Below are 112,246 nucleotides of genomic sequence, written 5' to 3' on the forward strand. Positions count from 1 at the left end.
GAAGCGTGCGACCCAGGCCCTGCAGCACCGGCTCGGCGAAGAACCACTGCGCGAACACGCCCCAGCCCCAGCGCGGGTTGGTGAGCGTCGAGTGCAGCACGATGCCGATTACCAGCACGGCGAAGATGGTGCCAACGGTGCGCGCCGGGTAGCGCGCCGGCACGATGCGGAAGTGCGAGTAGTCGCCGTTGGCCGGGGCCGCGGCGGGAACCGGCGAACGCTGCGGCTGCGGTGCGCGCACCGGCGCGGGGTTCATCGGCTCGGCGGCCGCGTCGAGGACGGTGGTGTTCATCGCTGCGCCACTCCGACCAGTTGCCCGGAAGCCGAAGGGGCGTGCCGCCGCCCGGTGTCCAGGTATTTCTCGAAAGGCAGCTTGCGCGGCGTCTCCGGATCGATGGGCGGACCGAAGAGCGCCGTATAGCCATGGCCCAGGTACAGGCCCACGGCCTCGGGCTGGCGGAAGCCGGTCGTCAGGTAGATGCGCTCGTAGCCCTGCCGAAGCACCTCCGCCTCCAGTTCGGCTAGCACCTTGCTGGCCAGCCCTTGCCTGCGCAGATCGGCATGCGTCCACACGCGCTTGAGTTCGGCGGTGCGCTCGTCGTGGCGCATGAAGGCGCCGCCGCCGATGGCCACGCCGTCGCGCAGCAGCAGCACGAAGTTGCCGCCATGTGCCGGTGTGAACACCTCCGCGGGGTAGCGCTCCATCTCGCGCGGCTGGCCCGGCTCGCGCATCACGTCGCCGTAGCGGCTGTCGTACTCGAAGGTCAGTCCTTCGATCAGCGGCTTCGCGCGCGGATCGAGCGGCGTGGTGTAGACGAACTGTTCGCTCATCACGCGGCCTTCTGCACGGCGGGCGCGATTTCCTGCGCCGCGTAGCGGCTCGCCTTGCGCGGCAGGCCCAGGTGGTCGCGCAGCGTCTGCCCCGGAAGCTCTCGCTGGTAGCGCCCGCGCGCCTCCAGCGCCGGGATCACGAACTCGATGAAGTCGTCCAGCCCCTGCCCCAGCACCGGGAAGCCGAGGATGAAGCCGTCGGCCGCGCCCTCGTCCACCCAGCGGATGATCTCGTCGGCGATGCGCTCGCCGGTGCCCACGAACTGCGTGCGGGGCGTGGCCACTTCGAGCGCCACTTCGTGCAGCGTCTGGCCCTTGGCCCTGGCGTTGGCCTTGATGCGGTCGGTGGTCGAGCGGAAGCTGTTGCGGCCCAGTTCGCCCAGTTCGGGGAACGGCGCGTCCAGCGGGTACTGGCTGAAGTCGTGGTGGTCGAAGAAGCGTCCCAGGTAGGCCAGGGCTTCCTCCACCGTCAACAGCTCGCGGATGGCGCGGTACTTGGCTTCGGCCTCTTCCTCGGTGGCGGCGACCACGGGGCCGATGCCCGGGAAGATCTTCACGTCGCCGGCCTGCCGGCCCTGCGCGACGGCGCTGGCCTTCACCTGCCGCAGGAAGCTGCGCGTGTCCTCCAGCGAAGGCGAATGGGTGAACACGGCGTCGGCGTACTTGCCGGCCAGCCCGATGCCCGCGTCGGACGAGCCGGCCTGGAAGATCACCGGCTGGCCCTGCGGCGAGCGCTGGATGTTCAGCGGCCCCGACACCTCGAAGAAGCGGCCCTTGTGGTTCAGCGTGTGGAGCTTGCCGCCATCGAAGAAGCGGCCGCTCTCGCGGTCGCGCACGAAGGCGTCGTCGTCCCAGCTGTCCCACAGGCCCTGCGTCACCGCGAGGTACTCGTCGGCGATTTCGTAGCGCAAGGCGTGCTCGGGGTGTGCGCGGCTGTAGTTCTTCGCGCTGCCTTCCAGCGGCGTGGTCACCACGTTCCAGCCCGCGCGCCCGCCGCTGATGAGGTCGAGCGAGGCGAACTGGCGCGCCACCGTGAACGGGTCGCTGTAGGAGCTGGAGACGGTGCCGGCGAGGCCGATCTTCGAGGTCACCGTGGCGAGCGCCGACAGGATCGAGATCGGCTCGAAGCGGTTGAGGAAGTGCGGGATCGACTTCTCGTTGATGTAGAGCCCATCGGCCACGAACGCGAAGGCGATGCCGGCAGCCTCGGCCTTCTGCGCGGTGCGCACGAAGAAGCCGAGGTTGACGCTGGCATCGGCCGGCCCGCCCGGATGCTTCCAGGAGTTCATGTGGCTGCCGGCGCCCTGCAGCATGACGCCAAACTTGATGCTCTTGTTGCTGTTGTCGTTGCTCATGACGATGGCTCGCTTCGAGGGGTTCGCAATGGGAAAAAAGGAAGGAAAGGCTCAGGCTGCGACAGGCACGGCCTCGCGCGCCGCGGCGAGCAGTTCGACCGACGCACGGCGCTCCGCGAAGCCGGCCACGGGGATGTCGATGACGAACTCCTCGATGCCGTACTGCTCGCTCAATGCATCGAGCGCATCGCGCACTTCTTCGCCGGTGCCGGCGATCACATGCGGGCGGCGCTCCTCGGTCCGGTAGTCGCTCACGCCCGCCTGCCGTGCGAACTCGGCGGCTGCTTCGAGGCTTGGCAGGTTCACGCTCTGGCCGGTGGGCAGGTGCACGCGGAAGCTGCGCAGCCCGCCCACGAGCTCCGCGGCCTTCTCGCTCGTCTCTGCCGCGAAGGCGAAGAGCGCCAGCAGCGGCGCCCGCCCCGTTTCCGCGCGGTAGGCCTCGACCGATCGCGCAAGGTTCACGGGGTCGCCATTGAAGTGCCCTGCATAGGTGAACTGCCAGCCCAGGCGCGCGGCAAGCACCGCGCTCTCGGGGCTGCCGCCCAGCAGCACGCGCTGCGGCAGTTGCGGCGGATTGGGCGTGGCCACAGCGCCGGCGAGCGCATGGCCGGAGGCGACGCCGTCGTCCAGGAAGGCATCGAGCTCGGACAGGCGCACGCCGAAGTCGTCGCTCCTGCTCCTGGCGGGATCGTGCAGCCACTGCAGCGCCTTGCTCGTCAGCGGCAGGCCACCGGGCGCCTTGCCGATGCCGATGTCCACGCGGCCCGGCGCCAGCGAGGCCAGCACGCGGAACACCTCTGCCACCTTGAAGGGGCTGTAGTGCTGGAGCATGACGCCGCCGGTGCCCACGCGGATGCGCGAAGTCTTTGCCAGCAGGTGCGCTGCCAGCACCTCGGGCGCCGAACCTGCGTAGTTCCTGTTGCCGTGATGTTCGGCGAGCCAGTAGCGCCGGTAGCCCAGCCGCTCGGCCGCCTGCGCGAGCGTGATGGTGTGCTGGAACGCCTGTGCGGCGTCGGCGCCTTCCGGGATCAGGCTCTTGTCGAGCAGGGACAGCGAGTAGGACACGGTGTGCGGTGGCTGACGCCCCTTGATGAAGAATTGCTGCGAATTCTCTGGGGCATTGCGCGCACCGCTTGCGCTGAATTCCTATATCGATATCTGCTGGATGCTCAGTGTCTCGTGTGGGAAAGAATGGCCTGCGCAGCCTCTCGCGCGCTCATTGCGGCGGTGTCGATGACGATGCGCGGCGTGCTCCACGGCTCGTAGTCGTGCCGCTGCACGGACCCCCACGTAGGTGGCGCGAGGCCGGGTATGTCGACGTGCCGCTGCTCGACGCGGCGCCTGTGCTCGGCAGCGTCGGAACACACGACCTCGACTTCGACGATGGGTGAAGAAGCCCGCGCCGCGACGGCCCGCCAGGCCTCGCGCGTGACGGGCAAGGGGTTCACGCAGTCGGCCAGAACCGCCTGGCCCAGGGAAAGATTGGAGCCAGCCAGCGCATAGGCCACGATGTAGCCGGCCGGGCCGATCTCTCTGGTGGATGTTCCGTCGGAAGTACCGTCAGATATGCCACCGGGTGCGCCGGCAGAGCGCAGCGCCTGCTCGATGGCATCGATGCGCAGGTACGCGCAAGGCAGCAGCACGGCGATCTCGCGGGCGATGGTGGTCTTGCCGCTGCCGGGCAGCCCACCCAGAACGATCAGCATGCTCGGTCATCTCCAGGTTCAATGTCCTGGCGCCGAGTTCACCACGAATGGGGCAGCAGGCTCAACATGGCGGCCGCATGCAGGCGCCGAAGCGCGCGCACAGGCACGTAGCCGTGCGGTGCGCGGCGCGCCAGCGCGTGCGGCGAAGCCGGTGGCACATGCCAGGCTTTCGCGGTGAGGGCCAGGACATGGCGCGCCTGGGCGGCCGGGGAGACGTAATGGGTGCGCAATTGCATGGCAATCAATGAATCGAACGAATGCTTGCGCCGATTCTGCAAAGCGCACCCGCCTTTGCCAAAGACGGATTCCGAGTTACCTGATGCGGTCCCTGAGAAGACAAAGAAGAGAAGCGGCTCAGGCGAAGTCCGTCGAGGGCTTCTCCCAGAGGTTCACGCCGCCTTCCACCGCGTACTTGTCGATCTCGGCCAGTTCCTCCGCGCTCAGCGGCGCATGCGACAGCGCCGCCACGTTGTCGACGATCTGCTCGGGCCGGCTCGCACCGATCAGCGCCGAGCTCACGCGCGCATCGCGCAGCGTCCAGGTCAGCGCGAGCTGTGCCAGCGACTGGCCGCGGCGCCGTGCGATCTCGTTGAGCGCGCGGGCACGTTCGACGTTGGCCTCTGACAGGTGCTCCTGCTTCAGCGAGCCGCCGCCGGGCCGGTTGATGCGGGAGTCGGCCGGGATGCCGCTGAGGTACTTGTCGGTCAGGAGGCCCTGCGCCAGCGGCGTGAAGGCGATGACGCCCGCGCCGAGTTCTTCCGTTGCGTTCAGCAGGTCCTTCTCGATCCAGCGGTTGAACAGGTTGTAGGCCGGCTGGTGGATGAGCAGCGGCACCTTCCACTCGCGCAGCAGCGCGGCGATCTCGCGCGTCTTGCCGGCGGAGTAAGACGAAATGCCGATATACAGCGCCTTGCCCTGCTGCACCGCCTGGGCCAGCGCGGAAGCCGTTTCCTCCAGCGGCGTCTCGGGGTCGAAGCGGTGCGAGTAGAAGATGTCGACGTAGTCCAGGCCCAGGCGCTGCAGGCTCTGGTCGAGGCTGGCGAGCACGTATTTGCGCGAGCCGCCGCCCTTGCCGTAGGGGCCCGGCCACATGTCCCAGCCTGCCTTGCTGGAGATGATGAGCTCGTCGCGGTACGGCTTGAAGTCTTCGCGCAGCAGGCGGCCGAAGTTGGTCTCGGCGCTGCCGTAGGGCGGGCCGTAGTTGTTGGCCAGGTCGAAGTGGTTGATGCCCAGGTCGAAGGCGGTGCGCAGCAGCTGGCGCTGCGTGGCGATGGAGGTGGTGTCCCCGAAGTTGTGCCACAGCCCGAGCGAGATGGCGGGCAGCACCAGCCCGCTGCGGCCGACGCGGCGGTAGGGAATGGCGTCGTAGCGCTTGGGGTCGGCGTGGTAGGTCATGGGTGTGTCTGGTCCTGGCAATGGAAGAAAGAAGAAAGGGCGACCGAACGAAAGGAGATCGCGGGAAACTTTCGAGGATGCCCCCGCCTGCCGCGCGGGGCAAGCATTTCCACGCCGCTGTCGCACTTATCCGTCGCCGCATATGCATGCGCGGATTTCTTCGTTGGAGGCGTGCGCGCCGCTTCCTAGCATCGGCGCCTAGCCAACTTCCCAGACCGGCCCCGACCTCGGGGCGCGCCGCCATGTCCAACCCGTCCACTCCCGCCCTTCCCTCGCGCCGCCGCGCGCTCAAGACCTTCGCTTCGCTCGGCGCCGCCGGCGGCCTCGGCGGATTGCTGCTCGCGGGCTGCTCGCGCGACGAAGGCAGGACCGCATCCGCCGGCAGTGCTCCGGCGGTGGTGAAGAAGACCGGCGACAAGGTCGCGTTCAAGTACCCGAACAACCCCTCCTTCGACCTGATCTACCTGGCCGACGAGCTCGGCTACTTCGAGGGCACCAACACCCGGCCCGACTACGTCGGCAAGATCGCCGCGCCGCAGATCATTCCGCTGGTGGGCACGGGCGAGATCGACTTCGGCAGCCGCATGGTGCCGCTGGTGATCTCGGCCATCGCCTCGGGCGCCGACCTCAAGGTGGTGGCCGCCGGCGGCAAGACGCTGCAGGAAGCGCCGCACATGAAGTACTTCGTCCGCAAGGACTCGGGCATCCGCGCGCCGAAGGACCTCGAGGGCAAGACCATCGGCTTCAACAGCTTCGGCGCCTGCGCCGAGTTCGTCACCAAGAAGTACCTGCGCCAGCACGGCGTGGACGTGAACAAGATCAACTTCGTCGTCATCCCCGACGAGCAGGCCGAGCAGACGCTGGTGACCGGCAACACCGACCTGGCGATCATCCACGCGCCCTTCTCCGGCCGCGCCGACAACGCCGACTCGCTGGTGCGGCTGTGGAGCGACTTCGACCTCGACGGCGGCCTGGGCGGCATGGCGCCGTACAGCGCGCACGGCCAGTTCATCCGCCAGCACCCCGAGGCGGTGCGCGACGTGGTGACCGCGCTGGCCAAGGCCGGCAACTGGGTCAACGCCAACACCGAGGAAGCCCGCAAGCTGGTGGCCAGGCGCATCAACATGGAGCTGAAGAACGTCGACCGCTACGCCTACGTCGACGACCTGGTGGTGACCGAGCCGCCGATCCAGTACTACATCGACATCCTGCAGTCCGAGGGCAAGCTCGCCACCGGCAAGGTGTCGGTGAAGGACGTGTACACGAACGAGTTCAACCCCTTCGCCACGAAGGCCTGAGCGGGCACCAAGCGATGAGCATCAAGATCTCCGCCCGCGACGTGCGGATGGACTACGCCGCACGCGGCGCCAGCGAACGGGTGCGCGTGCTCGAAGGCTTCGACCTCGACGTGCGCGAAGGCGAGTTCCTCTCGGTGCTCGGCCCCTCGGGCTGCGGCAAGTCGACCTTCCTCGGCATCCTGGCCGGACTCACCGAGCGCACCGGCGGGCGCATCGCCATCAATGGCCAGCCGCTTTCGGGCATCAACCGCAACCAGGGCGTGGTGTTCCAGGGCTATGCGCTCTTTCCGTGGCTCACGGGGCTCGACAACATCGCGGTGGGCCTGGACATCCGCGGAGTGGCCAGGGCCGCGCGCCGCCGCACGGCGCAGGAATACCTGGAGCTCGTCGGCCTGCAGGGCTTCGGCGAGCGCTACCCGCACGAGATCTCCGGCGGCATGAAGCAGCGCGTGGCCATCGCGCGCTCGCTGGCCTACGAGCCCGACGTGCTGCTGATGGACGAACCTTTCGCCGCGCTCGATGCGCAGACGCGCGAGGTGCTGCAGGGCGAGCTGCTGCGCATCTGGGAGCAGCACCGCAAGACCATCGTGTTCATCACGCACAGCCTGGAGGAAGCCGTGTACCTCTCAGACCGCGTGGCAGTGATGACGCAGCGGCCCGGCCGCATCAAGGACATCATCGACATCCCTCTCGCGCGCCCGCGCTCGGCGGAGCTGCGCCACTCGGGCGAGTTCGCAGCGCTGCGCCAGCGCGCCTGGGAGGTGCTGAAGGACGAAGTGCAGCTCGGCCTGCGGCCCCGGTCGCTCGAAGGAGTGGTGTCGTGAGCGCGGTGCTCGACGCGCCGGTGGTGCGGTCGCCCAGCCGGCTTCTGAAGCTGGCACGCAGCCTCGGCCGCGTGGCCGAGCGCGGCATCGGCATCGTGCTGTTCCTCGCGCTGTGGGAAGCGCTGCCGCGCCTGGGCATCGTGAGCGACGCCTACCTGAGCCCGCCTTCGGCCGTGCTCGCGAGCATCGTGCAACTGCTGGAGAACGGCCAGCTCTGGAAGCATGTCGCCGCCAGCCTGCAGCGCTCAATCTGGGGACTGGTGCTCGCGAGCGTCGCGGGCGTGGTGCTGGGCCTGCTCGTGGGCGGCTTCAGGAGGCTCGCGGCCATCGTCGATCCGGTGCTGCAGCTGTTCCGCCAGACATCGGCCTTCGCGCTCTTTCCGGTGTTCATCCTGTTCCTGGGCATCGGTGAGCTGTCGAAGGTGGCGATCATCTTCTGGGCCTCGTTCTGGCCGGTGCTGCTGAGCACGGTGGGCGGGGTGAAGCAGGTCGACCGGCTGCTGGTGAACTCGGCGCTGTCGATGGGCGCCTCGCGCCGCTTCGTCTTCTTCAAGGTGGTGCTGCCGGCTTCGCTGCCTTCGATCTTCACCGGCGTTCGGCTGGCGGGCGCCTACAGCATCACGGCGCTGGTGGCGGCCGAGATGATCGGTGCGCACTCCGGGCTGGGCTTTCTCACGCTGAACTCGCAGGAGACCTTCCAGATACCGACCATGTATGCGGGCATCCTGCTGCTGGCGACGCTCGGGCTGCTGCTCAACTACCTTCTTGCGCTGCTGGAGCGGCGGCTGCTGCGCTGGCGGCGGGGGCTGAGCCTCGATGAGTGAAGCCATTTCCACGCGCCCCCGCAGGTTCGCGTTGGCCAGCGCCTCTCTCGCCGCGGCCGCCGCGCTGGCGGGCCTGGGCGCTTCGTGGGCCTCGGGCAGCCGGCTGAGCGAACTGCCCAAGGGGCCGGTGCTCGACAGGGCCATCGAGCGCGGCACGCTCGTCGTGGGCGTGCGCCGCTATCCCCGCCCTGCCCCTCCAGAAGCACCCACGCCGCCCGAACCCGACGGCTTCGACGCCACGCTGGCGCGCGAGCTCGCACGCTCGCTCGGCGTCAAGCTCGAACTGGTCGGGCTGGACACCGCCACCCAGGAGGCGGCCTTGCGCGAAGGCCGCGTCGACCTGCTGGTGGCAGGTGTTCCGGCCACGACCGCACCCAAGGGCATCGACGCGGCACCAGGCAGCTACGACACCGGCAGCGGCCTCGTGGTCGCGCTGCGCAAGGGCCGCGTGCAGGATGCCGACTCGCTGCGCGGCGCCTCGGTCTGCGTGGGCGAAGGCTCGGGCTATGCCGGCGCGGTGTCGCTGCGCTACGGCGCGCAGCCGCGCAGCTACCCCTCGTCCGTGCATGCGGTGTCGGCCTTCATGGCCGGCGAGTGCACGGCGCTGGCCGAAGACGAGGAAGTGCTTCAGCGGCTGCTGAAGAACGAGGAATGGCGCTTCTACAAGCCGCTGGCAAGCGGCCTGCGCCCGCCTTCGGACGCCGCCATCCGCCTGCCGCAGGGCGACGAGGCGTCTCGCGACTACCTGGCCGCCGCGCTGCGCCAATGGCGCGCGGACGGCACGCTGGCAAAGGCGCGCGGCGCACGTGCGGGCAACCTGCAGTTCGAGATCACGCTGCTCAAGGACGGCCTCGTCTGCCATTCCTGAGCAGCGCCGCGGCGCGCTTCAGGCCTGCTGCGGAGCGCGCCAGTCGGACAGCGCGAAATCGCGGTTCACGAGGTTCTCGGCCAGCAGGAACTTCTTCACCTCGTCGAGCAGCGCCAGGCCTTCGGGCGGATACGCAGCCTCGGGGAAGTGCGACAGCGGGTGCGAGACCTTCACGATCTCCAGCGGAAAGCCGCTCACCTCCGAATGGAAGGCGTAGTAGTCGGCGCTGTTGCGACGGATCTCCTGCAGCGCGGTGCGCCGCGCGCGCGTCCATGCGGCGGGCAGGCCCGGCGCAGCGGCCAGCAGCTTGCCCGAGGCGACGATCACCGAGGTGCCACGCAGCGTCGGGTGCTTCTCCGCCTCGTCGATCACCGGATAGCCGCGCGAGGCCAGCAGCGGCCCCACGTCGATCTGCGCCGCGAACGCCGCGATCGATCCCTGGTCGAGCGCCGCCTCGCCGTCGCGCGGGAACATGTGGATCACCTTGACCGACTTCTGCAGGCCGTTCTCCTTCAGCAGGCCCAGCACGTAGCGGTGCATGTAGGAGCCGCGCGCCACGCCGATGGACTGGCCCTCGAGTTCCTTCACGCTGCGCACGCCATTGCGCGGCGTGAGCAGCCACACGTTCATGCCGACCGCGTCGAAGCCGATGAGCTGCCCGTCGAGACCACGCGAGCGCGCCACCACGGCGGGCGTGTCGCCGTAGATGCCGACGTCGAGCGCGCCGGAGAGAAACGCTTCGTTGAGGTCGGGCCCGTTCGGGAAGTTGCGCGTCGTGATTTCCTTGAAGCCCAGCGGCGCCAGCTCGCGCAGCAGGTGCCCCTGCCGCAGCGCCCAGCCGGTGGCGTTGGCGGGCTTCTTGCCGGGGCCGATGTAGCCCAGGCGCAGCACCTGGCTGCTGCTGCCCTGCTGCTGGGCAATGGAGAAGACGGGCAACGCGCTCGCGGCGGCTGCGGCAGTTGCGGCGACGGCGCCGCGCAGCAACCGGCGGCGGCTTGGAAGATCGGACATCGAGAAGCTCAGTTGGAAAGGAAATAAAGGCGGCTCAGTGCGCTCGCCGCAGCAGCTCGAAGCTCGCATCGGCAGACGCGGTCGATTGCCGGCCGCGGCCCCAGCCGACGGCGCTGCGGTAGCTGCCCATGAGGGCCGCCGCCGCGGCATCGCGCTCCTCGGCGGTGGCGCTGCGGTCCGCGATCGGTGCGACGTAGAGCGCGTCTTCCGGGCAGTACAGCTCGCACATGAAGCACGTCTGGCAGTCGTCCTGCCGGGCGATGCGCGGCGCTGCGCCCGGCACGGCCTCGAAGACGTTCGTCGGGCAGGCGTTCACGCAGATGTTGCAGGCGGTGCAGCGCTCGGCGCTGATGACTTCGATCATGCGTCCACCCCTTCATTCACTGCGTGCTTCTGCACCCAGACCTCGTCGAGCCCGCCGCTGAGCAGCCGGTGCCGCTGCGACGGATCGAGCGTGCCGTGCTCGCGCCGGCGGTGCATGCCGCGCGTTTCGGTGCGCTGCAGCGCGCTGCGATACATCCAGCGCGAGGTGGCGAGCATGGCCGCCGCTTCGCGTGCGCGCACCGCCTCGGTAGCAGTGGCGGCCGGCGCGCTGGTGCGCAGGCGCTCCCACAAGGCATCGAGCCGCGAGAGCGAATCGCGCAGCGCATCGCCTTCGCGGAACCAGTTGCGCTCGTACGGAAAGACCTCGGCCTGCACCGCGCGAACGACTTCCTGGCTGTCGAAGGCCGTCGCACCGCGCGTCGAAAGCGCCACGCCGCCCGCGCGCAGTGCGGTGCGCTGCGACCTGGCGCGCGCATCGCGCCCGAAGGCCGCCGCGCCTGCGCCGGCCCAGAAGCCGGAAGACAGCGCCCAGGCCGCGTTGTGGCTGCCGCCGCCGGTGAAGCCGCCGCAGATCAGCTCGCGCGTCGCGGCGTCGCCTGCGGCGTACAGGCCCGGCACCGAGGTGGCGCAGCTGTCGTCCACCAGGTGCAGGCCGCCCGTGCCGCGCACCGTGCCTTCGAGCCGCAGCGTCACGGGAAAGTGCTGCGTGAAGGGGTCGATGCCCTGCCGGTCGAAGGAAACGAAGAAGTTGGGCTGCGCGGTGCGCATCCACGCGCGGATCTGCGCATCGGCGCGGTCGAGGCATGCGAAGACCGGCTGCGACTGCAGCGTCTGCGCGATCACGCCCCGCCCCTTCGAGGAGCCCGCGCCCTCGATGGCCACGCCGTCGGCCGTGTAGAAGGTCGCCCAGTTGTAGAACAGCGACTTGGTCACCGACGAGAACGCCGGTCCGAGCCCGTAGGCGTTCGAGAACTCCATCCCCGAGAGCGCCGCGCCCACCTCCGCCGCCATCAGCTGGCCGTCGCCCGTGAGCACGTTGCAGCCGAGCGCGCGGCTCAGGAAGGCGCAGCCGCCGGTGGCGATGACCACAGCACCGGTGCGTGCCACCCAGCTCTCGCCCGTCTGGCGGTTGACGCCGGTGGCGCCGCAGACGGTGCCGTGCTCGTCCACCAGCAGTTCGAGCGCGGGGCTGTGGTCGAGGATGCGCGCGCCGGATTCCTTCACCCGCTTGCGCATCAGCCGCATGTATTCGGGACCCTGCAGCGAGGTGCAGCGCAGTGCGCCCTGGTCGTCGGCGGGAAAGGGGTAGCCCCAGTCCTTGAGCCGCTCGACGTTCTCCCAGGTCTGCTCCAGCACGCGGTCCATCCAGGCGTGCTCGGCCAGGTGGCCGCCCATCGCCAGGCGGCTGGCCTTGGCCTCCTCGCGCGCCTTGCCTTCGGGCGACACGTGCCAGAGCCCCGTGCCCGAAGGCGCCGTCGCGCCCGACGTGCCACAGAAGCCCTTGTCGGCGAGCAGCACGCGCGCCCCTTGCGCGGCCGCGCTCACGGCAGCCCATGCACCGGCCGGCCCGCCGCCGATCACCAGGACATCGGCCTCGTGCCGCGCGGAGCCGTCCGCTCCCGAAAGAAGATGCCGCTCGAAATCCCTCGCGCCCATGGTCGATCGCCTCGCAATGCAAAGAGCGAGACCGTATCAACGGCTGCCGAAGCGCACAAAGAAGGAAAGCGCGGATCGATATGCGGTCCGCGCGTGCGGGCAGAATGCCGCCTCCCCAGGATCGAGGCAGCACCAGAATGAACATCACCCTGTCGCCCCCTACCGAGGAACAGTTGCGCTCCGGCGAACTGGGCCTCAAGCTGCGCCGCTACAACTACGGCTTCGTCGGCGAATACCCGAGGCAGGAATACATCCGGCTCGATGCGAGAGACGAGAACGGCCGTCTGCTCGGCGGGCTGCGCGGCTTCGTGTTCCTGTACTGGCTCGATGTCGAGGTGCTCTTCGTGGAGGAAGATGCCCGGGGTGCAGGCCTCGGCAGCCGCCTGCTGGCCGAAGCCGAGCGGCAGGCCATCACGCTCGGCGCCAGGAACGCGAAGCTGTCCACCTTCGAGTGGCAGGCACGCGGCTTCTACCTGAAGCAGGGCTACGAGGAATACGGGCGCATCGACGACTACGCGCCCGGCTTCTATCTCGCGTACATGAAGAAAGCGCTGCAGGCGCCCTGAGGCGGGCTACTTCGGCGCAGCCTCCCCGGCTGCCACCGCCCTGCTCTCCACCAGCCCTTCCCTGGGCAGCAGCAAGGCCAGCGCGATCACGCCGAGGCTCACGACCAGCATCATCACGAAGGTGAGGTGCAGCGATCCGCCCAGCGCCAGGCGGATGGCCGAATCGCCCGCGACGGAGCCGTGCACGCCCTGCAGCAGCATGCGCAGCTGCTCGTCGGAGAACATCGGCCGACCGTCGCCGTGCGTGAGCCCGAAGTTGAAGACCGCGCCGAAGAAGGCGGCGCCCAGCGCGCTGCCGAGGTTGCGCGAGAACACGTTCGATGCGGTGGCGATGCCGCGCTGCGCGAGATCGACGCCCTCCTGGATGAGGATGAGCGAGCTCAGGCTCATCACGCCCATGCCCAGTCCGATGATGAAGGAGCCGATCGCAGGAAGCACGGGAGAGCTGCCCGAGCCCAGCAGCACGAAGGTCGAGGCGCCCACCGGAATCAGCGCCGCGCCGGTCACCACCATGCGCCACAGGCCGATGCGGTGGAAGGTGCGCGATGTCAGCGTCGCGCCGATGGGCCATCCCAGCATGACCATCGTGAGCGTGAGGCCAGCCGTGACCGAGGAGCGCTCCAGCACCACCTGCACGTACATCGGCAGGAAGGTGGTGATGCCGATCAGCACCATGCCGGCGAGCATGGCCGCGCCGTTGACGATGGCGATCATCCGCGCGCCCCACAGGCGCAGCGACACCATCGGGTCGGCCGCGCGGCGCTCCTGCGCGATGAACAGCACCAGCGTGACGGCGAACAACCCGGCCCACGCGAGCGCCACGCCCGAGTTGCCCACGCCGAATTCGGTGAGCGCGATCATCAGCGCCGCGATGCCGATGGTGAAGAGCACGGCGCCCACGATGTCGATGGAAGAGCGCCGCACCGTGGGCGCTTCGTGCAGGAAGAACCAGAATCCCGCCGCCGCCGCGAGGCCGATCGGCACGTTGACCCAGAAGATCCACGCCCACGAGAGCTTCTGCACGATGAGCGCGCCGATCATCGGCCCCAGCACCGCCGACACCGCCCACACGCTCGCGAGCCAGCCCTGCACCTTGCCGCGCTCGCGCACCGGATAGAGATCGCCCACGATGGTGAGCGCCACCGGCTGGATCGCGCCCGCGCCGATGCCCTGTATGAGCCGGAAGCAGATCATGGCCGGCATCGACCACGAGAAGCCCGCGAGCACCGAGCCGATGACGAAGACCGCGATGCCCACGAACATGATGGGCTTGCGGCCGTAGAGGTCGGACAGCTTGCCGAACACCACCGTCATCGCGGTCTGCGCCAGCAGGAAGGAGGCGAACACCCAGCTGTAGAGATGCAGCCCGCCCAGCTCGGAGGCGATCTGCGGCATCACGGTGGAGACGATGGTGGCTTCTATGGCCACCATCGCCATGGAGGCCATGATCGAGGCGATGACCAGTGGGCGGCTTGTTGTTCTGGGGGTCGTGGAGGTCATGAGCCGTGCATGCTATAGACGCCATGAGCCCCTGTCGCTGGCTCGGGCTCTCGGGCGCCCGAGCCCGAGCGAGCTCAGCCGGCGTTCAGCGCCGAAGTGCCGTCGTAGATGTAGCGGCGCGACCACGGCAGCGTCTTCGCCGGCCTGCCCGCCTTGCGCCCGACGACCTGGTAGATCGCCACGTCGTCGTTCTCGAAGGCATAGGCGCAGCCCGCGAGGTACACGCGCCAGATGCGGAACTTCTCCTCGTCGACCAGGGCGCGCGCCTTCTCGCTGTTGGCCTCGTAGGCGTCGCTCCAGAAGCGCAGCGTCTGCGCGTAGTGGCGGCGCAGGTTCTCCACGTCGAAGGCCTCGAGCCCGCCCTGCTGCATGGCCTGCAGCGCGAGGCTGATGTGCGGCAGCTCGCCGTTGGGGAACACGTAGCGGTCGATGAAGTCGCCGCCACCGTACGACACGCCGCCCCCTTCGGGGTCGGACGAGGTGATGCCGTGGTTCATCACCACGCCGTCGTCGGCCAGCAGCTGCTGCACGCGCCTGAAGTAGTCGGGCAGGTTCTTGCGGCCCACGTGCTCGAACATGCCGACGCTGGTGATGCGGTCGAACTGGCCGGTCACGTCGCGGTAGTCCTGCAGGCGGATCTCGATGCGGTCTTCCAAACCGGCGGCCTTCACGCGCTCCGTCGCGAGATCGAACTGGTTCTGCGACAGCGTCACGCCCACGCAGCGCGCGCCGAACTTCTGCGCCGCGCGGATCACCAGCGCGCCCCAGCCGCAGCCGATGTCGAGCAGGGTCTGGCCCGGCTTCAGCTCGATCTTGGTGAGGATGTGGTCGATCTTCTTGAGCTGCGCGGTGGCGAGGTCTTCATCGCCGTTCTCGAAGTACGCGCACGAGTACACCATGTTCGGGTCGAGCCACAGCTGGTAGAACTCGTTGGAAACGTCGTAGTGGTACTGGATGGACTTCTTGTCCGAGGACTTGGTGTGCGTGAAGTAGCGCGCCATGTTCTGCAGCGCGCCGCCCGGCTTGTCGATCGATGTCCTGGCCAGGCCGTAGGCGATGTCGATCACGTCGCTGAGCTTGCCCTCGATGTCGATCTTGCTCTTGACGTAGGCCTCGCCCAGGTTGTCGAGCGTGGGCTGCAGCATCAGCGACAGAGCGGCTGGCGATTTCACGTGCAGCGTGACGGCGGGTCCGCTGAAGGTGCCGAAGTCGAAGGACTGGCCATCCCACAGGGTGAGCCGCGCCGGCAGGTTGGCGCGCTCGCGGACCGCGGCGCTCCACTGCGCCAGCTTCTTTTCCCAAAGCATGCATTTCTCCGTGTTGTTGAGTTCTCCCGCCCGAAGGGGCGGGCGGGTTGCTGCAGCGGGCAAGACGATAGCGAAGTTTCGCGAAGCCTGCATGGCCGGGACGACGCAAGAAATCGCGGCAAGTGCTACAAGGCGTCGCTGGTCCTGGCCGGAGCGGGTGCCTCGCTCGCCTCGATGAAGATCCGCCTGATCATCGGGAAACGCGCGCGTGCCTGCTTCTCGATGGCCGCGATGGCATCGGCCGCCTCGCCGGTGGGCGTGTCGTCCTTGAAGTTGACGTCGACGACCACGAGCACCTCGTCGGGGCCGATGTACATCGAGAGGATGTGCCCCACCTCCTCCACGCATTCCTGCTCCATGGCCATCGCGCGGATGGCGCGGGCGGTCTCGGGGCGGATGCCCTCGCCGATCAGCAGCCCGCGCGCCTGCGCGACCAGCACCACCGCCACGCCCGCCAGCAGCACGCCGATGATCACCGAGGCCACGCCGTCGAGTTCGGGCATGTCCAGCGCATGGCTCAGGTAGATGCCGAGCGCGGCGACCGCCAGGCCCACCAGCGCGGCGGAATCCTCGGCCAGCACGGTGTAGGTGGTCGGGTCCTTGCTGCGGTCGAGCGCCTGCCAGAAAGGCAATCCGCGTGCCTGCGCGCGAAACTGCCGCAGAGCGATCAGGAAGCTCGTGCCCTCGAAGAGCGCCGCCGCGGCCAGCACGACGTAGTTCCAGAACGGATCGCGCATCGGCTCAGGCTGGCGGATGTGCTGCACGCCCTCGAAGAACGACACGCCTCCGCCCAGACCGAAGATCAGCACCGCGACGATCAGGCTCCAGAAGTAGAGCTCCTTGCCGTGCCCGAACGGGTGCTCCGCAGTCGCGGGCCGCTTGCTCAGGTGCAGGCCCACCAGCAGCAGCACGCCGTTGAAGGTGTCGACCGCCGAATGCACGCCTTCCGACAGCATCGCCGAGCTGCCGGTGATGCCCGCGACGACGAACTTGGTGGCCGCGATCGCCACGTTGGCGCCGATGGCGCCGTAGATGGCGATCTTCGATTCAGCCACGCGGCGCAGCTCCGCGTGCCGGCAGGCTCACGCAGCCTCCATGGAAGCGGCGCCCATCGCGTCGTTGCCCGCCTCGCCCAGCCAGCGGCGCTTGTCGCGCAGCGGGGGCGCGCCGAACATGCGGCCGTACTCGCGGGCGAACTGCGAGGTGCTCTCGTAGCCCACGCTGTGCGCGGCGCTCGCCACGTCGGCGCCTGCGATCAGCATCTGCCGGCGCGCCTCCTGCAGACGCAGCTGCTTCTGGTACTGCAGCGGGCTCATCGCGGTCACCGCCTTGAAGTGGTGGTGGAACGACGACACGCTCATGTGCACCGCGCGCGCCATGTCTTCCACCCGCAGCGACTGGGCGTAGTTCATGCGCAGCGCGCTGATGGCCTTGGTGATGCGCTGCGTGTGGCTGTCCTGCAGGGCGATCTGCCGCAGCCGGGCGCCCTCGCCGTTGACCAGCAGGCGATACATGATCTCGCGCTTGATCAGCGGCGCGACGATGGGCACGTCTTCCGGCGTATCGAGCAGCCGCAGCAGGCGCAGCACCGGCTCCAGCACCGGCATGGCGATGCGGTTGACGTACATGCCGCGCGAGGCCGGCGCGTTGGCCTTGGCCGGCAGCTTCTCGTCGCCGATGAGGTCGCCGATCTCGTCGAGGGCCAGCTCGAGCCGCACGCCCAGGTAGGGCTCGTCCTCGCTCTTGACGCACACCTGGCCGCACACGGGCAGGTCGACGGAGGTCACGAGGTAGTGCATCGGGTCGTACACGTAGATGTCGTCGCCCACGATGATGCGCTTGGAGCCCTGCGCGATCAGCCCCAAAGCGGGGGAAGCGAAGCCGTGCTTGGGCCCTTCGGGCTTGCGGATGCAGAACACCTGCAGGCCGGGTACGGCGGTGACGACGGTGCCTTCCTGCCCCTGCGTGATGTGCTCGATGAGCGCCACGAGCTGCTTGCGGGCTTCTTCGAGTTCGGGGTCGAGCGGCATCGGCTGGGCGATGGCGGCGGCGATTTCGGGTGTTTCGTCGGACATGTTTCTGGAGCCTTGTCGCGATGGGGAGCCGCGGAAACGACCGGACGGCCCCTGGAGGAATGAGCGATCGGAAGCTTAGCGCTCCTCCCGCCGCTTCGCACGCCCCGCGCGGGAGGTCTGGAGAATCAGGCAAATACTTTGCAGGAACGCGCTCGCCGGGGAACGGAAGCCGGCGGGATACTTTTCCGGCGGATCGGGCCTTTCGCTCCTTCCCTGCCTTCTTTCCCTTCGGCCCCTTCCCACAAAGGAACCTTTCCATGCAATACCGCAAGTTCGGCCGCACCGGCCTATTCGTCTCCGAACTCTGCCTGGGCACCATGACCTTCGGCGGCTCCTCCGGCATCTGGGGCCAGATCGGCAACCTGCAGCAGTCGGAGGCCGAGGGGCTGATCGGCCGCTCGCTGGACGCCGGCATCAACTTCATCGACACGGCCGACGTGTATTCGGAGGGCCAGTCGGAAGTCATCACCGGCCAGGCGCTGAAGAACCTCAAGGTGCCGCGCGACAGCTTCGTGCTGGCCACCAAGGTGCTGGGAGAGACCGGCAGCAAGGGCGTCAACTCCGCCGGCGCCTCGCGTTTCCACATCATGGACGGCGTGAAGGCCAGCCTGCAGCGCCTGCAGCTCGACCACATCGACCTCTACCAGATCCACGGCTTCGACCCCGTCACGCCCATCGAGGAGACGGTGCACGCACTCGACAACCTGGTGCGGCAAGGCCACGTGCGCTACGTGGGCGTGTCGAACTGGGCCGCCTGGCAGATCGCCAAGGCGCTGGGCATCGCCGAACGCGACCGGCTGGCGCGCTTCGAGTCGCTGCAGGCCTACTACACCATCGCCGGGCGCGACCTGGAGCGCGAGCTGGTGCCGCTGCTGCGCAGCGAGAACGTCGGCCTGATGGTGTGGAGCCCTCTCGCGGGCGGCCTGCTCAGCGGCAAGTACGGCCGCAACACCGAGGCCGAGAAAGGCAGCCGCCGCACCAACTTCGACTTTCCGCCGGTGAACGTCGAGCGCGCCTACGACTGCATCGACGTGATGCGTGGCCTGGCCGAATCGCGCGGCGTGTCGGTGGCGCAGATCGCGCTGGCGTGGCTGCTGCACCAGCAGGTGGTGACCAGCGTGATCATCGGCGCCAAGCGCGTCGAGCAGCTGGACGACAACATCGCGGCCACCGCCATCAAGCTCACGGCCGACGAGCTCGCCACACTGGACAAGGTGAGCGCGCTGCCGGCCGAATACCCTGGCTGGATGCTGGAGCGCCAGGGCGGCGTGCGCGGCAAGCGGCTGGAAGAATCAGGCCGCCGCGGCTGATGCCGCTGCCTGCAGCAAGGCGCTGCGGCGTGCTGCATGCCCCGCCGTCGCCCGCAGCGCGGGCAGGTCGATGTGGCGGGCCGCGCCTGCCGCATCGGGCTTCTCCAGATGCGGCACGACGCCCAGCAGCGGCGCACCGAGCCTCGCGCGCAGCGTCTGCAGGTTGGCCTGCGGCGCGAGCATCGACGGATCGACCATGCTCGCCACCCAGCCGGCCAGCACCAGGCCGCGCGCGCGGATCGCCTCGGCGCTCAGCAGCGCGTGGTTGAGGCAGCCCAGCCTCAGGCCCACCACCAGGATCACCGGCAGCCCCAGCGCCACGGCGAGGTCGGCGCTGTCGAGGTCGTCGCCGAAGGGCACGCAGAAGCCGCCCACACCCTCGACCACCACCGCGTCGGCACGCTCCGAAAGTTCTTCGAAGGCCGAGAGCAGCGGCTGCAGCGCGATCTGCACACCCTCCTGCCTTGCCGCCAGATGCGGCGACATCGGCGCTCGCAGCAGATAGGGGCAGCGCAGTGCCAGCGGTGCATCGACATTGCCGGCGGCCTGCAGCTGCTCCACGTCTTCGTTGCGCCAGGCACCGTCGACCTCCTCGAGGCCTGCCGCCACCGGCTTCATGCCGACCGCGCGCAGGCCCGATCCGGCCAGCAGGCTCAGCATCGCGCTGCTCACGAGCGTCTTGCCGATGCCGGTGTCCGTGCCCGTCACGAACCAGCGGCGCCGAGGCTGCGTCATGCTCATGCGGACTCCTTCGAGCGCTGCCCGGCCAGGGCCTCGCCCAGCGCATCGACCAATCGCGCGAGGTCGGACTCGGTGTGGCTGGCCGACAGCGCGATGCGCAGCCGCGCCGTGCCCGCGGGCACCGTCGGCGGTCGGATCGCGCCGACGCGCAGGCCGTGCGCATCGAGCTGCGCCATCGTCCGCATCGCACGCGCGTTGTCCCCCACGATCAGCGGCTGGATCGCGGTCGGCGACTCGGGCAGCCAGGCGCTGCCGTCGGCCGGCAGTACCGACGCCAGCCCGCTTCGCAGCTGGGCTATGCGCTCCTTGAGCCGCGCGCGGCGTTCGGCGCCCTCCTCACCGCCGATCAGCGCCAGGCTCGCGAGCAGCGCATGCGCGAGCGACGGCGGCGCGGCCGTGGTGAAGATGTAAGGCCGCGCGCGCTGCACCAGGTAGTCGATGACGGTGCGGTGCGCCGCCACGAATGCGCCGGACACGCCCGCCGCCTTGCCAAGGGTGCCCACCAGCACCAGCCGATGCGAATGCAGGCCCAGCGCCTCGGGCACGCCGCGTCCGCTGGCGCCCAGCACGCCGAAGCCGTGCGCATCGTCGATCACCAGCCAGGCATCGTGCTTCTCGGCCAGCGCCAGCAGTTCGGCCACGGGCGCGACGTTGCCGTCCATGCTGAACACCGCGTCGCTCGCGATGAGCTTCACCGGTGCGTCGCAGGCGGCGAGCTGCGCATCGAGCGCCGCCACGTCGCAGTGCGCATAGCGCTCCACGCGCGCCCTCGCCAGCCGGGCGCCGTCGATCAGCGAGGCGTGGTTGAGCTCCTCCGAGAAGATCACCGCCTCCGCCCCGCCAAGCGCGGTCAGCACCGCGAGGTTGGCCATGTAGCCAGTGCAGAAGAAAAGGCTGCGCGCCTCGGGAATGAAGGGCGTCATCCATTCGGCGAGCGTTTCCTCGAGCTGCGCATGCGCACGCGAGTGCCCGAGGATCAAGTGCGATCCGCCGCTGCCCGTGCCGTACAGCGCGGCGCCCTCGGCCAGGGCCGTCGCCAGCGCGGGGTGCGCCGCCAGGCCGAGGTAGTCGTTGCTGCTGAAGCAGAGCATGGTGCGCGGCGCTGAGGTGCCGGCCAGCGTGAGCGTCTGCACCGGCGCGCAGGCGCTCTCGGCGACCTGCCTGCGGCGGCGCAGCGACTGGGCGTCGAGCGCGTCGATCTCGCCCTGCAGTCGGTCAAGCAAGCGCGACATCGCGGGCTCCTTCCATCTTCGGGTTCGTGGCCGCGACGGCGTCCAGCGTGGCGAGCGTGCCGTCGACCAGCAGGTCGATCTCGTCGTCGCCGATGGCGTACGGCGGCATCAGGTAGACGGTATTGCCGATGGGCCGCATCAGCAGCCCCTGCGCGCGCGCCGCAAGATGGAAGCGCTCCGCGAAGCGCTCGCCCGGATCGCGCACGTCGAAGGCGGTGATCATTCCGCGCTGCCGCAGGTGCTCCACCTCCCGGCCTTCCAGGCCCTTCCGCAACCGCTCGAGCAGGCGCGCCGCCCTGCCCTGGTTGCGCTGCAATGCGTTCTCGGCCTCGAACAGGTCCAGCGTCGCCAGCGCCGCGCGGCAGGCCAGCGCGTTGCCGGTGTACGAGTGCGAATGCAGGAAGCTGCGCGTCGCGTCGTCGTCGATGAAGGCGTCGTGGATGGCGTCGCGCGTCATCACCAGCGCCAGCGGCAGGTAGCCGCCGCTGATCCCTTTGGACAGGCACACGAAGTCCGGCCAGATGCCTGCCTGCTCGCAGGCGAAGAAGGTGCCGGTGCGCCCGCAGCCCACGGCGATCTCGTCGGCGATGAGGTGCACGCCGTAGCGGTCGCACAGCGCGCGCACGCAGCGCAGGTATTCGGGGTCGTGCATCGCCATGCCGGCGGCGCATTGCACCAGCGGCTCGACGATCACGGCGGCGATGGAGCCGTGCTGCTCGGCCAGCACCGCCTCCAGTTCGGCGGCTGCGCGGTGGGCGACATCGGCTTCGCTCTCGCCCGCAGCGGCATTGCGCGCATCGGGTGAAGCGACCAGGAGCGAATCGGCGAGCAATGGCGCATAGGCGTCGCGGAACACGGGCACGTCGGTCACATGCAGCGCGCCCAGCGTCTCGCCGTGGTAGCCGTGTCTGATCGCGACGAAGCGCCGCTTGTCGCCGCGGCCCGCGTTGCGCCAGAAATGAAAGCTCATCTTCAGCGCGATCTCGACCGCCGAGGCGCCGTCGGAGGCGTAGAAGCAGTGCCCGAGCACGCCACCCGTGAGCCCCGACAGCCGCTGCGCGAGCTCCACCGCCGGCTCGTGCGTGCAGCCGGCGAGCATCACGTGCGGGAGTGTGTCGAGTTGCCGCTTCAGCGCGGCGTTGATCGCCGGATGCGCATGGCCGAAGAGGTTGACCCACCATGAGCTGGTGGCGTCCATGTAGCGGCGGCCTTCCTGGTCGAAGAGCCACACGCCTTCGCCGCGCGCGATGGGAAGCGGCGGCACCGCCTCGAGGCGGATGCTCTGCGTGCACGGATGCCAGACATGGCGCCGGCTGCGCTGTTGCAGGTCGGCGTTGGAGGATGGGGAAGAAACGTCGGTCGGAAGCACCCGCGAAGTCCTTTCATGAGGGCAAGGCGCGGGATCGTATCGACGCGTTCGAGCTGCTACAAACCTCAACCGGGCGCGCACGAAGGCGCGGCGATCGGCGACGTTGCGCGAGATAGCCGCCACGTTCAGGGCAACGTCGCGGATCGAGCAGGCTTCTTGCCGCCGCATGCGAGTGGCGGGAAAACACAAGTTGTCCGGCTGGCGCCAGAAACAGGTCGCGAATGTCCGGTTTCCGAGGCTTCATCGCGCCGCGCACGAATTTCGGACATGCATCCTGGCGGGTTTTCGAAGCCCCCCGCCCCACCGTGTCAGCCGGAGCTTCTCCTCACCAGCGCGGTGATGTATTCGCGCAGGGTGATCGCACCGCGCACCGGCCTGGTCGCCGGTTCGTAGTGTTGGTCTATCGTGGCCCGCGTCATCGCAGCATACGACTTCGCGGCGGCCTCGGAAAAGCCCAGCGACGAGAAGGCCTGCTCCAGTTGCTCGCGAGGCGTTTCGACCAGTTCCACCGGCTTGCCGAGCGCTTCGGAGAACGCACGCGCCACGTCGCCCGGCGAGTAGCGCTCAGGCCCCTCGACATGGAGTGGCCCCGATGATTCGGCCGGGCCCAGCATCAGCTTGGCGGCGAACTGGCCGATGTCGTGCGGCGCCACCATCGGCAGCTCGAAGTCTTCCGGGAACATGCTGTGGACCCTGCCCTGACTGCGCGCGGTGTCCAGCGAGGCGTCCCAGTTGCTCATGTAGTAGGCGGCGCGGAGTGCGCTGAACGGCGTCGGGCCGGCGGCGAGCGCCTGTTCGAGTTCGTACAGCACGCTGAGGTCGCCGACGCCTTCGCCAGGCTGTGCACCGTAGGTCGACTCGGCGACGATCTTCTCGAGCTGGCAACCCTCGAGCGCCGCAACGATGGCGTGCGCGCTCCTCGACTCCTGCGCCGAGGTGTCCGACGAAGGCGATGCCGGCGGGTTCAGCACGAAGACGCGCCGACCGCCCATGAACACCCGGCGCAGCGCATGCGTGTCGAACACGTCGACCTGCGCCACGTGCGCTCCCTTGGTACGCAAGGCCTGGGCCTTGTGCGCGTCGCGCGTGACCACGGTGACCGGCTCGCTGCGCTCCAGCAGGGCCTGCGCGACCGCCGAGCCGACATGGCCGGTCGCCCCCAGGACGATGTGCATCGGCAGCCCCGCGCTCAGCCGCGCTTCTCGGCGTTGCGCTTGCGCGTGGCGGCGGCCTTCCTGGCGGAGGCCGATCGCTCGGCCGCGGTGCGATGCGCCGCCGCTGCGCCGCCGAGCTTTCCGCCCTTGCGCGAGGGCCCGTGGTTCTCCGACTTGCCGCGGCCAGAGCCGCTCTTCTTGCCGCCGCCGGTCTCGGCATTCACAGTCGCCCAGGCCCGGCGCTCCGCCTCGCCCTTGCCGACGCCGCGATGTTCGTAGCCTTTCTCGATGTGTTCGGCCTGTCGCTTCTGCTTGTCCGTGTAGGACGACTTGTCGCCTCTAGGCATGCGTTGCTCCTGCTGTTGGTTGAGGAGCTTTCATGCTGTGCGCGTTGCAGGCTGCATGGGTAAGAAGAAGAGCGTGCCGAGCGTCGGAGCCGTCCGTCGTGGGTTTGCCCGGCCGGCTTCCACCGGGCCGACGCGCGGGGTGGGTCCATTCCCACATGCGCCATGCAGGGGCAGACGCACAAGAGATGCGAGAGGCAAGTGGCCTCCCCGACTTTCCACGAAGGAGTTCCATCCCATGACATCCGCCAAGCAGCATCAAGACCCCGACGCCGTCACCACCGACGAGCACGACACCCTGCCCACCCGACACAACAAGGCAGGCAACCAGCCGCCCACGCCGAGGAACGAGCCGCGGCGCACGCCCGAAAGCCGCAACTACCGCGAGAGCCACGTCGGCGCCGGCAACCAGCTGCAGGCCCGGCGCGGAGGTTCGAGATGACGCCGGGGACCTCTGCCAGTACTGCCAGCAGCTCCATGGACCGCTGCATCGCTGCCTGCAACGACTGCGCCCTGGCATGCAACCGATGCGCCGCCGCCTGCCTTGCCGAAGGAATGAGCGGCCTGACGCGATGCATCGCGCTGGACATCGACTGCGCCGCGGCCTGCGCCTTCGCTGCCGGCCTGATGGCACGGGGCAGCGACAACGTCGTGGTCGCATGCGGCATGTGCGCCGAAATCTGCCAGCGCTGCGCCGCCGAATGCGGCAGCCACGACGCGGATCACTGCCAGCGCTGCGCCGAAGCCTGCAGGTGGTGCGAGGAAGAATGCCGGACCATGGCGGCAGCGGCCTGAACGGCCGGCGCATCACCGTTCGCGAGGCGCAGGCTGCGCTGCGGGCGCTCGACGAGGCGACCGACGCCTGTCGCGAGTGCCCGATCGGACAGTACGCGACGCAGTCCGTGTTCGGCGAGGGCCCTGTGCGCCCGGTACTGATGTTCGTGGGCGAACAGCCCGGCGACAAGGAAGACCTCGCCGGCCGCCCTTTCGTGGGGCCGGCCGGCAAGCTCTTCGACCGGGCCGTGGCGCAACTCGGCTGGTCGCGCGAGAAGCTGTACGTGACCAACGCGGTCAAGCACTTCAAGTACGAATGGCGCGGCAAGCGTCGCATGCACAAGACCCCTGGCCAGCGAGAAGCCGAGGCCTGCCATCACTGGCTGGAGAGCGAGCTTCAGCTGGTACGGCCGCGCGCCATCGTCGCGCTGGGCGCAACTGCCGCCCGCTCGCTGCTCGGACGCCCCGTGGCCGTGACGAAGCTGCGCGGCCAGTGGCAGGAAGATGCGGCGGGACGGCGAGTGCTTGTCACGCTGCATCCGTCGGCGCTGCTGCGCGGCGATCCGGCCCAGCGCGAAGCGGCCTGGAACGCCTGGATCAGCGACCTCTCGGCGGCGGCGTCTCTCTTCGCTCCCCGGCGGAAGAAGGACGAACAGAAAGAGAAGAAGTCCGTTCGCGTCGAGCCCGCGTTCGCAGGGTGATGGAGTAGCGCAGCGCCTCGGTGGGCGCGATCGCGTGCTGCCAGGCCCACCGCGCGGGTCCGCGCAGCAGATAGATGGAGCGCGGCTCAACCAGGAACTCGAGCGTTGGTGGCCCCGAAGAGGACGCGCCAGGCACGTAGGGCCTGAACTGCATGACGGCATCGTTGTGCAGCGACACGCCGACGATGTCCTCGAAATCAGGCACGTCGCGATGCCAGCCCAGCGGCGTGCCCGGCCGGTACTCGGCGATCAGCATGTGCGTGAGTTCTTCGGGCGCGATGCCGGCCCAGGCCGCCGCCTTGTCGCGAAGCGGATGCAGCTCAGGGGGCAGCGGCGCGCCGGGCTTCAGGCGGTTGGTGTCGAAGTCGTAGCTGCCGCCGAAGCTCGTGCCCCTTCGCCGGGCGGTGTATTCCTTGTAGCGCATCTCCTTGAGCGGGAGGGCCTGCACGATGGCCAGCAGGCCGGCTTCCTCCTCGCGCGAGAGGAACCCGTTCTCATAGCGCAGCCCTTCGATCGCGGCCGCAGGCGCTTCGCCGAACAGGTCAGGCTGTCCGGCGTGTTCGAGGCGTCTGGCGGCGCGCGTCATGAGGGTACGTCAGGGAGGTGTGGGAAGTTGCCAGACGCGAACCCAATCGATCTGCATGGTCCCGTTGGTGCTGGCGCCCAGCCGGCCGTAGCCTTCGGCCGGAATATTGCCAGCCCAGTAGAGATCCTTGATTTCACTGGTGAGCCGGATGAACTCCGGGGACATGGAGAGCCCCATCGTCGTGTCCCAGTATGGATTTCCATCGAAGAAGAACTGGTAGCCCGAGGGAGTCCAAAGTACACCCACGGTATGCCATTCGGCGAACGACTGGCCCGCCGGCAGTTGCTTCTGCCCGCTGCCGACTGTCTGCATCTCGTCCTTCGCGTAGCCATTCCAGTGAATTGCACTGGAATGCTGGTTGCGGACGTTTCCTGCGTTGTTCTCCACGACCGCGCGATGTTCGATGATGTCGATCTCCACCCCGAGACTGGGGTCCTCGGGCACGTAGACCTTGTTCATGTTCGACATCAGCCAGAAGGCCGACCACTGGCCGGGCATGCTCACGAAGCGCACGCGGGCCTCGAAATAGCCGAAGGTGAATCTGCCTTGGTCACCGGTGTTCGTGTCCAGGAAGCCCGTGCAGTGCTTGCCCGTCTCGGGATCCGTATAGGTCGAAATCGTCAGGACGCCGTTGGCGACCTCAATCGCATCGGGCGCATGGGTGGCATCGCCCCGGGTACCGCCATGTGCTCTCCAGCGCCTCTTGTCCAAGCTGGTGCCATCGAACTCGTCGTGCCAGGCGAGCCGATAACCAGCAGCCGGCGCGGGTGCCGACAGCACGGAGAACTGGGCGCTCGACTGACTGGCTCCCGCCGTCGTCTTTACGGTGATTGGCCCGGACGCGGCCAACGCGGGCACCGTGACCGAAATCCGCGTGTCCGAATCGACGCTGACTTTCGTTGCCGCCACCCCGCCGAAGCTGACGACAGCTGTAGAGTCGAATTTGGCGCCAGTGATAACAATCAATTTTCCCGGAACCTCGGCCGAAGGAACGAAAGACTGAATGACCGGGTGTGTCGTGACAGAGGAAAAACTCTCGTCGACAGTGCCACCTGCAGCGGGTCCAGGCGAATTCTCGGCACTCGAATTGTTTACGGATTGCGGCGCCGAGTTTTCGAGAGCCGGCACCGCCGCCTGTCCATTTGAGTTCCCGGAAGCCGGAAACAGTCCCGCACCACTTGGAGTGATGGCGCCTCCTCCTCCTCCGCATCCCGTCAGCGCCAGGCCGCCCCAAATCGCAGTGGCAGTTTGTGCGCCCGTTTGCAGGAACTGCCGGCGAGAGTTTTTCGGGATTTCCGATTCAGAGTTTGAAAAGATTGATTTCATGAAGAGATAGCTAATTGATGAATTACCTCTTCGAGTCTAAGCAGCCCGAAAGACGGCCCAGAGAAAAACTGCTCATTTCGATCGTTTAAATCACATAAATTCATTATCCGGAAAACCGAAAACAATCGCCAACAACTCGCGATTTGCAGACAGAAAAGATATGCAAGCACGAACGGCTCAGTCGCACCGCAATTCGACCCGACCAGGGGCCGCCGATAACGCGCACGCCACGATCATCCATGTCGGTATTCCTGGCTCCGGCCAACCAGTTGCACCTGCCACCACCGCGGCAGAAGCTCTCGGATCTCGGCGCGTGCGAAACGGTCGTCCAGCAGGTGCAGCACGCCCTGGTCTTCCTCGGTGCGGATGACGCGGCCGGCGGCCTGCACCACTTTCTGCAGGCCGGGGTAGAGATAGGTGTATTCGTAGCCCTTGCCGAAGCGCGCCTGCATGCGCTCGCGCGTGATCTCGTTGAGCGCGTTGTATTGAGGCAGGCCCAGGCTGGCCACGAAGGCCCCGATCAGGCGGCTGCCCGGCAGGTCGATGCCCTCGCCGAAAGCGCCGCCCAGCACCGCGAAGCCGATGCCCTGCCCGCCCTCCTCGAAGCGCGCCACGAAGCCCTGGCGGTCGGCCTCGCGCATGCCGCGCGTCTGGGTCCACACGGGAACGCCGGGGTGCCTCAGCGAAAAAGCCGCGCAGGCCTTCTCGAGGTAGTCGAAGCTGCTGAAGAAGGCCAGGTAGTTGCCGGGCAGTCGCTCGAACTGAGCGCCGATGATGTCGGCCACGTCGCGCAGCGAGCCCGCGCGATCGCGAAAGCGCGTCGACACGCCGGTCGCCACCTCCACGTGCAGTTGCGCGCTGCGAAACGGCGAGGCCACGTCGAGCAATGCAGCGTCCTCCGGCACGCCGAGGGCATCGCGATAGAACTCGAAAGGCGACAGCGTGCCCGAGAAGCAGGTGACCGACGCCGCCTCCGCGAAGCGGCTGTGCAGGAACGGCGCCGGCACGAGGTTGCGGATGGCCAGGCGGCGCGCCTGCTGCGTGGCGCCCAGCGTGCGCTCGAACACCGAGTGGTCGCCGAAAGCCTCGGCCAGCCGGGCGAAGTGCAGCGCGTCGAAGAAGAAGCGCTGCAAGGGGCCCTGAGAAGACTCGGGCGTTGCGGCGAAATGCTCGGCCATGGCGGTGTTGGCGGCCTGCAGCGTGCGCAGGAAGCGCTCCGGGATCTCGTCTGCCGCTTCGTAGTCGGCCTGCTGCGACTGCTGCACCGTGTCCCATTCGCGGAACACCCGCGCGAGCGGACCGCGCAGCACGGCGGGCGCCGCGCGGTGGGCCTCCTCCAGTGCGCCGCCGTCGAGCTCGGCCGTGTACATGCCGCGTGCGCGTTCGAGCAGGTTGTGGGCTTCGTCGACCAGCACGGCGGCGCGCCAGCCGGCCTCGCGCATCACGGCATAGAGGAAGGCACTGCTGTCGAAGTAGTAGTTGTAGTCGCCGACGACGGCATCGGCCCAGTGCGCCATCTCCTGCGCAAGGAAATATGGGCAGACCTCCTGCGCAAGGCCGATCTCGCGCAGCGCCTCGCGATCGAGCCATGCCACCTGCACGGCCTGCTCGCGCGCGGCCGGCAGGCGGTCGTAGAAGCCCCTGGCCAGCGGGCATGCGTCGCCGTGGCAGGCGCGGTCGGGGTATTCGCAGACCTTCTCGCGCGCCGCGAGTTCGAGCACGCGCAGCCTGGCCGGCCCCCTGCCCTTGTCCAGCATGCGCAGCGCGTGCAGCGCCACCGGCCGGCCCGAGGTCTTGGCGGTGAGGAAGAACAGGCGGTCGACCTTCCGGGCCGCGCGCGCCTTCAGCAGCGGAAAGATGGTGGCCAGCGTCTTGCCGATGCCGGTGGGCGCCTGCGCCAGCAGGCAGCGTCCCCCTGCGCCGGCCCGGTAGACGGCCTCGGCAAGCTCGCGCTGGCCGGCCCGGAAACTGCCGTACGGAAACGAAAGCGTGGCCAGCGTGCCGTCGAGCGCGGCGCGGTGCTCGGCTTCACTCGCGGCCCAGGCGGCATAGCGGCCGCACAGCAGTTCGAAGTGCTCGCGCAGGGCCTCGCGGGTGTGATGCTCTTCGAGCACGGTTTCCTCGCCGGTTGCGACGTCGAGATAGACCAGCGCCACGGCCATTTCGTCGTGGCCGTCGCGCTCGCACAGCATCCAGCCGTAGGTGCGGGCCTGCGCCCAGTGCAGCGCGCGGTGGTTGCCGCGGATGGCGTCGAAGTCGCCGCGGAAGGTCTTGATCTCCTCGACCCTGGCCCTGTCGGGCTCGTAGCCGTCGGCACGGCCCCGCACATGCACGCTGCCGCAGGTTGATTCGAGGGCGACCTCGCACTCATAGTCGCCGCCGCGCCTGTGCTGCACCAGCGCATGGCCGGCCATGCCTTCGAGCGCGCTGGGCGCCGGCACGAAGCGCAGGTCCAGGTCGCCCGCCTTCGCGCCGAAGGCGCACAGGGCCTTGACGGACACGGTATGGACGGCGGGAGCTGGAGGCGCGTCTTGCGGATGGAGGGGTTCGGAGCCCATCTGGCACTCACTGTACGGAATCACAGTATAGCGAGGCGCCCCTTTTTCTCGTCGCTGCACAGCCCTGGCTCCTCTGTCGGGAACTTCTCCGACAGGGTCGCGCGTTTTTCTCGGTCAAACTTGAAAAGATTTGCTTACAAACGGCACCGATGACGACAACACCCACCGCGATCGATCCCGACGACTTCGAGCGGCTCCTGAGCCGCAACATCAAGCTTCCCCTGATCGGCGGTCTGTTCGGCGCCGTGGTGTTCGTGGGGCTGATCCTGTTCCTGCTGTCGACCATCGGATGGGTCGAGCACACCGACCGGGTCAGCCGCGCCGCCAGCGAGCTCCAGCGCCAGAGCATCGACATGGAAACCGGCATGCGCGGCTTCGTGATCACCGGGGACGAGAGCTTCCTCGATCCGTATCGCGATGCGCTGCCCCGGGTCAAGGCCGGGACGACCGCGCTGCGTGAACTGGTCTCCGACAACCGCCAGCAGGTGGAGCGGGTCAACCGCATCGCGGCCATCCAGGAGACCTGGAACCAGTACGCCGCCGACCTGATCGCCGCCCGCCGCAAGGGCGACGACGCGCAGCTGCAGGTGCGCGTGGGCCGCGGCAAGCGCCTGACCGACAGCATGCGGGCCGAGTTCACCGCCTTCATGGAGACCGAGCAGGCCCTGCGCTTCCAGCGCAACAGCGACGCCAACCGCACCGCCTGGTGGGTGGTCGGGCTCTTCCTGCTGTTCACGCTGGGTTTCACCGGGCTGGTGGCCTACTTCGGGCGCAGGCAGCTGGTGCGGCTGTCCGACAGCTACGACGTGGTGCTCAAGAAGCAGGCCGAGCACAACGACCGGCTCGCGCACGAAGCCTGGCTGCGCGGTACGCAGACCGAGCTGGTCGGCGACCTGGTCGGGGAGCTCAGCGCGCCGGACATGGGGCGCAAGATCCTTTCCTTCTTCTCCCGCCACCTGGGCACCTCGGTCGGCGCCATCTATGTGCGCGAGCGCCACGGTCCGCTGCGCCGGGCGGCGAGCTACGGCTTCTCCAGTGCCGCGGAGGCCATGCCGCAGGTCTTCTCGCCCACCGAAAGCCTGGTCGGCCAGGCCGCCGCCGAGAACCGGCGCATGCTGATCGACCCGATCGACGCCGCGTACCTGAAGGTCAACTCCGGCCTGGGCGAGATGGCGCCGAAGGCGGTGCTGCTGGTGCCGGTGGGCAGCAGCGGCATGGTCAACGGCGTGGTCGAGCTCGGCCTGCCCGGCACGCTGGACGAGCGCGGCAGCCAGCTCGTGGACATGGTGGCGGACGACATCGGCACCTCGCTGGCGGCCGCACGCTACCGCGAGCAGCTGCAGGATGTGCTGGCCGAAACCCAGCAGCTCAACGAGGAGCTGCAGGTGCAGCAGGAAGAGCTGCGCACCGCCAACGAGGAGCTGGAGGAACAGTCGCGCGCGCTGCGCGCCTCCCAGGCCATGCTCGAGAACCAGCAGGCCGAGCTGGAGCAGACGAACAGCCAGCTTTCCGAGCGCACCGAGGCGCTCGACCAGCGCAACAACGCGCTGCGCCGCGTACAGCGCGACCTGGAGGACCGCGCCGACGAACTGCAGCGCGCGAGCCGCTACAAGTCGGAATTCCTCGCCAACATGTCGCACGAGCTGCGCACGCCGCTCAACAGCGCGCTCATCCTGGCCAAGCTGCTGGGCGACAACCCGCAGGGCAACCTGACGGCCGAGCAGGTGAAGTTCGCAGAATCGATCTACGCGTCGGGCAACGACCTGCTGGTGCTGATCAACGACATCCTCGACATCGCGAAGGTCGAGGCCGGCAAGCTCGAAGTGGTGACCGAGAACGTGCCCCTGGCCAAGCTGGCCGAGAGCCTGGAAAACACCTTCGCTCCCCTTTGCATGCAGAAGAAGCTCGGCTTCAGGCTCGACTTGAGCCCCGACGCGCCGGCTTCGCTGTTGACCGACCGGCAGCGGGTGGAGCAGATCCTGAAGAACCTGCTGTCGAACGCGATCAAGTTCACCGACAGCGGCGAAGTGAGGCTCGCCATCTCGCCCACGGCCGACGGCGGCGCGGCCTTCGCGGTGTCCGATTCGGGCATCGGCATCGACCCGACGCAGCACGAGCTGATCTTCGAGGCCTTCCGCCAGGCGGACGGCACCACCAGCCGGCGCTACGGCGGCACCGGCCTCGGCCTGTCGATCTCGCGCGACCTCACGCAGCTTCTGGGCGGCACCCTCACGGTCGAGAGCACGCCCGGCCAGGGCAGCACCTTCACGCTGCAGCTGCCGGCGCAGGCGCCCCAGGCCTCGCCCGGCCATCAGCAGCAGCCCAGACCGCCGGCCACTCAGGCGCACCGGGTCGCGCACTCCCCGGCCCCTGCGCAGCCCGCTCATCCCTCGCTGGCACCCAAGCCCCCTGCCCCGGTGCCGGCGCCGCAGTTCGCCGACGACCGCAGCCTGCCGCGCGACCAGGTCCGCCGCGTGCTGGTGGTCGAGGACGAGCCTCAGTTCGCCCACATCCTCTACGACCTGGCGCACGAGCTGGGCTACAGGTGCCTCGTGGCTCACGGCGCGGCCGATGGCTTCGATCTGGCCACGCAGTTCCTGCCCGACGCGATCCTGCTGGACATGCGCCTGCCCGACAGCACCGGCCTCGACCTGCTGCAGCGGCTGAAGGATTCGCCGCACACCCGTCACATCCCGATCCACGTGGTGTCGGCCGCCGAGAGCGCCCAGGGCGCCGCGCTGCAGATGGGCGCGGTCGGCTACGCGCTGAAGCCGGCCACCCGCGACGAGCTGATGAAGGTGTTCGCACGGCTGGAGGAAAAGCTCACGCAGAAGGTCAAGGTCGTGCTGCTGGTGGAAGACGACGAGCTGCAGCGCGAGAGCGTCATCCAGCTGATCGGCGACGACGACATCGAGATCGTCGCCGTCGGCTCCGGCGAGGAGGCGCTGGAGCTGCTGCGCACCCGCGTGTTCGACTGCATGATCACCGACCTCAAGCTGCCCGACATGCAGGGCAGCGAGCTGCTGAAGGCGATGGCGGCGGAGGAGATCGTGTCGTTCCCGCCGGTCATCGTCTACACCGGGCGCAACCTCACGCGCGAGGAAGAAGCCGAGCTGCAGCGCTACTCGCGCTCGATCATCATCAAGGGCGCACGCTCGCCCGAGCGCCTGCTCGACGAGGTGACGCTGTTCCTGCACAAGGTGGAGGCCGAGCTGTCGAGCGAGCGCCAGGGCATGCTGAAGACGGCGCGCGGGCGCGACCGCATCTTCGAGGGCCGCACGATCCTGCTGGTGGACGACGACGTGCGCAACATCTTCGCGCTGACCAGTGCGCTGGAACAGCGCGGCGCCATCGTCGAGATCGGCCGCAACGGCCGCGAGGCGCTCGAGCGGCTCGACCAGGTCAGCGAGATCGACCTGGTGCTGATGGACGTGATGATGCCGGAGATGGACGGTCTGGAAGCCACGCGCCGCCTGCGCGGCAACCCGCGCTTCGCCGACATGCCGGTGATCGCCATCACCGCCAAGGCCACCAAGGACGACCGCGAGCAATGCCTGGCCGCGGGCGCCAACGACTACCTCGCCAAGCCGGTGGACCTGGAGCGCCTGTTCTCGCTGCTGCGCGTCTGGCTGCCGAAGATGGAGCGGCTGTGACCGCACGCAACGACATGTCCAGGGCCGGCGCACCGGCGACTGCAGCGAATGCAGCGCCGCTGCCTCCGCTGAGCGACACCGAGATCGAGCTGCGCCTGCTGATGGAGGCCATCTACCTCAAGTACAGCTACGACTTCCGCAACTACACCACCGCCTCGCAGAAGCGCCGGGTGCTGTACGCGCTCGACCAGCTGGGATTCGCCAACATCTCGGCGCTGCAGGAGCGCGTGCTGCGCGACCCGGCGCTCTTCGGGCGGCTGCTGCAGTTCCTGACGATCCCGGTGAGCGAGATGTTCCGCGACCCGTCCTACTTCCTGGCGCTCAGGCAGCACGTGGTGCCGATCCTGCACACCTACCCTTCGGTCAAGGTCTGGGTGGCAGGCTGCAGCACGGGCGAGGAAGTGTTCTCGCTGGCAATCCTGCTGCGCGAGGAAGGGCTGCTGGCGCGCACCCAGATCTACGCCACCGACATCAACCCCGCATCGCTGGAGAAGGCCAGGCAGGGCATCTTCCCGCTGGAGGCCATCCGCGGCTACACCGCGAACTACCAGCGAGCCGGCGGGCGCGGCGAGTTCTCCGACTACTACACCGCCGCCTACGAGGCAGCGCGCTTCGACCCCTCGCTGTGCGCCGACGTGATCTTCGCCGACCACAGCCTGGCGACGGACAGCGTGTTCGCGGAAACCCAGCTCGTGTCGTGCCGCAACGTGCTGATCTACTTCAACCGCGAGCTGCAGGACCGGGCCCTGGGCCTGTTCCACGAGTCGCTGTCGCACCGCGGCTTTCTCGGGCTCGGGTCGAAGGAAAGCATCGATTTCTCGAGCTACGCCGACCGCTTCGACGCGCATGCGCGCGCCGAACGCATCTACCGCAAGAAAGCCACATGACGCGCCAGATGAAACGCCAGCTGCGTTCGCCGGTGCGCAAGCGCGTCGATGCGGTGGTGCTGGGCGCCTCGGCCGGCGGCATCGATGCGCTCTCGGCGCTGCTGGAAGACCTGCCCGCCAGCTGGCACATTCCGATGGCGGTGGTGCTGCACCTGCCCGAGGAACACGAGAGCCGACTGGCCGAGATCTTCGCGCAGCGGCTGCCCATTCCCGTGCACGAGGCCAACGACAAGATGCCCTTCGCGCCCGGCTGCCTGTATTTCGCGCCGCCGGGCTATCACCTGTCGATCGAGCGCGAGCGTGCGTTCTCGCTGAGCTGCGAACCGCCGGTGCTCTTCTCGCGCCCGTCCATCGACCTGCTGATGGGCTCCGCCGCCGACGTCTACGGATCGGCGCTGGCCGGCTTCCTGCTGACCGGCGCGAACGAGGACGGCGCCGAAGGCCTGCATCGCATCCATCTGGCCGGCGGGCTCACGGCCGTCCAGGAACCGGAGGAAGCACAGATTCCCACCATGCCCCAGGCCGCCATCGCGCGCCATCTCCCCGACTACGTGCTGCCGCTGCGCGACCTGCGCGCCCTGCTGCTCCAACTGGAGGCCGTCCATGAACATTGACATCGAAAGCAAGCTGCTGCTCGTGGACGACCTGCCGGAAAACCTGCTGGCCCTGGAGGCGCTGATCCGCGCGCCCGGCCGCACCGCCTACCGCGCGGGCTCGGCCGAGGCCGCACTCGCGCTGCTGCTGGAGCACGAATTCGCGCTGGCCATCGTCGACGTGCAGATGCCCGGCATGAACGGCTTCGAGCTCGCCGAGCTGATGCGCGGCACCGAGCGCACGCGGCACATTCCCATCATCTTCGTGAGCGCGGCGGGCCGCGAACTGAACTACGCCTTCCAGGGCTACGAGAGCGGCGCGGTCGACTTCCTGCACAAGCCGCTGGACCCGCACGCCGTCGTCAGCAAGGTGAACGTGTTCGTCGACCTCTACCAGCACCGCAAGGCCCTGCGCCACGAGATGGACCTGCTGGCCGCCGCGCACAAGAAGCAGGAAGAGCTGGTGCAGCAGCTGCAGCAGACGCAGCACGACCTGGAGCGCGCGGTGCGCATGCGCGACGACTTCATGTCGATGGTGTCGCACGAGCTGCGCACGCCGCTGAACACCCTCTACCTCGAGGCGCAGCTGCGGCAGCTGCATCTTTCGAAGGGCAACCTCGCCAGCTTCTCGCCCGAACGGCTGCCCGCGATGATCGAGCGGGACCAGCGGCAGATCCGCAACATGGTGCGGCTGATCGACGACATGCTCGACGTCACGCGGCTCAGGCGCGACGCGCTGTCCATCAAGCCCCAGCCGACGGATCTCTCGGCCCTGGCGAAGGCAGTGGTGGAAAACCTGCGCCAGCAGGCCGAGGCCGCGGGCACGGTCGTCACGCTGTCGGCGCCGGCCGAGCTGCGCGGCGCATGGGACGAATTCCGCATCGAGCAGGTGCTGACCAACCTGCTGACCAACGCGATGCGCTACGGCGGCGGCAAGCCCGTCGAAATGCTCGTGCAACAGTCGGGCGACACGGCCCGCGTGAGCGTGCGCGACCAGGGCATCGGCATCGCGCCGGAAGACCAGGCCCGCATCTTCGAGCAGTTCGAGCGCACCGACGACAGCCGCAAGCACGCGGCCGGCCTGGGCCTCGGCCTCTTCATCACCCGCAAGATCGTCGACCTGCACGGCGGGCGCATCGACGTGGAGAGCGCACCCGGAGAGGGGTCGCGCTTCACGGTCGAGCTGCCGCTGCAGGTGCCCGCCGTGCTTGCCAACCCATCTGACACCCAACCTGACGGAAAGAAGAGCTCCCAGTGAACGTGCTCATCGTCGACGACAACCAGGCCTCGGCCGACCTGCTGCAGGAGCTGCTGAGCCTGCTCGACCACACCGCGCGCTGCACCTACACGGCGCGGCAGGCGCTTGACGCGGCCGCCGCCGGAAGCTTCGATGCGGCGCTGATCGACCTCAGCCTTCCCGACCTGCCGGGAACCGAAGTGGCGCGACAACTGCGCGAGAGCACCCGCGAAGGCACGCCCAGGCTGCTGATCGCGATCTCGGGCTTCTCGGTGCAGGACTCCAACGGCCGCTCTGCCGAAGGGCTCTTCGACCACCATCTGCAGAAGCCGGTCGACTTCGCAAGGCTCGAGCAGATCCTCGCGGCCGGCGGCTAGGCGCTCAGCCCTCGCGGCTGCGCCTTTCCTTCCTGCCCTTGCGCGGGCTGCGCATCGCCTCGTAGCGATAGACGCGAAAGCCCTCGCGCTGCATGAAGCTCACCGGCTCCCAGCCGCGCGCCAGCGCGCAGTCGGTGATCTGCGCCATCTGCACGCCGAGGTAGTCCTGCAGGCTGTCGGCCACGGCGAGCTCGAACTTCCTGAGCTCGCGGTCCAGCGACTCCACCGCCGCGATGGCCGCGTCCACGCTGGTGAAGGGGCGCACGTGGGTCACGCCCTTGCTGCGCTCGGGAGTGCGCGGTTCGTCGTGGGGCTCGGCGCTGAAGTTCACGCTGGCGCCGCCCTCCATGCCGTTGAGGCCGCCGATGGCGCTCATGCTGGCCATGCTGCTCATTGCTGTGTTCATGTCATGAACCCCATGTCGCGCGGGTAGCTGATGCCGCTCGGCGCTGTGATGTTGTTGAAATTCTTCAGGTTCGGCAGGATGCCGTTGAGGTCCGAATCGGGCACGCCGAACCACTTGGCCAGCGTCGCCGCGTACTGGTCGACCGAGGTGGTCGGCAGCAGCCGCCCCTGCCCGACGTGCCACTGGTCGTCGTCGGCCGAGGTGTTGCCCACGCTCACCGGCGGCGGCGTGCCGTAGAAGGCCTTGCCTTTCACCGCGCCCGGGCCCTTGCCCGAACCCTTGTCAGGGCCGGTACCGCCAATCACGAAATGATGGCTGCCCCAGCCGTGGTCGGAACCGTTGCCGTTGCTCGACAGGGTGCGGCCGAAGTCCGAGGCGGTGAAGGCCACGACCTTGTCGGCGATCTGGAGGGCTTCCATCTGCGCCTGGAATGCGACCAGGGCGTCGGACAGGCGCTGCATCAGCGGCCCCTGCTTGGTGTCGAGGTCGTCGTGCAGGTCGTAGCCGCCCATGGAAACGAAGAACACCTGGCGCTTCACGCCCAGCGAGGCGCGCCCGCGGATGAGGCGGGCGACCATCTTGAGCTGGGCGGCCAGGTTGTTGCCGTTGGTGGGAAAGGTGACGTCCATGACATCGGACTGGATGGCGGAGGTGATCCTTCCTTCCGCCTCCACCGCGCGCAGCGTGACCTTGTTGTATTCGTTCTCCAGCGTATGGCCGCGCGCCTGTTGCGCGATCTGCTGCATGGCGGCCTTGACGGCCGAGGAGCCGTACACGCTGCCGGTTGCCGGGCTCACGCTGTTGATGCGAACCGCGCCGCCCGTGCCGACCTGGTACTGCAGCGCCTCGTCGCCCGACAGGAACACCGCGTTGCCCGCCACCGAGATGCAGGTGAACAGCGACGCATTGCGCTGTCCGCCGAGCATCAGGTCGCCGAGGTTGCCGCCCCAGCCGATGGTCGAGCCCTCGGGCGACGACGACTGCCAGATCGACTGCTGGTCGTTGTGCGAGAAGAGCTTGGGCGGAATCGGGAAATCCCGGCGGTTCGTGCTGTTGAACTGCGCGCGCGTGAGCGGCTTGATGAGCGGGCCGACGTTGAGCTGCACGGCCATCTTGCCTTGGTCGAAGAGCGTGGCAAGGCCGCCCATCGTCGGGTTCAGCGCGTACTTGCGGCCGCTGCCGAGCGCCACGTCGGGTTTGAGTTCGGTGGCTGCGAGGCCCGCGTACGGCAGCGCGATGCCGCCGCGGATGGTGCTGTACTTGTTGTAGCTGTCGGTGTCGAAGTTGACGAGCGTGTTGGCGTAGTCGTTGCCGCCGAAGAGGAAGACGCAGACCAGCGCCTTGTAGTCGTCGCCCGGTGCGGCCTGGGCCGCGGCCTCGCCCATGGCGGCGAGGTTGAGCGCGAAAGGCAGCGCGGTGCCGGCCATCGCGAGTTGGCCCGAGCGGCGCAGGAACGCGCGGCGCGTGTGGCGGGCGGGATCGATCAGGTGCATGTTCGGTTCGCTCCGGCTTCTGTCTTCATTTCTGCACGAGGTATTCGGGCGAGCCCATCACCAGCAGCACGCCGGCGCAGATGAGGTCTAGCCTGCGGGCGTCGGTGGTGGGGTTCGCCAGCGGCGCCTTGCTCAGCGCGTCGGTGATCAGCGCGACCGTGGCGGCCGAGAGCTGGTTGCCGGTGAGCAGCAGGTTGAGCCGGCGCACCAGCGCGGCGGGATCGTTCACCAGCGCCTTCTCGGCCGTATAGGTGGCGATCACGTCCTTGTTGTCGAAGCCGTTCTGCAGCTTGCCTTGCAGGAAGTTGAGATAGCCGCCCACGCTGGTCTCGTTGACCAGCTGGAACTCGGGCGCGACCATCTTGTTGCTGGCGATCGCGGTCGAGGGCGGCACGTAGCCCGGCCGGAAGAAGTTGAAGACCGAGGGCGAGCGCAGCGGGCACTGGCCCAGGCTCGAGCTCGGATCGAAGGTATTGCCGATGTTCCAGTTGTCCGATGCCGAGCCGATGCCGAAGGTGCGGCCCCATTGCACGAACCGCAGCATGGGCTCGCGCAGGTGGCCGAAGTTCGGATCGGAAAGGCCAGCGGGGCCGCGCGCCTCGTCGTCGATCAGAACGGCGGCGAACACGCTCTTCATGTCGCCGCGCACGCCCGCGCCGTTGTTCGCGAAGATGTCGGCCACGCGCTTCACATAGGCTGGGCTCGGGTTGCTGGTGACCAGCCGCTGGATCAGCTGCCGGCCGATGAAGGGCCCGACGTTCGGATGGTTGAAGAGCGTGTCGAGCGCGATCTTCAGCGCCGCCGGGCCGGCCGTTCCTGCGGGCACGGTCGCGCCCAGGAAGCGAGCCTCCAGCATCGAGTGGTTGGCGGCCGTGAAGGCCATGGGACGCGTGGTCCACGCGTTGGTCTCGATGGTGTAGCTGGCCCCCGGAGGAGTGAAGCCGTTGCGCTCGGACGAGCGGATGTCGAGGTCGTAGCCGGTGAACACGCGCGCGAGGTTGGTCACGTCGTTCTGCACGTAGGTCTCGATCGGCTGGCCATCGGCGCCGGTCTTCACGGTGCCGTCTGCTTCGAGCTGGTAGAGGCCGATGGTCATGAGCTGCATGACCTCGCGCGCGTAGTTCTCGTCAGGCTGGCGGCCGGAAGCGTCTTCCTTCCTGTTGCCGCGGGTGTTGAGATAGAAGCCCATCGCGGGATTCAGCGTCACGTCTTCCAGCAGCTGGCGGAAGTTGGCGGTGACGCCGTTGGCGAGCATGTCCCAGTACTGGGCCATCATGGCCGTGGGCCAGCTCGATCCGATCTCGGTGCCCGAGACCACGAAGATCTCGCTGAGCGCCAGCGCCATGCGCTTGCGCACCGGATCCGCCGCCGTCATGAGCTGGCGCCAGATCATGGCATCGGTTTCTACCTTGCCATACGTCTTGCTGTTGACCCACTCCCAGGCCGACGGCTGGCGCGGCGCGGCGAGCTGTTCGCTGAGCCACGGCAGGTAGCCCTTGGCGCGCACGGCGGCGATCTCGTCCTCGGAAGCGGAGAACTGGGCCTGGAGCAGGAAGCGCGCGGCCTCCGCGTCGGACTGGGCCTGGGTGTAGTGATAGGGGCCGGTATCGGGCGTGGGGGTGGCCGGGTTGGAGCCGGGTGCGACGCCACCGCCGCCGATGGGAAAGCCGAAGCCGCCGGCCCCGCCGCCCCCTCCTCCACCCCCGCCGCCGCAGGCGGCCAGCGCCGATGCGATCGAGAACGCAGCCGCTGCCTTCAGTGGGCGGGAGCCGTGAGGCGCCGCTGCGTCTTCCCGGGCGTTTGCCGTCTGCGCGACGTACACCACCTCGTCGGCCGGTGTTGCGGGCCCGGCCTCCAGCTGTTCCAACATGATCCTCGCTCCTGTGGCGCATCGGCGCCTGTCGGAGCGATCAAAGGCAAGCGGCATGCCCTGCGCAAAAACGGCAGGACAGGTGTCCAGGAGCGGTCAGGTCGCCACAAAAATGTGTAGCAATGTGACTTTTTAGTCACTCCTTGAAACAAAATTGGCATGCCAGAGGGCATGCCAGCGCTTCAGAAAGGATTCAGCAGGAGGCGCTTCAGTCGCGCTCGTCGTCCCAGCCGTTCGGCGGGCGGTAGGGATAGCCGGGCCCGTAGTAGATGCGTCCTGGAGGCGGCGTGTAGACCGGTGCGGGGCGGTAGTACACAGGAGGCGGTGGCCGGTAGTACACCGGCGGGGGCGGTTCGTAATAGATCGGCGCCGGATAGGGGTACACCGGCGGCGGAGCGTAGTACGGCGCCGGATAGCCGCCGACCACGTAGCCGGGGGTGCCGATCTGCACCGACCAGCTTCCGCGCGCATCGGCGGCTCCCGCCGCCAGCAGCGCACCGAAGGCGACGGCACCGATGGCCGCCAGCTTGAAAACAGAAGATTGCGATTTGAGGTTCACAGTGGCTCCAGGCCTGAGGGGCGGACACGCCCGAATGGATACGCAACGCCCGATACGTGCGCGCGGTGCACCCGGTCTCGGCCAGGCATCCTAGCCAAATGTCGGCACCGCGGGCAGTGACGCTGCAGCGCAGGTCGACGCTCAGCGTGCGATTTCGCGGCGCGACAGCAGCACGTCGCCGCTGCTCGTGTTGAAGGCGATGGTCGGCGCGCTGAAATCGCTCAGGGGCGCGCCCAGGCCGATCTCGCCCCGGCCATGCAGCACGCACTCCTCGCGCCGCAGCGCTATCTCGGTGCTGGGCCCGTCGTTGCCGTGGAAGCGCACCCAGGTGCCGTAGGTGCTGACGTCGATCAGAACGCAGCTGCCGTGCCGCAACTCGATGCGGGCGTGAAGCCGCGAGACGCGCGGGTCCTTCACCACGAACTGCGCGTCGTCGACGCGGCCCAAATGGATCGGGAGCTCCTCGGTGCGGAACATGGAGCGCACGTCGAGCCACGCGAGCTCGATCTGGCCGAAGGAGGAATCGGGCATCCGCAGAGGCGCGAGCGCGGCCGGCACGGTGAGGAAGGACGTCACGTCCTCCTGCCAGTCGATGCGGTGCACCACCGACATCTCGCTGCGCCCGCGGATGTTGATCAGGCCCAGGTCGCGATGCTGCACGGAGCCTTCGCGCAGCTGTGAAATCACGGCGGCCGTCACCCAGATCTGGCCGGGCCCCGCGAGGTCGCTCAATCGCGAGGCGAGGTTCACGGCATCGCCATAGCAGTCGCCCTCCACCTCCACCACCTCGCCGCTGGCCACCCCGATCTGCAGCGCCATGCGCAGGGGTGCCGGCCATGCGAGCAGCCGCTTCTGGTGATAGCGCTGCAGCTCGATGACGGCATGCGTGGCCGCCGCCCCGCTGGAGAAGATCGCGAAGACGCCGTCGCCGAGCGACTTCACCACGCGGCCGCCATGCGCCTGGCACACGCCGCCGATCCACTGCGTCAGACGGGTCACGGTTTCCGTGGCGCGCGCGTTGCCCATCGCCTCGAAGACCCTCGTGCTTCCCGTCAAATCAGCGAACACGACTGTGGAATTGACACCCATACCGTTTTGATTCTCGATTTCTGTCGATCGTTGTAAATGCCCGGGCCCCTCGCACCCCGGTCCCGCCACCTTTGCGGACATTCCATCTCCATCCGTTCCTATACGCACGAAATGGATCGATGGCTTCAGTATTCAGCAAGTGTCGGTGGCAGCGAGACGGGCATAAAAGGAGTCACGCTCAATTTGTAGTACTTTGGAAAACAAAATTCAACGGCCAGCGAAAACGATAAGTAAAGCGTGTTGTTTGCAAACAAGAAACATCGTTTCACATCTTGTGGAATGGTTAACTCAGGCTTAAGGTAGCGTCCGTTCCCGCTTTCGGCGCCACAACGCCCGTCCCATGTTCTTTCGCCGTCTTCTTCGTTTGCTGAACGTACCCGGCTCCGGATCGCACCGAGCGACGGAGAGCCAGCTGGGGCGCATCCGTACCGCGATGCTTTCGGCGCTCCAGGGCCATGGCGGTCACTCGGTCCAGCGGGTGAGCCAGCGCGTGCGGTTTGCCGCCGACGTCGAGGCGCTGTGGTACCTGCGGCAGGACGTCATGATCGCGCTGAGCGCCATCGACGGTGAAACCGCCGCGCGCCGCCAGATGAAAGCGATCAATAGCATGTTCAAGGGCGGACTGCCTGGCTCGATGGGGCCGCGAACGCATCAGCGCTTCACCAAAAACAATTGAATCTGAAACGGCCCCTCGGGGCCGTTTTTATTTTTAACGTTTTATTCCCTTTGTGTCTCAATCAGTGGGGGTGATCATGGTCATGTCCATGGTGATCGTCATGGCCATGTGCGTCCCTGTGGCCCCAAACGAGAAAAATATCACGCCCCTCTGCGGCCATCGACACCTTCGCCCCCACCGGCAATAAAACTTTTGTTTGAACGTGCCCGAATGGCAGGCCAGCCAGCACCGGCACCTTCAGCGACGCGCGCAGCCGGTCGATCACCGTGTTCAGTCCGAACCCGCGGTCGTAACCCGGCACCTTGCGGATGCCCGTGAATTGCCCGAACACGACGGCACGCTGGCGCGCGAGCACGCCGGCCATCTTCAGTTGATCGAGCATGCGTTCGATGCGGTAAGGGTGCTCGTTGACGTCCTCGATGAAGAGCACGCCCTTGTCCACCGCCGGGAAGTACGGCGTGCCGAGCAGGCTGGTGAGCACGCAGAGGTTGCCGCCCCACAGGACCGCATCCTGCACGGGCTTGAACTCGAGGTCGACGTCTCGCGCCGGCATGCGCCATCCGGTGCCTTCGCCCTGCCCCGTGATCAGGTCGTCGAAGCAGGCCTCCATGATGTCGTCGGGGCCGGCCTCGGCGCCGAAGTCTTCTCCGACCGCAGGACCCGACCAGGTCACCGCGCCGGTCTTCGTCAGCAGCGCGTTCTGCAGCGCGGTGAAGTCGCTGCAGCCGACGAACTCGGTGCCCTTCTCGATCGCCTTGGCCAGGGCCTTGTAGGGAATGGCGTCGAGGATGCGCGTGAGGCCGTAGCCGCCGCGCGCGATGAGCGCCACGTCGGCGCCGCTGGCAGCCGCGCGCGAGATCGCCGCGAGCCGCGTGGCGTCGTCGCCCGCGAAGCGCTGGTGCACCGAGAGTGCCGCATCGTCGACCTCGACTTCATGGCCCAGAGCCTTGAGCCGCTTCACGCCGCGCCGGAAAGCGGCCTTGTCGCGGACCGCGCTGGAGGGAGAGTAGATGTAGATGTGTTTGGTCACGCGTTCGAGTATCCCATTGCGTTTCTCAGCTGCAGCGCGAGCGCCGCCGCCTGCTCCGGCGTCGGCCCCGAGGCCTTGGAGACAGGGCCGAGCGCGCGCAGCGCTGCCTCGAACCCCCTGTCGGGAAAGGGCGCGCGCCATGCATCATCGGCGCGCTCATGCCCGTCGGGCGCGACGAGCACCACCGCGAACCGACCGGGCGCTGCCGCCTGCAGGAGCGCGGCGAGTCCGGAGGCCGCCCGGCTGTGGACGAGCGCCAGCGCCGACGCATCGGGCCGCACGCGGTCCAGCCATTCGAGCAGCACGTCGCGATGCCACTCCAGGCGATGCGCTGCCTCGCGCTTGGGCTTGTCGCTCTTGCCGAAGCCGATCAGGTCGGGCACCAGCGTGCGCAGGCCCGTCGCGCCCACCAGGTGCCTGAAGAGATAGCCCCATTCGCCCGGACCATGCAGGCAGAGGCAGCAAGCCGGATCGTCACCGGCGCCTTCGTCGACATAGTGCATGCGCCAGCCCTGAAGGCTCGGCAGGTCCTGCACGTAGTGCGGTGCGAAGTCGTAGCCGGCGAGCGCATCGAAGCGTGCGGGCGGCGTGCGCAGCGCGTCGTCGCGCAAGGGCTCGGCCTGTGCGCGCGCGGCGCTGCGCCGCTGCTGGAAGAAAGCCTGCAGCACCTCGGCGCACTCCTGGGCCAGCACCCCACCCTGCACCAGCGTGCGGTGGTTCAGACGAGGCTCTGCGAAAAGATCGAGCACCGAGCCGGCAGCACCGGTCTTCGGATCGGCTGCGCCGTAAACCACGCGGGCAAGCCGCGAATGCAGCATCGCTCCCGAACACATCGCGCAGGGCTCGAGCGTCACGAACAGCTCGCAGCCGTCGAGCCGGTAGTTGCCCAGCGCCAGGGCTCCTGCGCGCAGTGCATTGATCTCGGCATGCGCGCTGGGGTCGTGCTGCGCGACCGGCGTGTTGCGCCCTGTCGCGATCAGCCGGCCGTCCTGCACGAGCACCGCGCCCACCGGCACTTCGCCGGCTTCGGCCGCAAGGCGCGCCTCGGCGAGCGCGAGCGCCATCCAGTGCGCGTCGTCGTGCATCTCCTGGGAGTGGATCGCCTCAGTTGTCATCCGGCATCTGGCGCGTCTTGACGGCGGCGTCCAGCGCTTCCTTGACCTGTTGCTGCACCTGCTGCGGGTTCGCAGCCGCGCCGCCGACAGCGGGCGCCTCGACGCCGGGCACCGCCGGCCGCGCGGAAGAGGCCACACTGCTCAGCTGCTTCTTCGCGACCAGCCCGACGATCGCCAGCACGAGCACGAGTCCGATCAGACCGAGTCCCCGCACCTCAGCCGCCCTCCGCGACCGGCGCCCCGGCCGTCATGCCCAGGCGCCCCATCCATGCCGCCAGCGCCTGCTCGTCGGGCGTGCCCGCGCTGTAGACGGCATGCATCGCGGCATGCGATTCGCGGCGATGCTGATTGAGCTTGATCTTGCCTTGCAGCGCCGTCACCCGCAGCTCGAAGCCCACGATGCCGGCAAGCATCTTGAGCTGGAACTCCTCGCCGAGGTCGCGCCATTGCTGCGCGTAGGCGGGCTCGTGGTCATGGATGAGCTTCTTGAGCAGCACATCCTTTTCGGCGGGCTCCTCGATCAGCCGCGCCTCGACGGTGCAGTGAACCGCCAGGTAGTTCCAGGTCGGCACGCGCGCGAGATCGGGGTAGACGGAAGGAGAGAGATAGGAGTGCGGCCCGAGGAAGGTGGCCACCGCCCGAGGCCTGGCCTGCAGGTAACGCCAGTGCGGATTGGGCTTGGCGCAATGGCCCCACAGCACCAGCTCGTCGCCCGCTCGCTGCTCGGCGACCAGCGGCAGGTGCGTGACGTACGGCAGGCCGTCGTCGTCGTTCGAGATCAGGCTCGCAAAGGGATGCGAACGCATCAACTCCAGCGCGATGGCCGGGTCCTTCGCATTGAACTGCGGGGGCATGTACATGGGGCGATTTCCTCCTGGCGCCTCGTGGCGAGGCCCCATTCTCCCCGAGCTGCCTACTTTGCGCGCGGTGTCTCCAGCAGCTTGGCCATCGCGGTGTAGCCGCGCGCCTCCGCCAGCTGCAGCGGCGTGTTGCCCTGGCGGTCGGTGAGCTTGAGGTCGGCGCCTGCCTCGACCAATGCGGCCAGCGTGCGCTGGTGGCGCGGGCCGCCGTCACCGAGCACGATGGATTCGATCACCGCCGTCCAGTGCAGGTTGTTGACGTGGTCCAGCGGGGCGCCCGCGGCGATGAGCCTGCGCACCACCTCGTCGTGGCCGAGGTGCGCGGCTGCAATGAGGGCGGTGCCGTCGTAGCGGCTCGTGGTCTGCCCGGCCTTGGCGCCAAGCGAGAGCAGCACCGAGAGCGTGGCCGCATCGTCGGCCACGGCGGCGATGGTGACGGCGTCGTAGCGGTCGTCCTCCAGCAGGTCAAGGTCGGCGCCGGCCTTGGCCAGCAGCCTGATCGCCTCGCGCTGCCGGGCGAAGGTGGCGACGTGCAGCAGCGTGCGCCCGCGCGAATCGCGCGCATCGAGGTTCGCACCCGAGGCGATCAGCGACTTCAGCTTCTGCAGGTCGCCGTGCCAGGCGGCCTGGTGCAGCCCCTCGAAAGCCAGCACCTCGGCAGCCAGCGGCGGCACCTGGGCAGGCGCACCGGCCGGCACGCCCAGCCCGAGCGCAACCGCCAGCAGGCCCGGCCAGATACCGCGCGCGGTCATCAGAGCTGGCCCTTGACCTTCTCGAGCGCTGCGTTGGCGCACTGCTCGTCGAGGTGGCCGCCGGGCGCGCCGCCCACACCGACCGCGCCGATCACCTCATTGCCCGATTTGACCGGCACGCCGCCGCCCAGCAGCAGGAAGCCCGGCAGGTACACCAGGTTGGCGGCGCCAGGGTTCTTCTGCGCGCCTTCCATCATGGCCTGCGTGGGGCTCTTGGCCGAAGCCGAGGTCCACGCCTTGCGCTCGCTCGATGCCAATGTGTGCGGGCCGGCGTTGTCGGCGCGCTGCACGGCACGCACGGTGCCGGCGCGGTCGACCACGGTGGCGGCCACGTTGTAGCCGTTGGCGGCGCAGGCGGCCACGGCTTCGGCGGCGATCTGGTTGGCCAGGGCGAGCGAGATGTTCTTCTCGGTGCGCACGGCCGGCGCGGGCGCCTGGGCCTGGGCCTGCACCTGGGCGACGGAGGCTGCGAGCAGGACGGCGACGCCGCCGAGGCGGAAGATGGATTGCATTGTTCGTTATCTCCAGTGGATTCGGGTTGTTGCGCCGGCCCTTGCCGACGGCTGTGCCACTGTAGAAAACGCTGTCCGCGCTTGCCATTCGTACGGCTACGCCCGGCGCTCCGTAGTTCTACGGAGCGCCCTCCCCGTCCACCAGCACCGCATAGCGCCGGATCAGCTGCGCGAGCGAATCGCAGTCGAGCTTGGCGAACAGGTTGGCACGGTGCGTCTCGACCGTGCGCGGCGACAGCGCGAGCGTGCGCGCGATCTCCTTGTTGGTGAGCCCCTGCACGATGAAGGCCAGCACCTCGCGCTCGCGCTCCGACAGCTGCGCCACACGCTCGCGCGCGGCGTTGTCGGCCTGCGAGCGCTCGCGCGAGCGCACATGCTGGCGCACCGCCTGCTGCAGCGCCTCGAGCAGTTGCTCGTCGTCCACCGGCTTCTCGAGGAACTCCGCCGCGCCGGCCTTGAAGGCGCGGCGGCACATCTCGACGGTGCCGTGGCCCGTCAGCATGATCACCGGCTGGTCGACGCCCTGCGCCACCAGCCGGTCGAGCACGGTGAGCCCGCTGATGCCGGGCATGCGCACGTCCAGCACGATGGCGCCGACGCTGGCGCGGTCGAAGCCGTCGATGAAGGCCTGCGGGTCGGCCCACGCCTGCACGCGCAGGCCGACCGTGCCGATCAGCAGCGAGAGGCCGTCGCGCACCGCCTGGTCGTCGTCGATCAGGTGGATGAGCGGGGATTGCGGCGGATGGATGCTTGTAGTGTTCACGGCGAGGAAGACGACTACGGCGACGATGGCGGATCGGCCAGCGGCAGCAGCAAGGTGAAGCACGCGCCGCGCGGCGAGGCATTGGCGGCGCTCAGGCTGCCGCCCATGCCGCTGGCCAGCGTCTCGCTGAGGCTCAGGCCGAGGCCAAGCCCGCCCTCGCGCGTGCTGAAGAAGGGTTCGAAGAGACGCGGCAGCGCCTCGGGGGCGATGCCGCGGCCGTTGTCGGTCACGGTCAGGACGCCTTCCTGTCCCTTGCGATCGACGGACAACACCAGCCGCCGCTCGGCCGCCGGCACCAGGTCGAGTGCCTGCAGCGCGTTCATCAGCAGGTTGTGCACGATCTGCTCGAGCGCCACGTCCTCGGCCTGCACGCGCACCGGCGCCTGTGCCGATGCATCGAACTGTGCGGCGACGCCGCGCTTCGCGAACTCGGGCGCCAGCAGGTGCATGGCGCTGCGCACCACATCCTGCAGCACCAGCGGCTTCGTCTCGCTGCCGGCGCCCGGACGTTCGATCACTCGGCGCAGCCGGCCCACCACGCCTGCCGCGCTGCGCGCCTGCTCTGCCGCGCGCCCCATCGCGTCGCGTGCCGTGTCCAGATCGGGCGGATCGTCGTCGAGCAGCCGGCGGGCGGCCTGGGTGTTGGCCAGCACTGCCGTGAGCGGCTGGTTGAGTTCGTGCGCAAGGCCTGCGGAAAGCTCGCCAAGCGCATTGAGCCGCGCGACCTGCCCGAGCCGCAGCAGTTCCTCGGCCCGGCGGCGCGCCACGCGCTGGCGCTGGGCGGTCCACAGGCCTGCGAGCAGCAGCGCCATCGCGGCGGCCCAGCCGGCGATGCCGCGCCAGGGCAGCTCGCCCCAAACCACCTGCCTCTCGGCAACCAGATCGAAAGGCTGGCTCGGAGACGCGAGCGCCTTGGTCAGGCCGAAGCGCCATCCGTTCGTGCTCGGCGAGATCACGCCGGGCTGCAGCACCAGTTGCTGGCCGTCGCGCTGCAGGCTCAGCCGCACGGGGCTGCGCTGCGGATTCATCGGCCAGTCGCGCCAGGGCACGGAGCCGGCCAGGTCGATGTCGAGCGCGTAGCTGAAAGGCGTGGCGCCGATGACCAGCGTGTAGCGGCCATGGGCCAGGTCGAGCGTGGCCAGCTCGGCGCGCTGGAGGCTGCGCGAGCGCGCCTCGGCAGCTTCCAGTGCGCCGGCGCGCGCGCTGTCGGGCCAGGGCTGGTCGCGGTCGCGCCGCTGCACGCGCAGGATCGAGGAGTAGACGGAAGGCAGGCGCTGCTCGGGATGGTCCGCGCCCGTGCTGGGCTCCAGCAGCGCTAGCGTGGCCAGCACGGCGTCGTACTGCACCATCTGCTGGCTCATGAGGCGGTGCGCGATGCGCACGTCGGTCTCGAAGTCCTGCTGCATCTGCGCAAGTTCGGCACGCGCGATCCATACGGCGCCCACGGCGGTGAGCGCCAGCCAGGCCAGCCACCATCCGCCTTGCGTACGCAACCACTGTTTCATGGCGCGGATTGTGCCCGGCGCGGCCAGGCGGCTTTCCTCTTGGCCGAAAATGCGGCACCAGCCATGGCCGACGTACAGGACTCCCTCTTTCCAGACCTCCCGCGCCCCGAAGAAGCGCCTTCGGCCGCGCCACCGCCGCCCGCCGAAGCAGCCGCCGCGAAGAAGAAGCCGCCGCGCACCGCGACGGTCGAGCCCGCGCCGGCCGATCCGGAACTGGTCGAGCTGGCCGCCGCGCTGCCTCCCAACCTGCGCCTGGGCACCTCGTCGTGGAGCTACCCCGGCTGGGCCAACCTGGTGTGGGACGGCGAATACGCCGAGACCGTGCTTTCCAAGAACGGCCTCTCCGCGCTGGCGAAGCACCCGCTGTTTCGCACCGTGAGCGTGGACCGCAACTTCTACCGCGCCCTCACCGCCAGCCAATACGCGCGCTACGCCGCCATGGTGCCGGACGACTTCCGCTTCATGGTGAAGGCGCCCAGCCTGGTCACCGATGCCACGGTGCGCGACGAAAGCGGGCGCGGCATGCAGGCCAACCCGGTGTTCCTCAGCAGCGAGATCGCACGGCAGGACTTCGTGCTGCCCGCGCTCGAAGGCCTGGGCCATCGCATCGGCGTGCTGGTATTCCAGCTGAGCCCGATACCCGGGCACCTCCTGGCCGACCAGCCCGCGCTGCTGGCGCGCATCGCGGCGATGCTCGAATCGCTGCCCGACATCACATCGACCGCGCCCGACGCGGTGATCGCCGTCGAGGTGCGCGACCCTCAGCTGCTGAACCCCGCCTTCGCCGACATGCTGCGCAGCGTGCGCGCGACCTTCTGCATGGGCCTGCACGCCAAGATGCCGCCCATCGAAGACCAGCTGCCGATGCTGCGCGCCATGTGGCCCGGCCCGCTGGTGTGCCGCTGGAACCTGCACCGCCGGCACGGCCGCTTCGGGTACGAAGACGCGGAAAAGCTCTACGGCCCCTTCGACAAGATCGTCGACCCCGATCCGGAAACCCGCGCTGCGCTCGCCAAGGTGATCGCGGGCACCACCCGTGCGGGCCAGAACGCGTTCGTCACCGTGAGCAACAACGCCGAGGGCTGCGCGCCGCTGACGATCGCGCAGCTGGCGCGCGATGTCCTGGCCCTCGCACCGCGATAGCCTTCCCGCCGGCTAGCCGATGTTCTGCTTGGCAGCGACGGTCATCTCCACCTCGACCGTCGCGTTCTTCGGCAGCGCGTAGACACCGACCGCCGTGCGCACGTGCACGCCGGCCTCGCCGAACACGCGGTGCAGCAGGTCGGAGGCGGCATCGGCCACTTCGCTCTGCTGCGTGAAGTCGGCGGTGCACTGCACGAACACGCCGACGCGCAGCACCTTTTCCACCGCATCGAGCGAGCCTAGCGCGCGCCGCAGCAGCGCGAGGCTGCGCAGTGCGCAGATCTGCGCGCCCTCGCGGGCTTTGTCCAGCGACACCGCATCGCCGACGCGGCCCGTGACCACCACCGTGGTGCCCACGCGCGGCACCTGGCCGCTGAGATGGATGGTGCGGCCGTCGCGCACCAGCGGCACGTAGTGGCCGCCGGCAATGATCTCGCCGTCGAAGCTGTGGCCGATCTCGGCGGCGATCTGGTCGGCGATCTGGTCGCGGGTCATTTCTGCTGTCATGTCTGTTCCGTGAAAGGGAGTGCCATTGTCCTCAGCGCCTGCACGGCGAAACAGATACAGAAGGAGCCTATGCGAGGCAGAACAGAATGCCGGGGCCCATTTCAGGCCACCTCGGGCCATCGGCCCAGCACCTCGTGCACGCCCTCGCCCACGTGGCTGTCGATCAGCACCAGCGAGCCAGCCGACCATCGCACCGGCGCTTCGATCGCATGCCTTTCGAGCTTGCGCCGCGCATAGGCCAGCGTCATGTGCGGCGTGAAGGAGCGCGCAGGCTTCAGGCCCGCGTCGGCCAGCGCCTCGCCCAGGCGCTGGCGGAAGGCCTTGAGCGAGCGGACGCCGTCCTCGTCGTCGGCGCACAGCGCGAGCGCACCCTTGGCGAAGCTCATCGCCTTCTCGAAGACGATGTCGAAGGCAGGCGGCGGCACGGATGCGGCGGCCTTCGAGGCCAGCACGACCTTGTCGGCCGGCACCTCCTCGTAGTCGCCCAGGTCGAAGAGCGTGACGTGCAGACGGTGCGCCGCCACCAGTGTTCCCTTGAGTGCGTGCTGCGAGTTCATGCGTTCGCCGAGCTCGGCGATCGAGGCGGCCTCCTGCGGGGCCGGAAGAATTGCGAAAAAGAGAGAGTGCCCGGGTGCCGCCTTGCTGCGACGCACCTTGCTGCGCGGGCGTGGCAGGGGTTTGGGCGGAGGCTCGATACCGGGAAGAAGAAGCTGATCTGACATGCCTTGATCATCGCCCATGGCACGCGCCCTTCATCAGCGCTTCAGCAAGCGCCAAGCACTCCTTCAGGTTGCGTTTCGAGAATCGTCGCGAGCCGGTGGCACCGCATCTGTCGATGCGCCGGAGCCACCTGCCGACCGATCTCGATCAACCAACCATCCGAACAGGAAACTCATCTTGAAGACCAGAACGCAAGCCTGCACCGTCCTCGCGGCAGCCCTCCTCCTCGGCACCGCCTCCATGGCCGCCAGCGCCGCGGGGCCGGGCCAGGACGCCGGCATCTACGTGGGCGGCGCCGTCGGCCGCTCGAGCTACAGCCTCTCGTCTTCCAACCGTGTGCCCGTGCCGTGGGGCGGCGAAAAAAGCAGCCGGAGCGGCACGGCCTACAAGCTGTACGGCGGCTATCGCTTCACCGAGACCTTCGGCGTCGAGGCGGGCTACGCGCGCCTTGGCCGCGTAAGCCAGTGGAGCTCGAACGGCGCCTATTCGCGCCTGCAGTCGGGCACGGGCCAGGTCTTCTACGCGGCAGCCACCGCCCGGCTGCCGCTGGGCGAATCGTTCGCGCTCAACGGCCGACTCGGCGTCGCGCGCGGCCGCATCTCCGGCGACAACAACTGGGCGCTGCCCAGCCAGCGCATCTCGGGCAGCTCGACCGGCCTGATGGCCGGCTTCGGCGCCGAATACCGCATGACGCAGAACCTGTCGATCACCGCCGACTACGACTACTTCGGCAAGCTGTCGAAGCAGGCGAAGGGCGGCATGGTGACGGTGGGCCTGAAGGCGAACTTCTGAGCATGGGCCTGCTGCATCGGCGCACCGGCTACCACTGGTAGCCGGCCTGCATCCTTGCGCCGACCTGCGCGCCGGAGCCGGTGGCAACGGAAAGCCCTCCGCCCACCTGCCAGTGGTCGTCGAGCTGGTAGGCAAAGCCCACGCCGAGCGCGCTCTGGCCCGCATAGTGGGCTGCCGCGGCGCCGACCCAGCGATGGCCGGCCTGCAGCATCGGCACCGAAGGCATCGCCATTGCCTGGGCGACGCCGCGCGCCGCGAAGTCGCGCACCCCCTGCACCTGCGCGCCGAGCTGCGCGTTCGCACGCTCCAGCTGCGAGAGGTTGACCGCATCGGTGGGCAGGGTGCCGGGTGCCACGTTGACGATCTGGCGCGGCGCCGCCGCACTGCCCATGCTCACCGTGGAAGGACGGTCGGCCACCGAGCCCTGCCCCAGCGCCACCGAATCGGGCGCCAGGGCCCGGGCGTTCGCGCCCAACGCCACCGCATTGACACCGCTGGCCAGCGAGGCCGCACCGATGGCCGTGGTCGGATCGGCCAGCGCCCGCGCGCCATCACCGATGGCGAGCGAGCCCGCGTGGAGCGCCTGCGCGTCGCGGCCGATGGCCTGTGCGCCGTCGCCCTGCGCCGAGGCGCCGATGCCCACTGCGACGGCACCCATGCCGCTGGCGCTGGCCGCCGCCTGCCCGGGAATCGAGCAGCGCAAGGCCCCGCCGCTCACGGTGCACACGCCGAGCTGGCCATTCACCACCGCCTGCAGTTGCACCGACTGCTCCTGGATCTGCGTCGTGTGCTTCTGCAGCTGCTGGGTCATGTCGATCACCTGCGTGCTCTGGTTCGTCGCGAGGGTCAGGGCCTGCTCGGCGGTGGTGCGCACGCCGTACAGCTGCGCTCCGTTGACGGCATCGGTCGAGGTGGCGCTGACGTCTCCGGCAACGACGCCGCTGATGCGCCCGGCATTGACGATGCCTGCCCCGCGGTTGTCGATGCCGCCCTGCGTGACAAGTTGGCCGCCCACCGTCGCGTTTCCACCGACGGACAAGGTGCCGGCACTGACCTGGCCGCTGGCTTCGATGCCCGCGACATTGGTCAGCGTGCGCTGGTTGCCCGGGGAACCGAAGGACACCACGTTGCTGCGCCCCCCGTCGTTGCTCTGGGCGCCGATGGCCACCGAGTTCTGCCCGCTGGCGGTGCTCAGCATGCCCAGAGCCAGGGAACGCACGCCACTGGCCCACGCACTGCGGCCCAGCGCAAGGGCTCCGTCGGCGCTGGCCAGGCTGGCATAGCCCAGCGCCGTCGCACCGTCGCCGGACGCGCGCGAGGCCGAACCCAGTGCCACGCTGCCGTAGCCGCCCGCGTCGCTGTCGGCTCCGACAGCGGTGCTGCGCTCGTCGCGCGCCTTGCTGTTGACGCCGAAGGCGCTGGAGCGCACGCCGCTCGCCTGGCTGTCGTTGCCCACCGCGACCGCGCGCTCCTCGCTGGCAGCGCTGTCCGCACCGATCGAGACCGCCTCCACGGCCGAGGCCGCGCTGCGGTAGCCCAGCGCGACCGACGATTCCCCGCTCGCCTTGGCGACATTGCCCACGGCGAGAGCCGAGCCCGCGCTCGCTTCCGTGAATGAGCCGATCGCGGTGGCCGAATTCGCGCTCGCGTTGCTGCGCAGGCCGATCGCGGTCGCGCCATTGCCCGCGGCCTGCGCCCGGATGCCGTAGGCCGACGCATTGCTTCCGTAGGCCGTCGCCGAGCGCCCGATGGCCGTATTGCCTGAAGTGAGGTCGATCCCGGCCTGCGACTCGGCACCGCCGGCGATATTGCTCTGGCAGTCGGCCTGCACCACGTCGCGCGCCGTGCTGAACCCGGAATACGCGCCCTCGTCGCGGCTGCTGTAGAGCGTGCCGCCCGGGCACACGTTGGGATTGAGCACCTGCGCCTGAACGGCGGGCACCGCACAGATGCCCAGGGCGCAGAGCAACCGCACTGCCGGCATCAGGCGCTGTGATGGATGGGGTTTCATGGTCTGTTCTCCTCGCTCTTGCGGCCCTGGAGGCCGCCCGGGCGATGCTGCCGGTGCAACGCGTCGGGCCCGTACCATGCTTTGTGGTAGCCTGCGGCGCCCCGGCCGACGGCCCCGCCCGGCCCGCCCTCCGATCGCGACCCGCGTGCCATGCCCTCCCGGACAACACCCTCCGATCCCGACGCCCTCCCCACCCGCTCCGCCGGCGGGACTGAGCCGCTTTCGCTGCTGCGCATGGCCCGCACCACCGGCAGCGAACGCTTCCAGCACGAGCTGCTGCGCCGCCTGCTCGACGAATTCCGCGCGGACCACGGCGCCATCAACACCTGGCATCCGCGCAGCTTCGTCTCGTCGGTGGGCATCGGCTACGACCTGGCCGCGATGAGCGAGCAGTGGAACCGGATCAACGGCGCCGAGCTGGACTTCATCACCTTCGCCATGCGCGCGCAGCCCGAGCAGGCCGCGTTCGCCAATGACGACGACCCGCGCTGGAATAAGACGCCGCCGGCCTGGCGCGAATTCCTGTCGAGCCACGGCATCGTCCACCAGATGGGCGTGGCGATTCCTTTCGAAGGCAGCGAGACCTTCGTGCACCTGTACCTCAACCGAGGCCCCGGCTCGCCGCCGCACACCGAGCGCGACGCGCGCGCGCTGACCGCCCTCACGCCGCAGATCCGCGAGTCGCTGCTGGTCAACCGGCTGTATGCCCATGCGCGCCAGGGCCTGGACGAGGAGTCGCGGCCGCTCGCACTCACCGATGCACAGGGCTGGGTGCTGTTCGCCAACCGCGCCTTCTGCGCCGCGTGGCCGGCGCTCGCCGCGCTTTCGGGCGCGACCTCGCCGCGCCTGCCGCAGGCGTGGCTGTCAGGCCAGCGGGCGGCATTGCGTCAGCTGGACGCCGCCGGATGGTCGATCGAGGTGAGCCCGGACGAAAGCGGCCTGCGCGTCGCGCTGCAACGCCGCGCTGCACGCGACGGCATCGCCGCACTCACCGCGCGACAGGCCGAGATCGCGCGGCTGTACTGCATGGGGCACTCCAGCAAGGACGTCGGGCTGCGGCTCGGCCTTTCGCCGGCCACGGTGCGGGTGCACCTGCGCAACGCCTACAGCCGCGCGGGCGTGAGCAGCCGAGCCGCGCTGCGGGCCTGGCTGGGCATCTGAGGCGGGAACGACGCGAGAGGTCGAGATGCCCGCGGGCGAACCGAACGACAAACCGGTTCGTGCCCCGAGGTCATGGCGCAGCGGACACGGCACTGGCAGAAGGGACACGGCTCACGGCCATGCGAAGCGCAACTCGATAATGCCGGCACTACTTCCAGCGCACTCCTTCACAGCATGAATCTCTCTGTAGCAGACCTCACGGCGTTCATAGAAATCGTGCGCAGTGGGAGCATCAGCCGTGCTGCGCAGCATCTGGGCGTCACCCAGCCCTCGGTGTCCAAGGCGATACGCCGGCTCGAAGACGAGGTGGGCGTGCAGTTGCTCGAACGGGGGCTGCATGGTGCAAGGTTGACGGCCGAAGGCGAGATGTTCCTGGAAGCGGCTCGACGTTTCGAGTTGCAGCGCTTCGATCTCACGCGCGCCGCCTCCGAACTGCGCGCACGGCATGCCGGTCTGCTGCGGCTCGGCATCACCAGCCCGGCAGCCGACAGCGTCGCGGTGATGGCCGCCGCCGAGATGGTGCGCAAACGCCCCGGCATGAGGCTGCGTCTTCGCATCGGCAAGTCCGACGCGCTCGATGCGGCCGTCGAAGACGGCGAGATCGACCTGGCGGTCGTGCCCTCCTACACGGGGCAGTCGTTGCTGAGCACGCGGCTCCAGCTCGGGGAGGACCACATTCGCGTGGTGGTGCGACAGGGGCATCCGCTGACGAAGAAGCCGGTCGTCGGCCTGAACGACCTCACGCCCTATGCGTGGGTGATGGCGCCCCCGCAAAGTGCGGCGCGCAGGCACTTCTTCGCCATCTTCGAACGCAACGGCGTGCCCCTGCCGAGCGTGGCCGTCGAGACCGAATACACCTCCGAAGCAGCAATGGGGATCCTCAGCTCGACCGACCTACTGAGCATCGTGCCCGACTCGGTGCTGCGACGCTGGCTTGGCAAGGCAGTGCCGCTGAACATTCCCGAACTCGTGGTGAACCGGACGCTGGTGCTTCTGTCGCGCCCGGGCGCAAGGTGGTCGCCGCTGATGACGGACTTTCGCGAGCTGGTGTCGTCGTACCGCCCGAAGGGGCATTCCCCAGACGAATGAAACTGTGCGCCTGATGGACTGATTCTGGCGTGGATCTGGCAGTGCAATGGGAGCCTTCCAATTGCAAAGAAGCCATCCATGTCATTGCCAAACATCGTACTGATCGTCGCCGACAACCTGGGTTGGGGCGAGCTCGGCTGCTACGGCGGCGGCGCTTTGCGCGGCGCACCCACGCCGCGCATCGACCAGCTGGCCCGTGAGGGCCTGCTGCTGCAGAACTTCAACGTCGAGAGCGACTGCGTGCCCACGCGGTCGGCGCTGATGACCGGGCGCCATCCGATCCGCACCGGGTGCCTTCAATCCGTGCCGCCGGGCATGCCGCAGGGGCTCACGCGGCGAGAGATCACGCTCGCGCAGCTGCTGTCGTCACGCGGCTATGCCACCGCGCACTACGGCAAATGGCATCTCGGCGACGTCGAAGGCCGCTACCCCTCGGACCGCGGCTTCGACGAGTGGTACGGCATTCCGCGCACCACGGACGAGAGCCAGTTCACGTCCACCACCGGCTTCGATCCGAGCGTGGTCGACTTGCCCTACATCATGGAAGGCCGCTGCGGCGAGCCCTCGCGCCAGGTCAAGGTCTACGACCTCGAATCGCGCCGCGCCATCGACGAAGAACTCGTCGCGCGCTCATGCGATTTCATGCGTCGGCACAGCGAGGCCGGCCGGCCGTTCTTCCTGTACCTGCCGATGGTGCACCTGCACTTCCCCACGCTGCCGCACCGCGACTTTGCCGGCCGCACGGGCAACGGGGACTTCGCCGATTCCATGGCCGAGATGGATCACCGTGTCGGCCAGGTCATCGACGAGGTCGAACGCCTGGGGCTGGCGGACGACACGCTGTTCATCTTCTGCAGCGACAACGGCCCCGAGTTCCGCGCGCCCTATCGCGGCACGGCCGGCCCGTGGCGCGGCACGTACCACACGGCCATGGAAGGCAGCCTGCGCGTGCCCTTCATTGCGCGCTGGCCGGGGCGGATCGAGCCCGGTCGCGTCAGCAACGAGATCGTGCATGTGACGGATGTATTCGCGACGCTGGCAAAGGTCGCGGGCGCCGAGATTCCTGCGGATCGCCCGATCGACGGCGTGGATCAACTGCCCTTCCTGCGCGGAGAACAGACCAAATCGGCGCGCGAGGGCTTCCCCTTCTTCATCAAGAACGAGCTGCGCGCACTGAAATGGCGCGACTGGAAGCTGCATTTCTATTGGGAGCCCGAAGTCAACGAGGGCAAGGGCAAGCTCGAGTCGCCCTACCTGTTCAACATCATCCGGGACCCCAAGGAAGAAACCGATGTGCTGGTCTTCAACACCTGGGTGATGGGGCCGATGCTGCGGATGCTGAAGGCCTTCAACGACAGCTGCCTGCAGTTTCCGAACACACCGCCAGGTGCCGCCGACTGAGCGCGCCACGTCCTTCTTTTTTCACCACACCGATCCAACTGGAGAGTCGCTCATGCCCTCGCACGTTTCTCGCCGTCTTCTCGTCGTCGCTGGCCTCGCCGGCGGCCTGTTCCTGCAACCGGCCCTGGCACAGGAAAAGCCCTGGCCGACGGCGAAGCCCATCACGTGGATGGTGGGCTTCGTGCCCGGAGGCTCGGTCGACGTGATCACGCGCGTGATCGCCAAAGCCGTGTCCGAGAAGATCGGGCAGTCCATCGTCATCGAGAACCGGCCCGGTGCGTCGGGTGCGTTGGCGCTGCAGGCAGTGGCTCGTGCACCCAAGGACGGCTACATGCTCGTGACCGTTCCCGGTCCGGTGCTCTACGGCCAGCGCCAGCCGGAAATCGGCAAGGAGCTGTCGGCTGTCGCGTTGATGTCGCAGGGTCCGATCGTGCTGGTCGGCAAGAAGGAGGGAGCGCCGCGAAACCTCTCCGAACTGATCCAAGCCATGAAGAAGACGCCTGCGCAATGGAACTTCGCGAGTTCGGGGACCGGCACCGGCCAGCACCTGGCAGGCGAACTGTTCAACAGCATGGCAGGCACCGAGATGGTCCACATCCCCTACAAGGGCGGCGGCCAGGCGGTGACGGACATCATCGGCGGCCAGACCAGCCTGGGCATGCTGGGCGTGACTCCCGTGCTCGCGCACATCAAGTCGGGCCAGCTCAAGGCCTATGCGGTGACGACGACCTTCCGCATCCCCAGCCTGCCCGATGTGCCAACGATGGAAGAGGCCGGCCTCAAGGGCTACGAAGCGACGCAGTACTTCGTCGCGGCAGTCCCTTCAGGTGTCGATGCGCGCATCGTCTCGCGACTCAACGCCGCCATCGAGGAGACCAGCCGCACACCTGAGGTGGTGGCCGCGCTGGCCGCAGGCGGTCAGGTGGCCGGCAAGCTTTCTCCCGCGGAGACCCAGAAATTCGTCGTGAAGAGCCTCGCGAAATTCGACGCGGTGGCGAAGAAGGCCAACATCACGCTGAATTGAGGCCTGGTCGGCGGCGTGCTCAGCGCGCGCCGGTTCCGCCTGACCCCGCGGAGCCCTTCACTCCCATTCGATCGTCGCCGGCGGCTTGCTCGACACGTCGTAGGTCACGCGGTTGATGCCGCGCACCTCGTTGATGATGCGGCCCGACACCTTCTTGAGCAGCGCGTACGGCAGCTCGGCCCAGTCGGCGGTCATGAAGTCGCTGGTCTGCACGGCGCGCAGCGCCACCACGTAGTCGTAGGTGCGGCCGTCGCCCATCACGCCCACGCTCTTGACCGGCAGGAACACGGTGAAGGCCTGGCTCGTGAGGTCGTACCAGGTCTTGCCGGTGGCTTCGTCGGTGAAGTTGCGCAGTTCCTCGATGAAGATCGCGTCGGCGCGGCGCAGCAGGTCGGCGTATTCCTTCTTCACTTCGCCGAGGATGCGCACGCCCAGGCCCGGGCCGGGGAACGGGTGGCGATAGACCATCTCCGGCGGCAGGCCCAGGGCCACGCCGAGTTCGCGCACTTCGTCCTTGAACAGGTCGCGCAGCGGCTCCAGCAGCTTGAGGCCGAGCTGCTCGGGCAGGCCGCCCACGTTATGGTGGCTCTTGATGGTGACGGCCTTCTTGCTCTTGGCGCCGCCCGACTCGATGACGTCGGGGTAGATCGTGCCCTGCGCCAGGAAGGTCGCACCCTTGTGACCACCGCCGCCCGCCTTGAGCTTCGCAGCCTCCTGCTTGAACACGGTGACGAACTCGCCGCCGATGATCTTGCGCTTGGCTTCCGGGTCGCTCACGCCCGCGAGCTTGCCGAGGAACAGGTCGCTGGCGTCGACGCGGATCACCTTCGCGTGCAGCTTGCCCTCGAACATCTCCATGACCATGTCGCCCTCGTTCAGGCGCAGCAGGCCGTGGTCGACGAACACGCAGGTCAGCTGGTCGCCGATGGCGCGGTGGATCAGCGCGGCGGCCACGCTCGAATCGACGCCGCCCGACAGGCCCAGGATGACTTCTTCATCGCCGACCTGCTCGCGGATCTTCTCGACGGCTTCGGCGATGTGGTCGCGCATGACCCAGTCGGGCTTGGCGCCGCAGATGCCGAGCACGAAGCGCTCGAGGATCGCCTTGCCCTGCACCGTGTGCGTGACTTCGGGATGGAACTGCACTGCGTAGTAGCGTCGGGCCTCGTCGGCCATGCCGGCGATGGGGCAGCTCTCGGTGCTGGCCATGAGCTTGAAGCCTGGCGGCAGTTCGGTGACCTTGTCGCCGTGGCTCATCCACACGTTGAGCATGCCGTGGCCTTCGGGCGTGGTGAAGTCGGCGATGTCCTTCAGCAGTGCCGTGTGGCCATGGGCGCGCACGGCCGCGAAGCCGAACTCGCGCTTGTGGCCGCCCTCGACCTTGCCGCCGAGCTGGTGCGCCATGGTCTGCATGCCGTAGCAGATGCCAAGCACGGGCACGCCCAGGTCGAAGACGGCCTGCGGGGCCTTGTCGGTGGTTTCCTCATACACGCTGGCGTGGCTGCCGGAGAGGATCACGCCCTTGAGGTGACCATCGGCCGCATATTCGCGCACCCACTCGTCGGTGACGTCGCAGGGATGCACTTCGCTCAGCACGTGGGCTTCGCGCACGCGGCGTGCGATGAGCTGCGTGACCTGCGAGCCGAAATCGAGAATGAGGATCTTGTCGTGTTGCATGGGCGTTGGGACTCAGAGCGTTGAAATGTCGAGCAGCCTGACACCCGCGCGAGGTGCAGCCTGGATGAGTTGCTCGTCGAAGCTGGCGAGCGGGAGGTTGAGCGACTTGGCGAGCCAGAGATAGCCCGCGTCGTAGAGCGAGATGCCGGCGTCGATGGCCACCGCGAGCACGGCCTTGTGCTGGGCCGGAGCGAGTTCGTGCAGTTCGACGCGGTGGCGGATGGCATCGAGCACGCTCCACAGTCCCTCGACGGCGGACGAGGGAATGCGGCCGCTGCGCACGCCGTTGGCGAGGATGTTGGCGCACTCCCATTGCCAGGCGTTGGGCGCCTGCGGCTCGACTTCGTCGCGGCGGATGGCAGCGTAGAGCCTGCGGGTGTGCTCGCTGGCCATGTCGGGCAGCAGCCAGGCCGCGGTGACCGAGGCGTCCATGACGAAGGCGGTCATTGCTGGCGCCCCTCGTCGAGCAGTGCGCGCGGTCGCGGGCCAGGCTGGATGGTGGCGTGGAGCGCGTCGATCTGGCCCAGCTCACGCTCGATCTGCTCGTCGGTGATGACCGGCTTGCGGCGCACCGGCAGCATGCGCACGACTTCCTTGCCGTGGCGGGTGATGCGAACCTCCTCGCCCTTCTCGACGGAGTCGATCAGGGCGGAGAAGTTGTTCTTGGCTTCGGCGATGCCGACGGATTGCATTTGGGCCAGAAAAATTGAATCTGGCCCAAATTCTAATCCCAGTCTGGCCTGACTTTCAAGGTCTGGCCAGAACCCACTCAATCAGCTCGGTAGTTCGGCGCTTCCTTGGTGATCTGCACGTCGTGGACGTGGCTCTCACGGATGCCGGCCGTGGTGATCTCGACGAACTCGGCCTTGTTCTGCATGTCGGCGATGGTCGCGCAGCCGCAGTAGCCCATGCTGGCGCGCACGCCGCCGGCCATCTGGTAGACGATCGAGACGATCGAGCCCTTGTAGGGCACGCGGCCTTCGATGCCTTCGGGCACGAGCTTGTCGGTGTTGGGATTGCCGGTGGTCGACTCCTGGAAGTACCGGTCGGCACTGCCCTGCTGCATCGCACCGATCGAGCCCATGCCGCGATAGCTCTTGTAGCTGCGGCCCTGGTACAGCACGATCTCGCCAGGCGCCTCTTCGGTGCCGGCGAACATGCTGCCCATCATGACGGTGCTCGCGCCGGCCGCGATGGCCTTGGCGATGTCGCCCGAATAGCGCACGCCGCCGTCGGAGATCAGCGGAATGCCCGTGCCCTGCAGCGCTGTGGCGACACTGTCGACCGCCATGATCTGCGGCACGCCCACGCCGGCCACGATCCGGGTGGTGCAGATGGAACCGGGGCCGATGCCGACCTTGACCGCGTCGGCGCCGGCATCTGCCAGCGCGCGGGCGGCGTCGCCGGTGGCGATGTTGCCGCCGATCACGTCGACCTGCGGATAGTTCTTCTTGACCCAGCGCACGCGCTCGATCACGCCGGCGCTGTGGCCGTGGGCCGTGTCGACCACGATGGCGTCGACGCCGGCCTTCACCAGCGCCTCGACGCGCTCCTCGGTGCCGTCACCCACGCCGACCGCCGCGCCCACGCGCAGGCGGCCGTTGGCGTCGCGCGCGGCGTTGGGGAAGCTGGTCTGCTTGGTGATGTCCTTGACGGTGATGAGGCCCTTGAGCTCCCAGTCGCCGTTGATGACGAGCAGGCGCTCGAGCTTGTGCTTGTTCAGCAGCGCCTTGGCTTCGGCGAGCGTGGTGCCGTCGGGCACGGTGATGAGCTTCTCGCGGCGCGTCATGATCTCGCTGACGGGCACGTCGTAGCGGCTCTCGAATCGCAGGTCGCGGCCGGTGACGATGCCGACCACCTTGCCGGCGTCGACCACCGGGAAGCCCGAGATGCCGAGTTGGTCGGACAGGGCCATCACCTGGCGCACAGAGTGAGTCGGCGTGATCACGACCGGATCGCGCAGCACGCCCGACTCGTAGCGCTTCACCCGGGCCACTTCTGCGGCCTGCTGCTGCGCTGTGAGGTTCTTGTGCACGATCCCGATGCCGCCTTCCTGCGCGATGGCGATCGCGAGGCGGGCTTCGGTCACGGTGTCCATGGCCGCCGAGACGAGCGGCAGGTTCAGCGTGATGTTGCGGGAGAGCTTGGTGGCGAGGGAGGTGTCCTTGGGCAGGACCTGGGAGAAGGCTGGCACCAACAACACGTCGTCGAAGGTCAGCGCTTTGCCGAGAAGGCGCATGGGTGAGGCTCCAAAAGACGGATTGTAACGAGGCCGCCAATGGGTTTGCCGACACAGGCAATTGATGAACGTTGCAAAACCACCCGCCCCGGATGTTGCAAAAAGTAAGGCCGGGCTAAACTTCGGGGATGAAATTCGTGCACTGGCTGGTACTGGGATGTGTCGTTGCGCTGCCGCTGTCGGCGAGCGCCCAATGGCAATGGCTCGACAAGAACGGCAAGAAGGTCTACAGCGACCAGGCCCCGCCGCCCGACGTGCCCGAGAAGAACATCCTGCGCCGGGTCGGCCCGCCGCCGGCGGCGCGCTCCACTGCCAACCCGAACGTCGACGCCCCGCCTGCTGCGGAAGGCGCCGCCGACGCCCCCGCTGCCGCGCCGAAGGCAGCCGCAGCGCCGAAGCCGACCGGCGTCGACAAGGAACTCGAGGAAAAGACCAAGAAGGCCGAAGCCGAGCAGAAGAACAAGCAGGCCGAGGAGCAAGCCAAGGTCGCGAAGGCCAAGGCCGACAACTGCGCCCTCGCCCGCCAGAGCAAGGCCACGGTCGACAGCGGCATCCGCCTCGCGCGGGTCAACGCCAAGGGCGAGCGCGAGATCATGGACGACGCCGCCCGCGCTGCCGAGCAGAAGCGCATCCAGGACGTGATCAACAGCGACTGCAAGTAGCCGCAGTCACCGGAAGCCTCTCAGTAGCCGGCCTTCCCGCCCTTGCGGCGGTTCGCGAACAGTCCGGTGCCCCGCGCGCCCTGGCGCTGGAAGCGCTCCCGGCGCGCCACCTTCGGATCGACCGTGAGCGGGCGGCACAGCTCGGCACGGTCGCCGTCCTTCAGCACCTGATCCCATTCGACCGCCTTGCCCCAGATGCCGGGCGTCATCGCATGGCGCCAATCGAGGTTCGGAAAGCGGCTGGGCAGTTCGCTGGCCCGCACCGCATCGGCCAGCGTCGCTCCTTGCGGCAGGCGCAGCACCTGCTCGAACACCTCCCGCGGCGCGGGCGAGCAGCTCAGCGTGACCTCGATGCCCATCGCGGGGGTCAGGGCGAGCCGTAGATCTGCTCGGCGCGCTTGACGAAGGCCTCGACCAGGCTCGATGCGATGGTGTCGAACACGGGGCCCACGAGCGCCTGCAGGGCGAAGTTGCTGAAGCCGTAGCTCAGGTGCAGTTCGACGCGGCAGGCGCGCTCGCCCTCTTCTCCCACAGGCGTGAATTTCCACTTGCCATCGAGGTTGGAGAACGGGCCGTCGACCAGTTTCAGCTGCACTTCGCGCCCCGGAACGTGGGTGTTGCGGGTGGTGAAGCTCTGGTGCAGCCCGGCGAACGCGAGGCCCACTTCGGCCGTCATGCCGGCCTCGTCCTCCTCGATGACGCGGGACTTGTCGCACCACGGAAGAAACTGCGGATATTTGGCGACGTCGGTGACGAGCGCATACATCTCTTCGGCGCTGTACCAGATGAGGACGGACTTGTTGACTGTTTTCATAGAATCGGCACAGCGTGCGCGACGGATTGTATTGAAGCCATGCAGCCCCCATATTCCCGAGCCATGGCCACCAAGAAACAAGATACCTCCTCCCGCATCGCCGACAACAAGAAGGCCGCGTACAACTACTTCTTTGAAGAACGCTTCGAGGCCGGCATGGTCCTCGAAGGCTGGGAAGTCAAGGCGCTGCGCGAAGGCAAGGTGCAGCTCACCGATGGCTACGTCGTGATCCGCAACGGCGAACTCTTCGTGCTGGGCTGCCAGATCAACCCGCTCAAGAGCGCCTCCACCCACGTCAACCCCGACTCGGTGCGCACCAAGAAGCTGCTGCTCAAGAAGGACGAGATCCGCCGGCTGATCGGCAAGGTCGAGCAAAAGGGTTACACGCTGGTTCCGCTCAACCTGCACTGGAAGTCCGGCAAGGTGAAGTGCGAGATCGCGCTCGCCAAGGGCAAGGCCGAGCACGACAAGCGCGACACCATCAAGGACCGCGAAGGCAAGCGCGAGGTCGAGCGCGCGATGAAGAGCCGCAACCGCTGAAGATTTTTTTGCAGGCGATGGAATAAAAGCCGCGCTGCGGGCGTTTGTGCGCTTGTCACCGGAAGCCCGGTGTCGCCACCAACAAGGAGTTCTTCCATGCTGCCTTTCCGCGCCTCTTCCGCCGTCCTGCTGAGCGTCGTTCTCGCGCTCCCCGCCTTCGCCCAGCCCAAGCCCGCCGACGGCGTGCTCGTCGGGCCGAACGGCATGACGCTCTACACCTTCGACAAGGACACGGCCGGCAGCGGCAAATCGGTCTGCAACGGCACCTGCGCCACCAACTGGCCGCCCTTCATGGCGGCCGAGGGCGACAAGCCTGCCGGCGACTTCACCATCGTCACGCGCGACGACGGCAAGAAGCAGTGGGCCGCCAAGGGCTGGCCGCTGTACTACTGGGTGAAGGACACCAAGCCCGGCGACAAGACCGGCGACGGCGTCAACGGGGCCTGGAAGACCGCCAAGCCCTGATCGACCGGACATCCTGCCCACCCCATGGACGCCCGCCTGCTCGTCGAGCACATCCCGAGCCTGCGCCGCTACGCGCGGGCGCTCACGGGCAACGCCTGGGCGGCCGACGACCTGGTGCAGGACACGCTGGAGCGCGCCTGCGGCAAGTGGCGACTGTGGGTCGTGGGCAGCGACCTGCGCGCCTGGCTCTTCACCGTGATGCACAACATCTTCGCGAGCCAGGTGCGGCGCACGCCGCCGCCCCATGCGGTGGTGCCGCTGGAAGACGCGGCCCAGGAGATCCAGGGCCTTGCAGACACCGGCCGCGACCACGGCACGGGCCTGGATCTGCAGCGCTGCCTGATGCAGCTGCCCGAGGAGCAGCGCGCCGTTCTGCTGCTGGTGACGCTCGAGGACCTGTCCTACGCCGAAGTCGCCAAGGTGCTCGGCGTGCCGGTCGGCACGGTGATGTCGCGCCTGTCTCGCGCCCGCGTCCGGCTGCAGGAGCTGATGGACGGCGCCGCTGCGCCGGCGCGCCCCGGACTGCGCCGCCTCAAGTGAACGAACCCGTCGACGCAAGACCATGAACCGCCCCGCCCCGCCCCCCACCGAAGAAGAGCTGCACGCCTGGGTCGACGGCCAGCTGGCCGCCGACCGCCATGACGCGGTCGAAGCGGCGATCGCGCGCGATCCTGCCCTGGCCGCCAAGGTCGCGGCATGGCACTCGCAGCGCGATGCACTCCGCAGGCTGCACGGCGAGCTGCTGGACGCGCCTGTTCCCGCGCCGCTGATGGGCGCGCTCGGGCGGACGCGGCAAGGCAGTTCCTGGACGCGCTGGGGCGGCCTGGCAGCGGGGCTTCTGGTGGCTTTCGCCGCGGGCTGGATCGGCAATGCCCAGTGGGCCCAGTGGCATGCCCCGCGTGCGGGCTCGCAACTGGCCCGCGCCCCTGCCCTGCGCGAATTCGTGCACGATGCCTCGGTGGCACATGCGGTCTACGCGCCCGAGAAGCGCCACCCGGTCGAAGTGGCTGCCTCCGAGCAGCAGCACCTGGTGCAGTGGCTTTCCAGGCGCCTCGACAGGCCGCTGAAGGTGCCCGACCTCTCCAGCCAGGGCTACACGCTGGTCGGCGGCCGCCTGCTGCCCGGCGAGACCGGCGCACGCGCCCAGTTCATGTTCGAGGACGCCGCCGGCGAGCGCGTGACGCTCTACGTCGGCACCCTCGATGCACGTTCAGCCGACAGCCCCGCAGCCGCCGAGACCGCCTTCCGCTTCGCCTCAGAAGGCCCCGTGCCGAGCTTCTACTGGGTGGACCAGGGCTTCGGCTACGCCATCGCCGGCAAGCTGCCGCGCGACCTTTTGCTCAAACTCGCGACGCTGGCCTACCGCGATCTGTCTTGATGACCGCATAAACTGCCGGCTCGCGCATCCACCTCGTCCGGTGCTTCGTCACCGGCCCGGTTTTCGCGATTTTTCAACCGAAGGAGAAACTGCATGAAATTGCTCAGCGCCTCGATCCTCGCGGCGGCCCTGCTTGCCGGCTGCGGCAGCATGTCCAACAAGACCGCAAGCGCACCCGACACGCCCACCCGCACCGCCGACGGCGTGCTGGTCGGACCGAACGGAATGACGCTGTACACCTTCACCAAGGACACCGCGGGCGCCGGCACCTCCGCCTGCAACGGCCAATGCGCCGCCAACTGGCCCCCCCTGGCCGTGGCCGAGACCGCAAAGCCCCTCGGCGGCTACACCATCATCATTCGCGAAGACGGCAAGCGCCAATGGGCCTACAAGGGCTGGCCGCTGTACTACTGGGCCAAGGACGCCAAGCCCGGCGACAAGACCGGCGACGGCTTCGCCAACGGCGCCTGGAAGGTCGCGCGTCCCTGATCGCCTTCGGGCCTGAAACGAAAACGCCGGCTCCTGCCGGCGTTTTTTCTTGTCGATCTCTTGTCGTCTTCTTGTCGCCTTCTTGCCGGTTTGCTGCCGGTTTTTCCCCCACTCCCGGGGCCGGCGCCGCCACGGCAGAATCCTCCCATGACGCCAGACGCCAATCCGGACGCATTCCGGGCCCTGCTGAACATGGGCCTGATCGACGATGCGCAGCATGAAGCCGCGCTCGCCCACCCCGAGACTGCCACCCTCCCGCCCCTGCCAAGCCCGGCCCATGCGCTGGCCTGGATGCGCGTGCGGGGCCTCGTCACCGAGGAGGAGCAGATCGCCGCGATCGAGCGAATCGACGAGAACGCCCCTCACTGGGACGACGCCGCGGACGCCGACATCGAGACCGACGACCTCGTCGAACTCGCGGAACAGGGCATCACGCACGAAGCCATCGAATCGCTCCACAAGGACGCGCTGATCGACACCGAGACGCGCGACATGGCACTCGCGGAGACGCCCATCGTCGGCACCGTGCCCGCCTCTCCCATCGCCACGCTCGCTTGGCTGGCCACGGAGGGACCGCTCGAACGGGAACGCTTCGATGCCCTGCGCGCCCAGGTCGCGGCAGAACCGCCCTTTGCCACCGCCGTCGAGCGCGCGCGCATCGTGGACGGGGCGCAGGCCCTCATCGAAGCCGACGAGCGGGCCGTCAAGGCCTGGCAGGCGCGTGCGAAGCGCAGCAGCCGCATCGGCGCGCTGAAATTCGCCGTCGCGGTGGCCGTGATCGGCGGTGGAATCGGCTGGTATGCCTTCGCGCCGGCCAGCGTACCAGCCTGCGACGCCGCCTCCACCCGCACGACGCTCGACAGCCTCATGCGCCGCGTGAGCATGGACATGCGCATGCGCCAACTCGATCCCAACGGCGGCCGCGTGATCGAGACGCCCACCGTCGGCAGCATGCGCGAGATCGGCTACCTCAGGCCGGAACGCATCCGCGGCTGCATGGCCGTCATGACGCAGGGCGACAGCAAGGAACAGATGGCCTACACCATCGGCCCTGCCGAGCCCAAGGGCGACGACATGGTCGTGCGCGGCGCCGACGTCGCCATCGTCGAGGCCCGCTTCGGCAATCTCGATACCGACGGCAGGCCGCTCTACAACGCCGAGCCCATCGGCCGCGAGGCGATGGAGAAGGCCTTTCGCGACGGCGCCGCGCCGCTGGGCGCCGCCCGCAGCGCCTCGGCTGCGCGCATGCGCCCGCGCACCGACCCGGGCCTGGTGCGCAAAGACCCGAACCGCTCGCGCGCGATCGCCGAGATCGAGCCCACCGGTCCCTGCCGCAAGCTCGAGGACGGCTCCGGCCACGCCTGCCCGCTGGTCGTCGAATACAACGACAGCCTGATGGGCGCTCTGTCGGGCAGCGACAGCTCGCTGCCGGTGAGAGGTGAATTCACTTTCGTCGAAGGCGACGACGGGGAATGGCGCGTGGGCGACGACTTCGCCCAGACCTTCATGCGCAAGGTGCTCGAAGCACGCATGGGCAGCATCGGCGTGCCGGCCGTCAGCGTGGAGCAATAGCCGGCGCAGGGATCAGTGCGCGCCCGGCACCGCGGTGTCGGCGACCGTGGTGCGCCGTCCGCGCAGCGCAAGCAGCTCGTTGAAGACGAGCGCTCCGATGACCAGCATCCCGCCGGCCAGCACGCTTGGCGCGGGCTGTTCGCCAGCGCCGATCCACGCCAGCGCGATGCCGAAGATCACCTCCAGCAGGGCCAGCAGCGCCACTTCGGGCGCCTTCAGCACCTGGGCGCACAGCACCGAAAGAACACAGGGAATCGCAAGCTGGAACACGCCCAGGAATACCAGCAGCCCCAGGTCGTGCGCGCCGGCCTGGAACGGCCATGCCAAAGGCAGCGTGAAGAGCACGGTGAGCACCGCGCCGATGAGCACCGCGGGCACCAGGTCGATCCGGTGGCCCTTCGCCTGTGCGTGCTGCACGACAGTCCAGTTCGCAGCACCGGCCAGCGGCACGCACAGCGCGAGCAGCGTGCCGGCCAGCGATCCGCCGCCGCCTTCCATCAATTGCGTGCCATACATCCAGCCGATGCCCGCCCCCGCGACCACGATGGCCAGCCAGGTGCGCGCCGGCAGCCGGTGTCCGATGAAGAAGCGAGCCGCCAGCGCGGTGAACAGCGGCCCGAGCGACATGGTGACCAGCACGCTGGCCGTCGAAGCCAGCGTGAGCGCGACCATGAAGGCCGTGAACATCACGGCCCAGCACACGCCGGAAATCCAGATCTCACGCCCGCCGCGGCGCAACTGGGAGAACACGGCGCGTCCGCGCCAAAGCGGCAGGATCACAAGCAGCGCCAGCGTCGTGAAGAGACTGCGCCAGAAGGTGATCTCGAAGCTGTGCGCCTGCGCCAGATGCCGCGTGACGACGCCCGCCGTGCCCCACATCAGGGTCACGACGACCATCAGCCAGACGGCGCCGCCGTGCGTCAGGCGCATCGAGGGAGCAGGAAAGAACGGTGCCCGGGAGGCGGCCGCTCGATCAGCCCTGCATCAGGTCGCGGCTCGCGCGCTTGCGCTCGTGCTCCTTCAGGAAGCGCTTGCGCAGGCGCACGCTCTTGGGCGTGATCTCGACCAGCTCGTCGTCCTCGATGAATTCCACGCCGTATTCGAGCGTGAGTTCGATCGGGGGCGTGATCTTGATCGCGTCTTCCTTGCCCGAGACGCGGAAGTTCGTCAGCTGCTTGGTGCGCGTGGCATTCACCACGAGGTCGTTGTCGCGGCTGTGGATGCCGACGATCATGCCTTCGTACACCGGGTCGTTCGCCTTCACGAACATGCGGCCGCGATCGTCGAGCTTGCCCAGCGCGTAGGTGAAGATTTCACCGTCGTCCATCGAGATCAGCACGCCGTTCTTGCGGCCGCCGATGTCGCCCTTGTGCGGCTCGTAGCTGTCGAAGATGTTGCTGATCAGGCCGGAGCCGCGCGTCAGGTTCAGGAATTCGTTCGTGAAGCCGATCAGGCCGCGCGCCGGAATGCGGTATTCGAGGCGCACGCGGCCACGGCCGTCCGGCTCCATGTTGACCAGTTCGCCCTTGCGCTCGCCCAGTGCCTGCATCACGCCGCCCTGATGGCCTTCCTCGATGTCGGCCGTCACCAGCTCGATCGGCTCGTGGCGTTCGCCGTCGATTTCGCGGAACACCACGCGCGGCTTCGACACGGCCATTTCGTAGCCTTCGCGGCGCATGTTCTCCAGCAGGATGGTCAGGTGCAGTTCACCGCGGCCCATCACTTCGAACACGCCCTCCTCGCTGGTCTCGTTCACGCGCAGCGCGACGTTGTGCTGCAGTTCCTTCTGCAGGCGGTCCCAGATCTGGCGGCTGGTGACGTACTTGCCTTCGCGGCCGGCCAGCGGGCTGGTGTTGACGCAGAAGTTCATCGTCAGCGTGGGCTCGTCGACCTTGAGCATCGGCAGCGGTGCCGGGTTGGCCGGGTCGGTGACGGTCACGCCGATGCCGATGTCGGCAATGCCGTTGATCAGCACGATCTCGCCCGGGCCGGCTTCGGTGGCCTGCACGCGGTCCAGGCCCTGGAAGGTCAGCACCTGGTTCACGCGGCCCTTGATGGTCTTGCCGTCGGGGCCTTCCATGACCAGCACGTCCATCATGGGCTTGAGCGTGCCCTGGCTGATGCGGCCCACGCCGATGCGGCCGACGAAAGTCGAGAAGTCGAGCGCCGAGATCTGCAGCTGCAGCGGTGCGGTGGGGTCGCCCTTCTGCGAGGGCACGTGCTTCAGGATGGTGTCGAACAGGGCCGACATGTCGGGGCCCCACTGCTCGCCCTGCGGGCCCTCTTCGAGCGAGGACCAGCCGTTGATGCCCGAGGCGTACACCACCGGGAAGTCGAGCTGCTCGTCGGTCGCGCCGAGCTTGTCGAACAGGTCGAAGGCGGCGTTGACCACCTTGTCGGGGTTCGCGCCCGGCTTGTCGACCTTGTTCACCACCACGATGGGCTTCAGGCCGAGCGCCAGCGCCTTCTTGGTCACGAAGCGGGTCTGCGGCATCGGGCCTTCCTGGGCGTCGATGAGCAGCAGCACGCCATCGACCATCGAGAGGGCGCGCTCCACCTCGCCGCCGAAGTCCGCGTGGCCGGGGGTGTCGACGATGTTGATGTGCGTGCCCTTCCAGCTCACGGCGCAGTTCTTCGCCAGGATGGTGATGCCGCGTTCCTTTTCGATCGCGTTGTTGTCCATCACGGTGTCGACCACCTTCTCGTGCTCGGCGAAGGTGCCCGACTGGCGCAGCAACTGGTCGACCATCGTGGTCTTGCCATGGTCAACGTGGGCAATGATGGCGATATTGCGGATTTGCTTGGTACTCATGGTGTCGCTTCGGTCTGTTGTGCGTTCAAAAGAATTTGCTGGATTTCGATGGGGTTCAGCAAGCGCCCCGGAATCAGTTCGCCGGCCTTGACGTGGGCCGTGCCAAGGAAGGCAGGCGGCTGAGTGCCGAAGACGGCAACCTCGTCCGCATCGGCCCAGCCCCCGCGGCGGCGAAGGCCCGACAGAAAACGTGCCGCATCTTCCGTGCCCAGCGTGACGCGGCTGTGGCCGCCCACGAGCGATTCGGCCGGCAGCAGCTGCGCCAGGCGCTCCTCTTCGTCCATGGCCTCCAGCGCCTCGATGGTGACGCACTGGGCCTCGGTGAAGCCGCCGGTGGCGACGCGCCGCAGCGAGGTCAGGTGCGCGCCGCAGCCGAGCGCCTCGCCGATGTCCTCGCCGAGGGTGCGGATGTAGGTGCCCTTGCTGACGGAGGCGAGGATGCGGATGGTGTCACCGTCGACCGCCCGGATCTCGAGCTTGTGGATCACCACGTCGCGCGGCGCCCGCTCTACCTCCACGCCCTCGCGGGCGTACTCGTAGAGCGCCTTGCCGTCCTTCTTGAGCGCGCTGTGCATCGGCGGCACCTGCCGGATCGGGCCGGTGAACTGCGCCTCGACGCGCGCCAGGTCTTCGGGCATGACCTCGACCGGGCGCTCGGAAATCACCTCCCCCTCGGCATCGCCGGTGGAGGTCTTCACGCCAAGGCGGGCGGTGGCCACGTAGGTCTTGTCGGCATCCAGGTGAAGCTGGCTGAACTTGGTGGCGGCGCCAAAGCACAGCGGCAGTACGCCGGTGGCCAGCGGGTCGAGCGTGCCGGTGTGGCCTGCCTTCTCGGCGCGCAGCAGCCACTTGGCCTTCTGCAAGGCCTGGTTGCTGGAGAAACCCAGCGGCTTGTCGAGCAGCACCACCCCATGCACAGGGCGCCGCTGCACCCTTGTGCGTGGCGCGTTCATGGCTAGTCGTCTTTCGAGCGCGAAGCGACGGCTTGTGCGATGAGCGCGTTCATGTCGGCTGCACGCTCGGTGGTGCGGTCGAACACGAAGTGCAGCGTCGGCACGGTGTGGATGTGAAGGCGCTTGAACAGGCCGTTGCGCAGGAAGCCCGCGGCCTGGTTCAGCGCTTCGGTCGTCTCGGCCACGTCGCCCGTGAGCAGGCTGAAGAACACCTTCGCATGCGCGTAGTCGGGCGTGACCTCGACGGCCTGGAGCGTGACCATGCCCACGCGCGGGTCCTTCAACTCGCGCGCGATCAGCTCCGTCAGATCGCGCTGGATCTGATCGGCGACCTTGAAGGCGCGGTTGGGAGCGGCTGCTTTTTTCTTAGGCATGTAGGGAACTGGAACTCGTCATGGTCTCAGGCTTCATCAACGGGACCCCTTCGCAAAACACCGCGGAACCGGCTTTGCCGGGCCGCCAGTGCTGCCCCCGGAAGGGGGTTGGCGAAGCGACACGAAGTGCGCGAAGCCTGGGGGTGATCAAAGTGTCCGCGCGATCTCCTTGATCTCGAAGAATTCGAGCTGGTCGCCCTCTTTGATGTCGTTGAAGTTCTTGAGCTTGATACCGCACTCGAAGCCTTCGCGGACTTCGCGCACGTCGTCCTTCATGCGCTTGAGCGAGTCGATCTCGCCGGTGTAGATCACCACGTTGTCGCGCAGCAGGCGGAAATGCGCGCTGCGGTTGACGGAACCCGAGGTGATGTAGGAACCAGCGACCGTACCGATCTTCGATGCGACGAACACCGTGCGGATCTCGGCCGAGCCGATGACTTCCTCGCGGCGCTCCGGGGCCAGCATGCCCGACATCGCGACCTTGATCTCGTCGACGGCGTCGTAAATGATGCTGTAGTAGTTCAGCTGCACGCCGTTGCTCTCGGCCAGCTTGCGCGCACCGGCGTCGGCGCGCACGTTGAAGCCGATCACGACCGCCTTCGAGGCGATGGCGAGGTTGATGTCGCTTTCGCTGATGCCACCCACGCCGGCGTAGACAATCTGCACCTTGACCTCGTCCGTCGCCAGCTTGAGCAGCGACTGCGACAGCGCTTCCTGCGAACCCTGCACGTCGGCCTTGATGATGATGCGCAGCGTCTGCACTTCGCCCGCCGACAGGTCGGTGAACATGTTCTGCAGGTTCGCGGCCTGGGCCTTCGCCAGCTTCGTGTTGCGGAACTTGCCGGCACGGTAGGTGGCGATTTCGCGCGCACGGCGCTCGTCGCCCATCACCATGAACTCGTCGCCGGCCTGCGGCACTTCGGTCAGGCCCTGGATCTCGACCGGGATCGACGGACCCGCGGACTTGGTCGGCTTGCCGTCCTCGTCCAGCATGGCGCGCACGCGGCCGTAGGTCGAGCCTGCCAGCACCACGTCGCCGGTCTTGAGCGTGCCGGACTGGACCAGCACGGTGGCGACCGGACCGCGGCCCTTGTCGAGCTGCGCTTCGATGACCAGGCCCTTGGCGGCGGCATCCACCGGCGCCTTGAGTTCCAGCACTTCGGCCTGCAGCAGCACCTGCTCGAGCAGCTCGTCGATGCCCTGGCCCGTCTTGGCCGACACGCCGACGAACGGGACGTCGCCGCCGTACTCTTCGGGCACGACTTCCTCTGCCACCAGTTCCTGCTTCACGCGGTCCAGGTTGGCATCGGGCTTGTCGATCTTGTTGATCGCGACCACGATCGGCACACCAGCCGCCTTCGCGTGCTTGATGGCTTCCTTGGTCTGGGGCATGACGCCGTCGTCGGCCGCCACCACCAGGATCACGATGTCGGTGGCCTGCGCACCGCGGGCACGCATGGCCGTGAAGGCCTCGTGACCCGGGGTGTCGAGGAACGACACCATGCCGCGTTCGGTTTCCACGTGGTAGGCGCCGATGTGCTGCGTGATGCCGCCGGCTTCGCCCGCGGCGACCTTGGCGCGGCGGATGTAGTCCAGCAGCGAGGTCTTGCCGTGGTCGACGTGACCCATGACGGTCACGACCGGAGCACGCGGCAGCGCCTCGGCGATCTGCGCCGACACGTCCTCGTCGGTGAAGGCTTCGGGGTCGTCCAGCGCGGCAACCACCGCGTTGTGGCCCATTTCCTCCACCAGGATCATCGCGGTGTCCTGGTCGAGCGACTGGTTGATGGTCGCCATCTGGCCCAGCTTCATCAGCTGCTTGATGACTTCCTGCGCCTTCACGGACATCTTGTGCGCCAGTTCGGCCACGGTGATGGTCTCGGGCACATGGACTTCGAGCACGCGTGCCTCGACCGGTGCGGCCGGCACGTGCTGCTCTTCATGGCCGCGGTCGTTGCCACGGCGGCCGCGCGGGCCTCCACGCCAGTTGCTGCGTCCGACGCCGCCGCTGGCATCGCCGCGGGTCTTGATTTCCTTCTTCTTGGCAGGATCGCCAGCCCAACTCGAAGAGAGCTTCGCGGACTTGACTTCCTTGCCTGCACCGCCTCCGGCGCCGCTCGGCGCAGCAGCCGCACCGGGCGCGGCAGGCGCACCTGCTCGCGCTGCGGGCGCGGTCGGCTTGTGCAGCGTTCCCTTGACGCCGGCCTTCTCGGCCTGCGGCTTCTCGGGCGCCTTGTGCGGAACCAGCACGCGGGCCGGTGCGTTCATCATGGCGCGGATGGCCTCGGCCTCGGCCAATGCCTTGCGGCGGCGCTCGTCCAGATCGCGGGCACGCGCAGCTTCCTCTTCGGCACGGGCCTTCGATTCGGCAGCGGCCTTGGCCTTCGCGTCTTCCTTGGCCTGGGCAGCCTTCTGCTCGGCGGCAGCCTTCTCTTCGGCAGCAGCAGTGGCTGCTGCAGTAACCGCAGCGGGCGCAGGAGCAGCAGCCGGCTTGGCGGCGGCGGCAGCAGCCGCGGCCGCAGCGGCAGCCTTCTTCTCGGCTGCTTCGGCGGCTGCGCGCGCAGCTTCCTGCTCGGCCTTTTCAGCCTTCTCGGCCTGCTCGCGTTCGCGTGCCTCGGCCTCTTCGCGCTGGCGGCGCTTCTCGGCCAGTTCTTCTTCCTGGCGACGGATCAGCTCGGCCTGACGGCGTGCCTCTTCCTCGCGACGGGCCAGTTCGGCCTCGTCGACGCGAGGTGCGGCAGGCGCAGCGGCGGGCGCCTCCGCGGCGGCCGGCGCGGCCTCCGGGGCTGCGGCCAGATGGCCGTCGTCGCGCTGGATGAAGGTGCGCTTCTTGCGCACCTCGACCTGGATGGTGCGGGCGCGGCCGGTGGAGTCGGCCTGCTTGATCTCGCTGGTCGACTTCTTGGTCAGCGTGATCTTCTTGCGCTCGGGCTCGACAGTGCCGTGGCTGGCCTTCAGGTGGCCGAGCAGGCGCTGCTTGTCCGCCTCGGTGAGGGCGTCGGCGGCGGACGCCTTGGGTACACCCGCGCTCTTGAGCTGGTCAAGCAAGGTTTCGGGAGTCTTCTTGAGCTCGTTCGCGAACTCGGCGACAGTGGTACTGGACATATTGGTTTCGTGCCTCCATGACCGTCACTCTTGGCCGGCGAACCAATGTTCGCGGGCCTTCAAGATGAGGGCTTTGGCGTCATCGGCGCTCTGGCCGGTGATCTCGGTGAGTTCATCGACCGCGAGGTCGGCAAGGTCGTCACGGGTATTCACGCCCGCTTCGTGCAGCTTCGGAATCAGCTCAGGGTCGAGGCCCTCGAGGTCGCGCAGGTCCTGCGACACCGCGGACTGCGTCTCGACGCCCTCTTCCCTGGCGATCTCCATGGTCAGCAGCGCATCCTTGGCGCGCGCACGCAGCTCGTTGATGGTGTCTTCGTCGAAGGCCTCGATCTCCAGCATTTCGGAAATGGGCACGTAGGCCACTTCCTCGAGGCTGTTGAAGCCTTCCGAAATGAGGATGTCGGCGATTTCCTCGTCGACGTCGAGCTTCTCCATGAACAGCTTGCGGCTGGCGTCCGTCTCGCTCGCCTGCTTCTGGGCCGACTCGTTGGCGTCCATGATGTTGATCTTCCAGCCGGTCAGGTCGGAAGCCAGGCGCACGTTCTGGCCGCCGCGGCCGATGGCGATGGCGAGGTTCTCCTCGTCCACCACCACGTCCATGGCGTGCTTCTCTTCGTCGACCACGATCGACGACACATTGGCCGGAGCCAGCGCGCCGATCACGAACTGGGCGGGGTCTTCGCTCCATAGGACGATGTCCACGCGCTCGCCGGCCAGCTCGTTGGTCACGGCGTTGACGCGCGTGCCGCGCACGCCGACGCAGGTGCCGATCGGGTCGACACGCTTGTCGTGCGAGAGCACGGCGATCTTGGCGCGCGAGCCGGGGTCGCGGGCGCAGCTCTTGATCTCGAGCAGGCCCTGCTCGATCTCGGGCACTTCCTGGCGGAACAACTCGATCATGAATTCGGGGGCCGAGCGCGACAGGATGATCGGCGCGCCGCGCAGCGTCAGGTCGACCTCCATGATCATGGCGCGCACGCGGTCGCCGTTGCGCAGGTTTTCCTTGGCGATCATCTCGCTGCGGCGCAGGCGGCCTTCGACGCGGCCGGCCTCGACGATGATGTCGCCCTTGTCCAGGCGCTTGACGGTGCCGACGAAGATCTTGTCGCCGCGCGACATGAAGTCGTTCAGCAGCATCTCGCGCTCAGCGTCGCGGATCTTCTGCAGGATCACCTGCTTGGCGGCCATGGCGCCGATACGGCCGATGGGCACCGAGTCGACGGCCTCTTCGATGTACTCGCCGACCTCGATGTCGGGCATCTCTTCCTTGGCTTCGAACAGCAGGATTTCCTGATCAGGCAGCTGCAGGCCGGCCTCGTCGGGCACGACATGCCAGCGGCGGAAGGTTTCGTAGTCGCCGCTGTCGCGATCGACCGAGACGCGGATGTCCACATCGCCCTGATGGAGCTTCTTGGTGGCTTGCGCCAGCGTGGACTCGACCGCGCCGAAGACGACGTCACGCTCGACGTTCTTCTCGCGCGAGATCGCATCCACCAACATCAACATTTCGCGATTCATGCCACCACTCCTCTGTTCAGTCCGGAACCTGCGTTCCGTCGTCAATATCCGAAAAACCCGGTTGGGTTTTGGCCTTGCGGCCCTTGAAATCCACAATCGGAGCGAGCCGCGCCTCGCGCAGCTCGTCCAGCGCAAAGCCGAGCGCCTGCAACGTTGCGGGCGCGCGCTTCTTGCTCACCTTTTGACCCGGCTTGGGCTCGGGCGCATCGCTCCAGACGATCTGCCAGCCCGGGGCGCCGGCGCCCTCTACCTGTGCGGCCCGCTCCAGCGTGCCGCGAAATTTCTTGCGATTGGCCGCCACCTGGCCAGCCGCTGCAGCGCCCATCGGCGCCTTGAGCGTGATGTCGATCACCTCGCCCACGAAACGCTCGAAATCCTGCTCATTGCGCAGCGGGCGGTCAATACCCGGCGAGGAAACCTCGAGCCGCTTGTAATCGACCCCGTCGACCTCGAGCGCGAACTGCAGCTGGCGGGTCACCTTCTCGCAATCCTCGACGGTGACGAAAGGCTCCGGCAGGCCAGCGGCAGCAGCTTCGGAGTTGGGGCCTTTCCAGGGCAAATCAATCGTTACGCGCAGCAGTCCCCCGGCCGAACGCTCGACCTCGACCAGGTCGTAGCCGAGGCCGGCTACGGTTTGTTCCACTATTTGCTGCAATGCCACGTGTTCGAAAGCGCCTTTAAATGCCCGGCCCTGCCATCCGCCCGCCACGGATGCCAGAAAGCCATGAAATGAATGCCTGGAATGGATGGACCAAAAAAAACGGGCGGTTGGTACCCGCCCGTTTGGTCGTGAGCCTCGAATTATATGCTATTTGCGCAATTAATGAAGGGGCTGCGGGGCCGAACGTGCTATTGCGGCACCGTTTCGGGCGCGCCGCGCGATTTCAACCAGACATATGCGAAGAGCACTGCCCCGAACGCCAGTGCCGCTGCCGCGACCAGCAAGGGCAGCTGGAACGAGCCGGTGCGCTGCGCCAGCGGCGCGGCAAAGAGTGGCCCGACGATCTGCCCCACGCCGTACGAAGCCGTCGCATAGCCGATCAGCCCCGCCGCCGCGTTGCCACGCAGCCGGCGCGCATCCCGCATCGCAAAAAGAGTGATTGCGGTGAACGGCATGCCCAGCAGCAGGCTGCCGAGTGCGAAACCGGGAATGCTGGGCCAGGCGACCGACAGCACCACCCCCAGCGCCTGCAGCGCATAGGCCACTGCCAGCAGCAGGCGATTGTCCCAATGCGTCGGGGCGCGGGCCCCGATCAGCGCGCCCGGGATGATCGCCACCCCGAACAGCGGCCAGAAAAAGTCCGGCCACGACGACCCCGGCAGCGCCTGACGGGCGATCACCGGCAGGAAGGTGGCGGTGATGATGTAGCCGAAGCCCGCCAGCCCGTACAGCGCGACGAGCCAGATCGCGTCGCTGCGATCGTCGGGCCCGGCCACACGGGCTGAGGCGGCCGGCGCCGCAGCCGCCGAACCGCCGGCCGGAGCCTTTTCGCCGTCGTCGAACACCCGCCAGATCAGCGCGATCAGTACCAGCGCAAGGATGCCGAGTCCGATCCAGCCCGCATCGGAACCCCACTGCCCCAGCGCGCCGCCGAGCAGGCCCGTCATGACGATCCCGATCCCCGGGCCGGTGTAGATCACCCCGGCCAACGTCGGCGCGTTCGTCTCGGCAAGCCTGCGCAGGCCCCAGCCCGAAGCGAAGACGAAGACCCACGCGCTCATCACGCCAGCCGCGGTGCGCAGCACGCCCCAGCTCGTGAAGCTGTGCAGCAGCCCCATGCCCACCAGCAGAGCGGCCGTGGCCAGCAGGCCGCCCCGCACCATGCTCGATGCCTTGATGCCGATCGCCGCGCAGCTCACGGCGCCGAGGAAGTAGCCCAGGTAGTTGAGCGACGCCAGCACACCGCCTGCGGCCAGCTCCAGCTTTCCCTCGTGCAGCATGATGGGCAACATGGGCGTGAAGGCGAAGCGCCCCAGGCCCATCGCCACCGCAAGGGTGACCATGCAGGCCAGGGCCGCGCGCCAGGCTCCGCGCCGGTCGCGTCCGATTTCCGACATTCTTGTTTCAGTCTCCGTCTTATTCCAGCAGCGCGGCGGCCACCAGCTTCTTCGTATAGGGGTGTTCGGGCGCGTCCAGCACCCGTTCGACCGGCCCGGTTTCGAGGATGGCGCCGTCCTTCATCACGATGACGTTGTGCGCCATCGCGCGGATCACCTCCACGTCGTGCGTGATCAGCAGGTAGCTCAGGCCCCGCTCGCGCTGCAGCCGCTGCAGCAGGCCGAGCACCTGCTTCTGGATGGTGACGTCGAGCGCGCTGGTGGGCTCGTCGAGCACCAGCAGCCGCGGATCGACGATCAGCGCCCGCGCGATCGCCAGCCGCTGGCGCTGTCCGCCCGAAAATTCGTGCGGATAGCGCTCGAGAAGCGACGGAAACTGCGCCTCCGTCAGCCCGACGTCGGCCAGCGCCGCCAGCGCCCGCGTGCGCCTCGCCTCGACGCCCAGCTCCGGCGCATGCACGCGCAGGCCCTCCCCCACGATCTGCTCGACTGTCATGCGCGGCGAGAGCGAGGAGAACGGATCCTGGAAAACCACCTGCATCACCCGCCGCAGCCCCAGGTCGGAGGCGCGATCGACCGCCCAGCCCTTGCCCGCGACAGTCAGCGCGCCCTTGTGCTTGAGCAACCCCAGCGCCGCGAGCGCGAGCGTCGACTTGCCCGAGCCCGACTCGCCGACCACGCCCAGCGTCTCGCCCGGCGCGATGCGGAAGTCGGCGCCCTGCACCGCCACGAACTCGCCCTTGCCGAACCACCCGGCGAATCCCGGCTTCGGCACCGGATAGGTCACCCGCAGCGCGCTGGCCTCGATCAGCGGTGCCGCACCCGCATTCACGGCCACGGCCGCCACGTCGCGCTCGGGATGGCTGTCGATCAGCTTGCGCGTGTAGGGATGCTGCGGCGCCTCGAACACCGAGGCCACCGGGCCGTGCTCGACGATATGGCCGCTCTCCATGACCACCACGCGATCGGCGAAGCGGCGAACTAGGTTCAGGTCGTGCGTGATGAGCAGCACCGCCATGCCATGCTTGCGCTGCAGGTCGGCCAGCAGGTCGAGGATCTGCGCGCGCACCGTCACGTCGAGCGCGGTGGTCGGCTCGTCGGCCAGCAGCAGGCGCGGCTTGCAGGCGAGCGCCATGGCGATCATCGCGCGCTGGCGCTGACCGCCCGAGAGCTGGTGTGGAAACGCTCTCGCCCGCCGCGCCGGCTCGGGGATACCCGTATCGGCAAGCAGCTGGACCGCCGCCGCCTGCGCCTCTCGCTTCGAGAGGCCCTCATGCAGTTCGAGCACCTCGGCGATCTGGTCGCCCACGGTGTAGAGCGCGTTCAGCGCGGTCATCGGCTCCTGGAAGATCATTGCGATCTCCTTGCCGCGGATGCCGCGCAACTGGCGCTCGGGAATGGTCAGCAGGTCGCGTGGCCCATGCTGTTTCTGTTCCTTCTGCCCGTTGCCGAAGAGCCGGGCGCTGCCCGAAAGCTCCGCGTTCTGAACCAGCCGCAGCAGCGACAGCGCGGTGACGGTCTTGCCCGAGCCCGATTCGCCGACCAGGGCGAGCTTCTCGCCCGCAGCCATCCGGAAGTCGATGCCGTGCACGACCTCCTTGCCGCCGAAGGCGACGCGCAGGTCCTCCACTTCGAGCAGCGGCTGCTGATGGCCGGTGGTGTGTTGTGCGTCGCTGCTCATCACTTGTCGGCCTTCCGGGGATCGAGCGCGTCGCGCAGGGCGTCGCCCATGAAGGTCAGCAGCATGAGCGTGACGACGAGCACCACGAAGGTGGACAGCGAGATCCACCAGGCATCGATGTTGCCCTTGCCCTGGCTCAGCAGCTCACCAAGCGACGGAGTACCCGGCGGCACACCGAGCCCGAGAAAGTCGAGCGAAGTCAGCGCAAGGATCGCCGCGCTCATTCGAAACGGCAGGAAGGTGACGACCGGAACCATGCTGTTGGGAAGGATGTGGCGCCACATGATCTGCAGGTTGCCCACGCCGAGGGCCCTCGCCGCGCGTACGTAGTCCATCTGCCGGTTGCGCAGGAACTCTGCACGGACATAGTCGGACAGCCCCATCCAGCCGAACAGGCTCAGCAATATCAGCAGCAGCGCCACACTGGGCGTGAAGATTGCGCTGAAGATGATCAGCAGGTAGAGCTCCGGCATTGCACTCCAGATCTCGATAAGGCGCTGGAAGGTCAAATCTGTCTTGCCCCCGAAGAAGCCCTGTACCGCACCGGTCGCAACCCCCAGCACCACACCGATCACCGTGAGCGCCAGCGCGAACAGCACGCTCACGCGGAAGCCATAGATCAGTTGCGCCAGCAAATCGCGCCCCCGCTCGTCCGTGCCGAGCAGGTTTTCGCGCGACGGCGTCGCGGGGTTCGGGGGTTTCGAGAAATAGTTGAGCGTGCCGGGGCCGTAGCGATTGGGCGCGTAGATCGCCCAGTTGCCGCCTTGCGTGATGCGCTGCTCGATGAACGGGTCCAGGTAGTCGGTGGGCGTCTCGAAGTCGCCACCGAAGGTTTTCTCGGAATAGTCACGCAGCACAGGGAAATAGGTCTGGCCCTCGTAGCGCACGATGAGCGGCTTGTCGGTGGACAGCACCTCGGCGAAAAGGCTCAACACTACCAGTGCCGAAAAGATCACCAGGCTCCAGAACCCGAGCGGGTTGCGGCGAAAGCGTCGCCAGGCGCGGCGCCCCGGGCTCACCGACACCACGACGGGCATTGCTTTCTTCCTGTCAGTCAAACTTCACCCTCGGATCGACCCAGACATAGCAGAGATCGGAGACGAGCTTGGTCACCAGTCCGATCAGCGTGAATAGATAGAGCGTGCCCAGGAACACGGGGTAATCCCGCCGCAGCACGCTCTCGTAGCTCAGGAGGCCCATGCCGTCGAGCGAGAACAGCGTCTCGATCAGCAGCGCGCCAGCAAAGAAGGCGCCGATGAACGCTGCCGGAAAGCCCGTGATGATCGGAATCAACGCGTTGCGCAGCACGTGCTTCCACAGCACCTGACGCTCGGCCAAGCCCTTGGCACGCGCCGTCAGCACATATTGTTTGCGGATCTCCTCCAGGAAGGAATTCTTGGTGAGCATCGCGGTGATGGCGAAGCTGCCGAGCACCATCGCCGTCACCGGCAAGGTGATATGCCACAGGTAGTCGACGATGCGCGCGCCCCAGCTCAGCGACTCCCAATTCGGCGAGGTCAGCCCGCGCAGCGGGAACCACTGGAGCTGGCCGCCGAAAATCACCAGCAGCGCCACCCCGAGCACGAAGCCCGGAATGGCATAGCCGACCAGCACGAACAGCGTGGTGAGGAAGTCGAAACGCGACCCGGCGCGCACCGCCTTCGCGACGCCAAGCGGGACCGCTATGAGGTAGCTGATGAAGAAGGTCCAGAGCCCGAGGCTGATGGAGACAGGCAGCTTCTCCTTGATGAGCTGCCACACATCCTTGCTCTGAAAAAAGCTCTTGCCCAAGTCGAAGCGGGCGAACTGCTTGAGCATCTGCCAGAAGCGCTCCGGCGCGGGCTTGTCGAAGCCGTAGAGCGCCTTGATCTCCGCCACCTGCTTGGCATCGAGGGCGCGCCCGGCGGGGCCGCCGGAGAGGCGGTTTTCCTTGTTCGTCAGCTGCGACAGCAACTGCTCGGCCGGCCCGCCCGGAACGAACTGGACGATGATGAAATTGATCAGCAGCACCCCGAACAGCGTGGGAATGATCAGCAGAAGGCGTCTGAGCAGGTAGGCGGCCATGCGGTCTGGTCTGTCCGTGTCTCTGTTTTGCGTGTCTGGTTCAGCTACTTCGCGGCGGGGTCGATCCACCACATCGTCAGCATCGCTGAACCGGCGAGAAGCCGCTGAGGCAGCGGCGCCTCAGGCCGGTGCAGCTTGCGCTTGTGCGCGATGAAATACTGCTTGCCGTAGTACATCGGAATCACGTAGTTCTGATGGAGCAAGTAACGGTCCAGCAGGCGCGCACCCGCTGCGAGCGACTTGCGGTCGGGGGCGTTGACGATCACCTCCAGAATTTCGTCGATCACCGGATCACTGATGCCGCCGAGGTTCTGGCTGCCCTTCTCGTTGGCCGACTTGGAACCGAAATCGTCAAACAGCTCGTTACCCGGGCTTGACGAGCCGCCCGCGATGTTGATGGCCATGTCGAACTCGAGGTCGTCCTGCTTCTTCTTCAGCAGGCTCGGGTCGCGAAGCCGGTAGTCGAGGGTGATCCCGAGCTTGGCGAGATTGCGCGCATAGGGCGCCAGCACCACGCCTGAGCTGCGGTCCGCGATGTCGAAATTGATGACGAAGGGCGTGCCATCCTTGTCGCGCAGGGCGCCGTTTCTGTAGGTCCAGCCCGCCTCACGCAGCAGCTCCTGCGCGCGCACGAGATTGCGGCGCAGACCTTCGGCAGTGTCTCCGCTGGCGGCCGGGCGCGGCAACTCGCCCTTGGTGTTGTCGAGGTACCGCTGCCTGTTCTTCAGATGCTCGATGAGCGACTGCTCTTCCGGGCTCACCTCAGGCTGGGCCATCAGGTCGTCGCTGTTCTGGAAGTAGCTCGTTGTACGCGCCCGCCGCCCGTAGAACAGGTGCTGGTTGAGCCAGTCGAAATCGAAGGCCAGAGCGAGCGCCTGACGCACGCGCATGTCCTGGAAGCGAGGCTGCCGCAGGTTGGGCACCAGACCCTGCATGCCGGTGAAGCGGCGGTGCGAGATCTCTTCCTTGATCAGCTCGCCGGAATCGAAGCGCCGTCCCTTGTAGCGGCGCACCCAGGCGATGATCGAGCCCTCCTCCATCGCATCGAGCGAGCCGGCCTTCAGCGACTCCTCCTCGCCGAGCTTGTCCTTGAAGTACTGGTAGGAAACCGAGCCGAAGTTGAACATCCCCTTGCGAACCGGCAGGTCGGCGGCCCAATAGTCCGGACGCCGACGATAGGAGATGTACTTGCCGAAGTCGACCTTGTCCACGACATACGGGCCACTGGCGATCGGTGGCTCGCTCACGATCTGGTCGAATGGCTTGCCCTTGCCCCACTCGCTGGAGAACACCGGCAGCTGGCCGATGATCATGTGCAGCTCGGAATTCTGGCGCTTGAAGTCGAAGCGGATGGTGCGCTCGCCGACCACCACGGCGTCCTTGATGTCCACCCAGTAGGAGCGGAAGGTCGGTCCGGCCTGCTTGCTCATCAGGGTGTCGAAGGAGTACTTCACGTCCTTCGCGAGCACCGGGGCCCCATCGGAGAACTTCGCCTTCGGGTTCAGACGGAAGGTGACGCTCAGGCGGTCCGGCGCCAGCTGCACGTCCTCAGCGAGCAGGCCGTAGTTGGAGAAGGGCTCATCCTCGCTGGGCGTCATCAGCGAGTCGAATATCAGGCCGTACTCGGAAAACACGAAACCGTTGGAGCTGTAGCCCATGCCCACCGGCGGCACGCCCCTGAGCGTGAACGGATTGAGCTTGTCGAAGCTCCCGCTGGAAGACAGGACCAGGTCGCCGCCCTTGGGGGCGTCGGGGTTGACATAGTCAAAATTCTTGAAGGACGCCGGATACTTGGGCTCGTAGCCCATGCCCAGGCCATGCGCTCCCCACGAGGGAAGCGCCAAGAGAGCCAACATCAGAAGCAGCCAACCTCGCATGCGAGAATTCTGCCCAAGATTTTCACAAGGCAACCTCATGGGCTTTCTTTCGGGCAAGAAACTGCTGATCACCGGTGTATTGAGCAATCGCTCCATTGCTTATGGCATTGCCAAGGCCTGTCATGACCAGGGCGCGGAGCTCGCCTTCAGCTACGTCGGCGAGCGATTCAAGGACCGTATCACCGAATATGCCGCAGACTTCGGTTCGAAGCTGATTTTCGACTGCGACGTGAGCGACGATGCCCAGATCGACAAGCTCTTCGCCGACCTTGCCCAGGCCTGGCCCAAGTTCGACGGCTTCGTGCACAGCATCGGCTTCGCGCCGCGCGAGGCCATCGCGGGCGACTTCCTCGACGGGCTGTCGCGCGAGGGCTTCAAGGTCGCGCACGACATCAGCGCATACAGCTTCCCGGCAATGGCCAAGGCGGCCCTGCCCTATCTGAACGACAAGTCGGCCCTGCTCACGCTGACCTACCTCGGCGCCGAACGCGCGCTGCCCAACTACAACACCATGGGCCTGGCCAAGGCCTCGCTGGAGGCCTCGGTGCGCTACACCGCGGCCTCGCTGGGCCCGAAGGGCATGCGCGTCAACGGCATCAGCGCGGGCCCGATCAAGACGCTGGCGGCCAGCGGCATCAAGGGCTTCGGCAAGATGCTGGCGGCCGTGGCAGACGCATCGCCGATCCGGCGCAACGTGACCATCGAGGAAGTCGGCAACGTCGCGGCCTTCCTGCTGAGCGACCTGGCCAGCGGCGTGACCGCCGAGATCACCTACGTGGACGGCGGCTTCAGCAACGTGGTCGGCGGCATGGCCGAGTAAGCGTCCCGACGCCCACCGAAACGGGCCGCGCGAGCGGCCCTCGCTTTTTAGCTATTCATTCCATAGCAACGTGCTGAACCGCCGACTCCTGCTGCTCGCCGCCTTCGGGCTGGCCGCTTCGCCGGCCGTGGCGCTCGCGCGCGAGCCTGCACCATCGTTGATCCTTGCCGAGATCTATCGGCCCGGCATGTCGCTGGCGGACTACTGGGTCAGCGAGAAGTACGACGGCGTGCGCGCCTTCTGGGACGGCAAGCAGCTCTGGACGCGCGGCGGCGAGCGCATCGTCGCCCCGGCATGGTTCACTGCCCCACTGCCGAAGCAGCCACTGGACGGCGAGCTCTGGGCCGGCCGGGGCCGGTTCGAGCACGCCGTATCGACTGCTCGCAACCAGACGCCCAACGACATCGCGTGGCACGAGATGCGCTACATGGTCTTCGACCTGCCCGCACAGCCCGGCGACTTCACGACGCGGCTCGCCGCCCTGCGCAAGCTGCTGCCGATCACAGATGCCCCCTGGGTCGTGCCCGTGCCGCAGGAGCGCGCCACCACACACGAAGCCATGCAGGCGCTGCTCGACAAGACGGTGAAGATGGGCGGCGAAGGCCTGATGCTGCACCGCGGCGCCTCCGGCTACCGCGGCGAGCGCAGCAACGATCTGCTGAAGGTCAAGCCCTACGAAGATGCCGAAGCCCGGGTGGTCGAGCATGTCCTGGGCAAGGGCAGGCACAGCACCAGGCTCGGCGCCCTGGTGGTCGAGACGCCCGAGGGCAAGCGCTTCAGGCTGGGCGGAGGCTTCACCGACGCGCAGCGCGAGAACCCGCCGCCCGTCGGCAGCTGGGTGACCTACCGCTACAACGGGACCACGGCCAAGGGCCTGCCCCGGTTCGCGCGCTTCATGCGGGTGCGCGAGGGCTGATCGGCCGATCGATCAGCCCCTCGGACTTCCTTGCCCTTTACTTCGATTCCTTGACGCAGTCGGCGTAGTAGCGCTTCTTGCCCGTCTCGTCGACGCGCGCCACCAGGCCGTGGATGTCGGTCTCGAAACCCGGGCACTGCGTGTTGAACTCGCGCGAGAACTTGAGGTAGTCGACGATCTTCTTGTTGAACACTTCGCCCGGGATCAGCAGCGGAATGCCCGGCGGGTACGGCGTGATCAGGCTGGTGGTGATGCGGCCTTCGAGTTCGTCGATTTCCACCCGCTCGGTCTTGCGGTGCGCGATGTGGGCGAAGGCGTCGCTGGGTTTCATGGCCGGCGTGAGATCGCTCAGGTACATCTCGGTCGTGAGGCGGGCCACGTCGTAGCGCGCGTACAGCTGGTGGATGTGCTGGCACAGGTCGCGCAGGCCCAGGCGCTCATAGCCGGGGTGCTGCTGGCAGAACTCCGGCATGATGCGCCACATCGGCTGGTTGCGCGCGTAGTCGTCCTTGAACTGCTGCAGCGCCGTCAGCAGCGTGTTCCAGCGGCCCTTGGTGATGCCGATGGTGAACATGATGAAGAAGCTGTAGAGGCCGGTCTTCTCCACGATCACGCCGTGCTCGGCGAGGAACTTGGTCACCACGCTGGCCGGGATGCCGGTCTCGGCGAAGTTGCCTTCGAGGTCCAGGCCGGGCGTGACGATGGTCGACTTGATCGGGTCGAGCATGTTGAAGCCGTCGGCCAGCTCGCCGAAGCCGTGCCAGTTGCGCTGCGAGTTCTTGCCCTTGCCGGTCTTCGGCTGGCCGTTCTTCTCGCCGTGCATGATCCAGTCCTCGGCGCGGCCGATGCCCTCTTCGACGAGCTTCTCGGGACCCCAGACCTTGAACCACCACTCGTCCTTGCCGAACTCCTCCTCGACCTTGCGCATGGCGCGGCGGAAGTCCAGCGCCTCGAGGATGCTCTCCTCCACCAGCGCGGTGCCGCCGGGCGGCTCCATCATGGCGGCGGCCACGTCGCAGCTCGCGATGATCGCGTACTGCGGGCTGGTCGACGAGTGCATCAGGTAGGCCTCGTTGAAGAGGTCGCGGTCGAGCTGGCGGTTCTGCGAGTCCTGCACCAGCACGTGGCTGGCCTGACTGATGCCGGCCAGCAGCTTGTGGGTGGACTGCGTGGCGAACACCAGCGATTCCTTCGGCCGGACCCGGCGCTTGCCCATCGCGTGGTAGGCACCGTAGAACGGGTGGAAGGCCGCGTGCGGCAGCCATGCCTCGTCGAAGTGCAGCGTGTCGACGTAGCCGTCGAGCATGTTCTTGATGGTCTCGGTGTTGTAGATCACGCCGTCGTAGGTCGACTGCGTGAGCGTCATCACACGCGGCTTGACCTTGTCGGCGTCCACGTCGGCCAGGAGGGGGTTGGCCTTGATCTTGGCCTTGATGGCGCTCTGCTCGAACTCGCTCTTGGGAATGGGGCCGATGATGCCGAAGTGGTTGCGCGTGGGCTTCATGAACACCGGAATCGCGCCGGTCATGATGATCGCGTGCAGGATGGACTTGTGGCAGTTGCGGTCGACCACCACCACGTCGCCCGGCGCCACCGTGTGGTGCCACACCATCTTGTTGCTGGTGCTGGTGCCGTTGGTCACGAAGAAGCAGTGGTCGGCGTTGAAGATGCGCGCCGCATTGCGCTCGCTGGCCGCGACCGGGCCGGTGTGGTCGAGCAGCTGGCCCAGCTCTTCCACCGCGTTGCAGACGTCGGCGCGCAGCATGTTCTCGCCGAAGAACTGGTGGAACATCTGGCCCACTGGGCTCTTCAGGAACGCCACGCCGCCCGAATGGCCGGGACAGTGCCAGGAGTAGGAGCCGTCTTCCGCGTAGTCGATCAGCGCCTTGAAGAAAGGCGGCTGCACGCTCTCGAGGTAGCTCTTGGCCTCGCGGATGATGTGGCGCGCCACGAATTCGGGGGTGTCCTCGAACATGTGGATGAAGCCGTGCAGCTCGCGCAGGATGTCGTTGGGCAGGTGGCGCGAGGTCTTGGTCTCGCCGTAGATGTAGATCGGCACGTCGGCGTTCTTGCGCCGCACTTCGCCGATGAAGGTGCGCAGGTTCAGCACGGCCGGGTCGAGGTCGGGGCCGATGGTGAACTCCTCGTCGTCGATCGACAGGATGAAGGCGCTGGCGCGGCTTTGCTGCTGGGCGAACTGGCTCAGGTCGCCGTAGCTGGTGACGCCCAGCACCTCGAAGCCCTCCGTCTCGATGGCCTGCGCGAGCGCGCGGATGCCGAGGCCCGAAGTGTTTTCGGAACGGAAGTCCTCGTCGATGATGACGATGGGAAAGCGAAATTTCATGAGCAGGGCTCCGGACGGTCTGGCTGAGAGGGACACACAGGGCAATGTGGCGAGGCGCGAAGTGTACGGAATTCGGATGACGGCTCCGGTCAGCTTCGCGCAAGCCATCGGGTGGTGTCGGACAAGGCCGGCCCTGCCCTTCGCGCCGCAGTATCCCTACGCGGGGAAAGCGCTTGGAGCGGATGCCGCAGAATCACGCGGATCGAACAAGCAACAAGAGGAGTCGACATGGCAAATTCCACTGTCTGGTGGCTGATCGCGGGGGCGGCCATCGTGGTCGAGCTGCTCTCGGGCACCGTCTATCTCCTGCTGCTGGCGGCCGGCTTTGCTGCCGCAGCCATCTCGGCGCACCTGGGCTTCGGCACCGTCACGCAACTGATCGTGGCGGCCGTCATCGGCGTGGGGGCCGTGCTGGTCTGGTACGCGATCCAGCGCAAGCGCCCTCCCGCCCCGCCCACCGAAGCCAACCGCGACGTGAACCTCGACATCGGCGAGACCGTGCAGGTCGATGCCTGGAACCCGGACGGCACGGCGACCGTGCGCTATCGCGGCGCGCAGTGGACGGTGATCCAGCGTGCCGGCCGCACCCCCTCCACCGGCGAGCACCGCGTGGTCGAGGTGGTCGGCAGCCGGCTGGTGGTCGACAAGGTTTAGTCAGTCAGTCCGTCGTAGACAGAACTCAGAAAAGGAAGCGCACCATGGAATTCTCGGTACCCCTCATCATCCTGGTCATCGCGATCATCTTCATCAGCCAGTCGGTCAAGTTCGTGCCACAGCAGAACGCCTGGATCCGCGAGCGGCTGGGCAAGTACCACGGCACGATGACGCCCGGCCCCAACTTCCTGATCCCGTTCATCGACCGGGTGGCCTACAAGCACAGCCTGAAGGAAATCCCGCTCGACGTGCCGAGCCAGATCTGCATCACCCGCGACAACACGCAGCTGCAGGTCGACGGCATCCTGTACTTCCAGGTGACCGATCCGATGCGCGCCAGCTATGGCTCGTCGAACTACATCGTGGCCGTGACCCAGCTCGCCCAGACCTCCCTGCGCAGCGTGATCGGCAAGCTGGAGCTCGACAAGACCTTCGAGGAGCGCGACGTCATCAACGCCCAGGTGGTGGCGGCGATCGACGAGGCGGCGCTGAACTGGGGCGTGAAGGTGCTGCGCTACGAAATCAAGGACCTGACGCCGCCCAAGGAGATCCTGCAGGCGATGCAGCGCCAGATCACCGCCGAGCGCGAGAAGCGCGCGCTGATCGCAGCATCCGAAGGCCGCCGCCAGGAGCAAATCAATATCGCCACCGGCGAGCGCGAGGCCTTCATCGCCCGCTCCGAAGGCGAGAAGCAGGCGCAGATCAACAACGCCCAGGGCGAGGCGGCGGCCATCACCGCGGTGGCCACGGCGACGGCGGATGCCATCGAGCGCGTGGCAGCGGCCATCCGCCAGCCCGGCGGCGAGCAGGCCGTGCAGCTCAAGGTGGCCGAGCGTGCGGTCGACGCCTACGGCAAGGTCGCTGCCGACTCCAAGACCACGCTGATCGTGCCCAGCAACATGACCGAAACCGCCTCGCTCATCGCCTCCGCGATGCGGATGGTGCAGGCCGGCAAGCCGTCGTCGCAAGGTACGTCGAATCAGGGCTGATCTGACTGCTACAATCGTGGGCTTCGGAGCGGTGGATGAGCGGTTTAAGTCGCACGCCTGGAAAGCGTGTGAGGGTTAATAGCCCTCCGCGGGTTCGAATCCCGCCTGCTCCGCCAGAGAAACAAGAAGCCCAGGTTGCCAAAAGCACCTGGGCTTTTCTGTTTGGCAGCAGGGCTTTTCCGTTGTGCCCTCTCGCCATCCAGGATGGGGGAGCCGATGCGTTGCTTTCCAACAACCCCCGATGGCCTCGCAGGCGCTCGCGTCTGGCGCTACGATCCAAAGGTTCTACTTCCTCCAAAGCCCAAAGGAATCTCGATGGCCGGAAAACAGAAAAACCCGTCGCGCGGCACGACGACGCTGGATCGCACACTCGAAAAAAGCGAGCAGGTGGCTGCCGATGTGCAACGGGCATCGGACAACCTCGCCGTGGTCAACACGGTGCTCGAACAGGAACTGCCCGAGGAGGTACAGGTCGGCGAGGTGGCGCAGGCGATCGAGCACACCAGCCAGCTCGAGGAAAAGCTGGCCAAATCCGCAGAGAAGCTTGCCGAGGTGAACGCCGCCCTGAGCGAAGAGATCGAGAAGCGGCTCGAGGTGACGGCCGAACGCGACGAGAGCCAGGCACTGGCCGAGAAGCTCAAGGCCAAGATCCGCGCCGAGGGCGCCGACTGACCGGAGCTGCGGACCTCGTCCGTATCCCTTCTCCTACGCGGAGTCGGCGCCGGGCACGCTACGCTATTGGTTCTCAAGGCGAAACCACGGCATGGCCCTCATCACGTTCCTCGTCGAGGACAACAAGACCATCAGGGACAACCTGGTCCCGGCACTCGAGGATTTGGTCAATGGCCGTGTGGTCGGCTTCGCCGAGACCGAAAGCGACGCCCTCGCCTGGCTCGCCGCCCATCCCGATGAATGGCAGCTCCTGATCGTCGACCTCTTCCTCAAGGAAGGCTCCGGTCTCGGCGTTCTCGGCGGCTGCAAGGAACGCCGTCCCGGCCAGCGGGTGGTGGTGCTCAGCAACTACGTGACGGCGGACATCCGGGCGCGTTGCACGGCCCTCGGGGCGGATGCGGTGTTCGACAAGTCGCGCGACCTCGACGCCTTCATCGAGTACTGCAACGCCAACCGCCCGTCCGGCCTCGCGCCGCTCTGACGCTCTCCCCGCCCCCGCCCGCAAATACGGCGGGCATGAAAAAAGGGCCCGAAGGCCCTTTTTTCGTTCCTGGCTGAAGCAGCTCAGCGCACCACGGCGATCTGGGTACGCGCACCACCCTTGTAGGTGTACAGCGTCAGGGCGCCGTTCTTGATGTCGCCCTTCTCGTCGAAGGCGATCGGGCCGGTCACGCCCTTGTATTGCACCTTGCCGACTTCGGGCAGGTACTTGGCGGGGTCGGACGAACCGGCCTTCACCATGGCTTCGGCCAGCACGTTGACCGCGTCGTACACGTAAGGTGCATAGATCTGAACTTCGACGCCGTTCTTGGTCTTGAACTTGGCCTTGAAGTCTTCCAGCGGCTGCTTGAAGTCGCCGTCCACGCCGCCGGCTTCCGCGCACACCACCATGTCTTCGCCGATGGCATCGCCAGCCAGCTTCGGCAGTTCGCCGGTGCACAGGCCGTCGCCGCCCATGAACTTGACGTTCAGGCCCAGCTGCTTGACCTGCTTGAGCATCGGGCCGCCAACGGCGTCCATGCCGCCGAAGAACAGCACGTCGGGCTTGGCAGCCTTCAGCTTGGTCAGGATGGCGTTGAAGTCGGTCGACTTGTCGGTGGTGAACTCGTGGCCCACGATGGTGGCGCCAGCAGCCTTGGCCGCCTTCTCGAACTCTTCGGCAACGCCCTGGCCGTAGGCCGTGCGGTCGTCGATCACGGCGATGTTCTTGCCCTTGAGCGTTTCGACGGCGTACTTGCCCAGCGTGCCGCCGAGTTGCGTGTCGTCAGCCACGACGCGGAAGGTCGTCTTGAAGCCCTGGCGGGTGTACTTCGGGTTGGTGGCCGAAGGCGAGATCTGCGGAATGCCGGCGTCGCTGTACAGCTTGGAGGCGGGAATGGTGGTGCCCGAGTTCAGGTGGCCGACCACGCCGTTGACCTTTTCGTCCACCAGCTTCTGGGCGACTGCGGTGCCCTGCTTCGGGTCGCCAGCGTCGTCTTCGGGAACCAGTTCGAACTTGGCGACCTTGTCGCCGATCTTGATGCCCTTTGCATTCAGGTCTTCGATGGCCATCTTCGCGCCGAACTCGTTGTCCTTGCCGAGGTGGGCGATGGGGCCGCTGGTAGGTGCCACGTGGCCGATCTTGACGACCAGGGTGTCTCCGGCAGGTGCGGGTGCAGGTGCAGCCGCCGGGGCCGCGGCCGTTGGCGCGGGCGCTGCAGCGGGAGCAGCAGCTTCTTCCTTCTTGCCGCAAGCCACGAGCGTGATTGCAGCCAGTGCGACCGCAGTCCATTTCAATTGCATGGGAACCTCCAGAACTTGGATGAAAAGAGAATAAACAAACCGGTCGTGTGATCCGGGCGCGCAGACCTCGCAAGTTTCGCGCCGCGGACCAGCGGCACCCTCACGCCCTTCCGACCTGCGGCGCAGTTTAGCCCAGTATTCAGGGTCCGGAAGGTGGCGTAGACCCGGTGTTTTCGCTGAGTTCAGCGGCCATCGCCTCGATGACGAGCGCACGCAGAACTGCCTCTATTTCATTGCGCAAACGCGGCACCATTGCGTCGAGTTGATGCTGAACGGCAGCTGACACGGTGTCGCTCAAACGCTCCTCCAGCGACAGGTCGACGCGCTGCAGAACGCGGTGCAGCAATTGCTCTTCGAGGCTGACGATTTCCGCCTGCGAGAACTGCGCCGCCGGCGGCAGCGCCATCGAGTTCGTCGGGTCTGGCTGCGATGCCGGCGCGGCCTGCGGCTCGGGGCTCGCAGGCTCCGCGGGCATGTCGAGCACCGTGGTCAGCGTGGGGACGAACCGGGGCGGTGTACGCAGCGTGCTGGCCATGTCAGGAACTCTTTGCGAAGTCGTGCGGCTGGATGGTGTAGCCACGATCGGCATAGTGGCGCCAGCGGGCTCGGCCGAGCTGCCGGTCGTTCGCCTCGTCGCTCACGATGTCGATCATGCGTTCATAGCGCTCGAAGCCCGCGGGCACCTCGACACCAAGGTTCACCAGCATCTCGCGGTGCGGCAGCGAGGCCGCGTCGGCGCCTTGCGACGACAGCACCACGGATGAGCGCGCGACCACGTGCGCAGGGGCGTCGTCGCGGCAGTGCGCGACGAAGTCCACGGGCGACAGCTGCCAGAGCGCTCCATCCACCGCTTCGAGCGAGCGCGCGTCGCCCACCACCACCACGCGCAGGCCGCGCGTGTTCACGGCCTTGCGAACCAGCCGGCAGGCGTAGTTCAGCTTGTCGCGCGCGTTGTAGTGAAAGCCGATCTCGGTCACTTCTCGGTCCGGGTCTTTCCTGCGGGAGCCGCGGCGGACTTGCCGGCCTTCTTGCCAACCTTGGTCTTGGCGCCGGCCTTGGCGCCTTGGGTGCCATCCTCAGCACCGGTGCTGCCCACGCGGCCCATCAGATAGGACACCAGCAGGCCCACCGGCCGGCCGGTCGAGCCCTTGGCCGCTCCGCTCTTCCATGCGGTGCCGGCGATGTCCAGGTGCGCCCATGCGAAGTCGCTGGCGAAGCGCTGCAGGAACTTGGCCGCGGTGATGGCGCCGCCCGCGCGGCCGGCGATGTTGGCCACGTCGGCGAAGTTGCTCTTCAGGCCCTCGGCGTAGTCGTCGTCCAGCGGCATGCGCCAGCAGCGGTCCTGCGAGGCCTCGCCTGCGGCCTCGAGCGCCGCTGCGAGCGTGTCGTCGCTGGAAAACAGGCCGCTGCGCACGCCGCCGAGGGCGATCACGCAGGCACCCGTCAGCGTGGCGATGTCGATCACGGCGGCGGGCTCGAAGCGCTTGGCGTAGGTCAGCGCGTCGCAGAGGATGAGCCGGCCCTCGGCGTCGGTGTTGAGCACCTCGATGGTCTGGCCGCTCATGCTGGTCACCACGTCGCCGGGCTTCACGGCACGGCCGTCGTTCATGTTCTCGCAAGAGGGGATGAGGCCGACGACGTTGATGGCAGGCTGGATGTCGCCCAGGGCGCGGAAGGTGCCCAGCACGCTGGCCGCGCCGCACATGTCGAACTTCATCTCGTCCATCTCGGCGGCCGGCTTGAGCGAGACGCCGCCGGTGTCGAAGGTGATGCCCTTGCCGACCAGCACGACCGGCGCCTGGCTCTTGGGCGCGCCTTGATAGCGCAGCACGATGAAGCGCAGCGGCTGCGCCGAGCCCTGCGCCACGGCGGCGAAGGAGCCCATGCCGAGCTTCTCGACCTCCTTCGGGCCCAGCACCTCGCACTTGATGTTCGGCAGCTTGCCGAGCTCCTTGGCGGCCTCGCCCAGCAGCGTGGGCGTGGCGTGGTTGGCGGGGCGGTTGCCCCATTCCTTGGCCAGCTCGATGCCGCGGACAGTGGCGCGGGCTTCGTCGAAGGGCTGGGAAACCGCGCCGGCGTCTGCAACGCCGATGGTCAGCTGGCGGATGCTGCGCGGCTCGGCCTTGGGCTTGGTGGTGGTGTAGACATAGCTCGCTTCAGCCGCCGCAATGACGGCTGCAGCCACCGCCGGGCCGTCGGCCGGCTGGGCAAACACCAGGGTCACGCGCCTGGCAGGCTGTGCCTTGGCCGCACTGACGGCCGCCGCCACCCCGCTGCGCACGGAAGCCGGCTTGCCGTCGCCGATGGCAGCGAGCACCACGCGGCCGGCGACGACGCCTTCGGGACGATAGAGGCTCAGCAGCTTGCCGGCCTTGTCGGGCAGGTCGCCGGCCTTGCGGGCGCTGGCGGCGAGCACGGAAAGCGGGTCCTTGGAGACGATGGGGGCGCTGCCGGCGAGCACGATCAGGACATCGGATTTCTCGGCTGCAGCCTGGGCGACGGTGAGGGTCTTGAGTTGAAAGTCCATAATCCTTTTTTTCCTCGAACGATGTTATTCCATTCTTCCCTACGCAAGGAGCTGTCGCGCAGCTTCGGAGCGACCCTCGTGGTACTGGTCACCATCGTGATGACCATGATGCTCATCCGCACCCTCGGGCTGGCGTCCAAGGGCAGTGTGAACCCGCAGGAGGTGTTCCTGGTGATGGCCTACACGGTGCTCGGCTACATGCCGACCATCCTGAGCCTGAGCCTGTTCATCGCCATCGTCGGCACCCTGTCGCGCATGTACCGCGACAGCGAGATGGTCATCTGGTTCTCCAGCGGGCGCGGCATGGCCGATTTCGTCAAGCCGCTGTTCCGTTTCGCCTGGCCGGTGCTGATCCTGATCGCCGTGATGGCGCTGGTGGGCTGGCCCTGGGCCAACTCGCAGACCATCGGGATGCGCAAGCAGTACGAGCAGCGCAGCGACATTGAGCGCGTGGCGCCGGGTGAATTCCGAGAATCGGCCGGCCGCGTGCGGGTGTTCTTCATCGACAAGGAGACGCCGGACAACTCCAAGGCCACCAACGTCTTCATCTGGTCGATCGAGCGCAACATGCAGATCACGACCTCGGCGCGCAGCGGCAGCATCGAGAACATCGGCGACTCGCGCTACCTCCTGCTCAACAACGGCCAGCGCCTAGAGCAGCCGATGGCGAACACCGGCCTGAAGATCAGCGAATTCAAGACCTACGGCACGCGCGCCGGCGGCAGCTCCGGCTTCGGCGACGACGCCACCCCCGCACGTGCGCGCACCACGCTGTCGCTGCTGACCGACGCGAGCGACATGAGCCGGGGCGAGCTGGCCTGGCGCATCGGCATGCTGCTGGCCGCCATCAACTTCGTGCTGCTGGCGCTGAACGTGTCCAGCGGCAACCCGCGCGTGGGCCGCAGCGGCAACCTGCTGCTCGCACTGTTCGCCTTCGTCGTCTACTACAACATGCTCAACCTCGGCCAGAGCTGGATCAGCTCGGGCAAGTTCGGCATGGGCGGCTTCATGCTGCTGCTGCACGGCGGCGTGCTGCTGATCAACCTGGCATGGCTGGGCGCCCGCCAGAACAACTGGGGACGCCGCATCCGGAAGAGCCCGTCCGCCTCCGTCGCCGCGCCGCCATCCGCTCCCAGGATCGAACCCACGTGAAAACGATAAGACGCCTGATCTACGTCGAGGTGCTGAAGGCCGTCGCGTTCGTGACGCTCGGCTTCCTGAGCCTCTTCTTCTTCTTCGACTTCGTCGACGAACTGCAGTCCATCGGCAAGCCCGACAGCCTGAACTACGGGCCCGCGCAAGCGTTGCTGTACGTGGCCCTGCTGATCCCGAGCCACCTGTACGAACTGCTGCCGATCACCGTGCTGATCGGCTCGATCTTCGTCATGGCACGGCTGGCGCAGAGCTCCGAATACACCATCCTGCGCACCAGCGGCCTGGGGCCCTGGCGCGCGCTGCGCACCCTGCTGATCATGGGCATCGGCTTCGTGGTGCTGACCTTCGCCGTCGGCGACTACATCGCGCCCATTTCCGAGCGCACGGGCCAGCTGCTCAAGGCCAGGTACCAGGGCACCTACTCGCTGGCCGGCAACACGGGCGCTTGGCTGAAGGAGAAGCGCGACAACGTCTCCTACGCGGTGAACGTGCTGGCCATCGACCGCAAGGGCGCGCTGAAGAGCCCGCGCATCTTCGAGTTCGACGAGAGCGGCTACATCAAGACCCAGATCACCGCGGCCTCTGCCACCATCGGTGACGACGGCCACTGGATGCTCACCGGCGTGGAAGAACAGAAATACGACACGCGCAGCTCGGCCGAACAGGCGCACATCGTCACCACCAAGCTGCCTCAACTGAACTGGCCGACCTCGCTGACCGGCGAGATGGTGTCGGTGGCGCTGCTGCGCCCCGACCGGATGAGCACGATCGACCTGTTCGACTACATCCGCCACCTCGACGCCAACGGCCAGACAGCGCAGCGCTACGAGATCGAGTTCTGGCGGAAGGTCTTCTATCCGCTGTCATGCCTGGTGATGGTGGTGCTCGCCCTGCCCTTCGCCTACCTGCACTTCCGCCAGTCCGGCATCACGACCTACGTGTTCGGCGGCGTGATGATCGGCATCAGTTTCTTCCTGCTTAACAACGTGTTCGGCTACCTGGGCAATCTCAGCAACTGGTCGCCATGGCTCACGGCGGCGGCGCCGGGGCTGATCTACTCGGTGATGTCGCTCACGGCCTTCAGCTGGCTGGTGCTGCGGCGATGACGGCCACCCAGGGAATCATCCTGCTGGCGCACGGCTCGCGCGACGAGCGCTGGCGCGAGCCCATCGAGGCGGTCGCCCGGCAGGTGCTCGCCGACGATCCCAGCGCCCGCGTGGCCTGCGCGTACATGGAACTGGCGACGCCCGACCTGCCCACGGCCGCCGAAACGCTGATTGGCGGTGGCGCAACGGCCGTCCGGGTGGTTCCGCTCTTCCTTGGCATGGGCAAGCACGCCCGCGAAGACCTGCCGCAGCAGGTCGAGGCGCTGCGCCAGCGCTGGCCCGCCGTGGGTTTCTCGCTGGCCCGGATCGTGGGCGAAGAGCCCGAACTGGTCGATCTCCTGGCCAGGATTGCGGTCAAATCGTGAACATCCGGAAATTTCGATAGATTCCGAAGGCATAATGAATTCCGCAATAAGACGGAATTTGATATGAATCTGCATCAGTTCAAGTTTGTTCAGGAAGCCGTGCGGCGCAACCTGAATCTCACCGAGGCGGCCAAGGCACTGCACACCTCGCAGCCCGGGGTATCCAAGGCCATCATCGAGCTCGAGGAGGAACTGGGCGTCGAGATCTTCGCGCGCCACGGCAAGCGGCTGAAGCGCGTCACCGAACCGGGCCAGCACGTCATCGCCAGCATCGAGCTGATCATGCGCGAGGTGGGCAACCTCAAGCGCATCGGCGAGCAGTTCAGCGCGCAGGACAGCGGCACCCTCTCCATCGCCACCACCCACACCCAGGCGCGCTACGTGCTGCCGGTGCCCGTGGCCAACCTGCGCGAGGCCTATCCCAAGGTCAACGTGAGCCTCCACCAGGGCTCGCCCGACCAGGTGGCGCGCATGGTGATCGACGAGATCGCCGAGATCGGCATCGCCACCGAGTCGCTCGACGGCTACGCCGAACTGGTGACCCTGCCCTGCTACGAATGGCAGCACGTGCTGGTGCTGCCCAAGGACCATCCGCTGGCCTCCAAGGAGCGCATCACGCTGGAAGACCTGGCGAGCGAGCCGATCATCACGTACCACCCCTCGTTCACCGGCCGCACGCGCATCGACCACGCCTTCGCCCAGAAGAAGCTCACGCCGCGCATCGCGCTCGAAGCCATCGACTCCGACGTGATCAAGACCTACGTGCGGCTCGGCCTGGGCGTGGGCATCGTGGCCGAGATGGCGGTGCGCGACGAGTCGAACGCCGACCTCGTGGTGCGCCCGATGGGCCATGTGTTCGGCCAGAATATCGCGCGGGTCGCGTTCAAGCGCAGCGCCTACCTGCGCAACTTCGTGTTCAAGTTCGCCGAGCTGCTCTCCGACCGCCTCGACCGCAACCTGATCGCGAAGGCTCTCAGCGGCCACCAACAAGACTACGAGCTGTAATAGGACCTCCCCCAGTCTTCGCGCACTTCGTGTCGCTTCGCCAACCCCCTCCGGGGGCGACACCAGCGGCCCGGCAAAGCCGGTTCCGCGGTGTCCCTGGAAGGGAGCGAGGACGGACGACAGGCTGGCGCAAGAACAACTGAAACCACGACATCATGAGCACGTCACCACGCACGCCCGACATCGTCACCAAGCTGCCGGCCGTCGGCACCACCATCTTCACCGTGATGTCGGCGCTGGCCGCGGAGAAAAACGCGGTCAACCTGGGCCAGGGCTTCCCGGACTTCCACTGCGATCCGAAGCTGCTGGAAGACGTGACGGCCGCGATGGCCGCGGGCCACAACCAGTACCCGCCGATGCCCGGCATTCCGGCGCTGCGCGATGCCATCTCGGCCAAGATCGCGGCGCAGTACGGCCATACCTACAGCGCGGCGACCGAGATCACCGTCACTGCCGGCGCCACGCAGGCGATCATCACGGCCATCCTCGCCGTGGTGCGCCCGGGCGACGAGGTGATCGTGCTGGAGCCCTGCTACGACAGCTACGTGCCCAACATCGAGCTGGCCGGCGGCAGCGTGGTGCGCGTGCCGCTGGTGCCTGGCACGTTCCGCCCCGACTTCGACAAGATCGCCGCCGCGCTCACGCCGCGCACGCGCGCCATCATCATCAACACGCCGCACAACCCGAGCGCCACGGTATGGACCGAGGCCGAGATGCGCCAACTCGAGGAACTGCTCGCGCCCACCGACGTGTTCGTGATCAGCGACGAGGTCTACGAGCACATGGTGTTCGACGGTGCCCGCCACGAGAGCGTGGCGCGCTTTCCGGGGCTGGCCGCGCGCAGCTTCATCGTCAGCAGCTTCGGCAAGACCTACCACGTCACCGGCTGGAAGGTCGGCTACGTGGCCGCGCCCGCCCCGCTGATGGCGGAGTTCCGCAAGGTGCACCAGTTCAACGTGTTCACCGTGAACACGCCGATGCAGCATGCGCTGGCTCAGTACATGGCCGAGCCGAAGCCCTATCTCGAGCTGCCGGCCTTCTACCAGCGCAAGCGGGACCTGTTCGCCGCCGGCCTGGCCGAGAAGACCCGCTTCAGGCTGCTGCGCAGCGAAGGCAGCTACTTCCAGTGCGTGGACATCTCGGCGGTGAGCGACCTGTCCGAAGCCGAGTTCTGCCTGTGGCTCACGCGCGAGATCGGCGTGGCCGCCATCCCGCTGTCGGCCTTCTACGGCAACGGCTTCGACCAGCGCGTGGTGCGCTTCTGCTTCGCCAAGAAGGACGAGACGCTGCTCGCGGCGCTGGACCGCCTCGCACGCCTCTGACGGCTGCGGCTCGATGACCGCAGCCACCGCCCGATGCCCATCGCGATGAACAGGCCGCGCCGGGTGCTTCTGGCGCTGGCGCTCTCGTTCGTCGCGGCGGGCGTGCTTTCGCCCGTCGTGCCGCAAGTGGCCGGCAAGTCCTACTCGGCCATCGACGTTGCCCACGCCCTGCTCATCGGGGCGCTCAGCTACACGTGGTGCCGCGCCGAGGGGCTGGAGCGCGGCGGCGCACCGCCAGGGCGCTCGGCCTTGCTGGCGGGCCTGTTCCCCATCCTCGGCGTGCCGATCTATTTCTTCCGCACCCGTTCCTTCGCCAAGGCGCTCGTGGCGACGCTGGCGGCCGCCGCCTTCCTCGTCGCCTGCACCGTGCTGTCGGGCCTCTGCGCCATTGCGAGCGCAGCCCTGCTCGGAAGGTCCCTGCCCACATGAAGAACAACCCCGTTGCCATCCTGAGGCTCGTTTTCGGTGCGGTCGCCTTGGTGCTGTGCGCGGTCGCGTGGCTGCTGCACCACAACACGGCGTCCTTCATCGCCTCGGCCAGCCGCACGCAGGGCGAAGTGATGCGGCTGCTCTACGTCGAGAGCTCCGAGCGCCACGAATCGGGAGGCACCTGGAAACCGCTGGTGCGCTTCAAGGCGCCCTCGGGCGAGATCATCGAGTTCGCGCCGTCGAGCAGCAGCAGCCCGCCGGCCTACAGGGTCGGCGAGAAGGTCGATGTGTTCTTCGACCCGAACGACCCGCAGGACGCCATGCTCGACGGCTTCTTCTCGCTGTGGGGTGGTGCGCTCATCACGGGCGGGCTGGGCCTGGTTTTCCTGCTGGTGACGGCGGTGCTGCTGTTCGTGCCTGCAACCGCGCCGGCAAGGCGCCGACGCCCACGGTAGGACGCCGCCTGACCACCGGAGGCGCTGCCTTCCGGCGACATGCGCGACATGGCAGGGCGAGCATGACAGCTCATTGCAACAACGCCCTGGAGACCCTTATGTCGCTCTCGTTCATTCTGCTGATCATCCTCATCCTGCTGCTGATCGGCGCACTGCCGAGCTGGGGCTACAGCCGCTCCTGGGGCTACGGACCCAGCGGCGGCCTCGGCCTGGTGGTGGTGATCGTGGTGATCCTGGTGCTGATGGGACGCATATAGGCCTCTCAGCCACCGCGTCCCGGCCATAGGAAGCCAAGGAAAAGCCCGCGCAAGCGGGCTTTTTCTCGTCTCAGTCGTCCCAGTCGTCTCAGTGGTCTCAGGCCTGCAGCTGGGCCCAGGCCTTGTCCAGCCTCTTCACGCTCACGGGCTGCGGCGTGCGCAACTCCTGCGCGAAGAAGCTCACGCGCAGTTCCTCCAAAAGCCACCGGAATTCGAGCATGCGCTCGTCCACCACGCCCTTGCGCTCCGCCACGAGGCGCCAGTAGCGCTGGTCCTGCGGCTTCAGCTCGGCGAGCTTGCTCGCGTCGCGCGCGGGGTCGGCACGCAGCTTGTCGAGCCTCAGCACGATGGCCTTGAGATAGCGCGCGAAATGCTGCAGCTGCGTCCACGGCGCGTCGGCGATGAAGCGCTTGCCGACCAGGCGCTGCAGCTGCTGGGCGGCATCCTGCACGGCTTCGGGCTGGATCTTGGTGTCCTTGATCTTGCGCGCGGCCGCGGCGTACTCGACGAGGACCGTGCCGGCCAGCCGCGCCACCTCGTTGGCGATCAGCGTGAGGCGGCCGCGCCCTTCCTCCAGCCGGCGCTTGAACGCCTGTTCGTCGGTGGGCAGCGGGTCCTGCAGGAACGCACGGTCGATCGCCACGTCGATGATCTGCGTGCGCAGTTCCTCCGAAGTGCCCAGCGGCATGTATGCGACCGACATCTTCTGCAGGTCGGGGATGTTCTTCTCGAGGTACTTGAGCGCGTCCTTGAGCTGCAGCGCGAACAGGCGGCGCAGGCCGGCGCGGTGCTTGGCTGCCGCCACGGCGGGCTCGTCGAACACCTCGATGGTCACGGCGTCGCCTTCGTCGCGCAGTGCCGGAAAGCCGATCAGCGACTGCGAACCGCGGCGCACTTCCATCAGTTCGGGAAGTTCGCCGAAGGTCCAGGCGGTGTAGCGCTGTCCGGCCGGCAGCGCGGCGGGCGCGTCCGCGGCCTTGGCGGCGGGCTTCGAACGCGGGTCCGGCGCCGTCGCGGCAGCCTTCTTCTCCGGTGCCGCCTTGATGTTCAGCCCAGCCAGCGCCTGGAAGGCTCCTCGCGCCTGCGCACCCAGTTCGGCCTTCAGCGCGCCGAGGTTGCGCCCCATGCCCAGCTGCCGGCCGTGCTCGTCGACCACGCGCAGGTTCATGAACAGGTGCGGCGGCAGCATGTCGAGCTTGAAGTCGGCGCGCTTGACATCGATGCTGGTCATCTCGCGCACACGCTTGAGCAGCACGTCGGTCAGCGAACCGGTGCCGAACACCTCGGGGGCCGACAGTTCTTCTGCCAGCTTCGAAGCCGACTCGGGCAGCGGCACCAGCCGCGAACGCGGACGCTGCGGCAGGCTCTTGAGCAGGGCCTGGATCTTGTCCTTGAGCATGCCCGTCACCAGCCATTCGCAGCGCTCTTCGCTGACCTGGTTGAGCACGAAGAGCGGCACGCTGACGGTGAGGCCGTCCTTCGCATCGCCGGGTTCATGCAGGTAGCTCGCGGCGCAGTCGACGCCGCCCAGCCGCAGCGTCGGCGGGAAGGACTGCGTCGTGATGCCCGCCGCCTGGTGGCGCATGAGTTCGTCGCGCGTCAGGTAAAGCAGGCGCGGCTGCTCCTTCGAGGCCTGGCGGTACCAGTTCTCGAACGTGATGCCGCTGGCGACATCGGGCGGAAGCTGGGCGTCATAGAAGGCGAAGATCAGCTCGTCGTCGACCAGCACGTCCTGCCGGCGCGACTTGTGCTCCAGCCCTTCCACCTCGCGCACGAGCTTGCGGTTGGCCTGCAGGAACGGGAACCTGCTTTCCCACTGCCCGCCCACCAGCGCCTCGCGGATGAAGATCTCGCGCGCGGCAACGGGGTCGACCCGCGTGAAGTCCACGCGCCGGCCGCTGTACACCACCAAGCCATAGAGCGTCGCGCGCTCCAGTGCCGACACCTGCGCGCCCTTCTTCTCCCAGTGCGGATCGAGCAGCTGCTTCTTCAGCAGGTGCCCTGCCACCTCCTCGAGCCACTGCGGCTCGATGTTGGCGATGCCGCGTCCGAAGAGGCGCGTGGTCTCGACCAGTTCGGCCGCGACGATCCAGCGCCCGGGCTTCTTCTTCAGGTGCGCCCCGGGGTGCTTGTAGAACTTGATGCCCCGCGCGCCGAGGTAGGCCTCGTCGTCCTCCAGCTTCCAGCCGATGTTGCCCAGCAGGCCCGACAGCATCGACATGTGCAGCGCCTCGTAGCCGGCGGGCTGGGCATTGATGCGCCACTTGTGCTCGGTGACCACCGTGAGCAGCTGCGAATGGATGTCGCGCCACTCGCGCACGCGGCGGATGTTGATGAAGTTCTGGCGCAGCAGCTGCTCGTACTGGCGGTTGCTCAGCTTGTGGGTGTCTCCATGCCCGCCGCGCGCGTCCGCGATCCACTTCCACAGCCGAAGGTAGCCGCTGAACTCGCTCTTCTCGTCGTCGAACTTCGCATGCGCCTGGTCGGCCTGCTGCTGTGCGTCCATCGGCCGGTCGCGCACGTCCTGCACGCTGAGGGCCGAGGCGATGACGAGCACTTCCTCGAGCGCCCCCCGCGAACGGGCCTCAAGGATCATGCGGCCCACGCGCGGGTCGAGCGGCAACTTCGACAGCTCGGCGCCGGTGGGCGTGAGCTCGTTGGCGTCGTCGACCGCGCCCAGTTCGTTGAGCAGCTGGTAGCCGTCGGCGATGGCGCGCGGCGACGGCGCCTCCAGGAACGGGAAGCGCGCCACATCGCCCAGGCGCAGCGACTTCATGCGCAGGATCACGCCTGCGAGCGAGGAGCGCAGGATCTCGGGGTCGGTGAAGCGCGGGCGGCTTTCAAAGTCCTTCTCGTCGTAGAGGCGGATGCAGATGCCGTTCGCCACCCGGCCGCAGCGGCCCGCGCGCTGGTTGGCGGCCGCCTGGCTGATCGGCTCGACCAGCAGCTGCTCGACCTTGCTGCGGAAGCTGTAGCGCTTGACGCGGGCGGTGCCGGTGTCGATCACGTAGCGGATGCCCGGCACGGTGAGCGAGGTCTCCGCAACGTTGGTGGCCAGCACGATGCGCCGGCCCGTGTGGCCGTCGAAGATGCGGTCCTGCTCGGGGCCAGAGAGCCGTGCGAAGAGCGGCAGCACTTCGGCGCTGCGCAGCAGCGGCTGGTGGCTCAGGTGACGGCGCAGATGGTCGGCCGCCTCGCGGATCTCGCGCTCGCCGGGCAGAAAGACGAGGATGTCGCCCGCGTTGTGCGGATCGCGCCAGAGCTCGTCGACCGCGTCTGCGATGGCGTCGTTCAGGTCGTGCTCTCGCGATTCCTCGAAGGGCCGGTAGCGCTGCTCCACCGGATAGGTGCGGCCCGAGACGAAGATCGTGGGCGCCGGCCCCTTCGCCGAGGCGAAGTGCTGCGCGAAGCGGTCGGCGTCGATGGTGGCCGAGGTGACGATCACCTTCAGGTCGGGCCGGCGCGGCAGGATCTCTCGCAGGTAGCCCAGCAGGAAGTCGATGTTCAGCGAGCGCTCGTGGGCCTCGTCGATGATGAGCGTGTCGTAGGCCTTCAGCAGCGGATCGGTCTGCGTCTCGGCCAGCAGGATGCCGTCTGTCATCAGCTTGACGGAGGCGTCGCGCGAGAGGCGGTCCTGGAAGCGCACCTTGAAGCCGACCACGTCGCCCAGCGGCGTCTTCAGCTCCTCTGCGATGCGCTTGGCCACCGAGCTCGCGGCGATGCGGCGCGGCTGCGTGTGGCCGATGAGCCGGCCCTTGCCGGGCTCGGCGTTGAGCTTGCCGCGGCCCAGCGCGAGGGCGATCTTCGGCAGCTGCGTGGTCTTGCCCGAGCCCGTCTCGCCGCAGACGATCACGACCTGGTGCGCCGAGATGGCGTCCATGATCTCCTCGCGCCTGCTCGATACAGGAAGCGATTCGGGGAACTCGATGCGAAGGGGTGTGGTGGTCGTCAAGGCAGGAAGCAGTCGTCGGCGGCACTCGCCGGTTGCGCGCAGGAGCGAAGGAGCCGGCAGGCAGGCAAACCGTCGATTATCGGCGCCCACCACGGTTGTTGCACGGCATCCACAACGTTAGGCCTGATTGCGGCGAGATCGCGACACGATCCGTAAATAGTCTTTACTCGATTGCAAACCGCCACTACGATCGCGTCCATGTCCTACCGCCTTGCCCCCACCAACTTGCGCCGTCGCTGCGCAAGCCGCGCGCCCCGTGCGCTCGGAAGGGTCAAGTTGCCCCGCCCGGCCTGAAGCCCGCGCCCTCGACATCGTCGGCGCGCTTCGCAGACCGAAGCGCCGCAACCGACTCCGACAGCGTCGAGCCTGCCGCCTCCTGCCCGCCTTTCGTGGCGAAGCGGCGGCTGCATTCCTCCGTTCCTGCCAGATACCCAAGAAGAAAAACATGTCCAAAGACATCCGAAACCCACTGCATGCCGAGCTCGCCGAGCGCACTCGCCACCTGCAGACCGTCGCCGAAGCGCTGAAGACCGAGCTCTTCGGCATCGACGACATCATCGATCGCGTGATCGACTCGATCCGCGCCTGGTACGTGCTGCCGCAGCTCATCAGCCGCCCGGTCATCGTCTGCCTCTGGGGCCTCACCGGCACCGGCAAGACGCAGCTGGTGCGCAGGCTCGCACAGCACCTGGGCTTCTACGACCGCTTCATCGAAGTGCAGATGGACGGCTTCAGCCACGGCTCGGGCTATCACAGCCGCGGCTCGATCTCCGCCATGTTGGCCGAGTCGGGCATCGCCGAGGGCACGCCCGGCATCCTGGTGCTGGACGAGTTCCAGCGCTTCCGCACGGTCGACAACGGCGGCCATGACGCCAAGGTCGAGCGCTACCAGGACGTGTGGGCGCTGCTGTCCGACGGCCGCCTGCCGCCCGCGCTCTCGATGCTCGGCGAGATCGAGTCGTCGCTGGCCTATGCCGAGTACACGCAGGACCGCGACGGCTCCGACAAGAAGAAGTACGACAAGAAGCGCAAGCTGCACCTGTCGCCCTGGGAGGCGCGCGAGGTGAAGCGCTGCCTGAAGCTGTCGGAGACGCTGCTTCAGATCATGGCCTGGAAGCCCGCCGAGGTGCACGCGCGCCTGCGCGCCTTCCGCGACACGCAGCAGGGCTGGGAGACCGACTACAGCAAGCTGCTGGTGTTCGTCTCGGGCAACCTCGACGAGATGTACGCCGAGACGGCGCAGCGCGTCGAGGACTGCGACACCGACGCCGACATCTTCCACGAGCTGACGAAGAAGCTCTCCGTCATCGACGTGAAGAAGGCGCTGGCCGAGCGCTTCCGCCCCGAGCAGATCGCACGCCTGGGCAACAACCACGTGATCTACCCCTCGTTCGACCGCGCGACCTACGTGCGCCTGATCCTGTCGATCTGCGACCGCTACGTGGCCGAGATCCAGGAGAGCTCCGGCGTGCGCTTCGTGCTCGACGCGAGCGTGTACGAGCAGATCTATGCCAACGCCGTGTTCCCGGCGCAGGGAACGCGTCCGCTGTTCTCGTCGATCCACGCGATCCTGAGCGCCACGCTGGTCAACGCCGCGCTGTGGGCGCTGGAGCAAGGCGCCAACGGCAGCGAGCCGGTGTGGCTCTCGCTGGACGCGGGTGTGTCGGCCATCGCGGCGAAGTACCGCAAGGCGCGCCGCCAGTTTCCGGTGGCGCTGGAGCTGAACCGCCTCAAGCAGCGTTCGAGCGAGGACTTCCGCGCCCTGCTCGCGGTGCACGAGGCCGGCCACGGCGTGGCGTACGGCCTGCTCTTCGGCCGCGCGCCACAGGAGATCAAGATCAACGTGGCCTCGTTCGAGGGCGGCTACAACAGCTACGAGCAGCGCAAGGCCTGGTCGAAGGAGAACCTGCGCGACCGCATCTGCGTGGGCCTGGCCGGACGCGCCGCGGAGCGGCTGGTGTTCGGCGAGCAGGCCTGCACCTCGGGCGCCACGCAGGACTTCATGCAGGCGACCGCCTATGCCGCGCAGTACGTGCGCCACTTCGCCTTCGGCACGCGCCTGAGCCGCACCGACGTCGCCAACGACCCGAACGACAACGTCAACACCGACGTGGAAGCCACCAACCCCGAGATCGAGGCCCTGCTGGCGCAGGAGCACGAGCGCGCGCTGGCGCTGCTGGAGGCGCACGTGCCGGCGCTGATGGCGGTGGTCGATGCGCTGCTGCGCGACGGCTCCATCGCGCCGGCCGAACTGGCTGCGATGCTGGGGCTGCCCGCTCCGGGCTCGGATGAGGCCCACGGGGCGACCGACGCCTACGCGGCGCTGCTGGCGGGCTTCCGTGCCCGACACGAAGGGCCGCCGCCACCGTCGGCGCCCGCCGCCGCGGCCCGCGTACTGCGCGCGATCGCCTGATCCGTCCGTCCGGCCCGCCTGGCTCGACCGATCCGCAGGGGTCGGATCGAGTCAGGCAGACCGCCTTTCATGAATGCACAATCACGCCCCATGTCCACCGTCTTCAATTTCACCTTCGTGCCCTGGTTCCGCTCGGTCGCGCCCTACATTCACACGCACCGCGGTAAGACTTTCGTGGTCGGGCTCGCGGGCGAAGCGATCGCTGCGGGCAAGCTGCAGAACATCGCGCAAGACCTGGCGCTGATCCAGAGCATGGGCGTCAAGATCGTGCTGGTGCACGGCTTCAGGCCGCAGGTCAACGAACAGCTCGCGGCCAAGGGGCACGAGGCGAAGTATTCGCACGGCATCCGCATCACCGACGAAGTGGCGCTCGACTCCGCCCAGGAAGCCGCCGGCCAGCTGCGCTATGAAATCGAGGCGGCCTTCAGCCAGGGCCTGCCCAACACGCCGATGGCCGGCTCGACCGTGCGGGTGATCTCGGGCAACTTCATCACCGCGCGGCCGGTGGGCGTGGTCGACGGGGTGGACTTCAAGCATTCGGGCCTGGTGCGCAAGGTGGACGCGGCCGGCATCCGCCGCACGCTGGATTTCGGCGCCATGGTGCTGATGTCGCCCTTCGGCTTCTCGCCCACGGGCGAGGCCTTCAACCTGACGATGGAAGAGGTCGCCACCAGCGTGGCCATCTCGCTGCAGGCCGACAAGCTGATCTTCCTGACCGAGATTCCCGGCATCCGCATCGACAGCGAGCTGCCCGAGAGCGAGGACAACCCCATCGACACCGAGCTGCCGCTGGATGCCGCCGAGAAGCTGCTGGCCTCGCTGCCCCCGCCGCAGAAGCCCACCGACACCGCCTTCTACCTGCAGCACTGCGTGAAGGCCTGCAAGGCGGGCGTGGAGCGCAACCACATCCTGCCCTTCGCCCTCGACGGCTCGCTGCTGCTGGAGGTGTACGTGCACGACGGCGTCGGCACGATGGTGATCGACGAGAAGCTCGAGAGCCTGCGCGAGGCCTCGGTGGACGACATCGGCGGCATCCTGCAGCTGATCGAGCCCTTCGAACGCGACGGCACGCTGGTCAAGCGCGACCGCACCGAGATCGAGCGCGACATCCACCAGTACACGGTGGTCGAGCACGACGGCGTGATCTTCGGCTGCGCGGCGCTCTACCCCTACCCCGAGGCGCGCACCGCCGAGATGGCCGCGCTCACGGTGTCGCCGCAATCGCAGTCGCAGGGCGACGGCGAGCGCATCCTCAAGCACATCGAGCACCGCGCCAAGGCCATGGGGCTGGAGAGCATCTTCGTGCTCACCACCCGCACCATGCACTGGTTCCTCAAGCGCGGCTTCCAGCAGGTCAACCCCGACTGGCTGCCCGAGGCCCGCAAGCGCAAGTACAACTGGGACCGCAAGAGCCTGGTGCTGGTCAAGAAGATCTAGCCGCACCCCGCGCGGATACCAAGGAGAAATCCACGATGACGCTCGCCACCGCACTGCTCTTCGCCATCGTGGCCTTCGCCGCCATCGCCACGCCCGGTCCGACGGTGCTGCTGGCGCTCAGCAACGGCTCGCGCCACGGCGTGCGGCGCGCGCTGCCGGGGATGCTCGGGGCGGTGCTGTCCGATTTCGTGCTGGTCGGCGCCGTGGCGCTCGGACTGGGCGCCCTGCTGGCTGCGTCGGAATTCTGGTTCTCGATGCTGAAATGGGTGGGCGCGATCTATCTGGCCTGGCTGGGACTGCGCATGCTGCGCTCCAGGGGCGGCTTCCACCTGCCGGCGGCCGATGCGGCACCCTCGGCCGCGGCGGGCGAGAGCCGGCGGATCTTCCTCAAGTCATTCCTGGTGGCGGTGACCAACCCCAAGGGCTACATCTTCTGCTCGGCGCTCCTGCCGCAGTTCATCGACCCTTCGGGGGCCCAGGCGCCGCAGTACATCGTCATCGCGTTGATCTTCGCGGCGCTGGACATGGCGGTGATGCTGGCCTACGCCTTCGTCGGCGCCCGGGCGATCCGGCTGCTGACCGTGTCGGCCACCCGCTGGATCGACCGCGCCTGCGGCGGCATGCTGCTGGCGCTGGCCGGCTCGCTGGCCTTCTACCGGCGCAGCGCCGCCTGAGAGCGACCGCGTCCGCTCCTGCCACCGGCCCGCGCGAGTAGCCGTTTCGCCGGGAGCGGTAACACCTGTCACCGATAATCCCGGCCATGAATCCCCTGCTTTCCCGGTTGCAACCCTACCCCTTCGAGCGGCTGAAGCAGCTGTTCGCGGGCGTCACGCCCAACCCCGAGTTCACGGCCATCAGCCTGGGCATCGGCGAACCCAAGCACGCCACGCCGGGCTTCATCAAGGATGCACTGAGCGCCAGCCTCGGCGCGCTGGCCGCCTACCCCGCCACCGCCGGCGACCTGAAGCTGCGCACCGCCTTCACCGACTGGCTCAAGACCCGATACAGCCTCTCGCTGGACCCGGCGACGCAGGTGCTGCCCGTCAACGGCTCGCGCGAGGCGCTCTTCTCGCTGGCCCAGACCGTGGTCGACCCGACCGCCTCGCCCAAGCCCGTGGTGCTGTCGCCCAATCCGTTCTATCAGATCTACGAAGGCGCGGCCCTGCTCGCCGGCGCGGAGCCGTACTACGTGCCCAGCGTGCCCGCGCGCAACTTCGCGGTCGACTGGGACAGCGTGCCCGAAGACATCTGGGCCCGCACGCAGCTGGTGTTCGTCTGCTCGCCGGGCAATCCCACCGGCGCGGTCATGGCGCTGGACGAATGGAAGAAGCTCTTCGCGCTTTCCGACCGCCACGGCTTCGTGATCGCCGCCGACGAGTGCTACAGCGAGATCTACTTCCGCGACGAGCCCCCGCTCAGCGGCCTGGAGGCCTCGGTGAAGCTCGGGCGGCCCGACTTCCGCAACCTGATCGCGCTCACATCCCTGTCCAAGCGCAGCAACGTGCCCGGCCTGCGCAGCGGCTTCGTGGCGGGTGACGCGGCCATCATCAGGAAATTCCTGCTCTACCGCACCTACCACGGCAGCGCCATGAGCGGCGCCGTGGCCGCGGCCAGCATCGCCGCCTGGGGCGACGAGTCGCACGTGGTCGACAACCGCGCCCAGTACCGCGCCAAGTTCGCGGCGGTCACGCCGCTGCTGGAGCCGGTGCTCGATGTGCGGCTGCCCGATGCCAGCTTCTACCTCTGGGCCGGCGTGCCCGAAGTGTGGGCTGGCGACGACGAAGCCTTCGCCCGCGCCCTGTACGCTCAATACAATGTGACGGTTCTGCCGGGGAGCTATCTGGCGCGCCAGACGACGTACGGCGCGCACAGCGTCAACCCCGGCCGGGGCCGCATCCGCATGGCGCTTGTGGCCGAAACGGCCGAATGCGTGGAGGCCGCACAGCGCATCGTGCGCTTCTGCAAGGACGCCCGCCCCTGATCCGCTTCGCTTGACCCCTGCCCCCATTTTTCACCCGAGACTCTCCATGACCCAGCAACTGCAACAAATCATCGACGCCGCGTGGGAAGACCGCGCCAACATCTCGGTCGCCTCCTCGACGGCCGAAGTGCGCGACGCCGTCGAGCACGTGATCACCGAACTCAACAACGGCAAGCTGCGCGTGGCCACCCGCGAAGGCGTGGGCAAGTGGACCGTGCACCAGTGGATCAAGAAGGCCGTGCTGCTGTCGTTCCGCCTGAAGGACAACGAGCAGATCCAGGCCGGCTCGCTCGGCTTCTACGACAAGGTGCCCACCAAGTTCTCGCACCTGTCGGCCAACGAGCTGAAGGAATCGGGCGTGCGCATCGTGCCGCCGGCCGTGGCCCGCCGCGGCAGCTACATCGCCAAGGGCGCGATCCTGATGCCCTCGTACGTGAACATCGGCGCCTACGTGGGCGAAGGCTCCATGGTCGACACCTGGGCCACCGTGGGCTCGTGCGCGCAGGTCGGCGCCAACGTGCACCTCT

General features: G+C 67.7%; 109 protein-coding genes and 1 tRNA gene (2 of these 110 only partly in view). 48 read left to right on the top strand and 62 right to left on the bottom strand.

Annotated features, from left to right (window positions below; all coding sequences use genetic code 11):
- From G369_RS39695 to mgrA, 7 genes are all read right to left on the bottom strand, one after another.
- On the bottom strand, positions 1-292 hold the 5' end (the start) of the coding sequence (locus tag G369_RS39695; protein ID WP_080647791.1) for an amino acid ABC transporter permease/ATP-binding protein. Its footprint begins 1,532 nt before the window's first position; only the first 292 of its 1,824 coding nucleotides appear in the window; the start codon lies at positions 290-292; its stop codon lies off the left edge, out of view.
- Positions 289-831, bottom strand: coding sequence for a GNAT family N-acetyltransferase (locus G369_RS0104235; RefSeq protein ID WP_019652733.1), 543 nt, complete (start codon positions 829-831; stop codon positions 289-291). The genes G369_RS39695 and G369_RS0104235 overlap by 4 nt, the downstream gene beginning before the upstream one ends.
- Complete coding sequence (locus G369_RS0104240) at positions 831-2,186, bottom strand: LLM class flavin-dependent oxidoreductase (RefSeq protein WP_019652734.1); 1,356 nt, start codon at positions 2,184-2,186, stop codon at positions 831-833. The genes G369_RS0104235 and G369_RS0104240 overlap by 1 nt, the downstream gene beginning before the upstream one ends.
- Before the next feature lie 51 nt (positions 2,187-2,237).
- Positions 2,238-3,251 (bottom strand): LLM class flavin-dependent oxidoreductase, encoded by a 1,014-nt coding sequence (locus G369_RS0104245; protein ID WP_019652735.1) that lies wholly within the window; start codon positions 3,249-3,251, stop codon positions 2,238-2,240.
- Positions 3,252-3,355: 104 nt separating this feature from the next.
- Positions 3,356-3,892 carry a P-loop nucleotide/nucleoside kinase family protein gene (locus G369_RS0104250; protein WP_019652736.1) on the bottom strand — a complete coding sequence of 179 codons (537 nt, stop codon included), beginning with the start codon at positions 3,890-3,892 and terminating at the stop codon, positions 3,356-3,358.
- 38 nt (positions 3,893-3,930) lie between these two features.
- Positions 3,931-4,170, bottom strand: a complete 240-nt coding sequence (locus G369_RS0104255; RefSeq protein WP_020722953.1) for a hypothetical protein — start codon at positions 4,168-4,170, stop codon at positions 3,931-3,933.
- Positions 4,171-4,246: 76 nt separating this feature from the next.
- Positions 4,247-5,287, bottom strand: coding sequence for an L-glyceraldehyde 3-phosphate reductase (mgrA, locus tag G369_RS0104260; protein ID WP_019652738.1), 1,041 nt, complete (start codon positions 5,285-5,287; stop codon positions 4,247-4,249).
- 242 nt (positions 5,288-5,529) lie between these two features.
- Here mgrA and G369_RS0104265 point away from each other — a divergent pair, with 242 nt between their 5' ends.
- From G369_RS0104265 to G369_RS0104280, 4 genes are read left to right on the top strand one after another with little or no spacing between them, the layout of a single operon-like run.
- Positions 5,530-6,585, top strand: a complete 1,056-nt coding sequence (locus G369_RS0104265; protein ID WP_019652739.1) for an ABC transporter substrate-binding protein — start codon at positions 5,530-5,532, stop codon at positions 6,583-6,585.
- A 14-nt stretch (positions 6,586-6,599) separates the two neighbouring features.
- Positions 6,600-7,409 (top strand): ABC transporter ATP-binding protein, encoded by an 810-nt coding sequence (locus G369_RS0104270; protein ID WP_019652740.1) that lies wholly within the window; start codon positions 6,600-6,602, stop codon positions 7,407-7,409.
- Positions 7,406-8,233, top strand: a complete 828-nt coding sequence (locus tag G369_RS0104275) for an ABC transporter permease (RefSeq protein WP_019652741.1) — start codon at positions 7,406-7,408, stop codon at positions 8,231-8,233. Before G369_RS0104270 ends, G369_RS0104275 begins: the two co-directional genes overlap by 4 nt.
- A complete protein-coding gene (locus G369_RS0104280; RefSeq protein ID WP_026346199.1) occupies positions 8,226-9,101 on the top strand; it encodes a substrate-binding periplasmic protein in 876 nt (291 codons plus the stop codon). Before G369_RS0104275 ends, G369_RS0104280 begins: the two co-directional genes overlap by 8 nt.
- An 18-nt stretch (positions 9,102-9,119) precedes the next feature.
- Here the strand turns inward: G369_RS0104280 and G369_RS0104285 are convergent, their stop codons facing one another.
- Genes G369_RS0104285 through G369_RS0104295 form a run of 3 tightly spaced genes read right to left on the bottom strand, consistent with a single transcriptional unit; the run spans position 9,120 to position 12,092 of the window.
- On the bottom strand, positions 9,120-10,112 hold the full coding sequence (locus G369_RS0104285; RefSeq protein ID WP_019652743.1) for an ABC transporter substrate-binding protein: 993 nt from the start codon (positions 10,110-10,112) through the stop codon (positions 9,120-9,122).
- A gap of 34 nt (positions 10,113-10,146) precedes the next feature.
- Positions 10,147-10,476 carry a 4Fe-4S dicluster domain-containing protein gene (locus G369_RS0104290; protein WP_019652744.1) on the bottom strand — a complete coding sequence of 110 codons (330 nt, stop codon included), beginning with the start codon at positions 10,474-10,476 and terminating at the stop codon, positions 10,147-10,149.
- Positions 10,473-12,092: an FAD-dependent oxidoreductase gene (locus G369_RS0104295; RefSeq protein ID WP_019652745.1), complete on the bottom strand. Its 1,620-nt coding sequence runs from the start codon at positions 12,090-12,092 to the stop codon at positions 10,473-10,475. Before G369_RS0104295 ends, G369_RS0104290 begins: the two co-directional genes overlap by 4 nt.
- Before the next feature lie 137 nt (positions 12,093-12,229).
- Here G369_RS0104295 and G369_RS0104300 point away from each other — a divergent pair, with 137 nt between their 5' ends.
- Positions 12,230-12,658, top strand: a complete 429-nt coding sequence (locus G369_RS0104300) for a GNAT family N-acetyltransferase (RefSeq protein ID WP_019652746.1) — start codon at positions 12,230-12,232, stop codon at positions 12,656-12,658.
- A gap of 6 nt (positions 12,659-12,664) precedes the next feature.
- Here G369_RS0104300 and G369_RS0104305 read toward each other — a convergent pair whose 3' ends face one another.
- The 4 genes from G369_RS0104305 to G369_RS0104320 form a co-directional block, all read right to left on the bottom strand.
- Complete coding sequence (locus tag G369_RS0104305) at positions 12,665-14,158, bottom strand: MFS transporter (RefSeq protein WP_019652747.1); 1,494 nt, start codon at positions 14,156-14,158, stop codon at positions 12,665-12,667.
- A gap of 74 nt (positions 14,159-14,232) precedes the next feature.
- Complete coding sequence (locus G369_RS0104310; protein WP_019652748.1) at positions 14,233-15,465, bottom strand: class I SAM-dependent methyltransferase; 1,233 nt, start codon at positions 15,463-15,465, stop codon at positions 14,233-14,235.
- A 125-nt stretch (positions 15,466-15,590) separates the two neighbouring features.
- The gene (locus G369_RS0104315) at positions 15,591-16,520 is read right to left on the bottom strand and encodes a cation diffusion facilitator family transporter (RefSeq protein WP_019652749.1); all 930 of its coding nucleotides are present in this window, start codon (positions 16,518-16,520) and stop codon (positions 15,591-15,593) included.
- 27 nt (positions 16,521-16,547) lie between these two features.
- A complete protein-coding gene (locus G369_RS0104320; RefSeq protein WP_019652750.1) occupies positions 16,548-17,540 on the bottom strand; it encodes an AraC family transcriptional regulator in 993 nt (330 codons plus the stop codon).
- Between the two features lie 257 nt (positions 17,541-17,797).
- Here G369_RS0104320 and G369_RS0104325 point away from each other — a divergent pair, with 257 nt between their 5' ends.
- On the top strand, positions 17,798-18,850 hold the full coding sequence (locus G369_RS0104325) for an aldo/keto reductase (protein WP_019652751.1): 1,053 nt from the start codon (positions 17,798-17,800) through the stop codon (positions 18,848-18,850).
- On the opposite strand, the gene bioD is transcribed toward G369_RS0104325, so the two are convergent.
- The 5 genes from bioD to G369_RS0104350 form a co-directional block, all read right to left on the bottom strand.
- Complete coding sequence (gene bioD / locus G369_RS0104330; protein ID WP_019652752.1) at positions 18,833-19,591, bottom strand: dethiobiotin synthase; 759 nt, start codon at positions 19,589-19,591, stop codon at positions 18,833-18,835. The genes G369_RS0104325 and bioD overlap by 18 nt on opposite strands.
- On the bottom strand, positions 19,588-20,823 hold the full coding sequence (locus G369_RS0104335; protein ID WP_019652753.1) for an 8-amino-7-oxononanoate synthase: 1,236 nt from the start codon (positions 20,821-20,823) through the stop codon (positions 19,588-19,590). The genes bioD and G369_RS0104335 overlap by 4 nt, the downstream gene beginning before the upstream one ends.
- Positions 20,807-22,192: an adenosylmethionine--8-amino-7-oxononanoate transaminase gene (gene bioA / locus G369_RS0104340; RefSeq protein WP_019652754.1), complete on the bottom strand. Its 1,386-nt coding sequence runs from the start codon at positions 22,190-22,192 to the stop codon at positions 20,807-20,809. The genes G369_RS0104335 and bioA overlap by 17 nt, the downstream gene beginning before the upstream one ends.
- Positions 22,193-22,500: 308 nt before the next feature.
- Entirely contained in the window at positions 22,501-23,367 is an 867-nt protein-coding gene (locus G369_RS0104345) for an NmrA family NAD(P)-binding protein (protein WP_019652755.1), read from the bottom strand.
- A gap of 14 nt (positions 23,368-23,381) precedes the next feature.
- Positions 23,382-23,693, bottom strand: a complete 312-nt coding sequence (locus G369_RS0104350; protein WP_019652756.1) for a hypothetical protein — start codon at positions 23,691-23,693, stop codon at positions 23,382-23,384.
- Positions 23,694-23,928: 235 nt separating this feature from the next.
- On the opposite strand from G369_RS0104350, the gene G369_RS0104355 reads away from it, so the two are divergent.
- Genes G369_RS0104355 through G369_RS35410 form a run of 3 tightly spaced genes read left to right on the top strand, consistent with a single transcriptional unit; the run spans position 23,929 to position 25,165 of the window.
- A complete protein-coding gene (locus G369_RS0104355) occupies positions 23,929-24,132 on the top strand; it encodes a hypothetical protein (RefSeq protein WP_019652757.1) in 204 nt (67 codons plus the stop codon).
- Positions 24,129-24,485 (top strand): four-helix bundle copper-binding protein, encoded by a 357-nt coding sequence (locus tag G369_RS0104360; protein ID WP_051127529.1) that lies wholly within the window; start codon positions 24,129-24,131, stop codon positions 24,483-24,485. The genes G369_RS0104355 and G369_RS0104360 overlap by 4 nt, the downstream gene beginning before the upstream one ends.
- Positions 24,458-25,165 carry a UdgX family uracil-DNA binding protein gene (locus G369_RS35410; RefSeq protein ID WP_019652759.1) on the top strand — a complete coding sequence of 236 codons (708 nt, stop codon included), beginning with the start codon at positions 24,458-24,460 and terminating at the stop codon, positions 25,163-25,165. Before G369_RS0104360 ends, G369_RS35410 begins: the two co-directional genes overlap by 28 nt.
- On the opposite strand, the gene G369_RS0104370 is transcribed toward G369_RS35410, so the two are convergent.
- From G369_RS0104370 to G369_RS0104380, 3 genes are all read right to left on the bottom strand, one after another.
- Positions 25,062-25,751 carry an alpha-ketoglutarate-dependent dioxygenase AlkB gene (locus G369_RS0104370; RefSeq protein ID WP_019652760.1) on the bottom strand — a complete coding sequence of 230 codons (690 nt, stop codon included), beginning with the start codon at positions 25,749-25,751 and terminating at the stop codon, positions 25,062-25,064. The two genes, G369_RS35410 and G369_RS0104370, sit on opposite strands and share 104 nt — an antisense overlap.
- A 9-nt stretch (positions 25,752-25,760) precedes the next feature.
- Positions 25,761-27,077 carry a family 16 glycosylhydrolase gene (locus tag G369_RS35415; protein ID WP_080647792.1) on the bottom strand — a complete coding sequence of 439 codons (1,317 nt, stop codon included), beginning with the start codon at positions 27,075-27,077 and terminating at the stop codon, positions 25,761-25,763.
- A gap of 233 nt (positions 27,078-27,310) precedes the next feature.
- Positions 27,311-29,635, bottom strand: a complete 2,325-nt coding sequence (locus G369_RS0104380) for a helicase C-terminal domain-containing protein (protein ID WP_019652762.1) — start codon at positions 29,633-29,635, stop codon at positions 27,311-27,313.
- 149 nt (positions 29,636-29,784) lie between these two features.
- On the opposite strand from G369_RS0104380, the gene G369_RS0104385 reads away from it, so the two are divergent.
- Genes G369_RS0104385 through G369_RS0104405 form a run of 5 tightly spaced genes read left to right on the top strand, consistent with a single transcriptional unit; the run spans position 29,785 to position 36,382 of the window.
- A complete protein-coding gene (locus tag G369_RS0104385) occupies positions 29,785-33,288 on the top strand; it encodes a response regulator (RefSeq protein WP_019652763.1) in 3,504 nt (1,167 codons plus the stop codon).
- A gap of 14 nt (positions 33,289-33,302) precedes the next feature.
- Positions 33,303-34,175, top strand: coding sequence for a CheR family methyltransferase (locus G369_RS0104390; RefSeq protein WP_080647815.1), 873 nt, complete (start codon positions 33,303-33,305; stop codon positions 34,173-34,175).
- Complete coding sequence (locus tag G369_RS0104395) at positions 34,172-34,789, top strand: chemotaxis protein CheB (protein ID WP_019652765.1); 618 nt, start codon at positions 34,172-34,174, stop codon at positions 34,787-34,789. The genes G369_RS0104390 and G369_RS0104395 overlap by 4 nt, the downstream gene beginning before the upstream one ends.
- Positions 34,779-36,026, top strand: a complete 1,248-nt coding sequence (locus tag G369_RS35420) for a hybrid sensor histidine kinase/response regulator (protein ID WP_019652766.1) — start codon at positions 34,779-34,781, stop codon at positions 36,024-36,026. The genes G369_RS0104395 and G369_RS35420 overlap by 11 nt, the downstream gene beginning before the upstream one ends.
- Complete coding sequence (locus G369_RS0104405; RefSeq protein WP_019652767.1) at positions 36,023-36,382, top strand: response regulator; 360 nt, start codon at positions 36,023-36,025, stop codon at positions 36,380-36,382. The genes G369_RS35420 and G369_RS0104405 overlap by 4 nt, the downstream gene beginning before the upstream one ends.
- Positions 36,383-36,386: 4 nt before the next feature.
- Here the strand turns inward: G369_RS0104405 and G369_RS37015 are convergent, their stop codons facing one another.
- The 5 genes from G369_RS37015 to G369_RS0104430 all read right to left on the bottom strand — a co-directional run bounded on the left by G369_RS37015 (position 36,387) and on the right by G369_RS0104430 (position 41,799).
- The gene (locus G369_RS37015) at positions 36,387-36,776 is read right to left on the bottom strand and encodes a hypothetical protein (RefSeq protein ID WP_019652768.1); all 390 of its coding nucleotides are present in this window, start codon (positions 36,774-36,776) and stop codon (positions 36,387-36,389) included.
- Positions 36,777-36,784: 8 nt separating this feature from the next.
- Positions 36,785-38,281: a DUF1501 domain-containing protein gene (locus G369_RS0104415; RefSeq protein ID WP_019652769.1), complete on the bottom strand. Its 1,497-nt coding sequence runs from the start codon at positions 38,279-38,281 to the stop codon at positions 36,785-36,787.
- Positions 38,282-38,306: 25 nt separating this feature from the next.
- Positions 38,307-40,151 (bottom strand): DUF1800 domain-containing protein, encoded by a 1,845-nt coding sequence (locus tag G369_RS0104420; RefSeq protein ID WP_019652770.1) that lies wholly within the window; start codon positions 40,149-40,151, stop codon positions 38,307-38,309.
- Positions 40,152-40,359: 208 nt separating this feature from the next.
- Entirely contained in the window at positions 40,360-40,710 is a 351-nt protein-coding gene (locus tag G369_RS0104425; protein WP_019652771.1) for a hypothetical protein, read from the bottom strand.
- 141 nt (positions 40,711-40,851) lie between these two features.
- The gene (locus tag G369_RS0104430) at positions 40,852-41,799 is read right to left on the bottom strand and encodes an adenylate/guanylate cyclase domain-containing protein (RefSeq protein WP_019652772.1); all 948 of its coding nucleotides are present in this window, start codon (positions 41,797-41,799) and stop codon (positions 40,852-40,854) included.
- A 340-nt stretch (positions 41,800-42,139) separates the two neighbouring features.
- On the opposite strand from G369_RS0104430, the gene G369_RS0104435 reads away from it, so the two are divergent.
- Complete coding sequence (locus tag G369_RS0104435; RefSeq protein ID WP_019652773.1) at positions 42,140-42,475, top strand: hypothetical protein; 336 nt, start codon at positions 42,140-42,142, stop codon at positions 42,473-42,475.
- Between the two features lie 61 nt (positions 42,476-42,536).
- On the opposite strand, the gene G369_RS0104440 is transcribed toward G369_RS0104435, so the two are convergent.
- From G369_RS0104440 to G369_RS0104475, 8 genes are all read right to left on the bottom strand, one after another.
- Positions 42,537-43,505 carry an LD-carboxypeptidase gene (locus G369_RS0104440; RefSeq protein WP_019652774.1) on the bottom strand — a complete coding sequence of 323 codons (969 nt, stop codon included), beginning with the start codon at positions 43,503-43,505 and terminating at the stop codon, positions 42,537-42,539.
- A complete protein-coding gene (gene tadA / locus G369_RS0104445) occupies positions 43,502-44,620 on the bottom strand; it encodes a tRNA adenosine(34) deaminase TadA (protein WP_051127530.1) in 1,119 nt (372 codons plus the stop codon). Before tadA ends, G369_RS0104440 begins: the two co-directional genes overlap by 4 nt.
- Positions 44,610-44,834: a hypothetical protein gene (locus G369_RS0104450; protein WP_019652776.1), complete on the bottom strand. Its 225-nt coding sequence runs from the start codon at positions 44,832-44,834 to the stop codon at positions 44,610-44,612. The genes tadA and G369_RS0104450 overlap by 11 nt, the downstream gene beginning before the upstream one ends.
- Before the next feature lies 1 nt (position 44,835).
- A complete protein-coding gene (locus G369_RS0104455; protein WP_019652777.1) occupies positions 44,836-45,480 on the bottom strand; it encodes an FMN-binding negative transcriptional regulator in 645 nt (214 codons plus the stop codon).
- A gap of 53 nt (positions 45,481-45,533) precedes the next feature.
- Positions 45,534-46,232, bottom strand: coding sequence for an ankyrin repeat domain-containing protein (locus G369_RS0104460; RefSeq protein WP_019652778.1), 699 nt, complete (start codon positions 46,230-46,232; stop codon positions 45,534-45,536).
- Positions 46,232-46,744, bottom strand: coding sequence for a GlcG/HbpS family heme-binding protein (locus G369_RS0104465; protein WP_019652779.1), 513 nt, complete (start codon positions 46,742-46,744; stop codon positions 46,232-46,234). Before G369_RS0104465 ends, G369_RS0104460 begins: the two co-directional genes overlap by 1 nt.
- A 118-nt stretch (positions 46,745-46,862) precedes the next feature.
- Positions 46,863-47,507 (bottom strand): response regulator transcription factor, encoded by a 645-nt coding sequence (locus G369_RS0104470; RefSeq protein WP_019652780.1) that lies wholly within the window; start codon positions 47,505-47,507, stop codon positions 46,863-46,865.
- A gap of 14 nt (positions 47,508-47,521) precedes the next feature.
- Positions 47,522-49,012: a sensor histidine kinase gene (locus G369_RS0104475; protein WP_019652781.1), complete on the bottom strand. Its 1,491-nt coding sequence runs from the start codon at positions 49,010-49,012 to the stop codon at positions 47,522-47,524.
- A 63-nt stretch (positions 49,013-49,075) separates the two neighbouring features.
- On the opposite strand from G369_RS0104475, the gene G369_RS0104480 reads away from it, so the two are divergent.
- Positions 49,076-50,155 carry a DUF72 domain-containing protein gene (locus tag G369_RS0104480; RefSeq protein WP_019652782.1) on the top strand — a complete coding sequence of 360 codons (1,080 nt, stop codon included), beginning with the start codon at positions 49,076-49,078 and terminating at the stop codon, positions 50,153-50,155.
- A 12-nt stretch (positions 50,156-50,167) separates the two neighbouring features.
- Here G369_RS0104480 and G369_RS0104485 read toward each other — a convergent pair whose 3' ends face one another.
- Both G369_RS0104485 and G369_RS0104490 read right to left on the bottom strand, forming a co-directional pair.
- Positions 50,168-50,662 carry a RidA family protein gene (locus G369_RS0104485; RefSeq protein ID WP_019652783.1) on the bottom strand — a complete coding sequence of 165 codons (495 nt, stop codon included), beginning with the start codon at positions 50,660-50,662 and terminating at the stop codon, positions 50,168-50,170.
- A gap of 101 nt (positions 50,663-50,763) precedes the next feature.
- A complete protein-coding gene (locus tag G369_RS0104490; RefSeq protein ID WP_240649836.1) occupies positions 50,764-51,219 on the bottom strand; it encodes a 2'-5' RNA ligase family protein in 456 nt (151 codons plus the stop codon).
- 340 nt (positions 51,220-51,559) lie between these two features.
- Here G369_RS0104490 and G369_RS0104495 point away from each other — a divergent pair, with 340 nt between their 5' ends.
- Positions 51,560-52,174 (top strand): outer membrane beta-barrel protein, encoded by a 615-nt coding sequence (locus G369_RS0104495; RefSeq protein WP_019652785.1) that lies wholly within the window; start codon positions 51,560-51,562, stop codon positions 52,172-52,174.
- Positions 52,175-52,202: 28 nt separating this feature from the next.
- On the opposite strand, the gene G369_RS0104500 is transcribed toward G369_RS0104495, so the two are convergent.
- Positions 52,203-54,185 carry a YadA family autotransporter adhesin gene (locus G369_RS0104500; protein WP_167333958.1) on the bottom strand — a complete coding sequence of 661 codons (1,983 nt, stop codon included), beginning with the start codon at positions 54,183-54,185 and terminating at the stop codon, positions 52,203-52,205.
- A gap of 234 nt (positions 54,186-54,419) precedes the next feature.
- On the opposite strand from G369_RS0104500, the gene G369_RS39040 reads away from it, so the two are divergent.
- From G369_RS39040 to G369_RS0104520, 4 genes are all read left to right on the top strand, one after another.
- The gene (locus G369_RS39040) at positions 54,420-55,346 is read left to right on the top strand and encodes a helix-turn-helix transcriptional regulator (RefSeq protein ID WP_019652787.1); all 927 of its coding nucleotides are present in this window, start codon (positions 54,420-54,422) and stop codon (positions 55,344-55,346) included.
- A gap of 174 nt (positions 55,347-55,520) precedes the next feature.
- Positions 55,521-56,435, top strand: coding sequence for a LysR family transcriptional regulator (locus G369_RS35430; RefSeq protein ID WP_063827400.1), 915 nt, complete (start codon positions 55,521-55,523; stop codon positions 56,433-56,435).
- 78 nt (positions 56,436-56,513) lie between these two features.
- The gene (locus G369_RS0104515; protein ID WP_026346204.1) at positions 56,514-57,836 is read left to right on the top strand and encodes an arylsulfatase; all 1,323 of its coding nucleotides are present in this window, start codon (positions 56,514-56,516) and stop codon (positions 57,834-57,836) included.
- A gap of 52 nt (positions 57,837-57,888) precedes the next feature.
- Positions 57,889-58,860, top strand: coding sequence for a Bug family tripartite tricarboxylate transporter substrate binding protein (locus tag G369_RS0104520; protein ID WP_019652791.1), 972 nt, complete (start codon positions 57,889-57,891; stop codon positions 58,858-58,860).
- A gap of 57 nt (positions 58,861-58,917) precedes the next feature.
- Here the strand turns inward: G369_RS0104520 and guaA are convergent, their stop codons facing one another.
- The 4 genes from guaA to guaB form a co-directional block, all read right to left on the bottom strand.
- Positions 58,918-60,537: a glutamine-hydrolyzing GMP synthase gene (guaA, locus tag G369_RS0104525; RefSeq protein WP_019652792.1), complete on the bottom strand. Its 1,620-nt coding sequence runs from the start codon at positions 60,535-60,537 to the stop codon at positions 58,918-58,920.
- A 12-nt stretch (positions 60,538-60,549) separates the two neighbouring features.
- Positions 60,550-60,984, bottom strand: a complete 435-nt coding sequence (locus G369_RS0104530) for a type II toxin-antitoxin system VapC family toxin (RefSeq protein ID WP_019652793.1) — start codon at positions 60,982-60,984, stop codon at positions 60,550-60,552.
- The gene (locus G369_RS0104535; protein ID WP_019652794.1) at positions 60,981-61,229 is read right to left on the bottom strand and encodes a type II toxin-antitoxin system Phd/YefM family antitoxin; all 249 of its coding nucleotides are present in this window, start codon (positions 61,227-61,229) and stop codon (positions 60,981-60,983) included. Before G369_RS0104535 ends, G369_RS0104530 begins: the two co-directional genes overlap by 4 nt.
- 77 nt (positions 61,230-61,306) lie before the next feature.
- Positions 61,307-62,776, bottom strand: a complete 1,470-nt coding sequence (gene guaB, locus G369_RS0104540) for an IMP dehydrogenase (protein WP_019652795.1) — start codon at positions 62,774-62,776, stop codon at positions 61,307-61,309.
- A 128-nt stretch (positions 62,777-62,904) separates the two neighbouring features.
- Here guaB and G369_RS0104545 point away from each other — a divergent pair, with 128 nt between their 5' ends.
- Positions 62,905-63,438 carry a DUF4124 domain-containing protein gene (locus G369_RS0104545; protein ID WP_019652796.1) on the top strand — a complete coding sequence of 178 codons (534 nt, stop codon included), beginning with the start codon at positions 62,905-62,907 and terminating at the stop codon, positions 63,436-63,438.
- Between the two features lie 20 nt (positions 63,439-63,458).
- Here G369_RS0104545 and G369_RS0104550 read toward each other — a convergent pair whose 3' ends face one another.
- Both G369_RS0104550 and G369_RS0104555 read right to left on the bottom strand, forming a co-directional pair.
- Positions 63,459-63,797, bottom strand: a complete 339-nt coding sequence (locus tag G369_RS0104550; RefSeq protein ID WP_019652797.1) for an RnfH family protein — start codon at positions 63,795-63,797, stop codon at positions 63,459-63,461.
- A gap of 8 nt (positions 63,798-63,805) precedes the next feature.
- Positions 63,806-64,252, bottom strand: a complete 447-nt coding sequence (locus G369_RS0104555; RefSeq protein WP_019652798.1) for a type II toxin-antitoxin system RatA family toxin — start codon at positions 64,250-64,252, stop codon at positions 63,806-63,808.
- 63 nt (positions 64,253-64,315) lie between these two features.
- On the opposite strand from G369_RS0104555, the gene smpB reads away from it, so the two are divergent.
- The 6 genes from smpB (at position 64,316) to G369_RS0104585 (ending at position 68,696) form a co-directional block, all read left to right on the top strand.
- Positions 64,316-64,792, top strand: coding sequence for an SsrA-binding protein SmpB (gene smpB, locus G369_RS0104560; RefSeq protein WP_019652799.1), 477 nt, complete (start codon positions 64,316-64,318; stop codon positions 64,790-64,792).
- A 96-nt stretch (positions 64,793-64,888) separates the two neighbouring features.
- Complete coding sequence (locus G369_RS0104565) at positions 64,889-65,257, top strand: COG4315 family predicted lipoprotein (protein WP_019652800.1); 369 nt, start codon at positions 64,889-64,891, stop codon at positions 65,255-65,257.
- A 24-nt stretch (positions 65,258-65,281) separates the two neighbouring features.
- Complete coding sequence (locus G369_RS0104570; protein ID WP_019652801.1) at positions 65,282-65,797, top strand: RNA polymerase sigma factor; 516 nt, start codon at positions 65,282-65,284, stop codon at positions 65,795-65,797.
- Between the two features lie 22 nt (positions 65,798-65,819).
- A complete protein-coding gene (locus tag G369_RS0104575) occupies positions 65,820-66,635 on the top strand; it encodes an anti-sigma factor family protein (RefSeq protein WP_019652802.1) in 816 nt (271 codons plus the stop codon).
- 93 nt (positions 66,636-66,728) lie between these two features.
- Complete coding sequence (locus tag G369_RS0104580; protein ID WP_019652803.1) at positions 66,729-67,124, top strand: COG4315 family predicted lipoprotein; 396 nt, start codon at positions 66,729-66,731, stop codon at positions 67,122-67,124.
- Between the two features lie 147 nt (positions 67,125-67,271).
- Positions 67,272-68,696, top strand: coding sequence for a hypothetical protein (locus tag G369_RS0104585; RefSeq protein ID WP_019652804.1), 1,425 nt, complete (start codon positions 67,272-67,274; stop codon positions 68,694-68,696).
- 12 nt (positions 68,697-68,708) lie between these two features.
- Here the strand turns inward: G369_RS0104585 and G369_RS0104590 are convergent, their stop codons facing one another.
- From G369_RS0104590 to G369_RS0104645, 12 genes are all read right to left on the bottom strand, one after another.
- On the bottom strand, positions 68,709-69,626 hold the full coding sequence (locus G369_RS0104590; protein WP_019652805.1) for a DMT family transporter: 918 nt from the start codon (positions 69,624-69,626) through the stop codon (positions 68,709-68,711).
- Between the two features lie 43 nt (positions 69,627-69,669).
- A complete protein-coding gene (gene typA, locus G369_RS0104595; protein ID WP_019652806.1) occupies positions 69,670-71,508 on the bottom strand; it encodes a translational GTPase TypA in 1,839 nt (612 codons plus the stop codon).
- Positions 71,505-72,461, bottom strand: a complete 957-nt coding sequence (gene truB / locus G369_RS0104600) for a tRNA pseudouridine(55) synthase TruB (protein ID WP_019652807.1) — start codon at positions 72,459-72,461, stop codon at positions 71,505-71,507. The genes typA and truB overlap by 4 nt, the downstream gene beginning before the upstream one ends.
- 2 nt (positions 72,462-72,463) lie before the next feature.
- Positions 72,464-72,835, bottom strand: a complete 372-nt coding sequence (gene rbfA / locus G369_RS0104605; RefSeq protein WP_019652808.1) for a 30S ribosome-binding factor RbfA — start codon at positions 72,833-72,835, stop codon at positions 72,464-72,466.
- Between the two features lie 147 nt (positions 72,836-72,982).
- Complete coding sequence (gene infB / locus G369_RS0104610; protein ID WP_019652809.1) at positions 72,983-75,940, bottom strand: translation initiation factor IF-2; 2,958 nt, start codon at positions 75,938-75,940, stop codon at positions 72,983-72,985.
- Positions 75,941-75,964: 24 nt separating this feature from the next.
- Positions 75,965-77,458 carry a transcription termination factor NusA gene (nusA, locus tag G369_RS0104615; protein WP_019652810.1) on the bottom strand — a complete coding sequence of 498 codons (1,494 nt, stop codon included), beginning with the start codon at positions 77,456-77,458 and terminating at the stop codon, positions 75,965-75,967.
- 16 nt (positions 77,459-77,474) lie between these two features.
- The gene (gene rimP / locus G369_RS0104620; RefSeq protein ID WP_019652811.1) at positions 77,475-78,119 is read right to left on the bottom strand and encodes a ribosome maturation factor RimP; all 645 of its coding nucleotides are present in this window, start codon (positions 78,117-78,119) and stop codon (positions 77,475-77,477) included.
- Positions 78,120-78,307: 188 nt separating this feature from the next.
- Positions 78,308-79,516: a YbfB/YjiJ family MFS transporter gene (locus G369_RS0104625; RefSeq protein ID WP_019652812.1), complete on the bottom strand. Its 1,209-nt coding sequence runs from the start codon at positions 79,514-79,516 to the stop codon at positions 78,308-78,310.
- A 19-nt stretch (positions 79,517-79,535) separates the two neighbouring features.
- The gene (locus G369_RS0104630) at positions 79,536-81,197 is read right to left on the bottom strand and encodes an ABC transporter ATP-binding protein (protein ID WP_019652813.1); all 1,662 of its coding nucleotides are present in this window, start codon (positions 81,195-81,197) and stop codon (positions 79,536-79,538) included.
- The gene (locus G369_RS0104635) at positions 81,197-82,234 is read right to left on the bottom strand and encodes an ABC transporter permease (protein WP_019652814.1); all 1,038 of its coding nucleotides are present in this window, start codon (positions 82,232-82,234) and stop codon (positions 81,197-81,199) included. The genes G369_RS0104630 and G369_RS0104635 overlap by 1 nt, the downstream gene beginning before the upstream one ends.
- Before the next feature lie 13 nt (positions 82,235-82,247).
- Positions 82,248-83,261: a microcin C ABC transporter permease YejB gene (locus tag G369_RS0104640; RefSeq protein ID WP_019652815.1), complete on the bottom strand. Its 1,014-nt coding sequence runs from the start codon at positions 83,259-83,261 to the stop codon at positions 82,248-82,250.
- 44 nt (positions 83,262-83,305) lie between these two features.
- Complete coding sequence (locus G369_RS0104645) at positions 83,306-85,117, bottom strand: extracellular solute-binding protein (RefSeq protein WP_244164271.1); 1,812 nt, start codon at positions 85,115-85,117, stop codon at positions 83,306-83,308.
- Positions 85,118-85,175: 58 nt separating this feature from the next.
- Between G369_RS0104645 and fabI the strand changes: the two genes are divergently transcribed.
- Together fabI and G369_RS0104655 are read left to right on the top strand one after the other, a co-directional pair.
- Positions 85,176-85,958, top strand: a complete 783-nt coding sequence (gene fabI / locus G369_RS0104650; RefSeq protein WP_019652817.1) for an enoyl-ACP reductase FabI — start codon at positions 85,176-85,178, stop codon at positions 85,956-85,958.
- A 70-nt stretch (positions 85,959-86,028) separates the two neighbouring features.
- Complete coding sequence (locus G369_RS0104655; RefSeq protein ID WP_019652818.1) at positions 86,029-86,874, top strand: DNA ligase; 846 nt, start codon at positions 86,029-86,031, stop codon at positions 86,872-86,874.
- Between the two features lie 37 nt (positions 86,875-86,911).
- On the opposite strand, the gene G369_RS0104660 is transcribed toward G369_RS0104655, so the two are convergent.
- Positions 86,912-89,218, bottom strand: coding sequence for an arginine/lysine/ornithine decarboxylase (locus G369_RS0104660; RefSeq protein ID WP_019652819.1), 2,307 nt, complete (start codon positions 89,216-89,218; stop codon positions 86,912-86,914).
- Between the two features lie 228 nt (positions 89,219-89,446).
- On the opposite strand from G369_RS0104660, the gene G369_RS0104665 reads away from it, so the two are divergent.
- The 5 genes from G369_RS0104665 (at position 89,447) to G369_RS0104685 (ending at position 92,014) form a co-directional block, all read left to right on the top strand.
- Complete coding sequence (locus tag G369_RS0104665) at positions 89,447-89,872, top strand: NfeD family protein (RefSeq protein ID WP_019652820.1); 426 nt, start codon at positions 89,447-89,449, stop codon at positions 89,870-89,872.
- Positions 89,873-89,916: 44 nt separating this feature from the next.
- A complete protein-coding gene (locus G369_RS0104670; RefSeq protein WP_019652821.1) occupies positions 89,917-90,861 on the top strand; it encodes an SPFH domain-containing protein in 945 nt (314 codons plus the stop codon).
- A 25-nt stretch (positions 90,862-90,886) separates the two neighbouring features.
- Positions 90,887-90,977 (top strand) — tRNA-Ser (locus G369_RS0104675).
- 199 nt (positions 90,978-91,176) lie between these two features.
- A complete protein-coding gene (locus G369_RS0104680) occupies positions 91,177-91,533 on the top strand; it encodes a hypothetical protein (RefSeq protein WP_019652822.1) in 357 nt (118 codons plus the stop codon).
- 91 nt (positions 91,534-91,624) lie between these two features.
- Positions 91,625-92,014: a response regulator gene (locus tag G369_RS0104685; RefSeq protein WP_019652823.1), complete on the top strand. Its 390-nt coding sequence runs from the start codon at positions 91,625-91,627 to the stop codon at positions 92,012-92,014.
- Positions 92,015-92,097: 83 nt separating this feature from the next.
- Here G369_RS0104685 and G369_RS0104690 read toward each other — a convergent pair whose 3' ends face one another.
- From G369_RS0104690 to G369_RS0104705, 4 genes are all read right to left on the bottom strand, one after another.
- Positions 92,098-93,315: a branched-chain amino acid ABC transporter substrate-binding protein gene (locus G369_RS0104690; protein WP_019652824.1), complete on the bottom strand. Its 1,218-nt coding sequence runs from the start codon at positions 93,313-93,315 to the stop codon at positions 92,098-92,100.
- Between the two features lie 139 nt (positions 93,316-93,454).
- Positions 93,455-93,850 carry a hypothetical protein gene (locus G369_RS0104695; protein WP_019652825.1) on the bottom strand — a complete coding sequence of 132 codons (396 nt, stop codon included), beginning with the start codon at positions 93,848-93,850 and terminating at the stop codon, positions 93,455-93,457.
- Position 93,851: 1 nt separating this feature from the next.
- Positions 93,852-94,292, bottom strand: a complete 441-nt coding sequence (locus G369_RS0104700) for a DNA polymerase III subunit chi (protein WP_019652826.1) — start codon at positions 94,290-94,292, stop codon at positions 93,852-93,854.
- A complete protein-coding gene (locus G369_RS0104705) occupies positions 94,289-95,842 on the bottom strand; it encodes a leucyl aminopeptidase (protein WP_019652827.1) in 1,554 nt (517 codons plus the stop codon). Before G369_RS0104705 ends, G369_RS0104700 begins: the two co-directional genes overlap by 4 nt.
- Positions 95,843-95,863: 21 nt before the next feature.
- Between G369_RS0104705 and lptF the strand changes: the two genes are divergently transcribed.
- The 8 genes from lptF to G369_RS37455 all read left to right on the top strand — a co-directional run bounded on the left by lptF (position 95,864) and on the right by G369_RS37455 (position 101,936).
- A complete protein-coding gene (lptF, locus tag G369_RS0104710) occupies positions 95,864-96,994 on the top strand; it encodes an LPS export ABC transporter permease LptF (RefSeq protein ID WP_019652828.1) in 1,131 nt (376 codons plus the stop codon).
- Complete coding sequence (gene lptG / locus G369_RS0104715) at positions 96,991-98,103, top strand: LPS export ABC transporter permease LptG (protein WP_019652829.1); 1,113 nt, start codon at positions 96,991-96,993, stop codon at positions 98,101-98,103. Before lptF ends, lptG begins: the two co-directional genes overlap by 4 nt.
- Complete coding sequence (locus tag G369_RS0104720; protein ID WP_019652830.1) at positions 98,100-98,468, top strand: sirohydrochlorin chelatase; 369 nt, start codon at positions 98,100-98,102, stop codon at positions 98,466-98,468. Before lptG ends, G369_RS0104720 begins: the two co-directional genes overlap by 4 nt.
- Positions 98,469-98,531: 63 nt before the next feature.
- Entirely contained in the window at positions 98,532-99,473 is a 942-nt protein-coding gene (locus G369_RS0104725; RefSeq protein ID WP_019652831.1) for a CysB family HTH-type transcriptional regulator, read from the top strand.
- A 155-nt stretch (positions 99,474-99,628) separates the two neighbouring features.
- Positions 99,629-100,795, top strand: coding sequence for a pyridoxal phosphate-dependent aminotransferase (locus G369_RS0104730; RefSeq protein WP_019652832.1), 1,167 nt, complete (start codon positions 99,629-99,631; stop codon positions 100,793-100,795).
- Positions 100,796-100,828: 33 nt separating this feature from the next.
- Positions 100,829-101,224 carry a hypothetical protein gene (locus G369_RS0104735; protein ID WP_019652833.1) on the top strand — a complete coding sequence of 132 codons (396 nt, stop codon included), beginning with the start codon at positions 100,829-100,831 and terminating at the stop codon, positions 101,222-101,224.
- The gene (locus G369_RS0104740; RefSeq protein WP_019652834.1) at positions 101,221-101,679 is read left to right on the top strand and encodes a DUF3592 domain-containing protein; all 459 of its coding nucleotides are present in this window, start codon (positions 101,221-101,223) and stop codon (positions 101,677-101,679) included. The genes G369_RS0104735 and G369_RS0104740 overlap by 4 nt, the downstream gene beginning before the upstream one ends.
- A 98-nt stretch (positions 101,680-101,777) precedes the next feature.
- Positions 101,778-101,936 (top strand): DUF3309 family protein, encoded by a 159-nt coding sequence (locus G369_RS37455; protein WP_019652835.1) that lies wholly within the window; start codon positions 101,778-101,780, stop codon positions 101,934-101,936.
- A gap of 97 nt (positions 101,937-102,033) precedes the next feature.
- Here the strand turns inward: G369_RS37455 and hrpA are convergent, their stop codons facing one another.
- Positions 102,034-105,816, bottom strand: coding sequence for an ATP-dependent RNA helicase HrpA (gene hrpA / locus G369_RS0104750; protein ID WP_244164287.1), 3,783 nt, complete (start codon positions 105,814-105,816; stop codon positions 102,034-102,036).
- 517 nt (positions 105,817-106,333) lie between these two features.
- Between hrpA and G369_RS0104755 the strand changes: the two genes are divergently transcribed.
- The 5 genes from G369_RS0104755 to dapD all read left to right on the top strand — a co-directional run.
- On the top strand, positions 106,334-108,301 hold the full coding sequence (locus G369_RS0104755; protein WP_019652837.1) for an AAA family ATPase: 1,968 nt from the start codon (positions 106,334-106,336) through the stop codon (positions 108,299-108,301).
- Positions 108,302-108,391: 90 nt separating this feature from the next.
- Complete coding sequence (gene argA / locus G369_RS0104760; RefSeq protein ID WP_019652838.1) at positions 108,392-109,738, top strand: amino-acid N-acetyltransferase; 1,347 nt, start codon at positions 108,392-108,394, stop codon at positions 109,736-109,738.
- 35 nt (positions 109,739-109,773) lie between these two features.
- A complete protein-coding gene (locus G369_RS0104765; RefSeq protein WP_019652839.1) occupies positions 109,774-110,412 on the top strand; it encodes a LysE family translocator in 639 nt (212 codons plus the stop codon).
- 86 nt (positions 110,413-110,498) lie between these two features.
- Positions 110,499-111,719, top strand: a complete 1,221-nt coding sequence (dapC, locus tag G369_RS0104770; RefSeq protein WP_019652840.1) for a succinyldiaminopimelate transaminase — start codon at positions 110,499-110,501, stop codon at positions 111,717-111,719.
- Between the two features lie 46 nt (positions 111,720-111,765).
- Positions 111,766-112,246 carry the 5' portion of a 2,3,4,5-tetrahydropyridine-2,6-dicarboxylate N-succinyltransferase gene (gene dapD / locus G369_RS0104775; protein ID WP_019652841.1) on the top strand. The gene runs 353 nt beyond the window's last position, so 481 of the gene's 834 nt are visible here — the first part of the coding sequence; its start codon is at positions 111,766-111,768; the stop codon falls past the right edge of the window.

Source organism: Variovorax atrisoli 110B (assembly GCF_000382045.1).
Taxonomy (GTDB): domain Bacteria; phylum Pseudomonadota; class Gammaproteobacteria; order Burkholderiales; family Burkholderiaceae_C; genus Variovorax; species Variovorax atrisoli.

Bases quoted from the DNA above. Each gene is read 5' to 3' on its own strand.
- G369_RS0104235 (WP_019652733.1), bottom strand. From the start codon at position 831: ATGAGCGAACAGTTCGTCTACACCACGCCGCTCGATCCGCGCGCGAAG.
- G369_RS0104240 (WP_019652734.1), bottom strand. From the start codon at position 2,186: ATGAGCAACGACAACAGCAACAAGAGCATCAAGTTTGGCGTCATGCTG.
- G369_RS0104250 (WP_019652736.1), bottom strand. From the start codon at position 3,892: ATGCTGATCGTTCTGGGTGGGCTGCCCGGCAGCGGCAAGACCACCATC.
- mgrA (WP_019652738.1), bottom strand. From the start codon at position 5,287: ATGACCTACCACGCCGACCCCAAGCGCTACGACGCCATTCCCTACCGC.
- G369_RS0104265 (WP_019652739.1), top strand. From the start codon at position 5,530: ATGTCCAACCCGTCCACTCCCGCCCTTCCCTCGCGCCGCCGCGCGCTC.
- G369_RS0104270 (WP_019652740.1), top strand. From the start codon at position 6,600: ATGAGCATCAAGATCTCCGCCCGCGACGTGCGGATGGACTACGCCGCA.
- G369_RS0104280 (WP_026346199.1), top strand. From the start codon at position 8,226: ATGAGTGAAGCCATTTCCACGCGCCCCCGCAGGTTCGCGTTGGCCAGC.
- G369_RS0104285 (WP_019652743.1), bottom strand. From the start codon at position 10,112: ATGTCCGATCTTCCAAGCCGCCGCCGGTTGCTGCGCGGCGCCGTCGCC.
- G369_RS0104290 (WP_019652744.1), bottom strand. From the start codon at position 10,476: ATGATCGAAGTCATCAGCGCCGAGCGCTGCACCGCCTGCAACATCTGC.
- G369_RS0104295 (WP_019652745.1), bottom strand. From the start codon at position 12,092: ATGGGCGCGAGGGATTTCGAGCGGCATCTTCTTTCGGGAGCGGACGGC.
- G369_RS0104300 (WP_019652746.1), top strand. From the start codon at position 12,230: ATGAACATCACCCTGTCGCCCCCTACCGAGGAACAGTTGCGCTCCGGC.
- G369_RS0104305 (WP_019652747.1), bottom strand. From the start codon at position 14,158: ATGACCTCCACGACCCCCAGAACAACAAGCCGCCCACTGGTCATCGCC.
- G369_RS0104310 (WP_019652748.1), bottom strand. From the start codon at position 15,465: ATGCTTTGGGAAAAGAAGCTGGCGCAGTGGAGCGCCGCGGTCCGCGAG.
- G369_RS0104320 (WP_019652750.1), bottom strand. From the start codon at position 17,540: ATGTCCGACGAAACACCCGAAATCGCCGCCGCCATCGCCCAGCCGATG.
- G369_RS0104325 (WP_019652751.1), top strand. From the start codon at position 17,798: ATGCAATACCGCAAGTTCGGCCGCACCGGCCTATTCGTCTCCGAACTC.
- bioD (WP_019652752.1), bottom strand. From the start codon at position 19,591: ATGAGCATGACGCAGCCTCGGCGCCGCTGGTTCGTGACGGGCACGGAC.
- G369_RS0104335 (WP_019652753.1), bottom strand. From the start codon at position 20,823: ATGTCGCGCTTGCTTGACCGACTGCAGGGCGAGATCGACGCGCTCGAC.
- G369_RS0104345 (WP_019652755.1), bottom strand. From the start codon at position 23,367: ATGCACATCGTCCTGGGGGCGACCGGCCATGTCGGCTCGGCGGTCGCG.
- G369_RS0104350 (WP_019652756.1), bottom strand. From the start codon at position 23,693: ATGCCTAGAGGCGACAAGTCGTCCTACACGGACAAGCAGAAGCGACAG.
- G369_RS0104355 (WP_019652757.1), top strand. From the start codon at position 23,929: ATGACATCCGCCAAGCAGCATCAAGACCCCGACGCCGTCACCACCGAC.
- G369_RS0104360 (WP_051127529.1), top strand. From the start codon at position 24,129: ATGACGCCGGGGACCTCTGCCAGTACTGCCAGCAGCTCCATGGACCGC.
- G369_RS35410 (WP_019652759.1), top strand. From the start codon at position 24,458: ATGCCGGACCATGGCGGCAGCGGCCTGAACGGCCGGCGCATCACCGTT.
- G369_RS0104370 (WP_019652760.1), bottom strand. From the start codon at position 25,751: ATGACGCGCGCCGCCAGACGCCTCGAACACGCCGGACAGCCTGACCTG.
- G369_RS35415 (WP_080647792.1), bottom strand. From the start codon at position 27,077: ATGAAATCAATCTTTTCAAACTCTGAATCGGAAATCCCGAAAAACTCT.
- G369_RS0104380 (WP_019652762.1), bottom strand. From the start codon at position 29,635: ATGGGCTCCGAACCCCTCCATCCGCAAGACGCGCCTCCAGCTCCCGCC.
- G369_RS0104385 (WP_019652763.1), top strand. From the start codon at position 29,785: ATGACGACAACACCCACCGCGATCGATCCCGACGACTTCGAGCGGCTC.
- G369_RS0104390 (WP_080647815.1), top strand. From the start codon at position 33,303: ATGTCCAGGGCCGGCGCACCGGCGACTGCAGCGAATGCAGCGCCGCTG.
- G369_RS0104395 (WP_019652765.1), top strand. From the start codon at position 34,172: ATGACGCGCCAGATGAAACGCCAGCTGCGTTCGCCGGTGCGCAAGCGC.
- G369_RS35420 (WP_019652766.1), top strand. From the start codon at position 34,779: ATGAACATTGACATCGAAAGCAAGCTGCTGCTCGTGGACGACCTGCCG.
- G369_RS37015 (WP_019652768.1), bottom strand. From the start codon at position 36,776: ATGAGCAGCATGGCCAGCATGAGCGCCATCGGCGGCCTCAACGGCATG.
- G369_RS0104415 (WP_019652769.1), bottom strand. From the start codon at position 38,281: ATGCACCTGATCGATCCCGCCCGCCACACGCGCCGCGCGTTCCTGCGC.
- G369_RS0104420 (WP_019652770.1), bottom strand. From the start codon at position 40,151: ATGTTGGAACAGCTGGAGGCCGGGCCCGCAACACCGGCCGACGAGGTG.
- G369_RS0104430 (WP_019652772.1), bottom strand. From the start codon at position 41,799: ATGGGTGTCAATTCCACAGTCGTGTTCGCTGATTTGACGGGAAGCACG.
- G369_RS0104435 (WP_019652773.1), top strand. From the start codon at position 42,140: ATGTTCTTTCGCCGTCTTCTTCGTTTGCTGAACGTACCCGGCTCCGGA.
- tadA (WP_051127530.1), bottom strand. From the start codon at position 44,620: ATGACAACTGAGGCGATCCACTCCCAGGAGATGCACGACGACGCGCAC.
- G369_RS0104455 (WP_019652777.1), bottom strand. From the start codon at position 45,480: ATGTACATGCCCCCGCAGTTCAATGCGAAGGACCCGGCCATCGCGCTG.
- G369_RS0104460 (WP_019652778.1), bottom strand. From the start codon at position 46,232: ATGACCGCGCGCGGTATCTGGCCGGGCCTGCTGGCGGTTGCGCTCGGG.
- G369_RS0104465 (WP_019652779.1), bottom strand. From the start codon at position 46,744: ATGCAATCCATCTTCCGCCTCGGCGGCGTCGCCGTCCTGCTCGCAGCC.
- G369_RS0104475 (WP_019652781.1), bottom strand. From the start codon at position 49,012: ATGAAACAGTGGTTGCGTACGCAAGGCGGATGGTGGCTGGCCTGGCTG.
- G369_RS0104480 (WP_019652782.1), top strand. From the start codon at position 49,076: ATGGCCGACGTACAGGACTCCCTCTTTCCAGACCTCCCGCGCCCCGAA.
- G369_RS0104485 (WP_019652783.1), bottom strand. From the start codon at position 50,662: ATGACAGCAGAAATGACCCGCGACCAGATCGCCGACCAGATCGCCGCC.
- G369_RS0104490 (WP_240649836.1), bottom strand. From the start codon at position 51,219: ATGAACTCGCAGCACGCACTCAAGGGAACACTGGTGGCGGCGCACCGT.
- G369_RS0104500 (WP_167333958.1), bottom strand. From the start codon at position 54,185: ATGAAACCCCATCCATCACAGCGCCTGATGCCGGCAGTGCGGTTGCTC.
- G369_RS39040 (WP_019652787.1), top strand. From the start codon at position 54,420: ATGGCCCGCACCACCGGCAGCGAACGCTTCCAGCACGAGCTGCTGCGC.
- G369_RS35430 (WP_063827400.1), top strand. From the start codon at position 55,521: ATGAATCTCTCTGTAGCAGACCTCACGGCGTTCATAGAAATCGTGCGC.
- G369_RS0104515 (WP_026346204.1), top strand. From the start codon at position 56,514: ATGTCATTGCCAAACATCGTACTGATCGTCGCCGACAACCTGGGTTGG.
- G369_RS0104520 (WP_019652791.1), top strand. From the start codon at position 57,889: ATGCCCTCGCACGTTTCTCGCCGTCTTCTCGTCGTCGCTGGCCTCGCC.
- guaA (WP_019652792.1), bottom strand. From the start codon at position 60,537: ATGCAACACGACAAGATCCTCATTCTCGATTTCGGCTCGCAGGTCACG.
- G369_RS0104530 (WP_019652793.1), bottom strand. From the start codon at position 60,984: ATGACCGCCTTCGTCATGGACGCCTCGGTCACCGCGGCCTGGCTGCTG.
- G369_RS0104535 (WP_019652794.1), bottom strand. From the start codon at position 61,229: ATGCAATCCGTCGGCATCGCCGAAGCCAAGAACAACTTCTCCGCCCTG.
- guaB (WP_019652795.1), bottom strand. From the start codon at position 62,776: ATGCGCCTTCTCGGCAAAGCGCTGACCTTCGACGACGTGTTGTTGGTG.
- G369_RS0104545 (WP_019652796.1), top strand. From the start codon at position 62,905: ATGAAATTCGTGCACTGGCTGGTACTGGGATGTGTCGTTGCGCTGCCG.
- G369_RS0104550 (WP_019652797.1), bottom strand. From the start codon at position 63,797: ATGGGCATCGAGGTCACGCTGAGCTGCTCGCCCGCGCCGCGGGAGGTG.
- G369_RS0104555 (WP_019652798.1), bottom strand. From the start codon at position 64,252: ATGAAAACAGTCAACAAGTCCGTCCTCATCTGGTACAGCGCCGAAGAG.
- smpB (WP_019652799.1), top strand. From the start codon at position 64,316: ATGGCCACCAAGAAACAAGATACCTCCTCCCGCATCGCCGACAACAAG.
- G369_RS0104565 (WP_019652800.1), top strand. From the start codon at position 64,889: ATGCTGCCTTTCCGCGCCTCTTCCGCCGTCCTGCTGAGCGTCGTTCTC.
- G369_RS0104570 (WP_019652801.1), top strand. From the start codon at position 65,282: ATGGACGCCCGCCTGCTCGTCGAGCACATCCCGAGCCTGCGCCGCTAC.
- G369_RS0104575 (WP_019652802.1), top strand. From the start codon at position 65,820: ATGAACCGCCCCGCCCCGCCCCCCACCGAAGAAGAGCTGCACGCCTGG.
- G369_RS0104580 (WP_019652803.1), top strand. From the start codon at position 66,729: ATGAAATTGCTCAGCGCCTCGATCCTCGCGGCGGCCCTGCTTGCCGGC.
- G369_RS0104585 (WP_019652804.1), top strand. From the start codon at position 67,272: ATGACGCCAGACGCCAATCCGGACGCATTCCGGGCCCTGCTGAACATG.
- G369_RS0104590 (WP_019652805.1), bottom strand. From the start codon at position 69,626: ATGCGCCTGACGCACGGCGGCGCCGTCTGGCTGATGGTCGTCGTGACC.
- typA (WP_019652806.1), bottom strand. From the start codon at position 71,508: ATGAGTACCAAGCAAATCCGCAATATCGCCATCATTGCCCACGTTGAC.
- truB (WP_019652807.1), bottom strand. From the start codon at position 72,461: ATGAACGCGCCACGCACAAGGGTGCAGCGGCGCCCTGTGCATGGGGTG.
- rbfA (WP_019652808.1), bottom strand. From the start codon at position 72,835: ATGCCTAAGAAAAAAGCAGCCGCTCCCAACCGCGCCTTCAAGGTCGCC.
- infB (WP_019652809.1), bottom strand. From the start codon at position 75,940: ATGTCCAGTACCACTGTCGCCGAGTTCGCGAACGAGCTCAAGAAGACT.
- nusA (WP_019652810.1), bottom strand. From the start codon at position 77,458: ATGAATCGCGAAATGTTGATGTTGGTGGATGCGATCTCGCGCGAGAAG.
- G369_RS0104625 (WP_019652812.1), bottom strand. From the start codon at position 79,516: ATGTCGGAAATCGGACGCGACCGGCGCGGAGCCTGGCGCGCGGCCCTG.
- G369_RS0104630 (WP_019652813.1), bottom strand. From the start codon at position 81,197: ATGAGCAGCGACGCACAACACACCACCGGCCATCAGCAGCCGCTGCTC.
- G369_RS0104635 (WP_019652814.1), bottom strand. From the start codon at position 82,234: ATGCCCGTCGTGGTGTCGGTGAGCCCGGGGCGCCGCGCCTGGCGACGC.
- G369_RS0104640 (WP_019652815.1), bottom strand. From the start codon at position 83,261: ATGGCCGCCTACCTGCTCAGACGCCTTCTGCTGATCATTCCCACGCTG.
- G369_RS0104645 (WP_244164271.1), bottom strand. From the start codon at position 85,117: ATGTTGGCTCTCTTGGCGCTTCCCTCGTGGGGAGCGCATGGCCTGGGC.
- fabI (WP_019652817.1), top strand. From the start codon at position 85,176: ATGGGCTTTCTTTCGGGCAAGAAACTGCTGATCACCGGTGTATTGAGC.
- G369_RS0104660 (WP_019652819.1), bottom strand. From the start codon at position 89,218: ATGAAATTTCGCTTTCCCATCGTCATCATCGACGAGGACTTCCGTTCC.
- G369_RS0104665 (WP_019652820.1), top strand. From the start codon at position 89,447: ATGGCAAATTCCACTGTCTGGTGGCTGATCGCGGGGGCGGCCATCGTG.
- G369_RS0104670 (WP_019652821.1), top strand. From the start codon at position 89,917: ATGGAATTCTCGGTACCCCTCATCATCCTGGTCATCGCGATCATCTTC.
- G369_RS0104680 (WP_019652822.1), top strand. From the start codon at position 91,177: ATGGCCGGAAAACAGAAAAACCCGTCGCGCGGCACGACGACGCTGGAT.
- G369_RS0104685 (WP_019652823.1), top strand. From the start codon at position 91,625: ATGGCCCTCATCACGTTCCTCGTCGAGGACAACAAGACCATCAGGGAC.
- G369_RS0104690 (WP_019652824.1), bottom strand. From the start codon at position 93,315: ATGCAATTGAAATGGACTGCGGTCGCACTGGCTGCAATCACGCTCGTG.
- G369_RS0104695 (WP_019652825.1), bottom strand. From the start codon at position 93,850: ATGGCCAGCACGCTGCGTACACCGCCCCGGTTCGTCCCCACGCTGACC.
- G369_RS0104705 (WP_019652827.1), bottom strand. From the start codon at position 95,842: ATGGACTTTCAACTCAAGACCCTCACCGTCGCCCAGGCTGCAGCCGAG.
- lptF (WP_019652828.1), top strand. From the start codon at position 95,864: ATGTTATTCCATTCTTCCCTACGCAAGGAGCTGTCGCGCAGCTTCGGA.
- G369_RS0104720 (WP_019652830.1), top strand. From the start codon at position 98,100: ATGACGGCCACCCAGGGAATCATCCTGCTGGCGCACGGCTCGCGCGAC.
- G369_RS0104725 (WP_019652831.1), top strand. From the start codon at position 98,532: ATGAATCTGCATCAGTTCAAGTTTGTTCAGGAAGCCGTGCGGCGCAAC.
- G369_RS0104730 (WP_019652832.1), top strand. From the start codon at position 99,629: ATGAGCACGTCACCACGCACGCCCGACATCGTCACCAAGCTGCCGGCC.
- G369_RS0104735 (WP_019652833.1), top strand. From the start codon at position 100,829: ATGCCCATCGCGATGAACAGGCCGCGCCGGGTGCTTCTGGCGCTGGCG.
- G369_RS0104740 (WP_019652834.1), top strand. From the start codon at position 101,221: ATGAAGAACAACCCCGTTGCCATCCTGAGGCTCGTTTTCGGTGCGGTC.
- G369_RS37455 (WP_019652835.1), top strand. From the start codon at position 101,778: ATGTCGCTCTCGTTCATTCTGCTGATCATCCTCATCCTGCTGCTGATC.
- hrpA (WP_244164287.1), bottom strand. From the start codon at position 105,816: ATGGACGCCATCTCGGCGCACCAGGTCGTGATCGTCTGCGGCGAGACG.
- G369_RS0104755 (WP_019652837.1), top strand. From the start codon at position 106,334: ATGTCCAAAGACATCCGAAACCCACTGCATGCCGAGCTCGCCGAGCGC.
- argA (WP_019652838.1), top strand. From the start codon at position 108,392: ATGTCCACCGTCTTCAATTTCACCTTCGTGCCCTGGTTCCGCTCGGTC.
- G369_RS0104765 (WP_019652839.1), top strand. From the start codon at position 109,774: ATGACGCTCGCCACCGCACTGCTCTTCGCCATCGTGGCCTTCGCCGCC.
- dapC (WP_019652840.1), top strand. From the start codon at position 110,499: ATGAATCCCCTGCTTTCCCGGTTGCAACCCTACCCCTTCGAGCGGCTG.